Below are 109,885 nucleotides of genomic sequence, written 5' to 3' on the forward strand. Positions count from 1 at the left end.
CAGTTCGCCCTTCGGATTTCCTTCTAGGATCGGCTTCGACGGCTTATCGATTGCAGATGGCCGTATGGACCATTCGGCTGGCGGCTCCCTGTCCGACATAGACATCAATGCCGCTGCGAGCGCGCGCTGCATCGCGGCCTTCTTTTGCATGCCAAACGCAGTGCCCGCGTACTTCTGATCGCCGACGGCCACGACGATCTTCGCCTCGAACACGTATTTTCCGTCAGCGAGCAGGTCAGTTGCCGGCTCGTCGGCCGAGACAATCCATCCAGCGACCGATTGGGCGTAATTGACGACCGAATATGCGGTCTCGGGGCGACGCTCGATGTGGTCAAACGCGATAGCTCTGGCGCTCTCGGCCAGAGCTCCTTCCATGAACATCAAGCGATAAAGATCCTTGCTGGTGAGCTCTCCGCGCTGTAGGCGCCGCTCTGCCTCCCTTATGAAATCCTCGCCGAGTTCAGCCCCGGATACCAGCGCCTTGACGGCAGCGGTGAAAGTGGTCGCCTTGAGTGATTCAGTCCGCCCCTGATTGACCATGTTGACAGCCGAAGTCATCGATCGCGTGTCGTATCCGTTGGATGTCCGCTCGGCTTCCTCAACGTAGCGAGCGTTGAGGCTTGATGCGATCTCCTGGATCTGATCGAGCCGGTAAGGTTGCGAGGTTCCCTCAATCTCGGCCAGCAGAATCCTCTGGTTGATGAGATCGGCGTACCGGCGGATAGGCGAAGTAAACCACGCGTAGACGGGTAAATTGAGCCCGTAGTGACCTTCCACGGTCGCACCGAGCGTTGCGCGCTCCATGACCAGGCCGCGACGTGCTTCAAACGTCGTCGGGTTCAAGGCACCCTGTGCCATCAGGATGATGTCCTGCTTCAGGCTCTCGCGGTTCGCCGTTACGCGCGCGCGGTGGTTCCTGTAGAGGATCGGAATTCCACGCTCCGCGAGGCGCTTAGCCAGCAGCGCATTGGTGAGGATCATGAGCTCCTGGACCAGGACGTAGGCGCGCGCCGCTCGACCCAGATGCAGAACGCTACCTTCCTCGGTCATCACAAGGCCGCGTTCCAGATTAGCGAACGTCATCGCACCGCCGGCCTGCCTCTTTAGGAGCAGCTTTTCGGCCAGCGAAATTGCATCGCGAAGGCTCGCGCCAAGCGGGTCATCGACCCTGGCCGCATCGAGCACGCTCTCGTGGCTGTACCGCTTGGCGATCAGAATCTCCCGGCGCGCGACCTCTGTGGTAACAGGATCGAGGTTCTGGTCGAGATCGATTTTGACGACCAGCGTGTTGCGCGGCCGACCGGCGATTAGCGAGCACACGTCTTCGGCAAGCCTCGGCGGCAGCATTTGCCGGACGGTTTGAGTGGCGCGATAAGTTGAAAAACCCTGGGCCAATGCAGCCTGGTCTGTCTCGCCGGCAATCATTACGGCTGCGGCAACGTCGGAGATCGCGACTTCCACGGAGAAGCCGCCGCCCTTGCGCTCAACCCGGATAGCATCATCGAGGTCCCTCGAGTGCTCCCCGTCAATCGTGATGAATTTCATCGACACCGTCACGCTTCTCCATCAACAGCATTCCCGCGCCTCGACCTGGAACCCAAAGGGGATGATCGCGATCTGCGAGTGAGCATGTTTTCAGATAATTTTTCGAATCCCGCCAGGCCACGCCGATCGCTTGTCGTCACTGTCCTGCGACTCCAAGGCCGACTTGGCCGGACCGGAATTCTACGATTTCATCCCGCATTCTGGCGACGGTCAGCGAACTGATGTCACCCCGCCCCTCATACGCGCCTGCGATTGCCTGGTAGGCCGCGCCGGTTTGGTCGGTCAGGTTGCGTCGAAACGCAGCTTTGGCGCGCGCAAAATCCATCGCTTCGGTCCTCAAGTTTGCTGGCGGCACCCTAGTGGCTGCCCGACAAGCTTGAAAGCCGAAGCGATGATCTATCGTTAACGATTGCCCGCGATCCAAGGATTCAGATGCGCTTCAGTTACATCCGAAACGCATGTCCGCTGTCCGCCGCCGGCTCCGGGATCCGATCGCGGAAACGACCGCCTGAATGCAGGCCCGCGTAATCGGAAGCTGTCCGCCTGGCGCTCGAGATCGTCCCCGGCCCGACCGCTCCCCGGTCAAACAGCAGGAACGCGCTTCCAGTGACCTCGTCCATCAGGGTCACAGATGTCCTGTCGTCGGCCTGAGCTACCTCGATATTGCCGCGGATCAGCCGAACCTCATCGATCTCGGTCTGCCTTCCGATCAGGTAGACCGGCGTCTCGAAGCCGCCATTGTAATCGGCAGCTGGCACGATCGTTCTGGCGGTTGCCGCCTCACACTCGTTGAGTTCCGCATCGGTCAATCGCTTGCGTCCTTCGGATTCCGCCTTCTTGATTGCCGCCTCAGCGGCATGTCGAAATGCGGCGTTGTCGACGACCCAGACGTCGTTCAGATGCTTGAGTTTGACCGCGACGGGCGATGCCTCATCGTTCGGATGATGAATAACGTGACCGATCCGCGCGGTCGGATCGCTTGACGCGTACGAGTACTGTCTTCTTGCGACCTCCGGCACATTGCTGCGGAAGCACAGTCGTTGGATCGGCGAAACACCAAATCGTTCGTCGGGTTCGGACTCGGCCAGATCCCGCAGCCGATAGGCGTCATTGCGCGCCACCCAGGTGAAGAGAACCGGAAAATCTTCGGGGGCTGGAATTGACTGCACCGCAGCCAGCCTTCTCAGATTTGCATCGCCCTGAGGAGTGATGTCGTCGGATCCCGCGGCGGTTGGCATTGCCGCAAGCGTCGACAGCAAATTCAGCTCGATGAATTCGAGAACCTTCGCCGTGAGGAGTTCGCTGTCGAGCGCGCGCGGCTGAGCTTCCGAAGTATCGCTGTAACGCAGACCGGCCGGTTGGTAGCGCATCAAGCCCGGGCGCCCATTTCCTGAATACTTTCGGTACTGCTTGTCTTCGTTCGTGTCCGTCTTCCATTCGTTGATGAACGAGGCACCATCCGTTTTCCAGTCGTTGCCGGTGTAGAGGTAAGCCACGGGACTGTGCCGGTCATCGCGGGAGTATTCGAGCTGAATGCCAGGCGGAATGGTAGCTTTCGAGAGGCCCGGACAAATACCCCACCGACCGCGACGTTCCTGAGCGGACTGGAAAGCCAGCTCAAAGGGGCCGGACTCCGTTCTTCCCTTGATGCTCCGAACGGCGCGGACGATGTTTTCGCCGCATCCGCCGACGCCGATCTGGATCTCGAGCCCTGGCACTTCCCACCCGACTCGCGCCAGTTCGCGCACAAGAAGGCCGCCCGTCCGCTCGATCGGATTTGAGTAAAATTCCTGCTCGCCTGTCTTCGGCCAGTAGAATTCCGGCTGAGCGAGCGTGAACCTGTCGTTATCGAAAACCACTGGCATTGCAACTCTCCTGAAACATTCCGGCATTTTGCCAAGCCAGGTTGCAATAAGCAAGTTGGCCCGGAGCGGTCTATCCAATCCTTGATTGTTGCAGACCCATTCCCGATCTCGTGATGATTGGAATCGTCACTTGGTTGATCAGGACCGCGGCGTCGGTGCTCGGCCTTGCAACTTTCCGAGGAACGTTTGAGGTTGTGTCCGATGTCAGCCAATACTCATCCGCCAGCACCGAGGGCCGTCGCCTTCGTCGCGCTGCCTCCCGACATGCAGGTTCTGGTCTCGGATTTCGTGTCGGGGCAAACTTCGCTGCGCGGGGTCCCCGAGTTCCTCCCGCTTGTCGAGATCGCGGTCCGCCGCATTCCGATCGTGGAGCTCAATGAGGACGACCGAGGCACCGACCACGCGATGGCCATGGATCTCGACGTCACTCCGCCCATCATCGTGGCCGAGGGCCACTTCATGGATGGCCGCCATCGCTCCTACAAGGCCCGTCTTGACAACCGGTCTTCGCTGGATGCGATCGATCTTACCGGCATCATCGATCAGCGCATGCTGGCGTATAACAGCATGGGAATGCTGCTCGATGTTTCCGATGATCTCGATGAAGCCCCTGTCCCTGGCCTTTGAGGACGATCAGGCTTCGCTGGACCGCCTTCGTGCGGGGTCGATCATCTGGGGATACGGAATCTGCTTGGTGCCGGCCGTTGGCTTACCGGATGCCTTCTGGTCATAGGAATTGGCTAGATCGAGCAGTCGCCTGCGGATGAAGGGATCGGCCCTTTCGGCCAGGTCACGGACCTGTTCGGCCCGCTCACGATAAAACGACGCGTCCATACCGCACACCCCGCATCAGATACAGATACCGAAGCCAACTCTAACAGCAACAAGGGTCTCCGGACCATCGGTTTTCGAGGGAGAACAAAATGCTACATGCGTTGACCCCCTGATTCGAATCGGTCCATGATTCGCAGCCGGAACACCGACCCCTCCTCCGGAATTAAACAATCCACATAAGCGGCCGGACAGGGCTAAATTGGGAGCAACCTCTATGCGCAAGCTCGACAGGAGCTGGTGGACCTCTTTTTCATTTTTCATTGCGGCGGTCGCGATCTCTACCGGGACCGTGCTCTATCGAGCCAAAATCGATGAGCAAAGGTATTCTGATTTGTTCAAGCTCTACGTGACCAGGAGCGTCCCCACTCCGCCCGCGGGCAAGGCTGCTCCGAAGACGCCCAGCAAGACCGACCTCGCGATCTGACGTCGCTCATCCGGCGAGGAAAACCTATCGGACTGCCGTTCGACCGATCGGCTTTCCTTACGCCTGCGGACCCGGCGCGGCGCTGCGTTCGGCAATATAGTCGCGCGCCTGCCGGATCATCGCATAGAGCGCCAGAGCGTCTGACAGCATGCGCTCCTCGCCTGCGTTGTCCGGATCATCGGGGATGTCCATGCGCGCTAGCGTTTCGATAAGGGCTGGAATTTCGTCCATGGTTTTCGGTCCTCTGTTTCGATAGCGATGGTAGATGCCGGATCTCTGCAATTGCAAAGGGCGCGGTTCTGCCTGACACCGGTCGAGCCGAAGCCGCACTCGCCTCTGACCGAGCACCGCAGTTCGTCGACAAGCGCGAGATCGGCCGCCACGACGGAGGCAATCACCATCTGGGCAATGCGGTCGCCGCGTCGAATTTTCGAACGGCGCCCGTCCATAGTTGATCAGGATACCTTGACCTCCCCGCGGTAGTCGGCAGCTCCTTGAAGTCGACCTTTCCCTTCGCCTCTAGCTTCTCGGCGCAACTTGGCGGCCTTCATCACATCTTGCTGCGATGACGGCAGCCCCACCGGGGCCATGCCGAGCTCTCGACCGTCCTGACATGTGCGCACGATTGCCGGATAGTCAGGGAAAATGCCCGGTAGGGATGGCAGGTTACCGGTGCGGGCGCGCTCGGGATCGACATTGAACAGCCGACGTATCGCGTCGGCGCTACAGCATTAGCGGGACCGCTCCTCTTCGCTATACCAGGGCTCGAAGTCCAGCGTTGGCTGGCTCCGCAGTCTGACAAGGTTGGCGGCCGGCTTCCACCGGCCGTTGGGGCTTCCAGTCGTGCAATGTCGGCACCGAAGCGATGCCTCGAGCTTCCAGATCGGCGTACCCGGGCTCCGACGCACATCGTTGACCACCGAGAGGTCGATCAGACCGAGGGTGGCGCACCGGCGGCATTTAACCTCCAGGTACGGGAATCCACCCGAGACCGCTTCAGCGATCGTAGGGGATGGTTGGGCTGGTCCTCCGTAACCGAGCATGCGGTAGTTCCACGCGCGGCAGGTTTCAGCGTGAGATTCCTTAAGTTTCTCAGCAGATTCCCGCTTTGCGGACTCGGCCCTCATCTTGGCGCCGATGATCCTGCCGCCCCAGAGCGTGTCGGGCGATTTGCTTCCCATCGACGCTGCCTTCACCGCTACGCATCTACCACCGGCCGCGTGGCTCACAGGACAGCCAAAACTCTCGACGCTGTCCGGCCAGCACCAAACTCTCGAATAGAACATTTAGAGAACGTTCTCAAGCGAGGCGAGATTAAAATGTTACGTCGTTCTGGCTGCATGCCGGCAAAAACGATGTCCGGACTAATCGAACGCTCCGCGGGAGAAGGATTGGATTAATGGATTCTAACCATCAGCGACGGGTTCGGATGACCGGGCTCCAGGTCCGGGCTAAAGGTCTCTCCCGGAGCTATTGCGATGCGCATTTGGACATTGTCGGACCTTCATCTTGAATTGACGCGCGGCTGGGATTTGCCGGCCGGCGCTGCGCGACCTCAATTTGACCTGATGGTGGTCGCCGGTGACCTGGTGCCGAGGATGGAGCGCGGGGTGAAGTGGCTGCTCGAGCGCGTGCCCGACAAGCCTGTGATCTACATCCCTGGCAACCACGAGCCCTACGGGACCGACATCGACCGGACACTCGAGAAAGCAAAGCTGGCGGCCGAGGACACGAACGTGCACGTGCTGCAGGACGAGACCGTGGTGATCGACGACGTGACGGTGGTCGCCACCACCCTATGGACCGATTTCAATTTGTTCGGCGATCAGCGGCGTGCCATGGCGATCGCCGGCGAACGGATGAACGACTATAAGAAGATCCGGCTGAACAGGTACGTGGATCGTTTCCGACCGCCCCACTCGCTCGCCCGGCACACAGCTGCGCGCGCGTTCCTGGAGGCTGAATTGCGCAAGCCGCGCAATGGTCCGCTCGTGATCGTGACGCACCATGCGCCGTATCCGGGACCAGAGCTCTCGCCTGCTGGACCAGACGGCCGCCTCTCGAGCGAGCAGCTGCTGTCCGCCGCCTATCGCAGCGACCTGACTTCGCTGATGCATCCAGCACCAGCTACCGGCGATCGTGGGCCGCTGCGTCCAGCTAATCTTTGGATCTACGGACACACGCACGAGTCCGACGATGTCATGATCGGCGAGACACGCATCGTGTCGAACGCGAAGGGATACGGCCCCTGGCCACCACAAGAACGCACCTGGGACAATCAGGGCTTCGACCCGAATTTCGTGGTCGAGGTCTGATATCGCGGCACGACGGTTCCGCTCTCGGAACAGAATGGATCGAATCCTTGGCAGAATTTGAGGGGTCGGCTCCGTACCATTCCGGTGGTTGGCCGCTCCATTGTCCTTTCAGCAACACTTCCCACTGAGGTTTCGATATCACTTCGAAGATCGCCGCGCGTAGGGAATTTCCTTGTCTCGTTTGGAATTCGATCGATTGGAAAAAGCCAAGCTGCGGCTCGGCGACGTGGCACTGGATCCCACCCTTTGGCCGGATGTGATGGAGGATATCTGCGCAGCGACAGGATCAACGGGCGCCGCTCTCCTGCAGACCGATAACCGGGGTCCGGGCGTCCCGATGACGCCCGCCGTAACCGACCTCTTCAAGACCTATTTCGACACGAACCTTCACCTGACCGATATCCGGGCAGCCCGGGGCGTGCCTTTGATCCTGGGCGGCAAGCCAGCGTTGTGCGATCAGGACCTGTTTCGATCGGAGTCGGAGATGCTCAGCGATCCGCTCTATTCGACGTTGACCGACCGGCGCCCGAGATCATCGCGAAAGCATTCTCGCTCACCGAAGCTGAAGCGAAAGTTGCGGCAATGATCGCGTCGGGCGAATCGCCAGAACAGATCTCCGAGGAATTCCAGGTCTCGCGGGAGACCGTGCGCAACCAGTTGAAGGCGGTCTTTGCAAAAACAGGGACGCATCGTCAGAACGAACTGACGGCGCTTCTGCGACAGATCCAGGATTGAAGCCGCATTGGGAATCAGCGGAGCGCACGAAGCGTGAACAGCCTCAAGCGAGCTGATGGCGCCATACCCGCCAGCAGAGACGTTATGGATCTCGAGCCGTAAAGACGCGCGCATAAGGTGAAAGAGCTTTAATTGCCATCCCAATGTCATCCTGAGAGCGCGCGCCACACGTAACAAACTCCAGATAATTGCTATGACCATGGTTGGAGCCGCTTCCATCCACGGTCAACTGATCGACGCAATCGTCGGACCCCTCTGCTTCACGGTCCGTGCTCAGCAACGGTCGTCTCTTGGATTTACACATGACCGTGACTTTTTTTGTTTGATGATCAATGTTCACACGGCCGATGTCGGCAAACGCGAGCTTCGATGTGACAGTGACAATGTATGGGGGCCCCCCGTCATTTTCCGAAATGCTCCTGTTGGTTTTAATTGCAAAGCTCTCTTGGTCGCCTAAAAACTGGCTCCGCTCTGAAACCCGCACTTCCCTTCTGTGCATATAATCAGGGTAAGTCTCCGTAGGACATCCAACGCTAGCTCTCAGCAACCTCAGATCCGCCTCGGATGCAAGGCACGGGGAGAGAGAATATCCAAGAACAAAACCAACTAGCAGCTTGCGAACAGTCATGAAAACCACTCCCAAAATCGCTTCAGTCGAAGACTGATCAATGCACGACCAACTCGGCATTTGCCGGTAGAAATTGAAATTCATTCGGCATGTTGTCCCACGTCTGGGACACCTGCAGTTTCCCTGATCGGACGTACGCCTCATTGCGGACACGCGTGAGTAGATCTCTTAGTTCTAGTCCCTTCTCAAAGATGTTGCGAAGCAGCGATCGAGTGAACGGTGAGTTACGACTTCCGCCGTCTCCGTCATAGGAAAAATGGTCGGGCGCACTCGCATAGGCGATAAACATTCCCTCAGTGGCACTCGTTTTCTTTAGATCAGGCCCAAACTCCTTCTCGATCCTCTCAAAGCCTCCGTCCGTCCGGCACGCGTCGACGATGAGAATGCGCGTGCGAGCAAGGTTTTTGATGGCATCCACCTGATCCTGCAGATTGATATATTTTTCGAAGCCTTCCGGGGCATCTCCGGGCCACTGCATATTGTCTTCTAGAGGAACCAGGTAATTGGCTTCCTTGTACTGAGCGCCGTGCCCCGAGTAGAAAACCAGAGCGACATCCGCAGTTTTGGCCCGCCTAGCGAACCGCTCGAAAATGTTCGTCATAGCGAATACGTTCAGATTGGTTCCCAGCGTGACCGCGAACCCGAGTTTCGTAAGTGCGGCAGCCACGTCCTTCGCGTCATTGATGGTATTCACAAGGGGAGAGTTCTTGTAGTCGCTGTTGCCGATCACCAATGCGACGCGCTTTTGCCTCAACATTTGATTCTGCGTGAGATCGGCCAAGGCAATTCGTGCGGGTTCAGAAAAGGGATTAACAGCTAACAGTGCGCTGTAGTTTTCGATTGCAGCTGCAGTATTGCCCTCTGCTTTGTATGTCTCGCCAAGACAAAGCAGGCCGCCCGAGGAATTAACCTGAATTTGAAGGGCCATTTTGCAGCTGCTGATTGCATCGGAATAACGACCCATTCGAGCATACGTGCGACCGCGCCCCGCCCAGGCATTGACGAGATCAGGTTTCAATCGAAGGGATTCGTCATAGTACTCGAGAGCCTTGGTTAGGTTTCCAAGATCTCTGTAAGCGGCGCCGCAATTGTTGTGCGCGGCCGCGTGTGTGGGGTCCAAACTGATGACGTGTTGACAGTCGCTGATCGCGAGGTCGTACTTTGCTATTCCAGAGTACGCAATCCCACGCTGATTGTACAAACTGATGTCCCATTTTTTGGCCGCGCTCAGTGCTTCGTCGACCCCTCGATTGAGTCTTCGCGCCTCTTCGACCTGCTTTTGATTGTTTTTGAGCGCAATGTTGTATTCATCGATCGCTCCTTGGTAGTTCTCATCCGCCAACCTTGCATTGCCGAGCGACGCATGGGGACCCACCAGCCATGAGCCTTGAGAAACGCCTGCTATGAAATCGACCGTCGCATGGTCGATGTCTCCGTCTCGCAGGAACGCTGCTCCTCGTTGCAGGTAGAAGTCTACGTCGCGAAAGTCCGGCTGCTCGGCGAAAGCCGCGGTGAAGGGAATGATTAACAGGGCAATTGCAATTGATGGGACACAATGGTGGATGGTAAGCGACATCGCACACCCGCTTTGGATGGTAGAACGCCGCATGATACTTCGGCCATGACGGGCCTCGTCAAGGCCAAGTCCGGTCAACCCGATCTCCAGTTGCGCCAAGTTCGGCGCCTGGCGCGCGCGGGCTGAGCCCTCGAATGGAGACGGGTCCGCGCCAGCGGTCACCGAAATCGAGAAGTCGGCCTGGACACGGCTTGGGCTAGGGCTGCTGGCGGCCGTCCTTATACCTGATCAGGTGTCAGCTGCAGATAGAGCGCGCTTCCGGTCCTGTCTCGGTACAAGCGGCGCGAGGCATCGTCAGCCGACAAGCAGTTGAGCTCGGCTTCACTTCTGTAGCGTCGCGTCCAGGCCATCATGCCTTCCATGTAACCGCGGCCCAGACACTCCGGCGCGGGGCTTCCGAGGATGATCCGGCCTTCTGGCGCAAGCAAGCCCTTGAGCTCGACGATCACCTCGCGGACTTCGTTGTTAGATTCGATTTGTTCGAGCAAAGCGGCACTGTAGATCAGATCAAACTCCTCGCCGGCAAGCGCGTTCGGCAAGTCTGCAACGGTGGCAGCCAAGGGACGGATGTTGAAATCAGAATGGTAATTCACCGACTCCTTGAGCGCATCACGATCTCGATCGGTGACGACTATCTCGAACGCTCGCTGCGCGGTCAAAACCCTCACGAGCTCAAGCTCCCAACAATGCCCGCATTCTATGGCAAGTATGCGGGCATTGTTTGCCGGTTTGACGGTCCGCGCCACTTGCTTGGCAAAATGCTCTTGCCGCCAAATCAAGCTCTTTGCCATGCCGGCGGTCGCCGTCATGAAATGAAAGACCTCACCCAGTTCTGACAATCTCGGAGCGACCGGTCGGTAGATGTAGTCCAAGAGAACGGCATCCGGCGTACGACCCCGAGGCTTACAAAATGCTCGCTCGGTCAACGGATCCTGCATCACCATGCTGTGCAGGGAATGATTTCTGCATGTTTCTCGGAAAATCTCGAGCGCGCCTGCCTCATTGGCGAGATCGTAGAGCCGGTCTAGGTCGCGGATCAGTTCGGCAACGATCGAGACACAGGCAACCCTCTCGAAGCGCCGCCGGTAGGTGTCTAATACCGTTCTGAGCGCGTCACCGACCCTGCCCTTTTCCAGGCATTGCATCTGAAAATATCCCTCTCCGCCTCCCATCAAACAGGATGATACTCGCCATATCATGACCCATCTGGGTCATGGCGTTCTCCAATGGATGGTTCCGGTTCAAGGAACTGGCGGGGCTACCGTCGGTGCGATCTCCGTTAACCGACGCGCAGCTTCATTGAGTAAGTCACGTTTCTCCTGCCATCTCTGTAAGTCGCGCGAACGCCAACGCTCTGGGTGTGCAGGCAGGATCCGCGGATCGTCGACGTTGAATCTCGACGCGAAAATGCTCTTCACGAGTTCTGGTCGCCAGATGAGAAGCGAGTCGTCAAGGCGCCCCTCCGATTCCGTTTCATTGGCATAGATGACGCTGTCAAATCCCGCGGCCTCTATCGCCGCAAAAACTGCGAACTCATCGCAGCCGTCTGCGATGTAGTCCTCGATCTCAGTGTTGACCAAACCCAAATCGGCAAGCTCGGCGGCGACGCGATCGATGCGCCAGCAATGGTGATCTTTCAGGCGGAGCGGACGCTGTGCACGGCAGTATACCGGTATGATCCGGCAGGCCTCGATATCGTCGGGATCCCCTGGAAGGCGCGTCGCACCCAATCTTGCCGACGCTGTGGGGGCTGACCCGAAATGAAAGCCGATCGAGCCTTCACCCCATGTCGTGAAGATGTTGAAATCCTCTGGCGCATCCGTGCCGTGATACCAAACGGTTGGCGCGCCATTCCGCCTGAAGGCCGAGCCCTCTAGCCAGCTTGCGAGATTTTGTGTCTCCCCAACCGCGTGCATGGCCTGCTCACATCGACGGCCCGACGAGCCCGAGCTCGTCAACCGGGGCAGTTTCCAGACGATGAGCATTCGGTACGCACCACGCCGGCCCGGCCCGCACTGCGCCGAAACAGGTCGCATGATCGCGCAATGCCAGAAGCGCACCGCGCGGCGTGAGGCGATAGCGGCGGGCATCGAGAGCAATTTCGACCAGTCGGGCAAGCCTGGCGTCGTCCAGCCCCGTGACCATGAGCCCAATGAGCCGGCTCTCGCCAGGTGCCTCATCTACGACGTACCTGACCGCCAGCATGAATGTCGGCTCGTCTTCGCCCCACTCGTATCCCGTGGTTCTGGCGACCGCGATCTCAAAATCGTCGCAACAGGTCTTCCAGCCCGGCCGCTCCTGCGTCGCCTCGACGGTGCCGTCATCTAGTGTCTGCAAGGTGGATGAAAAATCGTTGCCCCAGATCGCCGCGTCGGCGCCGCCGAGCCGCACCAGGGTGCCAACCGGGATGCCGTTGGCCCCGCTCATGAACCCTGGCCATAAGCTGATGCGCCGACCGGTTGAAGAGGATTGAGGGATCCACCGCTCAAGTCCCGGATCGCGCATGAACCGGGAGACAACGGCTATTGTCTCCGGAATGAGGGGCCGAATCTTTGCAGTCGGGTCGTTGTCGAGCTCGCGCGTCATGTCCTGCCCCAACGGGTTCCAGGCACGAATAGCACGGCGTCCAGCAAGTCCGGCCTTGGGCCCCTGCGCGGCGAAGTGGTTCCGGCGAGCCGGGTCTCGTTGGGGCTCGCCTGCGGTTCCAGTCTTCCGAATCCTAGTCCCTTCGGCGTTTGTTCGATCTCCGTTCACGTATTTTTTGCGTCATGACAAAATGAACCCGAGAGACTCGGCGGACGCGGGGCGATGACCTAAATACAATCCTAGTCCTCGCGTCGGGATGGAGTTCTGCGTATGGCCCCCAGAGCCAATTGGAAAGGCTTCCTGCGACTGTCGCTCGTCACCTGTCCGGTGGCGCTCTATCCTGCAACCTCGGACGCCGAGAAGGTGAGCTTCAACCAGCTCAACCGGAAAACGGGACATCGCATCAAGTACCAGCGGGTCGACGCCGAGACCGGAGAAGAAGTCCCCTCCGAGGACATCGTGAAGGGCTACGCCGTCGAAAAAGACACCTATATCGAAGTCACCCCCGATGAGCTCGACAACATCGCCCTCGAGTCGAACCGCACGATCGACATCAACGAGTTTGTCAAACGCGACGAGATCGATCCACGCTATATCATTCGGCCCTATTACTTGCGCCCTGACGGTAAGGTTGGCCACGACGCCTTCGCTGTGATCAGGGAGACGATGCGCAATACCAACATGGTTGCGATCGGCCGACTGGTGCTGACAAACCGCGAGCACATCATCGCGCTCGAGCCCATGGACAAAGGATTGGTAGGCACCCTTCTACGCTATCCATACGAAGTACGGCCGGAGTCCGAGTACTTTGACGACATTGAGGATGTCAAACTGACAAAGGACATGCTCGATCTCGCCCGGCACATCGTGAACCAAAAGACTGCCCGTTTCGATCCTGCACAGTTTGAAGACCACTACGAGTCCGCGCTCGTCGAACTGATCAATCAGAAGCGTTCCGGGACGCCTATTGTGCCGAAGGCGCGGCCGCCGGCGGGCGGCGCCATCGATCTCATGGACGCCCTGCGGAAGAGCCTCTCGAACGAGACGTCAAGTACTGCGGCCGGCAAAAAGCCGCGGAAGGCGACCGGCCAAAAGGAAATGCTACTGCCGATCGATGGCAAAAAGCCCGCCAAGGAAACCAGCGCCAAGAAGGCGCCGGCAAAGTCGCATCGAAAGTCGGCTTGAGCTATCCGGCTTCGCACTCCGGACAGGTATCTCCGATACCGTCGAGCACATCCTTCACGGCGGCGACAGCTTCGGTCGCAGTCAATCCCTCAGGCGGCGCTTGCCGCGCCAGGAACATGGCGCGCTCCCGTGCATGAGGATCGCCGCGATCGACAATCCAGCCGTGTTCTTCGCATTGCCGGATGGCGCCCGCTTCCTGCAGCACCAAGACCGCCCACCCGCGCGTGGTGCGGGTCGAGGGTCGTCTTTCCAATCGCATCAGCATGGCCGTATCCAATCGAGCGATGTGCCCATGCTCCCGCGTAAGACAAGGCGGGCGATTCGGGAATCCTGGAACCTTTTTTGTCCCCCTGTTCCACAGCCGCCAGAACAGGCGCCTGGAACCCTGAACTACAAGCTCGGCGCGCTCGCCAGAGGTCCCAGGTCCCGAGCTCGGGGCCCACGGATAGATTCTCTGCCGCCGAGTTTAGATATTCTGAACCCTGGCGATCAAAGCCGCGAGTTCGCTTTGCCGGTGCGTACCGGTCTTGCTGAAGGCTGTTTTTATCTGATTGCGCACGGTTTCTCGCGAGACATTGAGCTTCGTCGCGATTTCATCTGGAGACATCCCGGCGGCGACCATGGCAGACACTTTCGCTTCAGCTGGCGTCAGTGAAAAAGCTTCCGAAATGAGCTCCAGTGACGACCGCCCTGCCGCCTCCAGGTCGGTCAGCGTAAGGATGAACCTCGCCCCGAAAAAAGGAGAGCGCGCGGCTCCGTGGACCGGCAACAACTTCATCAAGATTGGTTTCTTGGCTTCTCGCCTGGCGACGATCACGTTCTTCAATGGGCCGCTATCCCCGGCGGCCCCAATCCCCGACGTCAAGTGATCTAGGCGCTGGCGCGCCTTTCCGTCACGGATAAACAGTCGGGCTTTCGAGACACGCAAATCGGCGTCGAATATCGACTCCGTATCTCGATTCATCCCCAGCACGATCCCATCGCGACCGAGAGCGATTGCGGGCTTTTGAACCAGGTGCAATCCGTCGAGGACGCCGGCAAGGTGCGTTCGGCCGACCGCGTCCGACAGGTCGGCAACTTCGGTGAGTGCTTGTGCCAGCGGCGCAAGCCGGTTCATGTCTTCGCGTTGGAACGGACCCTGTGCATCAGTTCGCTGAAAGGCGATCAGCCAGGGTTCTCCGGCCACGGGAAATCGAATCCATCCGCCCCATTTCAGGTTTCCAAGCCGAAGGAAATCGTTGAAATATGCATCCTTGCGAATCAAGTTCTGCAGCTCGTCGTAACCGAACATGTCTTCGTCGCAAAAGGCGGGGGCCAAAGGACGCCATGAGGAAGCAAGGAGGCTCTGAACGCGCGGGACGCGGATATCCCGCAGATGCCAACCATCCTTGAAGTAGACCTTGGTCAACGACTCCATGGATCCGGTGTAGGGCACATCCGTCGTTCGAACTCCGGCTTGCCTCAGGCTGGCACCCTCCGCTCCCACGACGTCACACATGTCTTCCAGCAGATCTCTCCATCTGCCGGGGTCGAGCGCCACTTCGCCCAGTCGGGCATGGACCCTCGAAAGGCTCGAAATCTCGATCGCCTGGTTAACCATTACGGGGCCATAAAAAACCGAAAATCCAATGACCTATCGGCAGATTTTCCCAAATTTATCGAACATGGCATCCCCCATTTGAGGTACGGCGCTCACTAACTTTGTGCATTCACCTTAAGACAAGCCCATCGCCGCCCGGGACTTTTTCGAGGCGGGCGATACCTCTACAATCCACGTGAATATCGGTCACTGTTGCCTGGAGTCGGTTTGTGAATGCGGTTTCGCCTGACGGCCTGGTTCTGAGGGCTGTCGAAGCTATCTATGATGCCGCGCCTGACCCGACGCGTTGGCCACACGCGTTAGGCGTGATTGCAGAATGTTTCAGCGATGCGGGAGCAATCCTGCTCTGGCACCGGGACGACGGATCCTACGGGTCGATGGTCTCAGAGAGCCTGGTTGAAGCGCAAAGAGATTACGAGGAAAGTGGTTGGACCCGCCGCGACCTAGCGGCCGCGCGCGCCATGGAGCGCGGCTATTTCTTCAACGGTGAGCCATTCACCAATCGTCATATCGTGTCGCGGGAAGAAACGCAGAGCGATCCGTTCTTCGTCGAATTCAGGGCACAGCATAGTCTAGGCCCTTTGGGATGCGTAGCCGTCTCGCCCGACCCTCACGTCGGCGTTATCCTGAGCATGCAACGCCATGCCGGCCGCGAAGAGTATTCCGACGACGAACTCGAGGTGCTGAATCGCCTCGGTCGACACATCGAGAAATCCTTGCGTCTTTCGATTCGCCTCCTGGATGCTGAACTCGTGAAGCTGCGGCTCGGCGAAGCGCTGTCTCGCATCGGGATTGGAGTCTTCGCCCTGGATTCAATCGGCCGAGTGGTGTTCTCCAATCCGGCCGGCGAGAAATTGCTCGGTGATCAGCTGCAGATCGTCCACGAAAGACTGCACATCGGCACAGGTCCAACCCGCGAAACGATCGACGAGGCGGTCTCACGAGCACTCCGCGGCCAACCGACGGCCCTCAGCGACGATCCGAAGCCGATCCTCGTCAGTTCGATCGGGACGAACCGCCGATTGGTGATCTATCTGTTGCCGGTCGCCCTTTCGGCCAATCTGGCCGAACAATTTCTTACTCACACGCGCGCCATTATCCTGGCGCTCGAGCAAAGGCTCGATGAGCCCGCAGATCCCGCTGTTGTCCGCGACGTGCTTGGCCTGACGCTTGGAGAAGCTCGAATTGCAGCCCTTGTGGGCTCCGGACTTCCGCCCAAGGAAGCCGCCGAACGACTTGGGATCACCGATGCGACCGCCCGCACCGTGCTCAAGCGCGTCTTCTCCAAGGTTGGGGTGTCTCGACAGAGCGAGCTGGTGGCCGTATTGGCCAGGCTCGTTCTTCGGTGATTGCATAACCCAACTGGGTTATGTCGATGCTCTTTGCATGATGTTTGCTGGCAACGGCGTTCGCCTCGGTTGCACAGCTAGCTGGCTGGCTGCCATCGCGGGCTCCTTCCGGAGAACCCCTGTGAACCAGGGTCTTCCGGCAGCCATTTCCAGAAACGGAGAAACTTTGATGATACGGGCTTCGCTAACGGCTCTCATGCTGATCGGCTCGCTGGCTGCCGCCGGCGCGCAAGATATCCGACCTTTCTGGTCGACGAAGGATGCGATCCAGGCGCGGAATTACTCGCCGAAAGTCAAGATCGCGGCGGTTTGCGGTCCGGCGGGCTGCTGCAGCGATCAACGATGCGCGTCACGGTATGGGTGTGAGAACAACTCGACCGGCCAATCCACCTGCACGGCGCGCTGATCTCTCGGGAGCAGACTGCCCTGTCGACTTGTTGACAGCCGAAAGGCGGTCTGCTCCTGCCCTGTCGCACGGCAATGGCTAGTGAGCGGGACATGGACGAAGATGATCGACATCTCCTGCACGAGTTCATGACCGGCCAGAAGCCGAAACCGCGCCCAAACCGGATGCTGAACACGGCGCTATGGATGGCGATGCTCGGTCTGTTTGGTACGTTGCTCTATCTCCTGTTCGGGAAATAGCGGATGACCGAGCCAGGCGACAATGGCACGGCTTCACGGATAACAAAGCGCGTCGTTGTGAGACCAACCTCTATTCGAAGCCAAAGCTCAACAGGACACTCCGCCGCCAGCGCCCTGACTGAATTCGGTCAAAATGGCAGTGCATGCCTTAACAGGCGACCGGACGGGTTCGGCGGGCCCCGCGTGATTTTTGCGTGATCATCGGATTTCGAAATGATCAAACTTTCGATGGGTTTTGGTCTTGCGCTTCTGTCAATCTCGCCACTCTTCGCGCAAACTGACAATGACCAATCGCGACAATCATGCTTCGGTCCACCGAACTACTGCATCAAGAAATTCGCTGAAAACCACGACCGGGATTACCACGAGCTGTGCCTGCTGGCTGAAAAGGTCTGCAGAAGCTACCAATACAATTGGCGGTTCATGAGGTCTCTCGTTAAGTCGAATCAAGTCCTCAATGACTGCTTTCCCGAAAGCATCTTTCCGCGCAAATAGGCGTCGCGGCGACGGCGCGAGACCTTCATCCGACAGAGCGAGCTGGTGGCCGTATTGGCCAGGCTCGTTCTTCGGTAGCCGCGGACGGGCCGTGATCGTCTCATCAACCCCGTCCGCTACCGGCGGTCTCGATCCCCAGTACATACGGATCACTTTGAATTGCCGCCTTCTTCGAGGAAAAGAGGAACGACCGATACGCCTCCACATGATCGACGGACGTTTGCGGGAGCCCCACCGGGAGCGGGGTAGCCGCCTCCGACGAACTCCTCTTGATTAGTTGAGTACGCGTATGAACGCCCGATCAGTGGAGGAAATAGATCACCGCGATCACCATCGCGACGAGCGCCGAACCGACGGCAATGGCAAGACAAATGCGAGCTGGGATTGAATAGGAATCGAAATGCGGCCGTTCGATCACGATGGTTCTCCCATGCCATACTGTGCAGAAGGGAGCACTACCGGCCTCTCAGACACCGGCGCCCACGGAGCAGGCCTGACCGGCGATGGAACTAAACTAACTGAGACGGAATTCGCCAAAAAGGGAGCCGGGCTGGCCATTCCCTTTGCTGATCGATAAGGCGGCGTTTCTTTAAGCAATCTACACTCCGTTCAACGCAACGCCGCCCGCTTGAAATACATGCGAGGCGGCGTTGGTCCTAGCCCCAGGAAGGCTGTTGCAAAATCCTGGCTCTCATGAGTTTGAGCCTGCTCGACAGAATCTTCCACGTCTTTGCGAACCGTATGACTACGGGTTAAGGCAGGAACGGTGAACGCTAGGGCCGGTTCGGCTTCTGGCTCGTTCCAGCGAGTAAGGCGAGCAAAAGTGCTGATCAGATCGAGTTCCACTTGAGGGCAACCTTGCGCGGGACTGCTGCCGACATCGAGGCAGCACTAGCCGTGGCACTTCCCACCGGTGCCATAGTGCCTCCCGAAGGAGTGTTGAGAGCACCGCGCGCAGCGGCGCTTGAAGATGACCTCGTCAGTCGTCTCCTGACGCAGTCTGGGAGGCGCCTGGAGCCCAGGCTGGGCGCGATGTCGCCAGCCGCTTTGTCGGAGATGCTCGCTGACCTGGCTGGCCCCGAAAGAGCCCTGCAGATCGACCAGAACGCCGAGCCATTGTCCCATCCGCTTGCCTGCCTGGTTGGACGGGCTGGCACCGGTAAGACCCACACCTGCAAAATGATCTGCGACCTGTGGGTTCGATTAGGCGGCGACGTGCAGCTGTGTGTGCTCGCCGGCAAGGCGGCACTGCGCCTGTCCCTTTCGACTGCGCGCCTGGCGAAGACCTTATCGCGGACGCTGGCGGAGCTGACCGAGCGCTATGAGCTCGAGGCTCTCCTGGCGGATGCCAGCACCTCGGTCTGGGCGCAGTCTATTTCTGCAGGAGGAGGCTTATGAGCTCTCGCTGTGAGTGAGTGCCGGTTTTCTTAAGAACGGCTTTGAGCTGATATCGTGCGGTTTCATAAGCGACGCCCAATTGATCTGCAATCTGAACAAGCGATCCCTCCTCTTGAGATAGAGCCTGCACAACGCGCAGCTCTGCGCTCGTGAGTCGGAAGCGCGACTTGAATTCAGCTACATTTGTTATGGAAAGGTCGCGGCGCAGCACCAGCAATACGCCCGGAGCCGGAGTGAACAAGGAGGCAATGCCCGTCGTTACGGACTCGCCACCTCGTGAAATCGGAAGCAGCGAAACTTGGAGCCGCGAACCTCGGTACGCAAAGCTAAACTCCAGATATCCCGAAGAACCTGGGGCGCGCTCACAGCAAGCAGACACAAGTCTCGCGAATTGGACCTCCTTTTGCTGTTCTCCGAACGACAGAATGTCGCGCGCACCGATGCGCAAGACTTCGGATGAGGCGATAAACTCTTGTGCCGCCCGGTTTGCCGCTATGACTCGGCGATCTCGATCGACAATCAACGCCGGATCTACAAGATTATCTATGAAGGTTGCGCCGTGAGCAGCACCCTTCTGGCGAACGGTTTGACGGTTGGCGAGAAAAGCCCCTCTCAGCTTGGGCCCGAGAAGTTGTAACAAGGGGGAAAGCCGCTGGTGCATTTCATCCTTTTGCCGTAGCCCGTATTGGATCGCCAACGTCGCCTGTCGTCGACCTTCACTCAAGATTCTTACCCCGGTGGCGCAATCGGCGTCGCCCTCCGGTTTTAGGCCTTCGTTATAAAATTCAGACTTGAGAAACGTGCTAATCGGAACAACATATTCAGGCAGAAGAACCGGCGTGAGCAATGGTGCGGTCTTCGACCAGATCTTCGCAACCTCGTTCACGTATGCAAATCGGCCATTATACTTTTCAACGTAGCCGTCGCTCCAACCAGTTGCGAGGGCAACGAGCGGTCGCCCGAAAGAAGGGTCGTGTGCCTGGATTACCACCCGAACGCCCGGATTTACACGCCGTAATTCTTCGGTCACCTGAAGCCAGGCTTCTGGATTGAGTGCTGCCGCATCAATCAGCTCGCCAAAATACGACGTCAGATAATCCAGATCCCACGCCTGCTGCGGCCGTCTTCCAGTAGCTCCGGTCTTCCTGTCAGCGCGTTCTGTAAAGTTGGGCATGCCTGAATCCCGTGGTCCAAACCCAAGACATTGAAACTGTCGTCAACTTGCCGCTGGACGGTAAGTGATAAACCTCTTGGTAGCGTATCTCGCGAGCCAGACTGTCGATCAGCATATTAAAGAGTCAGGCTTCGGTCGTGCAACCCAATTGGGTGATGACGTGCCCGTCGGCGGCTTGTAACCTAGATCCCAGCCATGGATTCCATCGGGCGACAACGAAATATTGGAGTTCGGCTCCCTTTGCAGAAGCACTGATGTCGCTTCTGCAAAGGATGCAACGGCCTACCAGCTTTCAACTGTGTCGTAACCTGGAGGGTAAACATGAAAGTGATGGCGTTTTTCTTCTTCCTGGCGATCTGCAGCTCAGCGCAAGCCGTCGAGCCAGTATTCCCCGCGAAAAACGCGCCTCGTCCCAACTTCTCGCCGATCCCAAGTCCTGTCATCCGCGTCGACAATCAATGTGGCCCGGTCAACTGCTGTTTAAACGATACGTGCCGCCGACGGTATAACAGCGAATGGAAGTCAGACCTCGGCCGGTGCGGAGCCTGTGCGGTGCAATAGAACTTGTTCAGCAAAGGAGCGAAAGGACGCGTCATGTGGCAATTATGGGCGTCGGTCGGCGTTGCGTCGATGCTTGCTATACACGCGCCGGCTGCACGGGCTGGTTCTTGTGGTGAATGCACAAGGATGGAGTCCGAGGGGCGGCGATCCTGCTCGGGGATCAGAGAGGCGGATCAATACAATTACTGCATTCGCCAGGTCGTCGATGCAGCGGGTCGTTGCTGGAGGGGTTGCACCAACTACAACGGCTTAGGTCCTGCCAGGCGCGACTGATGATGCAAGGCACATGAGCTCGCGTCAGCACATCAGAGACGGTGGAGTCCGCCCGGCCGCGGCGAGACATCGTCATCGTCGAACTCCTCGTCCTCGCGCACATTAACGCTAATGCCATCGGCCGTTTGGGCAATCAGACAATAGCCGAGTCAGTTTTGACAATCTGCCGTCAGCGAAACTGGGCGCGTGCACGCCCGTTTCCACGCCTGCGTACGGCGATTTCGTTTGACCTGAGAGACGGTCGAACCCCTATTCGAACTTGAGAGGGCCCTATCCAACCGTTAGGGTCAGGGGGGCGTCTTCAATTCCAGTGAGGCGAGACCTCCAGGTAGACGACGTTTCCCGTGTCGTCACGATAGACCCTTCGCTCCCGCTGGGTTTCCAGCAATGCCTCCATGTCGGCTTCGTTCCGATAAATCAGGCTCCATCCCATCATTCCTTCCATGTAGCCCCGACCGTAGTTCTCCGGCGTATAATTGCCGACGATCAGGCGGCCGGCAGGAGTCAGCATGCTGATGAGGCGAGTCAGCAGACCTGCAGCCGTCTGGTTCGGCAGATAATCGAACAGTCCCGCCGAATAAATCAGGTCGTACTCAGTCTGATCGTGTCCTTTGAAAAGGTGTGCGATCGACTTGTTCACTGGTGTGATGTTGAAGTCAGGATTGGAATTCACCGCTTCCTCAAGGGATTCTGCATCCTGATCAAGCGCAACAATCCCGAAGTCGGGTCGGTCGAGCAGCTTCCTGACGACATCCAGTTCCCTGAGGTGTCCGCTGGCGACCGACAGGACACGGGCGTTTTCCACCCGTGCGGCCGTTTTCGCAATCTCTTCGCCCAAGTGATCGCGGCGCCAGGTGATGCTCTTGGCGGCACTTACGCCGGTCGTCATCTGGTAAATTGCAGCACCAACTTCGGTGAGTTCGAGGCTCGACGGCCGATAGATATAGTCGAGCATCACCGCGTCGCCCGCATATCCCCGCGGCTTGCTGAAGGCTCTCTGGGTGAATGGATCCTGCAGGGCCAGTTCGTGCAGCGGGTGCGTTTGGCAGGTCGCCCTGAAATCAGATAAAGCACCAGCCTTCGCCGCCGCGTCGTAATGCAACCCGAGTTCTCGGATCATCTCATCGATTGCTTTGGTGCACGCGGACTCCGCCAAGCGCTCATGGTAGAGATCGAGTGTGTCTCGCAATTCTCCCGCAACTACCCGTGTTGTGATGCTTTCCATTTCGATTTCCTTTTGCCAGTTGCGGCAAAGGAATCGCATCTGGAAAAGTCGTTCATGACCCAGTTGGGTTATGCCGCATGGTGCGAGGCTTGGAACCGTGAGTGTGGCGCAGACGAGCTTCACCTCGGCCGGTGCCAGGATGACCACCTGCACTAAGCGGCGATACTGACGCCGAAACCGTCAGTCATCGTGCCGTTACACGCCCTCGGAGGCGAAGCCCGCTAGCGAAAATTGCCCTGTAGACGGCATCGAGCGGGAAGTTCGAGTGGACGTCAGGCCGCCGCCGCGTTCGGATCGCCCGCGGCGGTTTCCCATGCGAAGTCAGGCACGCCGATCACGCGGTTGCCCTTCATGTCCTTGCGCACGGTGACATAGGACTGCTCCGCAAGCTTCTCGAGGCGGGCGCGCCCGCGTCCCGGCGACATGCTTCCGCAGGTCCTGGCCAGCACCATGTCCGACGGGCACGGCTGGCCGTCCTTCGCTGCGCGGGCGACAAGCAGATAGATGGCCTTGAGGTCGTCCGGCAGATCGGATGCGATCTTCAGTGCACCAGTCCAATCGACGTCGGCATGTGCCTCCGGCGGCAGCCCGGCCCTCGCATAAGGGAGTAGCGAACGGAAGATCTCAAGTGTCGGTTTTGTCGCCTTCCTAATGCGACAGGTTACTTGGAACTCCTGGAACAGGGCAGGCTCCTGGGCGAAGGCAGCGTCCGGAGTCCCCATGACCTCCGCGGCGATCTGGTGAAGCAACGCCTCGCGCGCCACTTTCTCCTCCGGGGTCTCGCACGGCGCCGCCTCGGCCTGGTTCACTTCGCTGCTCACCGCACGCGCTGACACGTCCGTCAGGATGGATTGGGTGTCGGTGGCCACCGGCGACGGACGGCGCTCGACTGGCGCGCGTGCGGCGACCGGGAGCGGAGCCAGCAAGGCCGAGCGCGCCTCGTCATCGAGCTTGTCCGGAAGCGGCGTGATCGACGGCGTCGAGCCGCGCGCCTGTGTCTTGACCGGGCCGATCGCCACCGTGAGCGGCCTGCGAGAAAGCGCGGGACCGAGGGCGATGAACTGGCCGCGCTCGAGGTCGCGAAACATTTCGGCCTTGCTCCTCTCGATGCCCAGCAAATCGGCGGCACGGGCCATATCAATATCAAGAAAGGTTCTGCCCATCAGGAAATTGGAGGCTTCGGCCGCGACGTTCTTGGCGAGCTTGGCGAGGCGTTGCGTGGCCAGTATCCCAGAGAGCCCGCGCTTGCGCCCGCGGCACATCAGGTTGGTCATCGCCCCCAGCGACACTCGACGAGCTGCGTCGTCCACGTCGCCGGCGGCCGCCGGCGCGAAAAGCTGCGCCTCGTCGACCACCACAAGGGACGGGAACCAAAACTGGCGAGGGGCTTCGAAAAGCGCGTTGAGGAACGTTGCCGCCGCGCGCATCTGCTGGTCGATGTCGAGGCTTTCGAGGTTGAGGTCGCAAGAGACGCGCTGTTGGCGGACCCGCTCGGCGATAGCCACGAGCTCGGCCTCGCTGCGGTTGGCGTCGATCACGACATGTCCGTACTCGTCGAGGCTGGCAAAGTCGCCCTCCGGGTCGATGATGATTTGCTGAACGTTGGCTGCGCTCTGTTCGAGCAAACGCCGAAGCAGGTAGGACTTACCGGAGCCGGAATTGCCCTGGACAAGAAGCCGGGTCGCAATCAATTCGTTCACGTCGAGCAGCGCCGGGCCGGACTGCCCGAACCGCTCCAGCGTCATCCCAAGTTCGACTTCTGTCTTCATCCCCGACCTGTTGCCCACGCGGCTCGAAACAATGGCTCCGTTCCGTCTTAGCCGCGTGCGCGCGGCGACTCCACCCGAGCACGCTTCTCTCCGAGGGCTCTCCCCACAATTCAAGGCTTAGCGCGGCATTGGCTACTCACGGATTACTTTTTGCTTCAAGCGGCGCCAAGGATTCGTATGCGCTCGCCGGTAGGTGAGCGTTTCCCCTGAGGGGTTCTCCTCTGTTGCATCGCATGCTCTTGGCGGCCATCAGATCGCCAATAAGCGGGCTTTTTGCTTGATAAACCCAGGAATCTAGACCGAGAGTGGCCTTAACTGTCCAGTGGGTGGCCAAGCCTCCACGGTCCGATTAGACCAGGATCGAGTGATGAGACAGCGTGACGCTTACCTGCTGGTGGGCGACCGCACCATGGGCGTCGGCAACCGCGACGTCGTAGACCTCGTGGAAATCCCCTTGGGGTATCTGGTCAGGCCTGTTGATAGCATATGTCCAGCCGACCGTTCCCGGATTGGAGGTGCTGTCCGTCTGCAGTGACGCCGCAAACGACCCGATCGAGTGCGCCCCATCCCCATAGTCCGAGGAAACGAAGCTCGCGGAGACGACGTGAGTGTCGCTCAGATTGGCGTCCGTGAAATGGAAGCTGTCGGAATAGTAGATAGGGGATTGGGCGGCGCCGCCTTGATCGCCAGATATGCTCGCGCTTTGGGGGGCTTCGGAGATTGCCGGCGCGACGTTGTCGTCATGGATGACCGCATAAACAGGGGCTTGGCTAGTCCTGCCGTTGTCGTTGATAGTCAATGTCCCCAAGTAATTCTGGCCGCCCGGACTGCGGAACAGGTCGCCGTCGTCGCCCGTGTAGCTGAGCACGACATGTGCTCCTTCTGACCCGCTCGCCGGCACGAAGTTGGCCTGGAACGTGCCAGGCAACGCCGTATTGCTCGTGTCGAGAGCAATCGTTGGCGCTTCGCCGTCGGTGAGATCTGCATAGCCTTGCAGTGGCACGTCCAAGGTTGCCTGATCTACGACACCCGGAACTCCGTGTGTGTCGACATTGAACGTTTCGGCGGTGCCCGGAGCTAGGCGATAACCGAACAGACTCGGATCCGCAGCGGCCGTGTTGATCGTCACTTGCGATATTGTCTCAGTGCCGTCCGATCCGTGAACCTGAACGTCGACAGTATATGGCCGGCTGTCGAGTACCGCGAGCGGGACGATCTCAGCGTCCATAACCCCGACAGTCCCGGGGACCTGTTGAAGACTTCCGATCGCAAAGAGGTCGCTGTCGTCTGCGCCAGGTACCAATGAGACCGTGTACGAAGTATCGTAGAAGTCGCCGTTCAGGAATGAAAAGTGCGCGCCAATCCAGAGTCCCGGGTCGTGCTGCTCGGCCGGCAGGACACCGGCGAGGTACTGCCCTGAGCCGCCGCCTCCCTCCAAGCCTTCGTGAACGTTGTCGACATGAAGGTCGATAGCGAAATCCGTTCTCGTACTCACTCCGCCGTCAGCGACGATGGCTTGGGCGTCCAGATGCAGAATGCCCTCCATCCCTAGCGCCTCCCTATCCAGGTAGGCGCCTCCTTTCAACCAGAGGGATTCGGTGCCGTCCGCATTGGAGCGAAATTCGAATGATGTCGTCGAATAACGCCCGTTGTCATCCTTCGGGGTATCGAGGAGGAAGGTGGTCGTGCTGGTCGGCGGGATCGAAAAGTTAGCGATCAGGACGTCCGCCGTCGGGTTCTCTGCGGTGTGGTCCGTCACCTGGGCGAAGGCCAATCCGTCGATATTGCCGCTCTGCAGGTTCGCCGACACAACGTCGATCGGAACCGTAACAGTTTGCCCATTCGCGATCGCAAGTGCGAGATCGTAGTGGGTTTGGCCATCGTCATCCAACGGACGCTGCAGCACGAGCTTCTGGTCCTGGATGGCGAAATGTCCCGTGGGGTCCATGTCGGTTCCGTCCACGCCTACAATGCCCCAAGGGTATTGCCACGGCATACCGGCAAGTGAAGCCACAACTGTCCCGATCGAGGCGGTCTCCGAGAGCGAGGAGACCGCCGAGACGGTTACTCCTGACAGATCACTCCGGAGGTCATGGTTAAGATCGAGGTAGATGTTCTGCGTGGTCGAGACGCCATTAGCGTCGGTCACCACGACCGTGGCCATATACGGCGTATTGGCGAGATGAGAGGCCAAGCTGCCGTCCGTATCATGGTCCTGGATCACGCCTCCCGAAAGCAAGGCGTCGATTTGTGCGGGTGTTTTATCCCAGAAACTCGTTGAAACCCTGCTCCACCAGTCTCGGTTGAGCCAAGACATGTCCCCGGGGAACGGGGCGTTGTAGTCATAGTTCTCCCACTGGGCATAGTTCGGCGCGAGATACGTCCCGTGAGCATCCGTCTGCAGCGTGAAATAAACTGCCGACATGCCTGAGAGCGCGAAGGTCACCGGCACCGAAGGATTGTCGTCCGATCCTGCCAGGTAGCCGAGGTTCGGCATATATACCCCGGGATAGGCAATGACCGGCGTAGGGTTGCCTTGGACGTCCACGACGTGAATATCCTCCGGCGCGTCGTGTCGCGTCAGGTCGATGGTGACGTCCTGCTCGGTGAAACCGCCATTACCGTTGTCCAGATACAGCGCCCACGTTTCGTGGCCCGTTGCCCCGACGGCCAACGCCTTCTGATTGGTCATGTCATAGTGCCAAGAAGCGGAACCGATCGAACTATCTGTCGAGTCCTGAAGGCCGTCGATCACGATGTTGCCCGCTGGGACACTACCGTAGTCGGAGGAAATGAACTTGGCCGACATGACGTGACGGTCGGACGCATTCGGGTCGGCGAATGATACCGTCCCTGCGGCGGCATCGTAATTGTAGTTTGCCGTCCTCTCGATGCTCTGGGACGAACCCGAGATAGTCGTTTGATCGATGTTGCGTGTTGTCGTCAGCGTCACATCCTTTAGTATCTTCGAACCGTCCACGCCGCGTACCTCTATAGCGAAGGTCTCCCGGTTCGTTTGGCCAACTTGGAGCACGTGAAGCAGGTCGGGCGAACGCGAATAATTCCAATAGACCGTCCCATCCCAGGACCAAGCACCGAAGCTACCCGAGCCTGGTGGAAGCGGCGAAGCGACGGGCGTCGGCAACGCCCACGCATCGACAATGTCGCCGCCAGCGATCGCGAACGAGCCGTCCGCATTACCATTCCCCTTGGTCGCCGCGGTCTGTATGACCTCAGGTGGCGGGAGAATGGTATAGGCCACATGCGAGAATTGGTAAGGCGCATTCAGACCAGCAAATTGGCTGTCATAGAGTGGAAGCGTGAACGTCGCCTCGATCTGGGGCAACGTCGCATCTGGCAAGCCGTACTGGTTCAACGGCGTTCCAATCACGGTGATCGGCTGACTGAGGTAGAAAGTCGAATAGAACGGAATGTCGATTTCTTGATTATTCCAGATGTAAAAACTGCCGCCACCCTCGACCTTGAAGGAATAGCTGACCACCCTACCAGAACCGGCCGAATAGCCGTCCGTCAAGATCGACCCAACATCGTTCGAGTGGGTCACCGCGAAGGGTCCGGGAGCTGTGTACCACTGTCCACGATTGGATTCGATGACCAGGTCGGTCGGGAAGCGCAGGCTCGAAGCTGCATCCGAACCGATCGTAACGGCGACGTCCTGGACCGCCGTGCCGCCGTGACCGTCGTCGAGGGTGAGCTCGTAATGCTCAACCTTCGGCGTGGACGGCACAGCGTGGGTCAGGTCGTACTGCCAGGTGATTTCGCCGCCGGCGCCGGTCCCCTTGGTGTCGTGCGACACTGACGCGGTCAGCACGCCGAGCTGCGGCGAGTCATCAAGGTACTTCACCTTGATGACATGCGCGTCGGCCAGGTCCGGGTCGCTGAAGGTCACCTTCCCGCTGGCTGTCGTGTGCGAGAAGTCCACAGTGGCGGCCGCATCGGCTGTAGTTTCCGTCGGAGCATCGTTGGCGCCCGCGACCTGCAAGACTACGCTCTCCGCCGCGGCGCCCTGCCCATCGGATAACAGATACGAAATTGTGACAGCGTTCGACTCGCCGCTCGCCAAATAGGAAAACTGGCTCGGGTCAATCGAGACAACTCCACCGTTCACCATTCCCTGGACTATGTGACCATCTGCGCTTGTGAAAATGGTTGAGCCGTCGACGATGGTCAAATGATAGGGGTTACCAGCATCGTCAATGTTCTGGAGCAGATTTATGTTCGATGCCGCGGCATTTTCATCTGTCGAGTACATCGCGTCGCTATTTGAGACGGCATCTCCAACGTGAATCAACAACGACTTGTCGGCGGCCGGTGTCCAATACGCCGCTGTATTACCCTCTACGTCCACGCCGATTCCGCTGGGCTTCGTCAACCCTGCAGCAAGCAACGCCGCGGTGACAAAAGTATTACTGTTCTGCAGGAGTGGCATGTAGACGTAGTTCGAGGATTTCAACGAGACCAAGCTCGCCTCGATCGAACTCCATGCCGCGGACAGGTCGCCCCCCTGGAGCAGCACCTCTTGAGGCAGGAGATCATCTTGCTGGTAGAGATAGCCGTTGCCGCTAAACTGGGAATTCCAAGCGCGTTCGATGCCTGTGATGGTTCCGAAGGGCGAACTGCCTGTTGCATGACCGGCCTCTTCATTAACTATCTCGGATGCACTCGTCGCAGGGCCTGGAACTGTGGCATATGCCTCAATGATCGTACTCGCTCCGGCTGCATTGGTGTAGAAAATCGCCATATGGTAGCCGCCGAGGGCAACCGGCTTGTAGGTGACGCCGATAGTCTCGCTCATTTCACATCACTTCTGGTTGGGATTTGCGAATGGAAGCCGTGAGTTTCCGCTGCGATCGAGGGCGAATCCGACGTAGAAGCCCGAGCGGGGATTCGACGGATTAGCACTACTGAATCCAAAGTTTCGAAATTGATTTTCAGCTCTCACACCAACGAAAAACTTGGATCGGCTAGCGATTTTCTCTGCTTCAGCCGGATCACACCTCTGCAAGGGAAAGAACTCGTTGAGCAGGGTGAAAAGCGGATCGATTGAATGGGGATGACTTGAGAACAGATCATCGAGCTTGGCGACGAAAACCTCGAGCCTAAGAGCGCAGCTCGGCCGCTCCGGGACGTTAGATCCGGGAACAATCCTGAAGTGACTCGTCACCGCTGTCACAACAGCTTGGACGTCAAACAGACACAAGCCAGGATCGAAGGAGACGGATAGTGGCGGACCAACTCCCTCGCTCCCCCACGCAGCAATGCATCCACCAGAGATCCGTGCCTGAGCAGCGTTTTGCCCTCCTGCTCCCAATGTGCAGATGGCGCCACCGCTCGGTGGTGTCCCCTCGATCGCGAACCGTTCATATGGAGCGACCTTCTTCGCAGAAGCTGGATTTTTCGCGCGCCAACTATCAAGAGCTCCCAAAAATGCCGCCGGCGTCTTTGGCTCGCCTATGGCGTCCCGAACACTGCCTATCTCCGCGCTCGTAAGTTTCGGAAGCCCTCTAATCACTCCTTGTAGCTGTTCGACGGATTCTATGCCACGGGACTGCAAAGCGCTCAGATCGTTCGCCTGAACGGTCACAGAAGCAGAACAGGCCTGCGTCAGAGGTCGAACAGTGGTGCGAAAGTAAAACCTAGGCGTCTCATCATTCGCCTTCGCGAGGGGCCCCGGATCGCGTATCCCAACTGGCTCTGCCGCTTCGACGACGGCTCCCCGGACGTCCACTCTCGTTTGGGCGTCCGCATCGTAGACATCTCCAAACGCAGCGAAGCCAAACAAGGCCGCTAAGACGAAAACTCTCCCGACGTCCGACGAACGTATGTTCAACTCATCAGCTCCGATCTCGTGCGACGGAATGATCGCACTCGTCCGAGTAAACGTCATCTTCGACAAGCCACTACTCACCGGAACAGAGATAGCTCGCCGTTGCACCTTCCAAGAATGAAAATGACCTCCGGACACTCCGAAGCTGTGGAGACCTGGGGATACCTTTGAGGGGATCTCTCGCAGTCCGAATTGAGCGCGCGCAGCGGTCGGCACCAACACCAGCGCAGTAATGGTCATCACCATCCCGGCAAGCCCGAATACACCGAAGGACAACAACGATCTGATCACGAAGACATGAGCTGAGCGCTTCAGCACTTCGCCGCCCCTAACCTACAAGAGCGACAAAGCGTGTCGCCGGCAATCGCGACCTGCACCGTCGTACTGTGCCGCGCAAAGAGCTGTGTAGGCTGCCATATGCGTAGAAGCCTTAGGTCGGGCGTGTGACGGAAGGCTGCGGGAGGCATGGGCAATGATGCTGGCTAACAGCGATGACTGCGATCACGTTTTAGAATGACGTTACATTCTCGCAATACTTCCGACTTTCTGTCAAGGACTCGTCTCTCAGACTCCGCGATACCGCCTGCCCGCGAACCGCGCGGATAACTAATCCTTGGATTGGCCAGAGCGAGCTTGCTCGCATGGCGTACCCAAGTGCTTATCGGGGAGAGTGCGTGCCGTTTTCGATTTGCCGTACAGCAGTCCTGCCTTCGGATTTGTCCCATCGATAGTAGGACAACGCCATAACTTGTTTCGGACGGTCACGTGGGCTGAGCGATCTGCTTCATCATAAAATGGATCCTGAGACTCTCCTAACGGCCATCGGCCACAACAGACTAAACGGGTCGCGCCGTCCCGCAGCAGCGGGACAACCCTCGATGACCGCAGCATGCCCATCGTTACGGTTTTTGGGGACACATAAGAGCGTGACGGATTTCAGCCGGCCAGGCGGACGGCTCGCCAAGGTTGTGGCGTTAACTCGCGCCGATATGCATACTCGGACGGTCGCCGCGCCCTCCCCTGCGCATCCATTCGCGACAGGCCGCTCCTCCTTGCCTCTGGCGAAGACGGTTCGAATCTTTGATGACGTTGTGGCCTACGGCTGCAAAGCCCCGATCGGGCTCGTCAGCTCGGCGTCGACCTCATCTGTCTCCCCTACCAAGACTGTCTCATCTTATCGTTGTCGCGGCGGAAAACTAGCGTAAATCGCGAGAGGCCTCGCGACACGACCAAGCCCCGTCTATAGGGCTGTACTCGGGGATGGCTCACCTCGAAGGGCCTGAACCACGCTGGTGGCAGTCGCCTGGCAATTCACTCCTCATCCGGCGACAATACACCGGCATCTATGAGCACCCGCTTATCCAGCCCCCCGACCAGGAAGCGGTATCCGCCCTCAGTCAGGTACAGGATCTCGCGGGTCGGCGAAGCACCGGTAACCGTCACCATGCCGCTGGAAAGCATGTCGTTTCCAACGCCGTTCTCGATAATAAATTCGAGGCCTTCCACATGAAGCCGCCTCGGAATTAGGGCTCCGGGCTCCAGCATGATGCGGTTCTGGATGGCACTGGCGGCCAGGGTCGCTGCTTGGCGCGATGTCATCTTGAGGACGGCGCGGTTCCTGCGTAGCGCGGTGGCGCTGCGCCAGGTCGATGTTGGTTTCAGGGTGACCGATTCGACGGTGGCGAGTTTTCTAAAATAGGTGTTCGCGATCTGCCGCTCGGGATCGGCAGCATCGCCCCAGAGCGATTCTCGACGTCGTTGGCGGGATTCTTCCGACGGATTGGAGGTGCCTTCCCCGCCGTCGGTCTGGTTCGTGAGAGGTCCCGTTCCGAGGTCATGGCGGCCGATGATCTGGATCAACTGCCGTTCTCGGGCAAGCGCCTCCGCCTCGTCCTCAAAAAAGCTGTCCAAGTGATAGTGGATCGACACTTTCAATCGAAAGAGGCTTCTGATCACGTTCAGCTTGTGGGTCAGGCGGGTCGTATTGCGTGCTTCCGCCTCATGATCGAGCACACGCAAGTTCACGCCCTTGCCAACGTAGAACGGCCGACCATCGGGCCTGTGGAGAACGTACACGTAGTATGGTTTGCCTGCCCTGATTGACGCCCTGACGGAAGCGACGTCGGTCAAAAACTCAGGTTGATCCTCGCTCGCCCGAGCAACGTACAGGCCCGGCTCATTATCGATTGATGAAGGGTCCATGTTGAAAGTCGATCACACATCGTTGTTTATACCGCTCCCTCGATAGAGGAAGATCAGACCGGCACCGGCTGGGTCAGGCATCTGATGCCGCCGCCGCCATTGAGAATCGTCCTTAGGTCGAGCATGCGGACCGCCCGCCCCGGGAAATGGCGCTCCAGCTCCAGCTTGGCTCGCAGGTCGTTTTGAGTCTCGCCAAATCGTGACGCAAGGACAGCGCCGCCGGTGACGAACAGGTTCATGTAGGTCGCGGCCATCGTTGCGCTGCCGACCGAGCCATCCGGGACCACCTCGAACGCTTCGATGCCATTCAACTTTCCCTCCGTACTCAATTGCCGCAACATTCCGACGTCGCGCTTGCGCCGCCAGCTTCCCGGTCCCGATGCGACGTTTTCGACCAGGAGCTTGCCGTCGGGCAAAAAGGCCATGAACCCATCCGGATGACCGGTGGTGATCGGTTCGGTCCGGTCACCGTACAGCCAAATCACATCGCGAATGCCGACGCTGTCGAAGGCCCCGGTGATTGCCGCTTCATCGAGGTGTGGGTTGCGCGACAGGAGGCAACTCCGCGTCGTGACCGCGATTCCTTGACCGTCCGTGATGAACGCTCCGCCCTCCGCAACGAACGGCATGCCGATCACCGGAACGCCAAAATCGTGCGTGCGCGCCAGGCGGTCGCCGGCCCGACTGCCCCGGGAATTGTCCCAGGCGTTGAAGTTGAAGTCGATCGCGATCGTTTCGGCCCCGCGCTTTGCGAACACCGGCGCGATATCACGCATCCAGATATCGTCGACCGGTGCCGGTACGATCTCGACTTCGGGCCCGAATTTCCTTCCCCGAGCCGCCGGCACCAGGTCCGGAGTGGTCAATAGTTTTATAGGCTCATACTCCGCGATGGCCCGGATCACACCATCGAGCTCGCGCTCGACCTGTTCCTTCTCGGCTCCCCATTCCCGGTGCACCGCCCACGCCATAATCGTGCAGGCGTGAGGCTCGTGATCGGCGGGAATGCGGATCTCGTGATTTCCTCTCACGCGTCCACCACCGACGGAAATGGTGCGCTCAGCCATTCGCGATAGCCCGGATGGCCCCAGCGCCACAGGCGATCGGCGTCCTTGGAGATGTTGATGCGACGTCCATTGAGCAGGCTGGTCACCGGTTCAACCGGGCGCAAAACGCGAAAGGGAGACTTAAAGAGCGAGGCGCCATCGAGCAGTGGGTAAAGCCCAAGTGCCTCGCCCAGCTTTGCAGGTCCGTTGCAGAGCTTGCGCTCAAACCCGGAACCACGATTACGGATCGTGCGATCCGCTGACGGATGGACAGAGCGGCGCTCTGCCATCGCATCGAGTCCGATCATTGGCACTCCGGCCCTGATCAGAATTGCACTGCCAAATCCCTCTTGCCCGCAGACCAGGTTGAGGCAGGGCATCCCCCGGTCGTGGTGGATGTAAACGTGCCCGTGCGGGAGCAGCATCGAGGAGCTGCGGTTACGGCGCTGCGCTGCTGCCCCAGGATGACAGTGCGAGGCCATGTCGGTCTCATCGTAGGCCTCAGCTTCCGCGATGATGACCCCTCCATCCGTCGCGCGGCGGAGATCGGTGACGATCACGAGGCATCCGACCGCCTTCTGGGCCACCTCGACTGCAGAGCCAGCAAAGAAATCTGGCTCGATCGAAACGTAATTTTTCAGATCGAAAGTCATAGACTACTCCTTCGTGTCTTCAATCGCGGCGCCGCGCAGGCCGCAAAACACACACTAGAGGAGCTCAATTATGTGTCAAATAACTCTATGAAATTACTATATTATCCGGTTCTCCTCGACGACTCCGTCGATGTCGCGAATTGCGCGGGTTTACTCGGCCAATTTCGCGACATCGTCGACCGCATCCTGCACATTGTCTCCGAGAGCTTCGACCCGGCTCTTATAGCCAAACTCCGCAACCACCGTATCAAGGTCTTGCGGACCGCGGAGTTTGTCATGGCAGATGCGTAGATATCGAGCGATCAAGCCGCTGTTATACCCGAACACCCCATCCGACGAGATCGACAGCCGCGTCCGTTGCCAGCGATTGCCATCCTTGTACGCGATACTTGGAGCCTTGGTGCTGCAGAAGGCCGCGTACTGCGCCTTCGAAGTCTCGGCATCCCGGCACGTGTAGTGCTCTGGATAATCGTCCTCATATCTCACGTCGCATTCTCGCAAAAGCGCTTCCACAAGTCTTCCGTTCGGCAGCTCTTTGACGACCTTCTTGTCCGACAGAACCGACCAGATGCACTCGCCCATCTGACATTCCACGCGCATGAACTGGTCCGCAGTGGCGCCCGAGCTGGTGGACTGCTTCAAGAACTCATCCAGTTGCGGCGTAAATTGCGAATAGAAATTGATGACGAAAAAGTTGGGATTCCCGATCGCGATCGGTTTTGCTCCGTCGGACGCGCCGGTCAGCACGAGCGCATTAACGCCTCCCTGAATCGGCGAGTCGATGGCCACGTCGACCTTGCGATCTAGAAGGAAGCGGCGGCGCGCGAACGTCAGCGTGACGGAGTCGACCTTAACTTCGACGAGATCTCGCTGCCCAAGTCGGACGGATACGTTCCTTGTCGTCAGCGCCGGGCCACAAAGAAAGTAGGTTAGTGAGACGCCTGCGAGACCATCGACCACGAGGGCATCACGCAACTCCTGGGGTACCGCTATTTTGGACACGACGCCTGCACAGGCCGCGTCGGTCAACTGGCTGCCGATCTCGCCCAGCCTACTTTCGATCGCATTGATGTAGCTGTTCTGATCCTGGAATGTGAGGGAGGAAAGACGGTAGTGATTATCGGAGCGCAGATACTGCAATTGCCGGACGGTCTCCTGCGTTGCCGGCATCTCCCGAACCTTCCGGATCAGCTCCGACAGCTGCGTGGCGGACGTCTTAGCCTTACGGGCCTCCGCATTCTCCTGCTCCGCGATCGCGAGCTGAGACAGCTTGGATTTGCACGCGACGACCACGTCCACCCTGGTGGTCTCCGGAAGCTGCGACTTCCACGTCTCTGAGCAAAACGATTTCAGCTCGCTTGCCGAAGTGAAGCCCTCCACCTTGGCCACAAGGCCCCGTTCGACCTCCATCTCAGCATCTCGAGCCGCCCGCTGCTCCCTCTGAGCCTGCTCCATGCTCTCGTTGAGAGCCTGACTGCGCCGATGAGCCTCATCGACGCTCGCCTGGCGCTGTACGCGGTCGCCCGCCGAGTTTTGAAGACGGGTCATGCCTTCAAGACGTTGCAGGTAGGCGATGAGCCCGCGGGAATCCGCGCCAAATTGCCTGGCGCACTCGGTGACCCGGCTGCGGAGCTGGGCAAATTCATCCTGGCGCCATTCCGCCAGCGGCACGCCATACGGCGCCCCATTGGCCGACCAGGATTGTCTCGCGACCGCCGATTGCGACACATCGGAGCAGGCTAGCCTCGAAATCGTCTCCAAACTGGAGGCGTTGGCGGAGATGTTTTGAAGAACCAGGAGAGCGAAGCTAGCTAGCGTCAAACGTTTCATGGAGTGAGGTTCTTTGAAAAATCGCTGGAGGGAATGATTCGCTGCGCATGATACTGCAGCACGTCCGAGAAGCCGCCACACAGTCATAACCAATGTCGGATTATTCTCCCTCTACAAGACCGGGGCATTGGCGGCGCTCGTGAAGTTGACAGGCCAACAGCCAACCACAACGGCGCAACGGGCGTTCTGATCTGTCGTTGCAATTGGCGCTCCACTCGTTCGCGTCCGAAAAGAGCGCCAACCTATCCATCTGGCCTCTCGGCAGGATTACAGGAATCGATAAAATGCCGTGAGTTACTGGCCAAGAGTCGCTCTCAGCCGCTGGCGGACCGTGGCTACGACGCTGATGGCCAAGGACCTATTCCAGTACCAGCCGAAGCCGCGGAGTTTCAAGAGAAGAAGGTGTCGTCGCGAACATCGGGCTTGATTGACCCAAAGGCGCCACCGTCGGGATGACCCGATTGCGGAGCTGACCCTGGTCACGCAGGAAAATGAGCGACCGTCAACGCGAGTTGCCGAGCCAGTGCGCCCGGCAGGACCACGTCGAAAATCCCACTGAGCTCCCGGTAATACCAAACGGTCCCGTCGCGCCCGCCTGTGAAGCGGCGCCACAATTCGTCGCCGATGTTGCGGTAGTCGTTCAGAATCGCCTCTGCATTGTCGACCTTGTCAGCAAGAGATACGAGCAACGACGAGGGCGCTTTTTTCGGCAGTAGCGAAAGGTAGGCTTCCTTCCGCGGACGCCAGGCCGGCTTCGGTTCGCCCCAGGAATCGGTGCAGTCGGCCACGATCTGCGCGACGTCACCACCGAACCTTTTCCTGACCTCGTCGAGCGTTGCTTGGCCTCCTTGATCCTCCGCGGCGTCATGGAGAAGGCCGGCGATGGCCTGAACCTCCGTCCCGCCGGCGGACAACACGCGGCTGGAGACGCTCAACAGGTGCGCGATGTACGGCGTGCCGCTCCCTTTTCTGATCTGTGTCCGATGAAGGTCGGACGCGTAGACAAGGGCTTCGTCGTATAATCTGGTAAGTGCCATCGATTCCTCCTTTCACAGTACCTGCCGGTACGGGCTTCGTGGTCCGTCCTACCTTCTAGAACACACGGCATCGTCGATCTTGTAGCGACCACCCGAGAATTTCGTCCAGTCGCATGCTGTCCGGGACCTCGCCATCGCCTCGGCAATGTCGAGGTCGCCGAGAAGGCACTGCGCGATCATCGCTCTGATCCTTACGTATGGGCCAATTCACGGTCCGCCTCTGAACTCCGGCTCATGTCGGCCAGTACGGCGTCGACCTGCCGGCGGCATTCTGGGATGTTCTTTTCGCTGTGGCTCTCCGTCGTCGGCGGCCGCACCCCTGCAAAGACGTCCACGGAGCCACTATTGCCGCCGGAAGGATGCGGAACGTGAACGGCCCGCGTTGTGCCGACGCGATAGGCGTACGAGCAGTCCCGGCCTGGAAAAGTCGGAACCCCGCCCAGCATTTTCATCACATCCGCGACGTAGTCCGCCGTTGCGCCCAGGACAATGACCAGCTTTACGCTGTCGGGGAGAACCGACAGATGACGCTTGATGCAGGTCCTTACGAACTCCGGACGTTGCCTAAGGGTGTTCTTCGTGATCTGGGCGCCCTGCATCACGAACTCCGTGCTGCCTGGTTTGGCATAGGCGACCGAGCATCGGACCAGCGAGGCGAAGCCGAAGACCTTTTCGCTCGGCTTGAACAGGGCATCGATGGAGGCCGTCTCGCCGAGCAGGCCCATCGCGACCAACAGCTTCTTCAGGTTGGAGCGCATCCTGCGCTTGTCGTCGTTGAACGGAATATCCTCGAACCGTATTCCCGCGCGCGCTGTGAGATGTCGGTCGATGAGCCGGTTCTGCTCAGGTCCTTTGGAAAACCCGAGCACCAGGATTTCCGGTGCGCTGGAGCCCCAGTAAGCGGGATTGGCGCGCAACAGCCATCGATGATTTTTGACCTCATAGGACTTGCGATCAACCGAGTGCCATGCGGGCTGCGGCCCGTCGAAACAAGCGCGGCAATCATTGCACCCATGCATGAACGCCGACGACGTGTGAACCATGCTATCCATTATATTCCCTCGAGAATTGCGATGTGAAATGATCACTGACGCCGAAAATGACCGCTCTTGTGAGCTGCGGTAACGAGCAACCCGTTATCGCCGAGGACCGCATAAACATTGAGCCAGCGCTCCACGACCTTGAGCCCGCGGTCGCCGCCCAGGTGATGACGCAGCCGTTTGATGGCCGACTTGTCGAACATGAGCCGCTCCGCGCCATTGGCACGGGAAGCCGACCCAAACTGGATCAGCAGGTCGACGACGAGTGGAGGGATCGCGCGCTGCTGCAGGCGCGTCCTCGAGTGTGTCGTCAGAGGCAGATCAGCCGTCGCTAGCGCGCTCACGAGCGGCCTCCCTCGGAAGAGCGCAGCGTGACCTCGAGCGCCTTGCCGACGAACATCGGGACGTCAAGCTCCAGAACTTTGGCGATCCGCCCAGCGCGGTCGGCGTCGAAGGCGAACGTGCCGTCGAACCAAGGCTGTACGTCCGCGGCGCTCCAACCCAGCTTGTCGGCCAGCTTCTCGGCCGGTTCGAATCCAGCCGCCTGGTGAATGAGCCGGGCGTACACCTTCGGCGTCTCGGCATCCCGGATTGCGCGCGTCAGGAAGCGATCGTCGGCGGCGCGCTCCGGCCAGGGAATGAAGCCGCGACGTCCGGAGAGCCAGCGCTTGGCTTCGGCGAATTCTACCGCGACCGGTTTCGAACCGGGAATGGTCTTCAGCCGGCCTTCGCTTTTATCCGACGTCGCCATGCGGACGGCGCCCTCGCTCATGTTGGCAAGCAGCGCCAGTTCGCGGGTGGTGAAGGTGGCCGACTCGTCGCCCGCCCATTCGAGCTTCCACCTGGCGAGCGCCGCGTCGGCGACCATCCGGCAATAGCCATCGGGAGTCATGAAGCGGTGCTGTTCCCCGGCGGAGGAAATGCCGCCGATGCGCGGGGTCCCTTCCATGAAGACCTGCAGATCCTGGACTTCATGCTCGCCGAATGTGTTCAGCCGGCTGCGATTGAATGCGAACTCGTAGGCCCGCTCGAAGGACGCCGTGATGCTTGCAAACAGCGAAAGGTCGACCTTCGAGGGAGCTTCATGGACGTACTCGTCCTTGTCGCCCGGGGGAAAGCCAATGAACGCTTCGGCCTTCGCCGGGCCGGAGCTGATGAGGACGTGATCAGCCTCGAAAAGGAAGATCGTCCTCAGTTCATCGAGCATCTGTTCTTTTGCGAAACCAGCCATCCTGCGCTCCATGCAAAAATGCAGACCAATTTGCATTATCGCTTGATAGCAGCAGCTACTAGGGCAAGCAAGTCATTTATGCAAACTCATCTGCATGTTTGCATTTATGGTGTCCATTGCTGGTGTTGGTCATTTTATCGGGTCGCTTGGTTCTCTTGACGGCTTATAATCTATTTGTTACAAGCCATAACAATGAGTTTGCGAGCCTGATGACATGAAGCCCGAGGACGTCGCCAAAGAACTTCAGAAAGCCTGGAAGCTGGCGTGGCCGGATACGATCAAGCTGCTCAACTACATGGAACAGCAACCAACAACGCCACCCCATTCGACCGCCGAACAGCTCCAGGAGGCGCTGAGCACATCCCGCCGCAACATGAGTGTCCTCCTGAAAGGCATTGACGATGCTGGTGTCGGAAAGCGCGTGGTCGGCCGGCGCGGCGCGCCAACCAGGATCATGTGGCGATACACCTGGAAAAGCATTGCCAAAGTCGCTCGTGGAGAAGGCGGCCCCGAAGCTCTGCGGCCGCTCGACAGCAAGGAAGCAATGTCGAGACAGCCCCGCATCGAGCACAGCTATGTCCTGCGACACGATGAGGATCCGATCACGCTGATGTTGCCGCGGGACCTCACTCAACGAGAGGCCGACCGCCTCGCGCTGTTCATCCAATCACTACCGAAAGAGTGAGCCCAAGGAGGAGCCCAGTGAACACCTATTTCGCCGTTGACGCGCAAAGCCTGCCGAATCCGGACGACCCTGAAATCCGTCGCGCCCTCATCTTCGTCGTTTGCGACAGACAGCGCAAACCGAAGCGGGACATTCTGATCACCGGGGTTGGCGGAAGCTTGAATGACCTCGACCGAGCACCGTTCATCGTTCTGCCAAACGGCAGAGGCGACAACGGAAGTGAATGCAAGAGCAATGAGGAGCGCTACTTCGACACCAATATCCGCAGCAAGGCGATGAAGCCTCGCGAGGTGTTCACCGTGTGGTGGTCATCCAAGGATCAGCCTGCGCGACGCTTCGAGACGACCTGGCGGATCAACAGGACCACTGCGGTCGCGGGGCCACCCATTCCATGATCGCTCGACGACCTCTCTTGCTGGCTTTGCCGAGCTCGCTCGGAGCATACCTGGGTGTCTTTTCTCTGGCCGCTCCGGCAGTCCACCGACGCGGCCGACACATCGGCCAGAGCGCGCTGAACGGCGCGCTCGCCGATCACGCGAGATGGCAAGAAGATCCGACGCGCGGCCGGCGCGCCCACTTCGCTGGCCGAGACCTGTCCGGCCTCGATTTCGGCATCGAAAGCCTCGAACAGCTCCAGCTGCGCGGCGCCGACTTCACCGAGGCAGATCTCAGCGGAATTCGAGCTAACGACGTCAATTTCTATCACGCGTCGTTGCAGCATGCGAACCTGTCGCACTCCCATCTGAAGGCGCCGGTGTTTCGTGGGGCCATCCTTCATCAGGCGGATTGCAGGAACGCGGTCTGGGGCTGGCCAGCGCCAGATGCGCAGCTGTGCCCAGCTAAAGTCGCCGCATCGGATCAGGCGGTGTTCATGAGCACCTGCCTTCACGGCACCAAATTCGATGGCGCTCGCGTGCGGGGGTATTTCAATGACTGCTCGCTAAGCGGCGCATCCCTTTGTTTCGCTGACTTCTCTCAGTCCGAGTTTTCCGGCAACGAAGCAGACAACCGCTTTGCCGGTGCCCGGCTCGTTGAGACAAAGTTCCGGTATGCAACCATAACGTCCGCCAGGTTCGACAAAGCCATCGTCGAGGGTGCAGACTTCCTCGGAGCCCGACTGCATCCGCGAATCGCGGCCTATCTGCGAGATCGAGATGCCAGGAATGTCGAGGCGTGAGTTTCTGGTCGTGAGCTTTCTGTTCGTAAACTCGCGAGAGCAGCGTCCCCGAAGTTGATCGAATTCGTGCCGAAGTCGCCAATTGGAGCAAAGACATGTCGCGCAAGCACCCGCAAGATGGACCGTCGCTGAGCAAGGCCCCTCATAAGAAGCGCAAACCGTTGACCGACAAGGAACTCGCCGCAAAGCACGAGAAGGAAAGGCAAGCTGACGAAGCGCGGAACGCCCGAGTACAGGCCGCAAAGAAAAAAGTTGCTGCAGGACGCCGCTTTAGTGAGGCGATCACCGCGAACGGCGGCACGATCCCGCTCCGCGGCGGCAATGCGCCGGAATTCTGGTCGAAACTGAAGTAGACGTCCCGGGCCTGGGCATTTTCTTCATCCTTTCAAGCGGCGGCCTTCTTGCGAGTAGGCACGTATCCCGCGGGAGGCCAAGGGCTCACTGGGTCGGACGCCGCCTATCAGCGCAACGCCTTGGCGATTTGCACCACGGCGCTGTGGCTGATCATCCTCGTCTGAAGCAACGATACTTCGCGCAACACATCCGCTGGCGCTCCGCTCTTAGCGTGCCCCTTTTTACTAAACAAAACCGGCTTACCGTCAGCGGCAAGCCAGGATCTGGCGTAAGCGTGCTTCACCGAAGACCGCGACTCTCCCATGCCCCACACAAGCTCGAACCCGACCGTTTCGCTCGGCTGCGATCCATCGGCAAGCGCAGCAATGTCCGACGCCATCACCTCTTCAAAGGTTTCGGGACGCGATGCGGTCGCCAGCTTCGCAAAACGACCGAGAACTTGGACGCCATCTTTCGCGAACGTGCTGCCCGCCACCGCTATCAGAAGGCGCGCAGCATCAATTGGTTCCATCGCAGCAGCACTACGCCCAAAGCCCTTGAAGGTGATTAGACCCACCGCTCGAATGGTCCTTAATTGAAGCTGTGCAGTCGGCCTTTTGATTCCTATTGCATCCGCGACGATGTCGGCCAGCGCTAGTGAACTGAGCAAAGTACGATCCTCCTGGAACTGATCGTGAACTTTAACACGACAACCTCTCCAGTGGACCGTTTCGTCGTTTGGGAGTTAATTTCTCGTTGATGAGGATGTAAGGGGTCCAGCCCCCGGGCTCGCCAAGGCTGTGTCGCTACCCGTCGAGTTGAAGTGCTCTATTGCGGAGGGCTTTGCGCAAGCCGGCACTGTTGCGCTTTACTCACCCCTCTCAACTCCAACAAGCCCTCGACGCTCAGCGCTTGGCGCTGGTCGACGCTTCGATCAATCACGAACAGCGGGCTTCTCGCGCTCGAAAGCTTTACCGCATCTCGCCTGAGCATCTCTGCCAGAGCACTTTGCATCGGCCGTGACGCGAGCCTCCGCTCAACTGGCACTTATCGCGAGCATATTCCCTACTCTGACCTCGCCTCGTTTTCAGAACTGCCAAGAAAGGAATGGGAAGAAGGACTGGCCGAGCTGGAGGAAAAAAAGCTTGCTTACCTCGGACACGGCGGAATGAAGCTGACCTGGCGATTTTTCTGTCTCTTCGACCCGGTCTTCAGAGGCGCCGATCCAGTTGGTGATGCGGCGATGATCGCCGGTCGCCTAGCTGACTCCGCAGATATTTTTGCAGCCTCGGATGACCTCGCTCGATCCGACCTAGAAGAAAGGCGATTCAATCCCGCCATGATGTTTCTCGTGGAAGCGACCGACGGTCGCATCAGGCGAACCATCAATGGTGAATGGACCTACTTAGGTTCTGGTTCCTCCAGCACCTGGAGTCCGAATGACCGGTATCGACTCCGAAACGTCCATGAGAACGCAACGCAGATTGCGCTCGATCTGATCAAAGATCCCGGCTGACACTCTTTGACGTAGCTTTGCTCCCCGGAGCATAGCAGCACCATGGGCCCCGCCGTTCAGACCTAGGGACGTGGACACTCATCGCATCTTGAGGTCTCGGAATGAACCGGGCACCACGAAAACCGTGACACTTAATTGGGTCCTTGACGCTCAATTGAGTTTCAGCACACTACAAGTTGTAAATTGTCCTGCGACACATAAGAGTGTCATCTTAACCAAGAAATCCCAACGATTCCAGACCGAGTGCGACCGATAAGATTGTCGTGCGCGACTCAAAAGCGTGTATCGGTCGGGTCTTTGCGACACATAAGACGGTAACGGATTTCCAATGGAGCCCTGGCATCGACCACCGTTGCAACGAGCGGCGGAGCGGTCGAGCCGTCGGCGGGACTACATTCTCGGCCGAGAGTGATCCGCGCGGTACTCCTCCGCTCGCTCGAGATAGTCGCTGTAGCAGTCGCGTAACGTGTCCGACTCTGGGAGATTGTCAATCTTCTCGCCCAACCCACGGATCGCAACCGCCATACCAAGAAGCCGGGACACACAGTCACCGTCGCGAAGAGGGATCTGGATATCCCCGCGGCTCACATCATTCCTCAAGAGCCAGCGCCCTCTCTCGTCGCGAGTGCCTCGCAAGAAGACGGTCACGTGAAGACAATCGTCATCCACTGCCGTTACTTCCACTTCGTATGCCCAGTAGACAGCGGCACATCCCTTCTGCACATGGACGCTGAAGGGAATGGGCTTGGCGATCTTCTTGTTAAAATAGGCGACCAGCTGCTCGGCCGTCATGATGCGCTCCGTTGATGCCTCACGAAGCTACGGCCAGCACTTGCAAATCGGGATTCTGTGAATGTAGCTTGGGATCATTAGGATAGATGAGCAAATTTCTGTGCATTTCTCCGCGGCCCACGAGCTTCGAGTCTTCTTTTGTGTGTTTTGACACTCTTATGTGTCGCAGCACATAAATATTAACGATTACAACTGCCGCCATGCCCTTGCTCCACATGAAAGTGCACGTACGCGCCACCATAATACCCAGGGCCTAGAACGCGATCGAACTTTCCGCAAGCAGCTTGCCAAGCCCGTTGTTGAATGGCGGGAGCACGACTCCATACAGCGAACTTCTGCCCATCCATGCTTGCGAGGTCGTAGGCGTCGCCGTACGAATGCATTGAGAGATGAACTCCTCCGCCCTTGTTGCCGTTCATCGGCCGGCATCCGTACGAACCATAGTCGGTCACCTGGCCAACGCCGAGGCCTTTGATCCAGTCGTTGACCTTCTCCGCCAACGGACAATTCATGTTCGGCACCGCTTTCCCCATCGAGGCCGACGCCCACTTGCGCACGGATACGGATGTCGCGACGAAACAGCGGCGACCAGTTCTGGGTTCAATCTTCGAGGCTGCGTTGAATCCCTCGAATGTGGCCTGAACACCGGCGGACTGCAGGCGCTGGAAGCATTGCGGATCCTGTCTTGGCTCGGTGTAATTGCTGTTCTTCGTCGAATTTTGCGGTCGCGTGCCGTTGTATTCGCCACCGGACGATCCACCGCCACCACCCGACGAGCCGCCTGGATCGCTCGCAGAAACGGGATTGCTCACTGTACCGCCGCCCGACATCGGGCTCGAGTTGCCCGAAACGCCAAGATTGCCCGGTCCGCTATAGCCAAGGTTGCCCGCAATCCCAGGCGCATTGGATGACTGCCGGCGCGGAGGGTCCGCTTTCAACTGGCTGCACCAGAGTACATACGACCAGGCCGAGCTGCCGTCGTACTTCGTCTGCTTCTTGCATGCTTCCGCCCATTGACCCGGCTTGATCTTGCCAACCGGCACAGGGCCGCCGGAAGCCGGCTGACCGCTGACATCGTTATTGGGTGTGCCGCCCGGGCCACCGCCAACTGCGAGCGACGGCTGGGGCGTGATCGGTGTGGACTGCGACGATCCGGGCTCGCTGTCGTCCCCGAGGTTGACGACGTTGGGCTCGATCAAAGGACCGCCGCCGCCGCCAGATTCCTTGCCTTCTTGCGGATCTGATGGCTGCTGAACCTGCTGAACGCCTTGGCTTGACCCTTGACCGCCGTTCTTGACCTGCTCCTCAGCCCACTTCTCGGCTTCCTCGCATTTGTCGCGGGTCATCAAATACGGCTTGTACTGATTGCAAAAGGACTGCAGCTCCGATGGGAAACGGCCGCAGTTGATACCCTCGATGATGGGCATCGTGGCGTTGCAGGTCTGCGAGGTCATATCGGTCGGCTGCTCGGAAGAGCAGTTGCCTCCGTTCCCGCTTGAGTTGCCCGTTCCGTTCGACGATGTGCCCCCGCCACTTCCACCGCCGCTGGACGAGCCGCCGCCCGTCGACCCGGTATCAGACTGGCCCGTGATATTCGAAACGTCGTACCCATTGCCCTTGGAGATCATCGTACCGACGCAGACGCCGTTGCCGTCGACGGCGCTGCCGGTGCAACCGTTCGTCAGGTACTGCTTCACCGCGCCGGCGCCGAACTGAGATCCCATAAGCAAGCCGGAAGCGGTAATGGGCTGTCCATCCGGACCGGTCTGCCCGATATATGCCGTCGATCCGTTAGCCTGCAGAAGTTTCCAGTTGCCCTGTTCGTACTTGGTCCAAGCGTTGTACTGGGCCTGCGGGTTCGAAAGAAATTGCTGGGTCGAATAGATGCCGTCCGTGCCGTTCCACTGCAGGTTGGAATTGCTGTTCGTCGGGCTCACATAGCCGGCCTGGGTCAGAGCCATGCCGCCCATTTGATACAGGCCGAGATAGCCCCTGGGATTGACGGACGCCGCATTGTTAGTGGACTCAAACGAAGACACCGCGTTGGCGTAGCTGCCCTGCCCCTGAAAGACACCGGTCTGACCGCCACCGCTGGTCGACGACGTCGAATTCGAGTTGTTGTTGCCCGAAGAACAGTCTCCGCCGGACGACTGTGCAAAGGCCCCAGTCGCGATCGCGAGCCCCGCGAGCACGGTCGTCGTCAGCATCAACGCGCGAAACGGCAACATACGTCCCTCTCAGTCCCCACACGCGGAATACGCTTCCACAGCACGTCCCCGCACCCTTTCAGTTCGGCGGAATCGCCACCTGCGCGTCGCAGGCGACGAGGTACTTGCCGTCCGCAGTCACGCGGTGGTTCGTCACGGAGTTGCAGCCCGAGAATTCCTTGATGAGCTTGCCGTCCCGGAAAATCCGTATCGGGCAGAGCTGCGGCCCGCATTCTTCCGCCGCGGCCAGCATCGTGACTGTCAGGAGTGCGCCCGATGCCTCCCGGACATGCCCGACAAAGGCCTGCGGCTTCAGCCCGCTCGACGGATTCGGATTGATCTCTCGCGCCTGCGTTGGCCAAAGCTGCTTGAACTCCGAAGACGACGGCCCGACCTCCTGATACTGCATCTGCACGGTCCGCAACGGCTGAGTGGTAACAATGGCTGAGCGTCCCTGCGGATACGCCGGCAAGGCGGAAGCCACGGCGATCAGCAAAGCCAGGGCGTACGATGTGACCGTTTTGTTCATGGCAGCACCTCTAACAGGACATTCCGCAAGTACATCGCGCGGAATGTCGATCAACACGTTGAGCACCGTAACGAATCCTTGAGAACTTATAAGGTGACGTTCGCGCCTATCGCGGTCAAGCAAGGCCACTGAAAGTCCCCGGAAATTGCTTCTGGCGAGTTATCCAAAGCTGTTCGCGGCCGGGAGATTCTGCTTGCCCGCGGGAGACCGGACGGGCAATTTCGGCTCAAAGATGGCCATTTCTCCTTCTTCTGTCGAATCCTTGAGGGGTAAAACGTTGAGCCGAACGATCCGAGGACTTGTCTCGGTTACCGTCCTCACGGCGGGTTGCCTGTCGCTAGGAGGCTGCCTTGGCCTGCCTGAAGCGACGGGACCGCTCAACGTAACGGCCGCGCCGCCGGCAAAGCCCGCGGCGACCAACAAGAATGTCGACGACGTCACTCGGCGCATTCTTCAAGCGGCTGGCCTCGATCCTTCCGATCCCTCGCAACCAAAGGAAATCGGCCGCAATGTCGCCGGCGTCGTCCAGGTGCGCTATCAGGGCCGGAACTACGGCACCGCGCTGGCCAGGCCGCAGCCGGGTCAAATCCAGTTCACCGAACCCAACCTGGTGGCCGCGATGCTCGGCGGACCAAGCGGGAAGACCCGGCTTGCCGCGGCCCTAAAGGGCCCACTCGTCGACATCGACAGCCGCGACTGCCGTGTCAACCACAAGCACGATCGCCGGGCTCGCAAAGCCCTTCGTCGCCCCCGCATATGCCCGTCGCCGACGGGCGCGATTTGGGCCGACCTTAACCGGCGGGAAATGGTCGTCGAACTGAAAATGGCCTCCGAGTATGCCGCGCTCGTCAGAGCGCCGAGCGCGGACGACGCCTTGGGCGATGCCGGGTCAATTTCCAGCCCGATCCCGACGCCCGCGGCGGCTGGCTCCGTTAATCTGTTCGCCGATGCCGGCTCGGATCAGCCGGCAGTAGAGAGCTCGCAGCCGGCGGCAGCGCCAATTTCGCTCCGCCCGCCAGTGCAGGCCGTCGCTGCCGCAGACCTTGCCGTCGCGACGTCTGCGCCGAGCTCTCCCTGGGATGCCCTGCTTGCGCCGACCCGGACTGCCTCTCAGAAGCCGGAGGTCGTCGTTGCCCCTACCCAGCCAGCGGCACAAGCACCCCCTTCCCAGCTGGAACGGAAGGTCGTGTTGATTCCGCCGGCAGCCGCAAGCGCACCTCAGCCTCAGCCAATGGGGGCCCAGATCCTCGATGCGTCTGTATCCGCGCCAATCCAGGCATCCGAGCCGTCGGCGCAGGTTGTCACGATCTCATCTTCACCGGACCATGTCGGACTCCCATCCCCAGTGCTCGCGGTATCATCCTATTCCGCGCCCAGCTATGCCATTGTTGGCTCCGCAGACGACACGCACCCGAGGCTGTTTACGTCGAGCAATCCAGTCCGCGTAGTCGACGATTCCTATACGGGTGATCGCAGCGTCTCGTTCAACAATGTCTCTGTGATTTCAGGCGCTTATCAGCCGCGCTCGAGTGGCAGTTTCAGGCAGTAGGACCGACGCCGCTCCCATGGTTCAATGCTGGCTTGCAGCTTGCCCTTGGAGCGAGCAAGCTTGGTTGCGCGATCCCTGATTCTCGGACGGCGCTGCCCCAGTTCGCTGTGGTGGCGCTACGGCGGCCCCGGTCACCCAGCCCCCAGCTTCCAGGACCGGGGTCGCCGACTTCCCGCCAGGCACTTCACCTGCCTCGCCAGCGACGGCGCTATCCCCGCTCCTCAACAAGATTCGTTAACCTCACGATGAGCGAAGCCATCCGCGCTCGCAGTCGGTGTGATACTTCTATCTCACTCAAGGATTCGAATACCGAGCGTAATCCTTGAGTCGCAACTCAGGATGCCGATGACCGACCGCCTCCAAATGCTCCGTGATCACGTTCAGCGCTGCGGTGTTTCGACCGAGCACATGATGAAGATGCTGAGCGACGACGCGAAAGCAGTGGCTGGCGGCTGTTTTGGCGGAATGTGGCCCGGCCATGGCGAGCTGCGGTTCGAAATGAGGAAGAACAGGCCCACCGCCCGAAGCCAGGCGGCGCTCGACGAGCTTGAAGCAATGGGGGCGATTGAGGTGACGAAAGAGCTCGGTGGCGCCGTCCGCTACAGGGCGTTGGTGAACTTCCGGCAATTCTATCTTTGGCTTGGACGACGGACAAATCGAGCCGATCTCCGCTTCAAAATTGTTGAGCCGATCGAACCGGCTGGCGCGAACGGAGCTCATCAATTGTGAGCGAAGTCGTGAAGATCACGCCGAGACTCCCCTCGAATTCGTCGGGCACAACGGACCGGCGCGCACCACCGAGGTTAGCTTTCGGTTTGGGATGGACGGACGGGGACGCCCTGCGCACCCTGAAAGCACAACAACGCGCCGGCAACGTCACATCGCGGCGCGTTGCCTATACCCAGGACGCCGGGCTCGAATGGAAGTGCGCCGCGGGCAAACCGTAGAACGTATCGGAGAACGAGATGTCATCGAACAGGCCGGATTGGGCACCCAAGCGACTTCGCGACCTCCACGGGATGGAGGTGGTCACCCGCTATGAGATGAAGAATGCCTACATGGTGATCCCCGCCGGGACGCGCGTCACGGTGCACAGCGGGACCGCCTGGCACAAGCTTAATATCGTCGGGACGAAATGCGAGTGTTGCGGGGTCAGCCCGAGTATGAGCCGCGTCCATGTTAACGAGTTGGCGCCGGCTCGTCCGATCGAAACAAAGACGCCGGCTCAGCTGTCACCCGCCGCGGCGCAGAACTGACGCTCAGGTCGATCCACGGACACAGCGATCATGGACCAGCTCGGACAGCGAATTGTTGACGACAGGGCGACCATCAGGGCGAAGCGGCTGGAGGCCGATGAGCTCGAGGAGCGAGCGCGCCGGTTACGCCAGGAAGCCGACGAAATGGAGCGCCTGCTCCAGCTTGCCCGCACGAACTGACACCGGAGATAAACCAATGCGCTGGTTTAAGTATGAGCCGTTTGTCCCCTGCCGTCCCGACGTGTACGGAGAAGGCATCTTCGTGCAGCACTGGCAACGCCTCATGCGCGAGCCAATCGAGCACGGTGACGACGAGGAGAATGAAAGATTCGCCAGTATCGTCAGCCCCTGGGAGCCGATCTCGGCCGATGCGGCGGCCGCAACGTCCCTTATCAGCTGGCTCGGCACGAACTGTGGCCGCTCATTTCTGGACGGCGCCACGCGACGCGCGAAGCAGCATCCGGAGCTTGAGAAGTGTGATGCCTACGTCTTGGCATGGGCGAACGAAAATCGACGAGTGCCTGGCTGGAATCACCACCGGAGAACGCTTGATGCGATCCTGCCGGCGGACCACATCAATTTGCGCTCAGTCGAGATCATCGAAATCACGGTGCGCTGGCTCGGATCTTCTGACGGGCAGCGCCTCATTCTGGAGGCTGAAGCGGAAATCGAAGAAACCGCGAGGCAGGTGAGCGAGCAGAGCGCGATGAAGGCGCGCGCCAAGGTGCGGGCATCCGAACTCGTCCGTCGGCAGGCCTGTTGATGACGAAGTCCGGCTCAGTAAAGTCGTTACCTATCGCAGATCCGAGCGGTTACTCCAGCGGGTATCTGCTTAGTCTCTATTGCGATCATGATGGTGGCGGCTTGCACCGGTTCTCCGAATTCCCGCACTCGTATACGGGGGAGACGTTTGGCGAATGTGCGCGCCAGGCGCGTCAGGACGGTTGGATCATCCGCACCGAAACGGAAACGGCAACCTGCCCGAAATGTTCTCACAAGAGGAGCAAATCCTCGCCATGAACACCAAGAACGCGAGATTTTTCGTGGTCCGGTGCCCATACTGTTCCGCAGAGATCGGACAGGGCTGCCGTTACACCGGTCGCGATGGGAGCCCGAAAAGTATCACGCCCCACGCAGCGCGGATCAAAGCGTGTCGTGCGATCGATCCAACGATCACGGATCCCAAGGAACAGTATGGCTTCGCGGTGTTCGAGCGTGCGACCGAGATCATGACGCAATGGCTCGCCTGTTTCCGGGATGAGGCCGCGGCGCCGACGGAGAATGACCGGCTCACGGCTGGCCATCTGGCCGGAGCACTTTCGGCGAACAATCTGCTGGTGGGCAAGCTGCCGTCCACCTCTCGGTCAAAGCGCTTTAACCCGAGGCAGCCATGACGTTCCGATGGGAAGTCCGACGGGAGGTGCGATACGGTTCTCGGCATGAGGGTTGGTTCAGCTCAGAGCGTGCTGCTCTCGAGCACGTAGAGAAATCCGGCGTGCCGCATCGACGCGTCGGCGACGTGTTCTACCTCAGTCCCCACGCAGACGAAGCCTAGACCGCACCAGGAAGGCAATCAGGATGGCGTTCACCGTGAAAATCACCGGAACCACAAGCAGCTGCGGGGAATGTCCGCATCGCGAATACTATTCGGCAGGCGTCTACGAATGCACCAAGACCGGCGCCAACCTGCCACACGGCCAATCGCACGCGATCCCGGACTGGTGCCCGCTTCCGGATCACCCGGCACAAACGATCGAAGCATTGCGCCACAGGATCGCGCAAGAAGGAGCTGCGACCCAATGAAGGACATCGTTTTCAGGTGGCATGATTTGTCGTCGACGGTGCGACAGGAGATCTCCGCTGAATGCGGCATCCCTCAAAGCACGCTATCCAAGTACGCATGGGCGATGTGCGCCGTCCCTGCGGCCGAGGCCAATAGCAAGTCCGAGCAGCCGAAGCTGGTTATTTTCGCAGTCGGCGCCGAGACGACCGGCAGCGCCCCGACCCTGCTCGGGGAGATGCGCCCATGATCCAGGCTGAAGACGAGTTGATCGAACGAGAGGCGAAGCGGCGCTGTCAAGCGGCGGGAGTTCCTCTATCGCAATTCGCCAGTGATGATCGCCGCTATCGACACGACGACATGCGTCCGTGGTGGCAGGCCGAATACGTGCCAAAGCTGAAACGGCAGATTGAGCAACTGCGCGACGCCGGATTTGAGGTCTCGCCGCGGACTGCTGGCCCCGGAGACAACACATGAGAGTCGGTTCTCCTTTTGACGCGCTCCACGGCGCGCTTGGCGCCGCAGTCCATCGCGATCTCCCAGATCAGAAGACCTGGGTTCGTGATTGGTCCGCTTGGCAAAAACTCTCGAAAGAGGAGCAAAGCAAACTCCGGTTGGCCGGTGAACAAGGGCCTGGGCAGTGGAGGACCCGCCGCCCGTACGACAACGAAGTCTCCGTCGTTCTCTTCCCACAGACCTGGTCATCCACGGCGCTGGGATATGGAGGAATTGGCGGTCAAGCAATGACGGAGGCATACACAGTGATTGTCACTGACGACCGGGTTTCGTGCGTCTATTTCGGGGGAGGTCGGTTGGCATACAACATCGATCTCTCAGCGCAGTCAGCCGCCGGGAGGGCCCGCTTTGCAAAAGACGTGGCGATATCGATGTTGGCCGCCTGCGGCGAAGAGGGACGCTACGCCTGATGTCGGAACAAGAACCCAGAAAAATGAATCCGCTCTTTGTCTCTTACGCCGGCAGGAAGAACGATGCGGAGTGTGAAGGCTGTATCGTGCTGGAACATTACCCGCCGGTAGCGAGCTCGGCAGATGTGTCTGCGCTCATCGAGCTTATCGAGACCAACCGCCAGTACGATCCGCAGACGGTCGTTCTGGTGAACTTTCGGCGCCTTGAGGATCCCGCGAGCGGGGAAAGCACGGGTTGGGTCCCCCGGGACCAAAACAAACTGTAAATGGATGGAACAGGACGAACATGATGCACTGGCCCCTTTATGCCCGAATCCTTCGCCTGGATGCGGACCACGATCAACACTGTCGCCTGCGCGCAATTCAAAGCAACCAAGACCCCGAAGGGTTACGGAAGGTTGTTCGAGACTTCATCGCGGCTGACCTCACGAAGCTCGGACTGGTGTGGTGCTGAGCTAAGTAAACGGCCTTCGGCGCTGGCCGATGAGTGACAGGGGGAAGCTCACACAGGCGCAGGTCCGGCTACTGATATCCGCTGCAGCCAGCCGCGGTGTCGCCAGGTCTTACGCATGACTTGAACCGAGGAAAAGCATAGCACAGTGGAGACAAGGCAGATGCTGAACAAGGACGAACGTCTACTGCTCGATTGGCTGTCCAATGGAGACGGTCAGTACGGTGAGTGTCACGGGAAAACGCTCGATGGGCTGGTGGCGAAGGGATTTGCTGCGATCGGTGGGGAAGAGAGCGGGCTGGACAACGGCTTCATCGCCAAGGGCTCTGACCTGATGTATCGCACCGTCTCGATCACCAAAGCCGGCCGCGATGCACTGGCGTTCTCGCCGGAACAGACGATCACTGAGGAGAATAAACCGAGATAACCGTTTTAGACGATGGGACGCGCAAGCTATTCGACGCCGCCGCTGAGCGGTTCCGGCAATCGGAGGCCATAAGGCGCGCCGCCGAGCGCGATGCAAAACTCGTAGCGCAAAATGTCGTCGGAAAGCATGTCGTCGTGCAGGGCGTACGATACGAGATCGAGCGCGTCGACTATAGCTTTGATGGCTCGCTCCACGCCCGGGGCTGGCGCATTCTCGCCAGCGGCAAGCGCGGAACCAAGACCTGGGATATCGGCTTCATTTGTGCGCAGCACTTCGACGACGCAGCCAAGCGAAGCGTCCCGTGCGGCTGACCATTTGCGGGCGCTCAAGATGCTTCTTCTTACTCCAGCGGGGCTGGCGGGTGCGGATATCGCTAGAGACACGGGCATTCGATCGGGGACGCTCTATCCCATGCTCGCGCGCCTTGAGGACGCTGGATGGCTTAAGAGCGAGTGGGAAAAAATCAACCCGCAGATTGAAGGGCGCCCGAAAAGGCGGATCTATACGATGACCACTGTTGGCCGAAAGCACGCTCGGGCGGCGCTGTCCGAGCTTCAACCATAGCGAATGTCCGAGCGAGAACCGTGAGCAACACCCAACAGCTGATCACAACGGATGAGATCGAGGCCGGCAAGATCGAGCAAATGTGGCTCGATGCGATCGTCAAGAAGCTAGATCTTCGCGGGAAACCTGGTTGGGAGATCTCGCAGGACCGCCTGAAGGAGACTAACGTCACCACTTTGTGGCACAAGGGCCAACCGGTCGCGATCGCGGTCCGCCAGCGAAACGGCTGCAATTGGACCGCGCTGACACTGGTTGAAGTCGAGCCAATGAAGGCTAACTTGTCCTCGGCCCCAATCGTTAACCGGGAGCACCCCTATGGTTGATATCGCAAAGACGGATCGCGATCTGGCCGCTGGCGCCCTTAGCCCAGAGGTGGGGCGAGAAGCCTACGAAGGTGTGCTTAATCGCATTGACAATTCGCTGGGCCTCGAAGAGCCGCCTCACCGCTGTTATGCGTGCGGCGGCAACGGCAAGTATGTGCAGCAGTTCATTGAGGGACGGCTGACCGGCGGCTGCGACGCTTGTCAGGGAAATGGGTTCGTTTATGAGGCGAGCGGCAAGCCCGCACCCGCCTCTGTGACCAACCAAATCGCGGTCGCGAGTGGCCTCAATCACCGAATGTTTGGCCTGGGCTGGGGGATCGACTGGTCTCGCCCCGCGGTCTGAACAACGAACGACATCCGATGCTGACGGCACCTGACCTCAAGATATCGCGACACGCAGTCCAGCAGTATCGCGCGCGGGCAATATTGTGTTGCGAGCGGTCGCGATCGGACACGGTGTTGCGCCGAGTGATCTCCGATCAGGTTCAATTCAGATCATGGCGGTGCGCAGGCGGAGAGACGTTTGTTGTGGAATGCGGCCCAATCGTTCCGAAGGACAAGAAGCCCTGGGAGTACAAACTTGCCAGCATCACCCATACGTTTGTGATCGAATGCCAGACAGTCGTGACCGTGCTCGGCTATCTGATGCGACCAAATAATCGGGCGATACAACGGCGGCGCCGGCGACAGAGGCTTGCCCGCCTGAACAGTGAAGGCTTCATGGCTGATGCTGGCTAGACCTAAGACGCAAACCGAGATAACGCCCAGTGAAGGCGAATTGCGTGAATCGGCACCGCGGCGCACCGGACGCTCGGCGGAGGAGTTGGATATGCGCGACTTGATCGTGCCCGCTCTTCGCAAGCGGTGGCCTGGCGCCCGGATCATCCACGAACTGCCGCTCCGCTACTCGACCAATCGCATCGACCTTGCTGCGGTCACGGAAACCGAGATCATCTCGGTTGAGATCAAATCGAGCCGGGACGTGATAGACCGCCTGGAGACCCAATTGAGGGCTTTCCAGCCGATCAGCGCAAGAACCATCGCCGCGCTTGCTCCCCGCTGGAACGAGCAGCTGCCGATGATCGAGAAAAAAGCCAAATACGGCACCTCCTATCTTCCGCAGTACACCGAGACCCAGGAAATTATCCGAAAGGTCGGCGGCATCGAGACGTGGACCGTGGACGTCGGTGTCGGCCGGATCGATGTCACCGAGGCTGGTCCGTACCGAGCCAACAAACCGTGGCTCGCCCAAATGCTGGAGATTCTTCACGTTTCGGAGCTGGTCGAGATCGCCGACCGGCATCGTGTGGCGAAGGGCCAGCGTCCGGTCCATTTCAACCTCGTCACGGATCTCGTCGATCTTCTGCAGGGCCGCGAGGTCGTCAAGGCAGTTTGCGCTGCCCTGCGCGCTCGCAGCGCCTTTGACAAGATGTCCGACCCGCCAATTCCGTATCCGCAGTGAAAGCAGCCATGACACTCGAGCGACTTAGAGCGGTAGCCATCTTGCGCGGCGATGAAGTGATCGAACGCGGGTTTACATCCCACTACCAGCTACGGCAGGCAATCGACCCCGACGATCCTGACCCACGAACGTCGAAAGCTGGTGATATTGACGGGTTCATCACCAGCCAAGGTCGCTTCGTGGATAGAGACGAAGCAAGGGAAGTCGCAATCGCGGCTGGCCAAATTCACTCGTCGTGGAAAACCGCTACGAGAAAGCTGCTTTCGTCGGACATCAACTGGTAGGTCCTGCGACCTGAGAGCGCGACAATGACGACCGATCTGACCGAGCGAGATCTGCAGGTTCTGAAGGCGATGGCCCGCAGCCACGGCGGAATCTCGTTGGATACGATCGCAGCTCGGATGGGATACCAGCCCGCCAGGAGCGGCCGGGTCGCGGTTGCTGGCACTTTGCGGAGCATGCTGAAGCGACACGGATCGCAGGACGGGCTTTACGGGACCGATAGCAAGTACATCATACGGCTGCCTCCGCGGGATCAATGGGATTGCTCGAAATGGGCACTTACCAACGAAGGCCGCGCGGTCATTGCGGCCGCCGAACAGACCGTCGAACCAGACCCTCCGGCTGGCCCAGGACCTCGATAAGTTCGGTAGACAAGAAAGCCGGCTCGCCCGGACGGAATTGGAGCAAGGAAAGAAATGTCGATCGCAGACGATAGGCGATATTTGGCCACCAAACTTTGGCGCACCGGGCTCACCGGCTGGAGCTATCCGCACTGGACGCTCACCAAGAAGGAAGAAGCGATCATCGCCTATTGGGATAAGCAGGGTCACATCGAACGGGACGACCTTATGATCCGTCTCACCGATGAGGGTCGAGCTGCCCTCAATCCGCCATCCGACACGCCGCACATGGGCATTCGACGGTGAACCGAACAGGACGGCAACGGCTTGATGCCATTCCGGCCGCTATGGAACGCCGGGAGCAGTTCTATGCCCGCGTCAAGGAAGCCGAAGGTGACGCGGTGCGGTGCGCCGATCTGATGGCGGAGGCCATCGCGATGAAGTTCGAAGCAAACGGCCTGGAAACCGTCGGCCGCGACGGGCGGCAGACAGCCTCCATCGAGGAACTCGTCTCGGTGCACTGCATGCTTGAAGCCAGGGACGCTTATCTTCGGGCTCGAGGCAGCAACACTCCGCCCCTATAAGAGCGCGTGCGCGGTCCGACCCGGCTTTCCAGTCCGATGCAAGCGGAGCTCGTCTTCACACCGATACCCTTTGCTTCCTGGGTTTTCGCCTGATGTCTGACAACACCGGTGCCTGAAAATTGTCGTATGCTTCGATTGACGCCCAGGCTCCCCAGCCGAGAGCCACCTTGTCTTCCGTTGGATGTTTGTCGATGCGTCGCCGGGATTTCGTGTCCCAACTTCGGCCTCTCACCTCCCAAAGGAAGCGATAGCCTGCACCGATGAGACTTGAGCCGCCGATGCGGTGGTTGCCGTCAAACCGGTCCCACTCGCTTCGAAGGATGTAAGTCAATCCTCGGCGGTACCCCTTCGCATTGGCAGTGCGCCTGGCGGCGCCGTAGAGCATAGAGCAAGCGTTCGGTTCGCCGAGCGTACAAAGCCGCGTAACTTCGACGGTTAGCCCGTCATCGAGCGCTCGGGCCACCGGACGGCCCACAATTGCAACCCCTACGATCACCCCGTCATCATCGTGCACCGCGTGCCGCCATAAGTCTCCGACCGGCGGTTTGTGATGCCTGTGGTGGTCACTGATCCAGGCGTTGGCTTCGTCCCGCGTGATGGGGCGCAACTCGATTATGCCGCCCTCCGAAAACCGTCGACCGCCGGCATAAGCCGCACTTTGAGACATGAATGCATCCTTCGCCTGGCTATCGCCCCTCTTGGAAGGGTGCCGCCAGCATGCGTCCCTCAAATGTCTATGGGCAAGATCAGCTCGAAATGTGCACGGCACAGGGAAATAAATCTGATCGCGGTGTCGGTCGGTCGTCGTGTCGTCGCAGCGGGCGGCGGCTGTAGGGGGGCCTGGTGGCCGGTTGGGGCCGCAGTTGTGGTCTTGGTTTTGGGATATTCATGACGCTGCGCCTTTGTAAGATAATTCAGAGATTCATCTTACAAAGGATTCGAGTTCCGCTCGTCCGAGAAAGAAGAAACCCCTCCCGCCCCTCACTGGAATCGCTTAGCAAGAGGAAATGCCAGGCGGGCAAACGAGCGTTGGGTTCCGAATTTTTGGCCGCATGAAACGCGGCCGCCGGTCGCACGTCTGGACACCGCGCGATTTTGTCGATCTCGGAACGAGGACTGCCGTTGACGTTGCCCTGCACCGGATGACCGGAAATGACATGGTGCGACGCATCAGCCGCGGGCTCTACGATATTCCGCGCTACGAAAGGGATGTGCTCATCGCCCCCGACCTGGCATCCATTCTTGAGGCCGTCGCCCGCCGCGATGGTGTTCAGGTCCTGATTGACGAACAATCGGCCGCTCAGCGCCTGGGGCTCGCGCGCGGCAGGCCCGCAACTCTGAAGGTCTTGTCTTCCGGGGAATTGGAGGACATCGTCCTCGACACCCTTAGAATCGAATTCCGCACGGTCGCTCCGAGCCGATTGGTCTGGTCCGGCCGGCCAGCCTCCTACCTGGTCCAGGCCCTACGGCACATACGGAAGCGGATCGAGGCCTCGGACGGCGAGCTCGACGTGCGGCTGCGGGAAATCCTCGCCGACAAGGGAGGCGCGGCAATCCGGAAGGATCTCGAGCGCGGGCTCGGCGAGTTGCCGGTCTGGCTCCTTCCTCACGTAAAGCGAATTCTGCGGCCGCCGCGGAAGTCCTAGTGCAGCAACGTCGAGTTGCGAGTGCGCGCCGGTTTCAACTCCGGCGCCTCGAGGCAGTCCGCGACCTCCGCGATCATGCCATGAATACTCGCGACGTCCTCCGGCGGGATGCCAACGAGCATTGTCGTCCTTCGGATAGTCGACGCGGCTAGCATGCCGGCGACCCATGCGTTATCGAAGCGGTTACTATCGATCGCCGCCTCGAAGGCCCGGGAGAACCGCTCGGCCATGTCCATATGAACCGCGAACGCTTCACCACCTGCATCAACCTGGTCGGACGCGATCTTCTCCAGCGCAGCGTCAAACACGCGGATATGGCTGTCCGCGTACTGCTCCATGCTATCCATCAGAATGGCGTTGGTGTGCGAAGAGACCGCCGCCATGACGTAGGGATGCAGACTTACGGCACGGTCCGGGGCCGGCCCTGTCACCTCTACGTTCTCCAACTCGACCGCGATCACCGACAGATCCGGACCTTCGTCCATCGGCTCCTCGTCGGCAACAAAGGCAACGCGCGCGTCGCCCTCATCCGCCACGCGGAACACGATGCCATCGATCCGATTCCCCTCGGGATCGGTGTAAACAGCCTTGGCGGCGAAGCCGAAGGGAGGCTCAATTCCGAGTTCGGCGACCTTGCGGCGCTCGAGATCCGCCGTCGCCAGATCAAGGGCTTCATTCCACTTGGACAGGATGGCCACGAGTTCCGCATCAGGTTCGATGCCGAAATTCTTCTGCAGCTTACAGGCGAGACGGAAGCCATCTTCGTCTGTGTCAGCTGTCTCGACCAGCATCCGAGTCGCCAGTTCACGCGATTTCGCGGTATCACTCGCCTCACCGCGACCGTCTCGATCCCCGAGCCAATCAGCGATAGTGGGAGCGATCAGCGAGGCCGCGAGGGTCTTGCAGGCCGGGTCATCGTGTCTCGGCCGCCAGCCCTGCGCCACGCCAGTTCCAGTAATCTTGCCTGCATGAAGCGCCATCCCGGGCCCTCCTCTCCTTATACCGGCACCGATCGTGACCCGATTCCCGGCAAAGGGCGAGAGCAGCTTGCAGTCTTGTCCACGGGGCTCTTTAATGCACCGGAAGCATCAGCACCGCATGGTAAATTCCGCCTGGTTTAGAGAAGCCTTAGGTTCGAATGATCAGTTCTTCCCTCCAAGACGTCCCGTACATGATGTCCGTTTTATCCCATTCGGGATACACCGCGTCAGCTGTGGACGTCGCCGAAGCCTGGCGCGCCTACTCAGAAGCCAGTGATTCCTCCTGGCGGACCCCGGAATCGGAAGAAGAGATCCTCGCCGCTCTTCTCTCACATTGCGACAGCCACGAGGGTCTTGGCGTCGTGCACCTGTTCTTTCGGCCGCAAAAGACCAGGCACGAGCTTCGTCACGCTGACGACGTCGATCGGATCGTCGCAATCTTCCGCGCGCAGGGTACGCTTGTCTCATCGCGTGAGGCCTACGCGGCCTGGAGCGATCACAGCGAACTATCCGCGGCAGGCTGGCTCGAATTGCCTGCCGAAGATGACGCTATTGTCGACGTTATTTCGGGCCGGCTGCGGCCGCCGGCGGAAGCGAGAACGCCATAGTCGCAACCGGATCACCCACGAACAGGTGCCAGCTCCTGGCGATGCCGTCGCATCGCGCAAAATCGAAGCTGCAGGCAATATCCAGACCTTCATCCTCGAGTTTCTCGAGCACTTGCTCGGCTGACGCTCCCTTGGGCACCAGGATGTCCTGCTTGCCATTGAACGTCATACGGACTGCCGACGGACACCGTTCTATCTCTCGTTCCGAATCTTTCCGATTGCAAGACCCCTTCACGTAAGGCGCCAATGACACATCCTTCAGCTCAAAATTCGAGTATCCGTAGCCATCGTATAGAAACTGGTTGCCATATCCACTAATGGCGTACGGAGCGATGAAGTTCACGAGATCGTCGCCCGGATTTCGCGCCGACGCCGGGAAGGCGATCACCGCTCCCGAGACCCAGTTCACCGTCAGGACCGCATGCTCGATGGGTCCCGAGATCACGTCCAGGACATGTCGCTCAAGCACCTTGTAGGGATGAATGAGCGTCTTCCCGCTGCGATGGCGGTTGTCGACAGTGCCCTGAATGTGCGTGTGAGAGATTGCTTCGCGAACCCGGAAACGCAGGCTTGAGAACGCATCGACCGAATATCTCTCGGCGTCATCCTTCGCTTCTTCGATCGCCGCCTCAACACTGGTGAACGTCGAGAACTCCTTCAGCAGACAATTGCCATGCCACGCTTCGATGGTCCCACCGACGTCTTCGATCACGGTCACGGTCTGCGCCGGCGGCACCGGCTCGCGACGTTCATAGCTTCTGACAACCTTCTCACGCATGACTGTCGATCCCGTTCTTACTTTGCCGAAGCTTGTTGGCCTTGCGCCAAATAGACGCACATCGAACTGTAGACACGCTTGACGTAGGCCCGCGTCTCCGCGAAGGGGATGGACTCGATCCAATCCACCACGTCGATTTGGCCTCCGCGCGGATCACCAATTTTCTGAATCCATTCGTCGACACGCCCGGGCCCGGCGTTATAGGCGGCAATCGCAAGCACCGAATAGAAATTGTACTTCTTGAGGAGGTCCCCGAGATAATACGATCCGACCGCCACGTTGTAGTCGGCGCTGGCGCGCATCATACCTAGATTAATTGGAACGCCAGCGCTCTTCCCGACAGCCACCGCCGTTCCATCGAGCACCTGCATCGCGCCGCGCGCATTCGCACTCGACGTGCTTCCTTGATTGAAAGTCGATTCCTCTCGGGAGACCGCCAGCACCAGCTCGCGTGGCGCGCGGGCGTCATGCCAGGCGAACTTGACCTGCGGCCATCCGCACTCGACGAGCGCGATGCCGCGTTTCGCCGCGTTGCGCGCGATCTCGACTGCAATATCGACCGCGCCGGTCCGCACCGCCATGGTGCAGGCAATCCCCATTTCCTTGGTGCTGCCACCGGCGAGCCTCTTGAGCGCGTCATTGCGCGTCCGGAGATCTCCCGCCGCCTGCGCCGCAGCGATGCGCTTCCCATCGGGGGTCGCCAGCACCTCGGCCACATCCATCGCACCGAAGATCGCTTTCGCGTCCGTCGCAATGGTCGGCTTTGTTCCGAGACGTGCGCTGGCCACCTGGCCGTAGAAGGTATGTGGCCACTGTGCAGCGGCCTTCCAAGCCTTGTGCCCGTCTTCCGTCCGCCCCAGGGCGGTGAGCGCCCGGCCAAGCCAGAATCCGGCGGTCGCCTTTCCGTAGGCGTCCTTCGAGAGCATCGCAGTCTCGGCAAACCGTTGCGCGGCAACGTCCGCCTGACCGAGCCACCTCAGGGCAATGAAGCCCGCCAGAAAGCGTCCTTCCCAGACGTCCTCGCCCCCGGCCTGCATCGCATATCCGTAGGCTGCGCTTGCCTCGCCGGACCTCGCCATCTCGACCAATTGCGGCCGCAGCCGGTCGAACTGCTTGCTTGCGTGCGCTGCCGGCGCCGCGATCAGCAGCGTCGTCATGATGAGCAAGACCCGCTTCACGATACAGCTCCCACGACGTCGCGCTCGAGCTGGCGACCCACCGCCCGGCAAAGCGTATCCAGGACCGCGCTGCGGGTGGCATCCAGAACGGCTTCAGCGGGATGACTGGCGACCTCGTCCATATCGGTCATGTTGTCCGCGATCCGCGAGACTGCGATCGCGTCGACCTGAAACACGACCAGCACATCACCGCGGATCCAGACCTCTGGTGCCGCCGGATCCCGGTAATCCTCTCGCACTTCAAGGTCGGGCCCGCCGATCGCCAGCAGGCTGCCGCGCGCGGCGCGCGCGAGCGTCCTGGCGCGCCGGCGAAGCTCGACGGCTAGAGCACCATCGCTCGGCGACATGCGAACACCCTGTTTTTGGCGCGGTCCTGATGGACGTTTTCGATGACGCCGCGCTGAAGCAGGCGATCGATCACAAAATTGGCTCCCCGGCGCGACAAACCGAGAGCCTTCTCGATGTCCCTGGATGACGCCATGGGCTGGGTCACGAAGAAATCGACTGCGTCTTCGGCCTTGGACTTCGCGTTGCGGTCTCCGTACTCCTTCAAAAGACCGTCCCGGAGCAGGCGAACGTTGGTCAAGCCATCGGAAGCCCTGCGAGCCGCCTTCTCGAGCGCCCGGGCCAGCGCGGCCGGTTCATCGACTTTCGCAGCGTCGACTTCCTGATTGACGGTCAAGGCCACTGGGATTGTCGCCCGGCGCAAACCCAAGAGCCGCGCGCCAAGCCAGGGCGCAATCAGCATTCGAATGCGCTTGCCGAAGCGCAAAAAGCTCTCATCCGCGATCTGCGTAAAGACGATCCTGGCGCATTCGCGCAGGTTGCGCGCCTCGGCTGCGTCCTCGAGCGCATAGGCAAGCGCCCTGGCGTCATCCTCAAGAGCATTCTCCTGCTGGGCATTGAGGATAGTTACATGGGTCTTGAGCGCGGTATGGAACAGTTCCCGCACCAGGTCTGACGTCGGCGGCGACACCCATGTCCCGATCATGCGACGACCACGGAAAGCATCCATCGCACTCTTGGTATCCCGGGAGATGTTGGTTGCCACCTCCTCTCCAAGCGCGCGAACGAACTCGGATATGTCGATCTTGTAACCGACGGCATCTGCCATCGCGATGCTCTCGGCGCGACCGATCCAGGCGGTATAAGCCCGTTCGACCGAAGAATTTGCCATCAGATTGTCCAGCGCGCCGGCCTGGTAACAGGCGACCGCGAGATGACCAACGGCTTCGGATGAGTAGCTTTCCACGCAGAGATACCTCGGAGTGATCCAAGGATTACTTTATCCGGCCACGGCGGCACAAGTCGAGGTTGGAGGCTCGAACCTCCTCGATTTCCACGGTGTTAATGAGTCCTTGGGTTAGCGTCCGATGATGGGCGCGGGCGAGCAGATTTCCTCGATTTCCCAGGCATTCCCGAAAGCGTGGGCTATAACCGAGCGAACTGGGTGGTTGCCCGCTACCCACTCCACCGCGCACCGCGCGACAAACTTGGCGGGATCCGTCGGCCAGCCAGCCTGCTCCAGCACATCCCGGTTGGCCTCTATGACCGCAGCCAGCGGATCCGGAGCCCAGGAATAGAGGGCTCCTCCTGCGATCTGGCTCTCAGCTTGCGAGAACCTGCGGGTGGCAATTCCTCGCCTTGCAGCCTCCGCCTCGACTTCCTCGACGGCGGTAGAGGCAAAATCCGCAAAATACGGCAGCGGGAGGTACCCCATCGGCTTCTGCTCACCGACACCTAGCACGTGCTCACAATCGTATTTGTGTCCCGTCACCGTCTCGGCTCCCTTCCAACGCCCTGCTAGGGCGCCGAGACGATTGCCGACTGCGCACGATCGACCAGGCGCTCACACAACTCATTGAGCGTTTCGCGGCCATCGGCGGTCATTCCCTTGTGGATGACCGACCAGCCGAGCCTCGATTGGGCCGGTAGAGCCTGCGCTAAGAACATGGCGAACTCGCCCGTGGCGATCCGTTCAGGCTTCGTCTTGAGAAGCAACCCCTCGACGGCATCGATATCCCGCCGGAGCTCGTCCGGATTAACGGTGGGGAACAAGTCCCGGACGTGGTCGGCTATCCCTCCGGTCCGGACGCCCAGAAAGCCCAGCCGCGGCGAGTGAAGCGCGACGCCGACATTGACGAAATCTCCGCCCGAAGGATCGGCGAAATACCGAAGAATCGAAAAGCTAAACGGAACGTCTCCGACCTTCGTCAAGAGTGTCTCGGTCTCCATGATGGGCTCCGGTTTCCGGTGACGGCAGCAGCATGATCGGTCTCTTCATGATGAGCTTCAAGCCTTCCTGTGCCAGTTCCTGCAAACTTAAGCCAAGCTCGCACGCCGCGCTATTAGCGTAGTCAAGGCATTTGGTTTCGAACCAACCGCTGACGGACGCCAGCCCTCGCCGCGCGAGCGTGGTCGTGTCGGTCTTCCGCGGAACGGCCACTTTCCGCTTTCTCTTCAGGTATCGCTGGTGCCCAGCCGGAAAGACCTCGCGGCATCCGTTCTCGGCAAGGATCGCGTTCATGGCAGACGCCAGCATCTCCTGCATCGTCTTCTCTTCCTTCTCCGCCCTTGCGCGGACAGGACGTGCAAATTTCGGGTCAAGGAACACCACCAATTGCCGCTTGCCGCGGCGGCTCGGTGCCGGTCCTGCCTTTTTCGGGCGCATTGGAACTCTCAAGGATTGGAAGGTTGTGATTGAGCTCACAATCCTATCGGCCGATTCCTGCGTCAAGCTGACGTTACCTTGAGTTCACAGGCACTCCCGTTAACCGCGGCGCAAGGATTCGATTGCCAATAAATCATTGAGAATCCAATACTCCCGGTTGCCTCCCTCCGTTTCCCCGGACAGCATCCGGTGGAATCTTGAATCGACCTTGGATCACTTATGACACTCTCGCTCCGACGCTGTGTTTGTGCACTCCTTGCGCTGGCCATTTGTGCCGTTTGCACACCGCGGCCGGCCTCCGCCTGGGGCGATGAAGGCCATCAGATCATCGGGCTTATTGCCTACAAGCTTCTCGATCCGGCCGTCCGAACCAAGGTCGATGCCATGCTTGCGACGGACCGCGATTTTTCGACTGCCCCCGATTTCGTCTCGCGCACGACCTGGGCGGACAAATACAGGGACGCCGCGCGGAACCAGGGCGGCTCGACCGGGACCGAGAAGTGGCACTTCACCAATATCGAGCTTGCCGACGGCAACGTCGATGCGGCCTGCCGGAATCATCCCGCACTTCCGGCCGGAACACCGGCTTCCGCCGGCCCTGCCGCCTGCAGCGTTGACAAGGTCGAACAATTCACCGCGGAGCTCGCCGATCCAACGGTCACTCCATTCGAGAAGCTGCTTGCGCTGAAGTTCCTGCTGCACTTGGTCGGCGACCTTCATCAACCGCTGCATTCGGCTGACAATCGCGATGGCGGAGGCAACGGCATCTACGTGGTCAGCGAGAGCGGCTTTATGCCGATCAAGCTCCACGCGTATTGGGATACCGAAGTGATCCGGGCCATGAACCCGCTGCATGCGAGCCGGATCGGGCCGCGCGCGGGTCGCGCTCTACTGGACCGCGTCATGCTGTCAACGATCGCCGACGGCATCGCCAACGAGTATGCATCACGCCGAAAGGAGTGGCTGGGCGGGCGGCCGCGCGATTGGGCCCTTGATGCCTTCACCAAGGCCAGGGACGTGGCCTACCGCGTCGGTCCACAGGCGGGCTCCTCTGCCGATGGCAAGCTGGTCTATCGGATCGACAGTGCGTATGAACGGGCTGCAGTCGCAGTCGCGCGCGAGCAGATCGCAAAGGCCGGCCTTCGGCTCGCAGGGCTTCTCAATGGCGCCCTGCGCTGAGGACCACCGATGCCTTGTATCTGCTCCTAGGGCCCAAAAAAGTGAGTAAGTCAGCGATCGACGATATTCGAAATCCCTTCCGGGATCCGATGATGCGATCTCAGTTCGCCGCACTGATCAAAGCGTATGAGACCAAGCACAGGGATCTTATCCGCCCGGATGGGCGCCGTCATAAGGGTAATTCGTGGGCGCAACATTTCTGGTGGGGTTTTGACAACGCGCTTCCCCAGAGATACGCCGATCGCGCGTCGAGAAACACGCTTGGGTATGCCGCGTTCCGCGCCGGTCGCGCGGCTGCCGAATGGGAAAGCACTCAAAGGACACTATGACTGAAGTGAGACGCGGCTACTGCGACGGGTGCCCCTTCAACTGGGGGCATCCGACAACTGAGACGGCTTACAATCTCGGCTGCCTGCCGAGCACAGGCGAGATCGACACCCTTTGTGAGGCTAACCAGACCGCCTGGGCGTGCCATTCCGAGCCGAACAAGGTCTGCTGCGGTCATGCGGCGCGCCGGAAGCTCCCTCTGCAGCATGTGGACGGCGTCCACGGCGCATCGGCATTGTCGATTAGCGCGGAGCCGGCGACCGCACCGCCTCGAGTTCGTCTCCATGCGTAACGATGAGTTCGCGGACCAGGTCGCAGGCCTGCTCCGTCGTCCTAGCCTCCAACCATCCGATCCCGGGAACACTTCGCTCCAACGGAATGTCGTAATAACGACAGTAAGCCCGAGCGGCCTCAGCCCGGGAAGGATAAGCGCGATCCCACATCGGCGTCCCGGGCTGGTCTAGCACGATCCAGGACTCGGGACCCGGATTATCCTCACGGAATGACAGCTTGGCACCGCGGCGTTCCGCAGCGACAATGGCTCCATCGCTGCCGATCATCCCTTGCGCGAGCGAAAGGACGACCCGCAGCGCTCCGACCGGCTCTTCAATGTCGTCCTGATCGGTCGCTTCGGTGACCTTCGTCGGCCACCCAGCCGGCGGCGAGGCGAGCGCCGGCTGAAAGGACTGGTCAATATCCTGCCCGCGGAACATCAAGAAGTCCTTCGCGGTCTGAATCGCGGTGCGCGTCCGATAGTCCGTTTCGGCGGTAACGGCTCTTTCGGCAGCCCTCAGGATGACCGACATCGCGACCCCGAAAGACATCGGACCCAGTAATGAGCCGTCCGGCCCGACACGAGCCTCTTGCGCAGTGTAAACTCGCTCCCTCGTCTCATTGAACGAGTATGGCTGCGCCGGGAATCGAACGCTGACTTGAGATCCGGCGCGTCCATCGAAAGCTTCAGCGGTCCGACCAATCAAGCAGCGACCGCCGAACGCCAGGGCAACTTCTGTGTCGGCGGGGATCGTTCGGCCACTCATCGCAATATCCTTGATCGAGGTGCCTCGAGCATAGGCGGCGTCTCCGAAAATACCAATCCACCGATCCCAAAGCAAAACCGGGATAACGGGTCGAAGACCGTGGAGAAGATTGGTCCGGGTGTTGCTCCTCTCCGGAGCCAAAGGCGATATTCAGCGATCGGGAGCTCTCTCCCGAGTTCAAGGATTCGTTTAAAGGAACTGTAAATGTCGAATGCCGAAGCCCCGACCCTGCTCGCCCAGCCTGCCGCCGGCGATCCGGCCGAATACGGCGCTGGCAGCATCAAGGTGCTCAAAGGCCTGGACGCCGTGCGCAAGCGCCCTGGCATGTATATCGGCGACACCGATGACGGCTCCGGCCTTCACCATATGATCTGGGAGGTCGTCGACAACGGCATCGACGAGATCCTCGCCGGCCACGCCACCTCCGTTGAGGTCTACCTGGAGGCGGACGGCTCGGTCACCGTGATCGACAACGGCCGCGGCATTCCGGTCGAGATGCACGCCGAGGAGAAGATGCCAACGGTGGAGTTGGTCATGACCAATCTCCATGCAGGCGGCAAGTTCGACCAGAACTCCTACAAGGTCTCCGGCGGTCTGCACGGCGTCGGCGTGTCGGTAGTCAACGCGCTGTCCTCTCGCCTCGAGGTCACCGTCTACCGTGACGACAAGGAGTATTTCATTGCGTTCGAGCACGGCGAGACCGTCGAGGCGCTGCGCGAAGTCGGCTCCAGCGCCAAGCGGGGAACCAAGGTCGTTTTCACGCCGTCAGTCCTCACCTTCTCCAAGGTGGAGTTCGACGCGACGATCGTGGAACGTCGCCTGCGTGAGCTCGCGTTCCTGAATTCCGGAGCGCGCATCCTCTTCCAGGATCGTCGCAAGAAGGACATCGCCGCTCTCGAGCTGCAGTACGAAGGCGGCACCGCGAGGTTCGTCGAGTGGCTCGATCGCAACCGCCAGGCAATGCTGGACAAGCCGATCGTGGCCGCCGGCGAAACGTCGGTCGCAGACGGCCGGATCATCGGCGTCGACGTCGCCCTGCAGTGGAACGACAGCTACACGCAGACCATTCTCGCATTCACCAACAACATCCCGCAGCGCGATTTCGGCACCCACGTCACGGGCTTCAAGCTCGCACTCACCAGGGCCATCCAGAACTATCAGAAGAAGGCTCCTGCCAAGAAGGGCGCCGAGCTCACCGGCGATGACATTCTCGAGGGCATCACGGCCATCGTGTCCGTGAAGGTACCGGACCCGAAGTTCTCGTCGCAGACCAAGGAGAAGCTGGTCTCCTCCGAGGTCAGCGGCCCCGTCCAGCAGATCTTCGGCCAGGCACTGGACACCTGGCTCGAGGAAAATCCGACGCCGGCGAAGAAGATCATCGAGAAGGCCGTTCAGGCCGCCGCTGCCCGAGACGCCGCCCGCAAGGCGCGTGAGATGACCCGGCGGAAGTCGGTCCTCGACATGGCGTCACTGCCCGGCAAACTCGCTGATTGTCAGGAGCGCGATCCCGAGAAGGCCGAGCTGTTCATCGTCGAGGGTGACTCGGCAGGCGGCTCCGCCAAGCAGGGGCGCAAGCGCGAATTCCAGGCAATCCTTCCGCTGCGCGGCAAGGTGCTGAATGTCGAGCGGACGCGGATGGACAAGATCCTGAAGTCAGAGCAGATCGGCACCCTGATCCAGGCACTCGGCACAGGCATCGGCGACCAGCATTTCGACGCCGACAAGCTGCGTTACCACAAGATCGTCATCATGACGGACGCCGACGTCGACGGCGCCCACATCCGAACCCTGCTGCTGACCCTGTTCTTCCGGCACATGAAGCCGATTATCGAGCGAGGACACGTTTATATTGCCCAGCCTCCGCTGTTCCGGGTCAAGAAGGGCAAGGCCGAAACCTATGTTCTCGACCAGGCGGCGCTGGACCGCGAGCTCGCGCGTCTCGGCGCCGAGGATTTAAAGCTGGTGTGCCCCTCCGGAGAAGTTATCGAAGGCGACGCGCTGGTGAAGTCCGTGTCCGAGAGCGGTCGCACCGAGGACCTGATCGCCAAGCTCGATGAGGACGTTGGCTTCCTCCCGTTGACGACCGCCATGGGTGTTTCGGGAGCATTCCACTCCGATGTCTTCGCGACAGATGAATCCCGCCGCAAGTGCGTCGACTTCATCTGCTCCTTGATGCCGAAACGCCTGCCGGGAACGCGCTGGAGCGGCACCGCCCACCAAGATCGCCTCGAGTTCGAAATGACCCGTCGCGGCGTCAAGCGCCGCTACTCGGTCCCCGCGGCGCTATCGGATACCCAGCTCGCGCACACGGTGGTCCGCTATGGACAGAAGCTGTCGGGAATGTTCGCCGAAGGCGCCCGGCTTATGCGCGGCGAGGACAAGATCGCCGACATCTTCGGTCCGGCCGACCTGCGCAAGGTGATCTGCGACATCGGCGCCAAGGGCCGCGAGATCGCCCGCTACAAAGGTCTGGGTGAAATGAACCCGGAGCAGCTGTGGGAGACCACCTTGGATCCGATCCGTCGCACGCTGGTTCAGGTTCATTTGTCCGACGCTGAGGACGCCGACCAGACTGTCGCGACCCTCATGGCGGAAGAGAGCGCCTCCGAGCGCAAGGATCTGATCACCAATCGCTTCACCGAAGCGACCGTCGACATCTAGTAGTCGTGCTTTCCCGCAATAAGCGAGTTTCCACCACATATGCGCGAATCATGATTAGGTGGTCCTGCGCCAAGTGCGTAGTGGCCGGCTAGCAGCGGCCGGCGCGCGCCGCCGCCGCGCGGCGACGGCAGTAGAGCGTAGCGTCGTCGTAATAGTAGTCAGTAGTCGTGGCAGCGCGGCGGCGGCGCCGCCGCCGCGCTGCCAATAAGAGGTGGTTGCGAAGGGGGAGAGATTCCGCGAAATGGAAAGTGTAACCTCTCCCCCTCTCCATCCATTCACGCAAACCAGACCGAAGCTGCGCCTTTCAGGACGTCACAACGACGGGTCAACCACAGCTTTCGCCTCCAGTAGGTCGAAACTCGCTGCAAACATGGACTTTTCCCCGTAGCTCACCGGAGTTGACGCGGATTGGGAGGCGATTGTGTTGCAAACGAATCCTTGTAGGTCTAATCAGACCGCCTCATGTGCACCATCGGCCTGATCGACACCGATCGCGAGTTCCTCAACGAGGCCGCAGCGGCGCTGCGTTCCTCCGGACACGAAACCGTCTCCTTTTCGGACGCCGCCGGCGCCATCGACGCCCTGGGGGATGATCAGCCCGACTTGGTGGTGTGCAACTTCCGCATGCCGACTATGGACGGCATAGGATTCATCCGTCGCTTCCGCAACCGGTCTTCCGCGCCGGTCATGTTCCTGTCCGCCGAGCAGGACGCGATCGACGAAATCTCGGGATTCAAGGTCGGAGCCGCCGACTTCCAGCACAAACCGATCAGGCCGGACGTCCTGTCCGCCAGAGTTCAAGCGATTTTGCGGCGAACCGCAACTGCCATTCCGGAAGCCGATGCGCCCGCGCTGGCACCCGACCTTCCCCCTATGGAGCCCACCTACCGCTATGGCCAGCTCGCAATCTGCGATGAGACCCGCGGCTGCCGTTATCATGGTCAACGGGTTCGCCTGACAAACCTGGAATATGAAGTTCTCTCGGACCTGATGCGCCGGCCCGGCAAGGTCCGTTCCCGCCCCGAACTGCTGGATGTCATCAAACGCGACGATGACACGATCGAGGGTCGCGCCATCGATACGCACATCAAGCGGCTCCGCAAGAAGTTCCGCGCAATCCAGCCATCCTTCGACCCGATCGAGTCGCTCTACGGCATCGGGTACCGGCTGCGCCCGCTCGCGGCCTGAAGCTTAACGCGCCCCGTCTCAAATCCGTGGATGCAGGCGCACTATCCCCACTTCGTCCCAAGGATTCGTTTCCCGCCTGTTTGACTTTCCCCAGCCACATCTTCAATCCTTAACCGACGTATCGAGTGTGAAACAGGGGGATTTTCATGACTGAACGAACGGCTGCAAAAGCGCAGCGCCAGCCGCCCGCAGTGGCCGGGATGGCCGCAACCCATATCGTGGGAAAGAACATCAAATTCGCAGGCACGATCGTTCATGCCGGTCGGGTGGAGATTAACGGCTCCGTGCGCGGTCGCATTCGCGCACTTGAAATTTCCATCAAGGAAGGCGGCCGCCTCGAGGGCCAAGCCGAAGCCAACAGAATCCTGAACGACGGTCAGCTGAAGGGGCATGTTCGCGCCCACACGCTTTTCCTGTCGAAGCGATCGGAAACCGGCGGCGACATCAAGGTCGTCAAGCTGGGCATTGAACCCGGCGGAGAGCTTCCTGACTTCACCAGCATCATGACGGTTCAGGCGCAAATGATGCCCGAACAGACGGCAGAGGCCATTTCGCTCGAGATCGCAACCGGCGCTCGGTCCCAGGCCCCGGCCAAGGAGCCTGCCGTCGAACCCGACAGCAATCCGGTCGAGCCAGAGGCTCCCCGCCAGATGCCCTACCTCGTTTCAGCGTCGAACGGCTGATCTCTCGAACTGTTTCTTACGTCCTTTTTAAGCTCATGAAAGTCTGCCTGTAATGCTTGATACCGTCGATACCCCCCTCGAAGAAGAAGCCCCGCGCCGGCCCTCGATCACCCTCGGAACGGAGATGCAGAATTCGTTCCTCAACTACGCGGTCAGCGTGGTTCGGTCGCGCGCGGTCCCCGATGTCCGCGATGGCCTGAAACCGGTCCATCGCCGCATCATCTACACGATGGAGACTGGCGACTATCACGCAGGAAAGCAGCACAAGAAGAGCGCCCGCGTCGTCGGTGACGTCATGGGTAAGTTGCACCCCCACGGCGACCAGGCGATCTATGATGCTATGGTGCGCCTTGGGCAGCCCTGGAACATGCGCAGCCCCCTGATTGACGGTCAGGGTAACTTCGGCTCGATGGACGGCGATCCCCCCGCCGCGATGCGATACACCGAGGCCCGCATGTCGCGCCTCGCGCACGAACTGACGCGCGACATCGAAAAGGACACTGTCGACTTCCGGCCCAACTACGACGGCCGTGAGATGGAACCCGTCGTATTGCCCGCGCGCTTCCCGAACGTGCTGATCAACGGCCAGGTCGGCATCGCCGTCGGCATGGCGACCAACATTCCGCCGCACAATCTCGGCGAGGTCAGCGACGCCTTGCTGACAATGCTGGACAAGCCCGATCTCACGCTCGATGAGGTCCTCAAGATCATGCCTGGGCCCGACTTCCCGACCCACGGCGTCATTCTTGGCAAGTCCGGTATTCGCGAGTCATTCGCCACCGGCCGCGGCTCGATCACCATGTCCGGCGTCTGGTCGATCGAAAAGCTCAAAGGCAACCGCGAAGCCATCGTGGTGACGCAACTGCCGTTCCTCGTGAACAAGGAACAGTTCATCGTCAAAATCAAGGATCTTGTCGAGCACGACAAGGAAGACCAGCGTCTCAATGGCGTATCGAACCTGCGCGACGAGTCGGACTCCAAGGACGCCGTCCGGGTCGTCATCGAGCTCAAGCGCGACGCCGATCCGAACGTGATCATCAATCGGCTCAAGCGCGACACCGAGTTGATCAAGAAGTGGCACTACAACGCCACCTGTCTCGATTCCACCGGTAAGCCGCGAGAGATGCCGCTTCTCGACATCCTGAGCGAGTTCATCGCTTTCCGCCGCGACGTCGTCAGACGGCGGACCGAGTTCGACCTCAACAAGGCCCGCGACGAACTGCACAAACAGGTCGCCCTTTATGCTGCTACTTCGCGCATCGACGATGTGATCCGCACCATTCGGAACTCGGAGGACGCTGACGACGCGCGCGGCAAACTGATGGCGATGCGCTTCCCGACGGCGGGCGATTTCGCCCAGCTGCTTCGCGAGGCGGATCCCGACACCGAGCCTGGCGCCGACTTCCAGCTCGACACCGACCAGGCCAATGCGATCCTCGCACTCGCGCTCCGCACTCTGACCGGTCTTGAGCGCGAGAAGATCGCCAACCGGGCCCGCGAGTTGTCACGTGAGATCAACGGCTACCTGGAGATACTCAACGATCCCCTGGTCCTGGACGCGGTGGTCCGCCGCGAGTTCGAGGAAATCAAGGCGAAGTACGCCGAGCCGCGCCTCACGGTGATCGAGGAGACCGAGCACGACCAGGTCATGGATGAGTCGCTGATCGAGCGGAAGGATATCGTCGTCAATCTCACCGCGCGCGGGTACGTCAAGCGCACCGAGGTTGCCGCCTTCCGCGAACAGAGGCGCGGTGGCGCCGGCAAGTCCGGGATGGACACCAAGGAGGACGATTACGTCGTCTCCTCCTTCGTCTGCACCACCAAGACGCCCCTCGTGTTCTTCACCAATCGCGGCATCGCTTTTGCCCTCAAGGCGTGGCATTTGCCCGACATGGGGGCGAACAACCGTGGTCGCGCGCTTGCCAACTTCATCAATCTGCGCCCGGACGAGCGCGTGACCGCCGTTGTCACCTTGCCGGAGGACAAGACCGAGCTCGAGAACCTGAACCTTGTGTTCGTCACAAACTACGGGACGGTCCGGCGCAACGCAGCGACCGACTTTGCCACGGTCAACAAGTCCGGCAAAATCGCCATGCAGATCGATGCCGCGGGTGATGGCAAGCTGATTGCGGTTCTGCCCCTGAGCCCCGAGGACAACGTCCTGATTGCAACTGCCAAGGGCCAGATTGTCCGCTTCCCGGCCGACAAGGTTCGGCTCGTCGCGAGCCGCAATGGCGACGGCGTGAGGGCCATAGATCTCGCCAAGGGCGACGTCGTGATCTCTGCTTCGACGCTGAAGAACTTCGAGGTTACGCCGGCCGAACGCGAGATGTATGCGGGGGGCGGCTCGGCGAAGTTCGTTGAGCGCAACACTGAGACCGGAGAGGTTACCGAAACGGTGGATCGCCTGTCTGACGAGCGCCTTGCTGCCATGCAGAATGCCGATCAGCTGATCCTGACGGTTTGCGCCAACGGCTACGGCAAGACGGTCTCGTCGCACGAATACCGGATCACCGACCGTGGCGGCAAGGGCGTGGCGGCCGGCACCATGTTCGAAGTCACTGGTCCGGTCGTTGCCTGCTTCCCCGTGGAGGCGACAGACGGCCTGATCCTGGTGACTGACGCAGGCCAGACGATCCGCACCCGCGTCTCCGACATCCGGCAGGTACAGAATCGGCTGACCAAGGGCGTTCGGCTCTTCAACGTGCCCGATGGCCAGAAGATCGTTGCCGCCTCGCGCCTGCCGACATCCTCCGACAAGGAATAGTAGCTGCAGAGGCTCCCATGACGACAATCAACTCCAATGTTCGGTCGGCGGACATGGACTGGCTCCGAAGCCTAGCGATCGACGCGCGCTCACCAGAATTGGTAAGCGCGATTGATTCTCTGAAGCGAAAGTACACATCCGCTACGCCATCCGACCCAGTAGGTGGTGGCGGCCCTGATCTAGCCGCCCGACTTGCGGTCGACCTCGCAAAAGCATTCAGAGTCAAGGCGACGCAGCTCGGCGCAGACGTCTCAATCGAGAACCTCGCTGACTTTCAAGGGTATGTTCAAGGCACGATCAGCGACGCGCTTGGTCGAACTGAGGCCTTAGGACCGCGGACCACTGTCGACGTCTACAGCTATTGCAAGGGCCTCGAGGTTGCCGCTGACATCTGTGACAAGCCAGCGAGGGCCTGGGGGAGTGACTTCATCGAGCAGCCTGCGGCACTGGTTCACGCACGGATATTGCGCGCCTGGATCCAGGCTTATGCGCGGCCGGAAGAGCCCAGCGCCGAACTACCGGTGGCTTGGCGCGAGCTAGCTGACTACCTCGACCGCCTCGAAGGTCAAATGAAGGCCATCGATGCAGACATGATGGTCGACGAAAAAACGCCGCCGTCCGTGTGGGCAGATCGCGTTCGCAAGTTCGCGTCGACCCAGCCCGACGAGCAGTCTTCCGACGAAGGCTGGCAAGCTGGTTGCGACCATGTCCTGGAACAGCTTTGCAAGTTCCTCGGCGTCAAACGACCGGATGGAGACGCCGGCACCGAGATCAAGGCAACCATCCGCGACATCTTGCAAGCCAAGCTTGGCGAGTGCTGGTGGCCAGATTCCGAGTGGATACACGTCCGGCCCCAGGATAAGAACGATCTAGAGCTCATTCGTGAGGCCGGATACACGTTTCGAGGCATCGAACTCATCGAGAACACGAGGCGTTCACTTCTTGACGTCATCGGCGACCTCTATCAGAAAAACCAGCTTCTGGAAGCAAGCGCTCGCATCTCCGAGATCGCGCCGATCCTTGAGGCGCTGAGAGCGATCCGCGATATAACAACCGTCGAATTCGGGTCATCGGATGCCTTCAGGGCGCGGATGAAGGAGATCCGCGAGCGCGCGGATGCAGCAATTCAGCTGAAGGTGGCGCCGGGATCAATGGCTTCCGAAGCGCTCGAGCTGGCCCTGGAATTCGAAGGCGAAGCCCGAGCCCACCGCGCGATGAAGGACAACGACGAATCCACCAAATGCTTGCGAGCCGCCAATGCGCTTCGGAAGCTGGCTGAGGGATCACTTCAAGCAGAGCAGACGGCAAGCGTCATGCCTTCGGAGGAGCCTGCTGGGCAGCAATACCGGTACAAGCTGGACGGCGGTTGGTCCGACTGGATTTCCATGCCGAATACCATGGAGCCGCTGCAGCAGGACAATCTCCAATACCGCTTCGTTTACGCTGGACCTACGGCGCCAGCAGACACGTTCAAGCTGATGTTGGAACAGGTCGAGAAGGCCCGCGCCGATGGAACGTTCTCTTCTGTCCGCGTCGAGCCCATTGAGGTGCCTCAAGCGCCGAATGGTGACACGCGGCCAGATTGGACGCAGCGGTCTGAGGCGGCAAGCGCCGCGAATGGTAATCACGACTCGCTCGTACAGGATCTGGGCCGACTGCTGAAAATCCTCAAGCTTGCCTATTCAAAGGGCGGCGGCCGGCTCATGTCCGTTTGGCAGGTCGACATCGACGCGCTCGAACGAGCTTTGCAGGCCTTGGCCGCCGGCACGGCGCCGAAGCTTTCGGACAATGCAAGGGCGCTGATTGGCGCCTGGCATTCAAGCGCCGCACAGTCGAGCGGTCCGCACGAATTCGTCGGTATGAAAATCGATCGGTCCAAACTGACCTTCTTGGACACCCTCCCCGCCTTCGAGGAGATCGTGCTGGTTGCCGCTGGCCGTGGTGGGGTCTCGTCTTTCGACCCCCCCCAACCTGATCTTCAGCAAAATGCGGGCGCTGAATTCTTGGATCAGAGAGCCTGACGAAACGGAAAACATGTCGCTCGACAAGGTCGTCGACTGGATCAATCGCCGGCCGATCGCCGTGGTTGACCAGCTCCTCTCGTCCGCAACGGCGAAGAGCCAAGACGACGTCGTTTGGCTCCGCCAGGCGGACGCCGGCACCGACAATGAATGCTGGGTTATCTGCAACCGCGCCGACCCCGGCGCGACCCCATTCTCCCCCAGCGAGGCAACAGCGGCATGAACGAGCAAGCGCAAGCAGCAACCAACTCGGCGTCCACCGACGGGCGCGAACAGGCCGGCAAGCTTCTGGCAGAATGGTTCGGCTATTCCTGGGATGGGCTCTACGACCGGCGGATCGCGGACAGCGGGTTCAAGCCGTGGACATTCAATGGCCTTGGCAACAAGGAATTTCAGGGCGGAAAGCGCGACGTCCTGGACATCGTTGACCGGATCGCCGCCCTTGCCTCATACGCGAACAACGTTAGACGCGCCGACGGCGAAGTCTCGGAACTACTCGAGCGCGCCGATCGCTACCTTTCCACGATCCCGAACCGAAGCGACGCCGGCCCACATCACCTCGTCAGCGACCTGTCGGCCGCGCTGCGTTCCGCCCTGGCCGACACTTTCGTTGCGGCTAACTCTCCTTCCGATCCGGGCATTCACCTGTCTCCGGCGGAAAGCCTGATCAGTCTGGCAGACCAAATTGATGAGGCTCGCGACGAATACGCCAACAAATTCGGCACGACCGATGAGCCTGCGGCCAAGGAGGCGTTGATATCCCTCCTCTGGGACGACAAGGGCACCTTCGCGCCCGCGCTACGCCTTGCAGCCCTGTCCATCGCGTCCCGATCCAACGAGGCACCGCAGGAATTGGCGCTTGCTCAGGCGACCGTGCCGAACCGCGACCTGCTTGTGCGGGCCATTGCCACGGCATTAGCGAGAGACGACCTCGAGCCTTCAAGCGAGGCAACGCTCGAGCTCTACCGGAAGGACGCCGAATTCATCGTAGACGGCCTCGTGCGATGCAGCTTCCCCTTGCAACTTGCCAGCCGACGATGGCGCCATATGAAGCGCGGTTCATCCTACGCCGAGATCGGCAGAGCGACCTCGCAATCGGCCATTCCCATCGTGGAAGGCGAGACCGTGGTTGTTTACGTCGCCGATATCGACGGCTCGATGCACGTCCGGAAGGACGCCGAATTCGAGGACGGCCGCTTCGAGGAATTGAACAATATTGCGAGCTTCAAATGAGCGACATCGTCGAACTCACAGTTCGTCCCACCCCCTTAATCCCGCCGCGACGATCGGCTGACGACGCTCCGGCCGTCAGCCTGATTGCAGCGATGTCGCTCGACCGAACCATCGGACGCGATGGAAAACTGCCCTGGCGGCTGTCGACCGACCTCGCCCGCTTCAAGGCGGCTACGATGGGCAAACCGGTTATCGTCGGCAGGAAGACCTACGACGACATCGGCCGGCCGCTGCCGGGGCGCATGCTCATCGTTCTCACCCGCACCCCACCGACATCATCTCCAAATGGCGTTCGCTATGTTCGCTCGATGGACGATGCGATGTCGCAGGCTCGCCTCGTCGCCGAGGAACTCGGCGCGGAAGAGATTTTCATTGCGGGCGGCGCCGAAATCTACCGTCAGGCGCTACCGCTCGCCCGACGCATCCTCCTGACAGTCGTGGATGCGCACATCCACGGCGACGCGAGGTTCCCCGACTTCTCCATGGACACCTGGAGCGAAGTCGGGCGCCAAATTGTCCCGGCCGGCCAGAAGGACGAATACAAGACGACCGTGCTCGACTTGCGCCGCTAGTGTCGAGTTCAGCGTCGTGACGAAGCTGACGGGAAGGTGGCTGTGCACGGATTGCGAGGAGATATTCACGCCGCGCAATCACTATCGATGCACAAAGTGCTGGGGCGCCAGGACGATACCTGCAAACGACGATCTCGATGCCAAGCCGCGCGCTCGCGACGGTCGCGATAGAGGTAATTAAATACCTTAATTTTTCTTGAACCCCGAATTGAAGACTCCTACAACTTTTCCGAGAGTGGTAGGATTAGGCATTAGCTTCTTCGGCTCCATGTTTTTTAGTTTTTCTGGGAGGACGCCATGCGCATTCTGTCCCGGTTTTTCGTCGGGGTCATTGCAATCCCCACCGTGACGTGCGGCCTTGCCTCAGTCGTCTGCGCTGTTGAAATTCCGAAACCGGTCATCAACATTCCCAAGCCGAACATTCCCCGGCCGACGATCAACGTTCCAAGGCCGCACGTCACGGTCAACGTGCCCAAGCCCGCAGTCAATGTACCCAAGCCCGCAGTCAATGTGCCGAGATCTGCGGTACCCGTCCCGAAAGTGACGGTCGCCAAGCCGATGGCGAATGTTCCAAAGGTGGCTTTGAGCAAGCCGGTGTCTGGCGCTCCAAAGACGGACTTCAAACCGGCTACGGCTGCCAATGCCAAGCAGCCAACCATTTCAGAGAAAACTGCGGCCACCGGAAAGCAAACGACCACTCTCGCCAAATCTGACAGTGCGACCCGTGAGGTACCTACAAAGCAAAATCTTGGCCGAGCCAAAGGCAAAGATGTTGCAAGACCGAGTTCTACCGAAGGCGCGACCGCAGTAAATGAAGGCTCCTCCGGTGGCGCCACAATAATCTGCGAGACAGATCTTTGCGCAGGAAAGCCGAAGGGAGGCACTGCAATCGCTCCGGGCGGCGGGACTATTGCCGCGCCGGCAAAGTCCGATTGCACGGCTTCGGCTCCGTGCACGCTGCCACCGGATTTCAAGATTTCAGGATCTTGCCCGACCGGTGGATGCCCCTACTACTATGACAACCAGAAGATCGTGTATTTGCCTCCCACGACGTCATCACCGAGCGCTACTCCAGGCACCGTCAATACGTGGCAACCGAGCCAAACGGTCACCGTGAACGGCCAGACGATGTCTCGGGATCAATTCATCTCGGGGCGCGTCGATAATTCTGTCGTCGGAAATATGATACTTGGCGGAGCTATCGGGTGGTCGGTTGGCGCCGTTACGGGTGTTGCGAATTGGGCTGCCGCCGGCGCATCGGTCGGAAATGCTGCTGCCGACAACGAACAAAACTCGGTCGCCCCCACTGCGGCCGGACAGGCTGCAAGTATAGGCCTTGAAGGCACGAAGGAAGCATTCAAGACAAACGTGGGAATAGACGCGGGATTGGCTGCTGATGCGATCCCGTACGTCGGACCGTACATTTCTGGTCCGGTGGCGAAGGGAGCGTCCTATTTGGCAGGTGCTGGCTTTGACGCTGCTGTTGAAAAGGGCACCGAGACGGGGGTGAAGGCGATAATGTCGCCGCCGCCGGAGCAACAGCCGGGTTCGGAACAGCAGCCGCAGAGCTCTGCAGTGTCCGCAGGGTCGTCGACGGCAGCCAGTTCTCCTAGCGTGGACAGCCCAAGCAACCCGTCAAATCCGCCTACGGTCAATGTGCCCTACAGCCTGGCGGCGAACCCCAATCCAGTCTCTCCAATGCCGTCTGCGAACGCCCCGAGCCCGGACCCTGGGTCGGCACTCACCGCCATAACAACGCCGAACGCGCCGGCGTCCGCGGTGAATGCATTGATGATGCCACCCAAGCCAACTGCTCCACCAGCGAACAGTTCGCCGCCGGAAAATGTGTCTGCCCCGACCCTCTCCCGGCCGTGACGGTCGAATTCAGAGACAGAACAGGATGAGTGGAGATGCCGCCCAATGCGATGCCCCCAAGGAAGCGGGTGCAAGCTTCTATCTCTCCTTTTTGGATAAACGCATGCTACGACTAACAATGGCTTTTGGGCTTCGCACGATGCTTTGTCATTTCCGTTATTCTGGCTCCTTTGCCCTCAGCCTGATAATTTTCAGCAGCATACTCTGCTGCCGCGCCACCCTCGCTGATAGCGCTTGCAAAGCAACCTGCATCGACTTCGCTCACAAGTATATTGGTTGCAACGACAATAGTGATTCATGCAATTATTTCGTCGGGCTGTTTTGTATCAAAGAACTCGGGCCTGACATTCAGACCAACCCGACTGCCATCGCGCTCATGAATTCCGAGTGCAAAACCCTCGAATCGGAAATTGCTCGAAATTTTTCGATTACCGAAAAACGATATAACGCTCGGAAAGCCCTTTCGAAGATTCTGAATTCACTCTTGGCTTGGTCCGATCGCTTCAGGAATTGCGGCCAATCGCCCGACATTGAGCGGATGTGTTTGGCCAACCTGTTTAAGATCGAAAGCGAGCTTCTTGTACTCAGGTCATCGCTGCAAGACCATCTGCTGTCTGGCGACAAAGCAATTTCAGCGCCGGCTGCCAAGATCGACAATTCATTGCACAACTTGATCAGAGCCATCGATGCGAGGTTCTATGGGATGCAAACGATCAAATAAACCACCCGGCGCGCTAAGGATCGTCGCTGTCGTGGTGTTTTCTGTTGGCATAGTCCCGGGAGCTCGCTCGCAGAATCCTCATCCCGAAATCCGAGAATTGCCGGTACCGCCTTCAGAACCTAGTGGAGATGGAGGTGGAGGTGGAGGTGGAGGTGGCAGCAGCAGATTTAATCCCATTGCATTGCCACCAGCTCCACAACCTCAATATCACTTCGACTTCACTCCCTCGAGACCGATACTTTCGCCATCGACGACCGCACAGCCACAGCTCCAGCTCCAACAGCCGCAGTTCCGGCCGCTACCATCCATTTCTCCACCTCAAATGGCTTCGGCCCCTCCCCCCGACTTCAGTGCAAATCCATCCGCTCAGGCTGCACAGGCGGGACTCCTTGCAGCGGGCATGTGGGCAATGAACAGCATCATCTGGGTGCAGCAGCGAAAGCGAGAGTACAAGGACCAACTAGACAAGGCGAATCAGGAGAGAGTTATGCAGCTGCAGGAGCAGCGAAGGAGTGAGGTGAAAGACCTATCTAACATTGCTAGCGACGTCGATCACGCGGTCTTAATCGTTGGCGACGGCGTGCATGCTATGAGTGAAAATGTGCCGGCGCTCGACTATTCCGACTCAGATATAAAGGAGACAGCGACGGTCGACTTTGTTCCTTCCTCGATACTTTATGAGCCTTGGACCGTCGAGAATCCTACCGATCTTCAGAGGTACGATTTCGGAGTTAGAGTGAGCCGTTGGGCGCAACAAACGCTACCTCCCGTTCGATTTGATCCGAAAACCAAAACCACGATCAGCAACGTCGAGCTAAAACTCATCGACGCGATCAGATCGCTCAAGACAATCGCCCCCGCAGAAGATCGTTTTGCAGAGGAAGAGAATTTTGAACAGAACAATCCGTTCCGTGAATTGATGAAGGGACAACTAGAGAAGAACGGTGAAGAGATCGCGGAGCATATCGTCAAGAATGAGCGCCTAGACGATCTCTTCAGCGAAGCGGGGCAATTGGAAATTTTTGAGGGAGTGATCTTTGAGCAAGCTTTCAAGTCAACCGTAACTAGCGAAGGTTTAAAGCGCTCAAGCGAGCTCTTGATTAAAGGTCTGGAACAACAGCTGGATGCTTATGACGCCCAGCGGCGCAAGAAATTTCCCAATAAGCCGTTTGACGTCACCAACTTGAGAGCTGTGCCAGGTCACAGGGGACCGGAACTGCGCGAAGCTCCCTGAGGGTTGAGAGCCGGGGATGTCGGGCCGTCGGACCCGAGCACAAGTCTGACCGCCGTCCAATGACCAGATTTCCGCCTTGCAGGCTGTAGCCGTACAATCGGAAGGATAAATTTTCAGAGGATCCCATGGCGGCCACCCGTCTCGTGCTCGAGATCGAGCGTATCCACCCCGAAAGCGCGCTGCAGCCTTCCGACGGCAAGCCGATCAATTTCATCGTGGTATTTGGCCGCGATGCGAGCGGCCGCTCGGGAAAGGCGTTCTTCAACAATGCCCGCGCCCAGAAGCTCCACGCCGACATCCTGAGCCACATGGACGGCTCGGAGGACCTGAAGGCGCGCCGTCTCACGATCGACGTGAACGGCGAATGGAAGGCCGATCGCGAACCGCGCAAGCGTGGCGGCGAGGTCGTCAAAGACCCTTCCGGCAAGCCCATTTACGATCGCCACTTCGAAACCAACCAGCCGGCGACCTTCGTGGAAGGCCCGCTGCTCGAGCTGTTCCGGATCCGCCGGGAAGCGAAGCGCCGCGCCTATGATGCCGACAAGCTGGTCCAGGCCGGCAAGACGGACGAGGCGCTCGCCTTGATGCGGGACTTCGTCGACCTTCTCGGGCGCATCCAGCGCGCGCCCAAGAAAGGCGACGAGATGACGTCCGTTGTCGCCGCGGCGACCGAAGGCACGACCAACGAGCCCATCGGCTCTTCCGAGGCCGCGTCCGTCGTCGACGAGCCGACGGCTGCTGCCGGCGGTGAATCCGAGCTGGAAGTCGTCGGCGACGAAACCTCGGCTGCCATCCAGCCGGCCGACGCGACCCTGGCGGCCAGTCGTCCCGACGGGGAAGCCGATGCTGTGGATCAGACTTCCGCTACCCTCCCAACCGAGGAAGCCCCGTCCATTGACCCCGAAGCTGAAGCCGAAGCACGGCTCGCCAAGGCCGGCCGCGATTTCGTCGACAGCGCTGCTGGTAGCAGCCCGGCCCATGTGGCAACGACCGACGCGGCCGCGCAGCCTGCAGCGACACCGGCTGCCCGCAGGTTTGCTCGCGCCGCAATGCGAACGGTTCCAGACAACAAGAAGCACTCGGTGACTGAGGGGGGTCTCGCGACCACCGCCGACGTTTACATCGCGTCGAATCCAGTACTTGCCGACGCGATCGAAGCGAAGATCCCTGATGTTCCGGCAGAGAAAATTGCCAGCGAACCCTCTCCGGAAGCCACGACCAAGCCCGCGGAACAGACCCCGGCAACCACCGCCGCGAGGCCCGCTCCGCGGCTGCCGCCGCGCCCGATCCGGCCGCCGATGCCGATCCGACGGCCTGGGCCGTAAGTCACCGACGCGGCTGCGCTGCGTTATCCGATTTGATCGACGCGAGGCTGGACGAAATACCAGTCATTTCGTCCAGCCCAACCGGCTTCGGCGGGACCAGCGGAGACGAATTCACTTTCCCCGTTCTAACGAAGGGGACAGTCTCTCCCCTCGCTGCCATTCGCTCTTTCTTCTTCACCTCAACCGGCGGCACACGATCGGCCGTCAGCGCCTTCAGCGCGCCATGCAGCGAGTCGGCCGGCACCGGCCCGACAACCTGAGTTCTGGAGGCCATCGCAGCCACCGGCAATGGCCTCGGGGCTCCGGATCGCGACGTCACCGTCACCGGCGGGTCTGTCACGATAGCATACCCTTTCGTCGCAAGCTCAGCCAGGCGACCGAGTGCGGCCTCTATCGCGGTCGCGTCGTCCACATTGACCGATCGACCCGCCAATGCCCGCAGCCTGGTCCGCTCCGCAGCAATAGCCGCCTCAGCACCGTCCTGAGCGCTCCCCGCGAGCTTCAGCTTGGCGTCGAATTCTCGCTCCCAGGCCTGCCGATCGAAGTCCGCGGGTCCCTGCACAACCACTCCGGGCGACAGCAGCGCGCGCCGGGCGTCCGCTACCGCTACCTCGGCCACCGCATGGGTGAACCCCGGCTGCTTGGCCAGCGCCCGATGAGCTGCGATCAGGTCGCCAATCGATACGCCGTCCATCTCGATCAGCCGATGAGCCAGGTCCACCAGCTGGCGATCATCCAGGGAGCCAACCCGATCAGAGATCGACACCGCCGCGTTCATTGCATCAATGTTGAAATACGGAACGTGCTCGTAGCCGGCGACAGTCTCATCCGGCGGGTATCCGCCGTCCTTCCGCTCCTCCTGCTCCGCTGTTGCCGAGGACGACAGATAGAGTGCCCGGATCCAGACGATCTCTTGAAGCGCTCGCTTTGACGTTCCGCCTCGAGCGAGCTGCAGGATCGCAAACACGTCACCGAACCCCTCGGCCCGGTGCCGGAGCATGGCGTTACGGAGCGGATTGCGATCCCGATCGAAGGCATGCTTGTCAGCGCAATGACCGATCTCGTGCGCCAGGATGAATTGCTGGAAGACTGCCGGCGTGAGCGTCAAGCGTTTGGGATCGAACTGGGTGCGGTCCTGGCCGGCATAGGCCGACAGGAGGTTGATCCAGGCCTGATCCGGAGATGTCGGACCAACCCGGCATTCGACCTTGCCGCCGACCCGAACCAGGATCGAAAATGCCCGCCGCTCGCCGGTGGCCGCGGAAATCCGCTCGAAGGATCCGCGCGCGTTCTTCGGCAGAGCATCCCAGGTTCGTCCGAGCACGGCATCGCCGAACGGGCGCACGAGGCTGTCGGCATCAAAAATGACGAGCTTGCGCCCCTGGGCGGCCACGATCGGCGCAAAGCGCTCCTGGATCTTCGTAAGCCCCGAGCTGCGCACGGTTGTGACGGGCTGCGGGCCGGCCCACGCAGCCGTGCACATCAACACCAAAACTGCTCCACAAAAGCCGGAACGCATGGAAATCTCCCATTCCGACCGTCGCCCGGGCGCGACGCCCCGTCAACGCACCCTGCAACCTGTCCCCGACTATCCGAAAACCAGCAAAGCCTTGCCAAGGATTCACTTGACGGCGCCGCCGCCGGTGCATGCTTCCGCCATCGGAACTACAGCCTGTCGAGCTCGATCAGGTTGCGCGCAAGGCTGTCGCGGCCAATGTTGCCAGGTGGTCGATTCGCCGCGCTAGCGAAGCCAGAACCGGCTACCTAGGATTTTCAGCCGTCGACCAACCGCGTTTCCACATGAACGCGCAGTACGCCGCAACATCGAGCGGATCGCCTTTTTCAATATGCCGGATCAACTCGGCGCGACATTCGTTCTCCCAGTCATCCTTCGCCCAGTTGTCGCTTAGGCCGTACTTCTGCTGTGCCTTGAGAAGCTTGCCTGCGACAGCAGACGTAAATTCATCAACAAGCTTCTGTGTCTCAGGATGAAGTTCGCTCATGAAGCCGACACCTTCACTCGAAGGGATTTCCTCGCGGTACCTGATGAGGTGCTGGCGTCGCATCAGCTTGGACGGCCGCGCCCGCCGGCGGCCGGTTGCAGGCCTGATCGATCACGGCGCGTGCAGCCTGAATTCCGGTCAAATCGTAGTCATCCACAATGACGGTCTTCCCGTCGGACGATCTCCAGGTCACCCGCATCGTCGGATTTTCAAGCATGGCTGTGACGATCTCCTGCTCTGGCTTACCGGCCCGGGCAAAAGCCGCGCTTCTGTAGGGCAGTAAATCGAAGGATTTATCGTGCTTCTCGCCGAACGAGACCGTGGGCAGCGACTTGGTCACGCTCGGATATCCCGACACGAAGGACAGGTTGTCGTAGGTGCCCTCTTTGCTGTTGTTGGTCAGGGCGACATATACTTTGCCGCGGTCGGGAGGCGCATTCCGCGAGCCGCTTGGCGTCAGCATGGCGAAACAGGCGTCGCCCTTCCGCTTGGCCTCCCAGCCGGCCGCCGCAGGATCCGTGATCGCGACCACCAAAACGGCACCGAGCAGCGCCAGACGCATTAGACCCTCCGAAACCACCGAACACACCCCTGCTTTCGAACTCACACCCAAACCTGTGTCAGGACGTCGGAGACAAATCTACCAAGCCGGGATGGTCCCCGCAGTTCTACGGTCTCAATTTCCCCAACAAAGACCAAGATTTCCACGGTATCGGGAGGCTAGACGAGTCCTTGGTTAACCACGTGGTGGCCGGGCGGCTGGGAGCCAAGGATTGACTGTAGTAAGGCACTCACGACTTCATCAGCGACAGAAAGCGACGCTATGGCCTTTCCGGACTGGAACAAAGCAGCAAGTGGTCAATTTCGGCGGCTGCAACCGGAACCAGATCGCTGAAGGCAACGCCAACAATGAAGCATTGGTTCGCCCCTACATGGCGAAAGAACCGCTGAGCAGGGACGCCACGCGCACGACCCGGCACCTGCTTCAAACCCGCAATGGCTTGCCTTTCCGGCAGAAGTGCCCCAATGACGCCACCGTCAAGGTTGCGCAAGATGGAACCAAGGATTAGGCCTCCTCCGCACGATCCGAACCAGAGAGTACGATGAAGCTTTTGCTCCTCCACGGCGCACCCGGCGCCGGCAAATACACCGTCGGAAAGGCCGTTCTTGAACTGGTCGACGGGCGGTTGTTCGACAACCATGTCGCCATCCAGTTCGCCCGATCGATCTACGATTTCGGCCACCCCAGCTTCTGGCCGCTGGTGTGGGAAACGCGGTACGCCGCCCTCCGGTCGGCGACAAGATCCGGCGAGCCGCTGCTCCTGACTACCATGTGCTTCGCGTTTCCGGACGATCTCGACTATGTCGAGCAATACGAACAGGCCATCGGCGCCGGAGCTGAGATCCTTCCGGTTTTCCTGACCTGTGCAATGGCCGAACTCGAGACACGAATTTCCTCTCCCGATCGCACCGCGACGGGGAAAATCGACAGCATCGCGATGCTCCGTCAATATCTGCGGGAGGCTCCGATGACCGCGATCCCGCGTCCGAACTGCCTTACGATTGACACTACGGACACCCCGCCGGCGCACGCCGCGCGCGCCATTGTCGAGCACTTCCACCTCGCCGACCTTCCGCCTTCCCCGTCCCGGATGGCCGAGGCGCAATACCGATACGCCATTGAGGAAATCGAAAGGTCGCAGCTTGCGAGTGTGGCAGGCAGGTCTGATATTCCGTTGGACGGCGGCAAGAGCAGGAGTGTCACATGAAGGATTTTCTTCCCGATAAGCCCGACCTCGGTCAGGCCACCACCACCATCGTCGCGATCGTGTCCGCCGCCGGCGTGACCATCCCTACGCGTGTGTAGGCTATGAGCCGTCTCGACAGGTGCCAGCCAATCCTCCGGACGATGCGATGAGCGACGAAGAAGTCGAAATCGTCGCGCGCGCCATCGAGGCTGAGATCTGCAAACCCTACGAATGGTCAGCCGAGGAGTTTGAGATCTGGTGGACGAAGGACCGCCGGAATCGCAACCACGATGACCGTCGAGCTCAAGCTCGAGCCGCCCTAACCGCACTCCGCTCTGTGGGCTTCACCGTTTCACGAGAGCCAAGCACCCAGCCGACACCGTCCCAAGGAGAGAGCCATCCATGATGACGTCCAAACAGCGCGTGACCTACACTGACGAGGAGATCGCGGCGATCACGACTTACGCGAACAGCTCGGTGGAGAAAGATGGCAAGGACTATACAAACGCAGCTCGAGACGCCGCCGTCGAGGCCCATCGGGCGCTGTTGACCCGCGTTCGACTTTCGCGCGGGGAGCTCCCCTACAAAGACTTGCATTTCGAATTCATGCGTGAAGTCGACACGCCTGTCCCGGACTACGGCCTCAAGGCTACGTATCGAAAGCAGATCACCACGGCTTTTGTCGCAGGAACGCAACCCCGCTCGCGCTGAACGCTCGTCGGCTAGAGGTATCGGATCACGGACCCAGCGGCTTCGTGCTCCATGTTAGCTCGTTACGGATATACGACGCCGTCGACTTTGAAATGCCAAACCGGGCAGCGGCTTCATCCAGGCTCTCAAAGCTCCCGCGTATGTACGCGACATCCTCAAGGCTGAGTTTTGTATTCGCGAAGTGCCTGTGGAACTCCGGGTCTTCTCGCTGAGCTTCCGTCAGTTCGGCAAGACAGCTAGCGATCGAGGCTCGCTCGTTTCGCATGACCCTCAACGCTTCCTTGTTCTCATCGACCGTCATCAGGCGATCGAGCGTTCCGGCCACTTCTCTAAAATCCGACGCTGGAATCAGGGCCGACACGAGTCCTGCCTCCGCGGCGACTCCAAAGTATAGTTCGGTTGACTTGGGCGGACTGAGGGCGCGGTACCGAGAAATCGCCCCTGAGACCAGCGACTGATGGGTGTCGCACAACGACGCAAGGCGTCCTTGCGAGATGCCAGCATGTTCAACCCTGCCCATCAAAACCCGGGCCGCGGCATCGGGCTTTGCCGGCAACGGCTCAAGCCCTGCCTTTCGAACCACTTCTTGCGGCGCAAATACCGGCGCGATGCCGGTTGCAAGGCACAGCTTAAACATGAGCCGAATGCTCTTCGGCGGGTCACCGGCCTCATAGCGCGCGATCATTTCGCTGATGTGCGGCTTGGACAAGCCGAGCGCGGCACCCATATCGCGCTGCGACGGAGCACCGTTTTCGGCTCGGCGACGCAGCGCGGCAGCGTAAGCCTGAGCCAGACGTTCAACCGTCAACGTACCTTTTGTCACGATCCGAGACCGATTCTTTGGATGCTGAATTGTGCCGGGTTTCTTAGATCCACGCTAGGCGCCGACAGCCTGCCGGGTCTCCGCCTCCTGAACTCCAGCGCCATCAATTGTAGCCTCCTGATCGCCCCCGCCGGAAGCCTCCTTTTGCATGGCGAGAGCCGTCAAGAAGGTGTCCATGATCGCGATGGCCGGGTACCGAGAGGTACCATAAGGCCACTCCGTCGGCAGCGGCACGATCTCCCCCGCCAGAGTCGGATGCTTCTCGTCAAACTTCGCCCTCTTGACCTGACCGTGCCTTGCGCCACCAACGCGGACGTCCATTCGCAACTGCGGCAGGTACCTGGCCACGAGCCCGATCGCAACATCGACATTGGTGGTCCAGGGACGCGTTGCGTCCGTCGTGTACATCCCGAGCCCCGTCCGCCAGGGTAATCCCCCGGACCAGTCATCGCTCCCGCGCCGGCCTTCAACCCTGAATTCATATCCGAGGACATGGATTGCGATCAGATGATCGATGTTCGCCAGGCGCTGCGGCAGGACGTGGCTCACGAGGTGCTCAATTCGGCCATGGCGGACACCGGCTGTCGTCCGCAACAGCGCGCGGAGTTCAATCAGATCCTCCGAAGCCGCAGGCGCGTCCTCAAGGTCTCGCGGCTCCGAGGACAACAAACGTAGTGTTCCCCCACGCCAGGGCCGCGGCGATTTCTCGTAGGACAGCATCGATCTTCTCCTGTCCTCAATCATGCGGTATCCGGTCACTACGGTGAAGGACCCGAGGTCATATTTCGGGGGACGACCGGATCAATCTGTTCGGCCTCTGCCGGCGTCGTAAACGCGCTTGGTCGGACGTCGTGGGTTCGAAATCGGGCCCTCAAGCGGCGATCCAGAGAGCGTCTTAGCAAAATTTCTTTACACCTGCTGCTACGCGGACAAATCACTATCTTCCCAGCTACTTAGCTTAGGACTCGACAGTCTCGCTGGGCGCTACTTTGGGGCTTCCGGCATCAAGCTGTGTTGACTCTTTTCACAACCGAGCGGCATAAGCTGCCCGATCGCTTCGCTCGCAAACGTGCGGAACGATTCCACTGACTGGATCTTAATCCTTGCCAGTTTATGGAAAGGCGCTTGCGGATGGTCCGCAGGTCCAAACAATCGAGAACGAGATGCGCTTATCGCTTGCCCATACCGCGTACGCGGAAATCGCCGGACGGTCGTTTGACCGCTCGAGCGAACCGTCATGCGCACGCATGTCGCAGCAGAGCTATCTCAATAGCAAACAGCCCATCTTGGGCTCCGAGCTAACCGACTAAGACGGCGAAGGGCCACCCCTCCGCCGAAAGGCAGGAGAGGGGCGCAAGGCCCGCCGGAAAAGCACCCGAAGCGACGAGACCGAACGGTCGAAGTCCTGGTGCAGGTCGGACAGACCACCCCTCCTCCCTGAAGCGAATACGACGGCCAGGCGCGCGATCATGCGCATCCTTCCGTCGACGGAATTCGGCCTCTGCGCATCTGCGGGAAACTGCAGATCCGGGCCGGCGAGCGAAACCTCTTCGGAAGGTCCGTTCGTGTTGTTTGACATCGTAAGAACGTTGATTGGCCGACGGAAGCGCTGCCTGCATCAGGCGCTCCCCGGTTACGGGAAGTCTTTGCTCATCCCCCAAAGGATGATCAATCGGCGCACCGTCGGCCGTTTGTTCATTTTCGCTGACAATGGGTCTGCGGTTGATCGTCAGAGCTGGTTCCGGACGGACAGCTGCCCGATCCGCGCGGGTAATGGCTTTCGCTCACTGCTCGTCCCGGCGAACCGCGGCCCTCTTGGCCTACATTCGATCGGCGTCGCCTTCGGCGCGATCATGCGAGACTGGCGGAATTGGTAGACGCGCTACTCTCAGAAAGTAGTGAGCTCGGCTCGTGGGGGTTCGATGCCCTCGTCTCGCACCATCGCTTTTCAAAGGGTTTGCTCGATCAGCATCGCGCCGCGGCGACGACGAATTTGTAAATTGCCCCTGTGGCGGAACTGGTAGACGCGAGGGTCTCAAAAACTCTTGTTCGAAAGAACGTGGGGGCTCGCATCCCTCCAGGGGCACCAATAATCACCTTCGTGCGCGGGCGTGGCGGAATTGGTAGACGCAGCGTCCTTAAAACTCGCCGTCGCAAGACACCTGCCCGTTCGAGTCGGGCCGTCCGCACGAAGCTTTTTGATCGAGGTCTCTGGTGCCCGCCGCCGCCGTCCGAGCCACTCCCGTCGCCGGGATAGCCATTGAAATCTGAACCGGGTCGAAGTCCCAGAGGGAGCATCGCTCTGCGCGCTTCGCCTGGCATCACGAAGAATAGTCTTGGCGGCCGGCTCCTTGCGCGTTTGACGTTGGCTCGAAAGCAACTCGATCTGACTCGCCCCACTTCTCGCTTTCCAAGCTCGATGGTAATGCGATCCTTGGTCAAGGCCCATGGCTCAAATGAACGCGAACCAAGAATTCACCGCAACCATCAATGCGCTCCTGGACTTCATTTTGAAGAACAGGACGCATCGACCGAAGGCACAAGACGGGGTTACGCCCACCATGGCAATAGAGGCCATGCGGCGGTCGTACTCCTCTGGAGATTGGATCGCCGACGGCTCAGCGGATGTTCTCCGGCTCTTCCTCTACAACGCGCCACTACTCGCAGACGTGCTCGAGCCGATCACTTTCCGCGAAGCCAATAGCTCGACCGACGCCAGCTACGATCCGCTAACCTTGGACGGGCTGGGCGACGTCACGCATTTCATCCACAACGGCTTGGTCGATGACTGGTGGATCGCCCTCTACGAGAAAGATGGCGTTCGGAGAATCGTACATGAGGTCGTTGACGATTGCGTGCAGTCCGGAGGTAAAGGTTGGCCGCAAGACGGCTTCAAGCGGCTCGATCGCGACCTCGAATGGATGCACAACGCGCATCGGACCGTACTGAACATGAAGCGGTTCGGCGAACTGTTCGCGAAAGACATGAAATCGATTCCGACCCATGTCCCCGACGCAGGCGAGCTCATGGAGCTCTGGACATCCCGTCCATATGACGACTTTTGCTCGGCACCGTCGCCCTAGCATCTTTGATTGGGCCCCCGTGGCGGAATTGGTAGACGCGCTGCCATGAGGAGGCAGTGAGCAATCGTGGAGGTTCGAGGCCTCTCGGGGGTACCACAATTCATCGTTTGATGATTGATCGTGGACGACGCACGAGAGCGGCTTGACCCGATCTCCATCGCGATGATGTTGTGCAATGGACGCTCGAGCGGATGCGTGGCCGAGTGGTTTAAGGCACCGTCTTGGAAAGGCGGCGTAGGCGCAAGTCTACCATGTGTTCGAATCACATCGCATCCGCTCGAGCGTCTCACCTTTTATTTATCTGTCATGCGCGGAAATGTGGCTGAGCGGCTGAAGGCATCCGTTTCGAAAACGGACGTACCGGAGACGGTACCGTGGGTTCGAACCCCACCGTTTCCGCGCATGACAGATATCCACGGAAGGGTGGCCGAGTGGTCTAAGGCAGTCGTTTTGAAAACGACCGTACTCGCAAGGGTACCGCGAGTTCGAATCTTCGCCTCTTCCGCCAGTCTCGATTCTTCGGAGATGGGACCCGAAGGATGCAGTCACCGCAGCGATCTCGGATGTAAAGACGCTGCGCAGCGCTACCCTCTCCAGAGGGCGGCGCGAACCCATCGCGGGGTGGAGCAGTCCGGTTAGCTCGCATGGCTCATAACCATGAGGTCGCGTGTCCAAATCACGTCCCCGCAACCAACCTCGCCCCGACGTTGCAGCGCTTGGGCTCCGCCGGGGCGGATGGAAAACATCATCAAAGTTTCGCGCAAGTGTCCCGAGCGGCAAAGGGGTCTGATTGTAACTCAGATGGCTTCGGTCTTCGCTGGTTCGAGTCCAGCCTTGCGCACCATCAATACATCCTTTGGTTGTGTAGCTCAGTTCGGTAGAGCAAGCGCTTGATAAGCGTTAGGCCGGATGTTCGAACCATCCCACAACCACCATCATAGATTGTTCTAATTGTATTCTGCAAGTTTATCGCGAGCTTAGAGAGAAGCGCGCGATGTTTTAATGAGGACGGCGAGATCGTCGTTCTCTCGCAAACAAAGGAGAACGAGAGATGCTTATCACCCGTTACGCTCGGATCCTGAAATCGGCGCGGCTTGCCGCCGCGTCCGAAATTCTTGGATCCGGAGCCTTAATCGCCAGGCCGGGCCGGCACGGGCCTTTTAACCCCGCGGCAAGACGTTCGACTCGTCCCGGATTCGCGGGCCACTAGCTCAATCGGTTAGAGCATTCGCCTCTTAAGCGAAGGGTTCGCAGTTCAAATCTGCGGTGGCCCACCAACCCTTCATTTTCGTTTCCCGCGCGCAGCGCGTCGATGATCGCGACCCGAACCATCAGGGCGTGCCCTGTTGCAAGGAGAACATATCCGGCGCAACATGAATGCCTGCCCGGAGTTCAGCATGCCCAACATTCCGCCTCCCGCAAATTGGCCCGTCGAGTGCACGAACGACGGGTTTTGGCGGCACGTCAATCATACCCTGCGACTTGCAAGTCCAGGCTGGGGGTCGAAGGACGCGGCCGAAAAGAATGCGCTCATCTATCGAGTGAATGAGGCTACGATCCAGCTCATGAGCGCACGATATGAAGAGCTCTATCCGACAATAACACCTAACCTCATGTAGAGGTCCGCGCCGTTACCGCTCACGGCCGTCTCTCTGCCGAGAGCGGCGCAATTGGATAATCGAGATCCCGAAAGGGTTTGGGGGCATGGCCCCATGGGATAGGCGCGGGTGACCGCGTCAAAGCTGTAAAGCCTACGTAGCAGCGCCCGCAAGGGTCCACCCATGCAAGTCCGGTCCTCCCCGCGAGGGGCCGTCACGTGAAGACGTGGCGGATAGCAGGACGGCCGGGACGGGTCCCCGACGAGGGGACACGGTTTGCCTACCCGACGAGGGAGGCAGCCGAAGCGGGCGCAACCCGCACCTGTCACGCAACCCGGCTTAGTGCGAATGGATAACGGATAGCCGCCAGGTCCGACCCCGCAAGGAAGGGCGAGGCGGCAGCGACAAGGTTGATGGCGCCCGATGGTTCTCCAGGGTGACAGAGGCCCGAAACGCGCTCGAGTAGGTCGCAAGCCGAAAGGGATTGGACGTGTTGTATTTTGCTTCCAACAGGAAGCGAAGCAACAGGAGCAGCACGCCCAGGTAGGTTGCCCATCGAATAGCTCAGCTGGTAGAGCAACTGTTTGGAACACAGTAGGTCGCCGGATCGTGTCCGGCTTCGAACAAAAGCAAAGTCTGCTCCTGCGTCGATCGTAAGTGGTCAAAGTCTTCACGCCGCGAGGCGAATGGAGATTCTCCGGAGCCGCAAGCCGAGGAGGATTGCCAGCAGAAGCGTCATAGGGTCCGCAAGCCCGAACTGCCCGCAAGGCAGGTGGTGACAAAGCTGACGAGTAGGTCGACGCGAAGAGGAACCGCCACCTCAAAAAAGGCGACCATGGTCGGATACGGACGCACGCCTTTGCCGGCGGCGCCCGTGGATGAAGAGGAAACCGCCCTTGCAAGGGACGGCATAATCTCAGAAGTCCGATCGCCGAGAGCTGTAGTCTCAGGCTTTCGCTACCCCAACTTGGCGTTGATTGGGCTCCCTTCGTCTATCGGTTAGGACGACATCTTTTCACGGTGTAGAGAGCAGTTCGACTCTGCTAGGGAGTGCCACGCAACTGGACAGCGGATATATTGCCGACATGAATTTGCAAACGTCAGTCGTATTGGACGGCGCCGCCAAGAAGGCGGCCTTGCTCGAGCTTGCCCGCAAGCGTCAGAGCGACGACCTTTCCGAGTACAAGGGGACTTACCTCCACCTCAGGGATTTCGGCTGCGAGTGTGATCACGTGGTGCCCTGGACAATCTCGGCTCACAACGTCGAGGCAGAGCTGATGCTCGTTGCCCAGGATTGGTCATCTGAGGAATTCCTGCTGAATTTAAGCGAGGAAGATCGTCGGATCCAAAACCAACTCGGCCAGGTACCTCGTCTGGACACCAACAAGAATCTTGCAAAGAAGATCCTGCCTCGGTTCGGGCTGTCCTTCCCGGAGACCTACGCAACCGACGTCTTTGCCTTCATCAAGCGCGGTTCGATGACAGCGCGGATCGCCTTCCCCGACCTGGTTCGGAGTGCAAGCGCCTACACGCTGCCGCAGATCGCCATCGTACAGCCGAAGATGGTTCTCTGCCTGGGCTCAGCGTCATTCAACGCCGTTAAGCGCGCGATCCTCGCTCATACCGGCAGCGCTCACGCCGGGGTTGATCGAAGATGGGTCCGGCTGTCAGATTCCTGGCAGATCGCCACGCCCTATCACACCGAGTACCTTGGCATCCCGATCTTCGCGATAGCCCATCCTGGTGGTACCGGGACACGAGCAAGCGGCGGCGAAAAAGTGACTGGACCCAGGCTCGAGGCGTTAAGTGCCTTTTTCGCCAAGATCAGACAGCCTGCAACTATCCCCGGCGCTTGATCGCGCAGAATTTCAGGCTATTCGGATTTCGGTGTTGAAGCACGTCGATCCTGGTCCGGAATGTCTTAAGCTGCTTTCGCAGCTTCAACATCCGTGTTTCCGGGACGACGCACGGGCTGAGGCCCCACGTTGGCGTCCCCGGGCGGCTTGCCCCGCCCGTCGTGCCGCAGGGCACGATCCAGTATGTTCAGCGCCGCATTGTGATCGCGGTGCAGGTCGGCACCGCAGCCGCAGCGATGGCGGCGCTCCGCCAGCGTCTTCTCCACCGCGGCGCCGCAGGACGAGCAGTCCCGCGAGGTGTTGCGTGGATCGATCTTCACCACCGTCCCACCGGCTCTTGCAGCCTTGTAGGTCAACAGTTCGATCAGACGCGCGGGCGATGCGTCCAGCATCGCCCGGTTCAACCCGGCCTTCTGCCTGACGTTCTTCCCCGGCTCGGCGGCCGTGCCCCTTGCCGAGCTGGTCAGGTTCTTCAAGCGAAGCTCTTCGACGCCGATCAGCGCGTAACGCCTGGCCAGATCGGCCGACACCTGGTGCAGGTGGTTGGAGCGGACGTTGGCGACCGCACGCTGAAGCCGGGCCAGACGCTCTCGGATCTTGGCGCGGCGCCTCGAGCCGCGCTTGCAGCGCGCCAGCGCGCGCTGCGCGATCCGCAGGTTGCGCTCGCGGCGAGACCGCGGACGCACGTTCTCGATATGCCGGCCCTCGCTCGTCGTCACGAGATGCTCGATGCCGACGTCAAGCCCGACGGCCGTCTCCGGCCGGGCATGAGTGGCGGCGACGGGGACATCAACCACCAGGCAAACGTACCAGTGCCGGCCCTTCCGCGAGAACGCCGCGGTCTTGATCGACGCGTCCGGCGGGAGCTCCCGATGCGGCCGCAGGCGCAGCGCGCCCGCCAGCGGCTTGAACCGCAGCTTGTTTCCCTGGAGCCGGATCCCGGCCCATTCGGCAAAGCCAAAACAGTCCCAGCGGCTCCTGCTCCGGAAGCGAGGGAAGCCGGCCTTCTGGCCGCGCTTCACGCGTCCGAAGAACCCCTTCATCGCGTCGTCGACGCGCCCCAGCGTCCACCGCGACAGGTTCGCGGGGACGTCGCCGTAGTCCGGGTCGAACGACCGGATCTGCGTCAAGGACTTGCACTGGTCGAACCTCGAGATCGAGACCTTCCGCTTCGCCCAGGCGTCGCGGCGCTCCTGCAGCGCGGCGTTGTACAGCTGGCGCTGCGACTCGCAGAGCCCCGCGAGAACAGCATATTGGCCGCGGGTCGGCGCCAGCTTGATGCGGTAGGTCAGAAACATTCAGTCAGTGCGTTCTTGTTGTGTTCCTGGTCGACCATGCCCGGCCGGCGACCGCTCATCAAGGACTCGTTCCAACACCGAAATCCGAATAGCCGAATTTCACAAGTTAAGCGATGACCGCGGATGTACCGGCATTGCTTCGCGGCAGCCATCCCCCATGGCGCCGCACTCCTCTTTTGGCGGGATAGAGCAGCCCGGATAGCTCGTCGGACTCATATTCCGAAGGTCGTCCGTTCAAATCGGACTCCCGCTACCACCCCTTATTTCATCGAAGAGGTTTAGCGCGACTTTGGGCACCCAGGTCCGAACCATTTACCGCAGGATAGAGGAGTCCGGGCGTCCTCGCTGCCCTCATGAGGCAGAGATCGTCGGTTCAAATCCGACTCCTGCAACCGTTGATGCCCCGGCGTTGAGCTCATTGCTCCGCCGGGGCGATGGCCGGACGTTCCCCCCCCCCCCCACGCAGCTTGCCTTACTGTGCGACTCGCAATTTCGAGATCGACGTTCCTATCTGGGCGAATGCTGTTGCGATCTGGCTCGGTTGGGTCAGCATGTAGAAGTTGCCCGGATTGCTCGCGCAGTAAGGAAGCACCGGAGATTGGCCCGCCCCGTCCGTGTCGATCTGAACGGTATAGATCGTCACATTGGTCTGCTTGATCGCGTCGCACATCTTCTTCATGCGGGTGTCGACGCCGGCGCCAGATCCGTTCGAGCCGTTTCCGGTCCAGCGGTTCTGGGTGTTCAGGCCATCCGTAAACAGCACGATCACATGCTGATACTGGTTATTGGGATCCTCCGAAGGGGCGTTCATCGGCGACTGCTGAAGCAACGACAGCCAACCCCACTGCAGCCCGATCGTCTGATTCGTGGCGCCTTGGGCAGTCATCGCGGTGATCGTGTTGTTCACCGCCGTCCAGTTGTAAGTCAGCGGCAGGATCGGCGCGACCGGGCACGACTGGTCCTGGTCAGCGATGAAGTTCGTCGCGTTAGACGTCGGCGCCGCGGAACTGATGTCATAGTTCTGATCGCGATCAGTCACACAACCATTCCACTGCGACGTGGACGGCGATCCCGGGTTATGGCCCCAAAGGTAGCCGTGACCGACGCACTGGGCGTAGGTGTACCAGTAGCCCTGGCTGCAATACGACTGTCCACGGCTATTGGTGTTGCTCGGATCCCAAAGGTCCCAGCGCAACCAGTTCGCGCCTGAATTCGCCTTGCCGACGTTCACGTCGACTTCGAACGGCACCACCGAGATGTAGACGTCGCCGTCCTTCTTCGCGAGCCCTGACAACTGGGTCACGAGGTTTTTGGCCGCCGTCTTCAGATTGCCGATCTTATTGTAGTCATTCATCGAACCCGTATTGTCGAGCACCAGCGACACGCGAAGCAGGCTGGTGCCCCATGTCGAAGTCGAACTGGCTGCAAAATTGACCGACGGAAAGCCGATCAGCTGCATGAAATCGCTTTTCACGGCTCCTGAGCCGTTAACCAGGATCGTCGACCCCTTGCCACTTGAACCCACGGTATAGGTCGCGGCGAGCTTGATGTTCTGCACACCCTGATACGTATAGAGGCCCGAGAAATAGCTCTGGGCCTTCGTCGGGACGTCGGTGACGGAGATTACATTTGACGAGAGGTCCTTCGCCACCATCAGCGCCGTCGAGTCTAAAGCCCCCTGCATGGCCGACCGAGCCGCGCTCGCGCGGCTATAGTCAACCGCGACGCCCACAAAGCCGAGCACCGGAAGGAGCGACAGCGCAAAAATGGCTGCGATGTTGCCGTCCCGGCTGTTGCCGAAGCGCTTGGCGAGGGAGGAGAGGCGGGAAAGGGATGGAATGGAAGAAAGAAATGCATTCACTGGGATTTTCATGCCCAGGTTGTATCGCTCCATCTCCAAATAGGACGTTAACTCGATAGATCGAATCCTTTCTAACCCAAGGATTCGATTATGCGCAGGTGTCCCGGGCCAAGGCGCTGTAAACGCGCTGGCTTCGGCCTTCTGGTTCAAGTCCCGCTCTGCGCACCACTAGCTGCATTATATTACCACTCCGCCTAGGTAGCTCAGGTTGGTGAGAGCGCCGGATTGAAATACAGGCTATTGGGATTTTGGTGTGTGATGCACGATCGTCTGCTTCGGAGTTGACGCAAGGAATAAACCGTGAACATCTTGGCGGAATGCAAACGATCCGGGTACCGTACAGGACCGACACGCGCGGCCGAGAGCTGATCGCCTCGCTTCGGCGCGTTCAGTCGGCGGCGGTTCGTTCAGCCTTTGCCAATGCGTCGCGCGGCGATGGCGGGCTCGTTGACGAGAAGGACCTACGGTTTCTGGTCAAGCAGAGGTTCGGCACTGGCGTTCTGGATTCCTGGGCGCTGCATTGCGCGGCCCGCGCCGGCCGGGCCAAGCGCAAGGCTTTTCCCGAGGGCAAGGTCGTGTTCGGTGGCAAGGGTCATCTCGAGCGCCGTCGCAAGGGTCTTATCAGGCCGGACGAATGGCGCGCCCGGCGCCTTCTGCCCTTCATCTCCTACGGCGACCGACAGAAGGCGTTCGGCAACCAGAATGTCCAGCTGATCGGCGAACGAACAATTCGCCTCAAAATCGGCCGCAGACTGTCTGGCGGTCGGAATGGGGGCGTAGTCACGGATACAGCCGAGCTTCACCTCACCCAGATGACCGGCAACGCCGGCGAGGTGCTGCGCCAGGTCGCAGACCTGTGCGCGAAGTCGCAGGAGAAGGACCGGATCAACGTCTCTTTTGCGATCGACGAGCGCTTTGTTTCGATCACGATCGATCCGGAGGATCTGCCGGACCATCCGGATCGGTGCAGGCCGGTGCAGGCGATCGCCGGCCGAGCCGTCGGCATCGACCTCAATCCGTCCTGGATCGGCCTGGCCGCGATCGCGAATGCGACCGATCCCGCGGCGCTTTCCCAGACGACACTGCTCGATTGGAAGCTGATCAAGCTCGAGCACGAGCCGCGCGCGCCAGCCGAGGCGGTGCGCGAGGTGCTCGCGGTCGCCGCCGATCGCGCCGTTCGCCTGGCGCGGCAATACGGCGCCGGCCTGATCGTGGTCGAGAAGGGGCTCGGCAAGCTGCGCAGCCGCGGCAAGAACCGCAAGCTGAACCAGTTGCTGAACCACTGGGGCAGGACGATCTTTTTGCAGATGCTTCGCCGCAAGGCGAACCTCGCCGGCATCAAGGTCGTCGAGGTGTGGGGTGGATACTCCACCACGATCGGCAACGCAGCGTTCGAGGCGCCCGATGCGTGCGCCTCCGCTTCAGAGATTGCGCGCAGGGGCTTGGCCCTGCGTGCGGGGATCAAGGACCTTTTTCCATCATTCTCGCGCGACGTGACACCTGGCCTATGGAAGGATCAGGTGATGCGGCCCGAGCTCCGCAAGGAGCTCGAACTCGCGAATGCGTGGCAAGAGGTCCACCGGGCAATCAAAGCGGCGAAGACGTTTGGCTACCGCCGCCCGCATCCGCGTCTCGACGCGGATCCCGGAGGCCGCCATCCGGACGGCATCGCGGTGCGACGGCTCGGCAGGCGCCGGCGGCCCGGGCTCATCGCTCGGCCCGTCGGACCCGGCCGGTCGAAGCAAACCAGTTCGGATAAACGTGAATTAGTCAGCTAATCCACACCAAAGTCCGAATAGCCGAAAAAGGCGCTGATGCTTTCGTCGCCCCGGCGACGGATTGCGCCCATAAATTCTCGTCAGATGGAAACATATTTGGTTCGCGCTCTTCTGGTTAGGCCGCCTTAATCAACGTCAGGAAAGCTCCAGCGAATAACTGCCGTCATCATCCTGTTTGAGTGATACCGAACTGATCAGCTCTACCTTTGCGCCTGCAATAAAGTAGATCGGGCAGGCTACAATCTTTCCGTTCTCGCCGACATGCTTGTTGAGGAAATCCAGCAGATCGAGAGTTTCCATTTCCAGGTCCGCCGAAGCGATTACTTTCTCACTCATCATTCCTCTCCCAGCAGTTCTTTGGCGGCGTCGCAGGCGGCCATGAATTTCATCACCTTCCGAAAGTCCCTTACCGTCGCCCCATTAAAAGCTCCGAGATTTACGTGCCCACACGCATCGACTAGCGTTTTGAGCGCTCTCTCCAACTCCACTTCGCGTGTCTGTTTAGCCTTCGCCATGGCCGCCTCCGTTGCTGACCTTGCCTTTATGATCGGTACCGGGGCCGATCTGGCTGCAGAGTCGTTCTGGTAAGATTCCAACCTTATTTGACGAAGAGCCGTTAGAGCCTCGCTGCCTGCCAAATGCCGGAGCAAACGTAGCTCGCCGACCAGGTGCCCGAGCCGTCCCGGGCGCCAAGCCGACCCGAGCCCCAGGCTGATCCCTTGGCATTGACCATCTTGACGCGGACGTCGCCGGCGCCGCCAACCGAACCGGAGACGCTGGCACCGGCGCTGTCGGAGACGATCTGGCCGTTTGCGATCTGAAACACGATCACCCCGTCTGAGCCGCAGTCTCCGCTCGTGGTGGAGATGCTCACCGACCAGCGGCCATCAAAGGGAGCTCCACCGCCCTGAGCTGCCCCCGGAATCTGGATGTATTCGGCGCCGGCCGGACCGGCCAGGAGCGCGATCGCGGTGGCGGCAAGGATGCAAGCACGGATCATGGATTTTCTTCCCTAGCGCCTGAATTCGTTCAGAACCTTAGAAAAAACATCCAAAGATCGCAACGTCGCCGCCAAGGATTAGGTTAACAACTCAGGGCCCCGCCGGCGTAGCGATCGTAGAATGCCTCCTTAGCTCAGCTGGATAGAGCGCTCGCTTGCGGAGCGAGAGGCCGGACGTTCGAATCGTCCAGGAGGCGCCCTCCTTTGTTTTTCACCAGATGATGCTTCAGACATCAAGCCGGTCGTTTCGGGTTGCGGCGCTGGCCGCTATGTTTGGGCGCATCGGAAACGAAAGGAAGCTCGAATGACCACCGCGCAATCGAAGGTGATCAAGGGTGTATTGTTGGGCGGCCCCAAGGGCTTGCGGCTCGTGCCGCTCGACGGCAACCAGCGTCTGCTTGAGTTCGGCCTTCAGGGTCAAGCGGCCGACGCCATCGACCACCTGCATCCTGAAGGAGTTGAGGCGTTCGCACGGATGATCCGCGAGCGGCCAAAGACAACCGTTTGCGGCGACTTCACTGTGCATCGGAACGGCCTGACCATCTCGCTGGTCCATGCCGACGTCCGCGCTGTCACCGACATCGAGCTCGCCGAAGCACACAGGATCGACCTCGATCAAGCACTCACGGAACTGCGTAACGCTGGCATACGCCCGACCATGTCGGCCGAAGAGCTCTTGGAGCTCACGCGCGGCGGGGATGATGAGCCAGTGGCTCCGTCCCCGTAGTCTCGCGGAAGGCTTTTATCATCCAGCTTTGGGGAATGGTGTAGCGGTAGCACGACGCGCTCTGACCGCGTTCGCCCTGGTTCAAATCCGGGTTCCCCAGCCACCTTTGCGCCTGCTCGGCGTGTCCGCAGAAGAACCTCCCCCGAGTATCCAGCTCAGACCTTAAACTCTCGACGATTTCACTCGATTGGCCACGTGGCAGAGAATGGTTATGCGGCAGCCTGCAAAGCTGCGTCGACACCGGCTCGAAACCGGTCGTGGCCTCCACCCCTTACCGACAAGGACAACCGCCATGTTCACCACCAGGATCGCACCGTCGCCGACCGGCTATATGCATGTCGGGACGGCCAGGACCGCCCTCTTCTGCTGGCTTGCGGCGCGCGCATCCGGCGGCCGGTTCATTCTCCGGATCGACGACACCGACGCTGACCGCAACCTTTCCGCCGCCGTCCAGCCGATCTTCGATGGTCTCGACTGGCTCGGGCTGGATCGCGATCTCACCGTCCGGCAATCCGACCGTACTGCCATCTACCGCCGGCACGCCCAAATGCTGCTCGACGCCGGCCTTGCAAACGTTGCAGACAACGGCGCCATCCTTCTCCGGATGCCATCCGACATGCCCGCGACCTGGACCGATGACATCGGTGGCCGCATGCCGGTGACGGCCGACGCGATGCGGACGATCGACGGCCTTCCCCTCATCCGCGGCGGCGACAAGTCCGGTCAGGCCACATATCAGTTTGCATCCGTGGTCGATGACTATGCGATGGGGATCGACTTCATCATCCGGGGAACCGACCATATCGCCAACACTGGCAAGCAGATCGCAATCTGGCTCGCACTGTCGAAAGTTGCCGGCGACCGTCCTTTGCCGCGGTTCGCCCATGTCGGACTGATCTTCAAGGACGGCAAGAAGATGAGCAAGCGCGACGGGGCAGCCAGCCTGCTGGATTATCGCGACGCGGCCACGGATCCGGACGCGATGTTCAACTTCTTGCTCCGCATGGGCTGGGGACCGAAGGTCGACGACAAATCGACCACGACGATCAATCGGGCGCGGGCATTGTCGCTATTCCTCGATGGCGGCAAGATGCGAGCGGCCAACTCAAATTTTGACGCCGCGAAGCTCGCGTTCTACGATCGGACCTATAAGCGGATAAAGGCGGCTGCGGCCCCAACTCCTGCGTTCTGATCATTGAAGACGCGGGTGTGCGCCGCCGGTAAAAATAATCGTTACGTGCTCGCTCGGTAACCATTCCGGGCTTGGCGGCCTTGCCATCATTCCCGAAGATTCCTATCTTGCCCGAGAAGCGCCTTGGTTCGCGCTTCCCTCTCCAGGCAAGCCTTATGGGCAGAACCGTCCAATGTGCTGTACCCGCGCCGCGGGTACGATCGCTTTGTACGGAGATCACCATGACTGCCAATCAGATTGTTTTGCCCACCTCGCGCGCGAAGAAAATCGCCAAGGGCATTCGCGAATTCGTCGACACCCTCTTCGGCCAGAGGCTTCCCCTCGGGTTCGGCCAGGATATGCTGGCAAAGGCCTTTGGGCACTCCGCTTGGCCGTCCCTCAAACAAGCATGCGATCGATCCTTAAGCCTTACATGGAGCCGTGAACGGTTGATCGCCGCATTAAACGCGGGTGCCGATCCAAAGCTTCCTCTCGCCGGATGCAAAGCCGTGGCGCGGATGGTCGAGCAGATGCTCGATGTCAGGCCCTACCCGCCGCGAGAGCTCAATGCGGCCATCCTGAAATTTCCATTCGACGATGTCGACTTCACGGCATGGGTCGACGACGTTCCTACGATGTGCAGACGCGGCGGCTTCGCCTCGCTGGTCGCCTCCACGATCGAGAGCGCCGGCACGGAACCCCAGCGTTTCCTGGCGCGGAACGCCGAGTCAGTCCTGCGTGCGATCTCCTATCTGGACAACGAAGCCGACCGGGATGTGGCGCGGTCGCACGTCGAACCGGTCATGACCACCCTGACCGCACTCGCCGGACGGCCGTGTCATCCCGCCTGGCCAGGACTCGTTCTCCCGACCCTCTCGTTGGTCTCTAAACCTGTCGTGCTCAACACCCTCCACGAAGTCCGTACGAGGCAATGGACCGAAAAAGACGTCTCACGCATCTTGGTCGGGGGCGCTTTCGGCTTCTTGCCTGACGCAGGCAAACAAACACACGAGGACAGTGTGAGCGTTGTTTGCAAGGCGCTCTCCGATCAGGGCGCAGCGGATCGTCTCAGCATGGAAGAGGCGGTAGCTTCCACCATTGGCGTAGCCATCCTCGAAATGCGTCTTGGCTACCTCCGGGCAAACCTCGAGCCGCCGAACCTGCAGGACGTGCAGGATCTGCCGGCGTCCCCCGTCAATTTGTCCGCCCGCATCCAGCTTTCTGAGGATGGTGCCCCGACCACGACCGACCTCGGCACCATGGGGAGCGGATGGCGCGAACTTCAAGACGGAGACCGGAAAATCGACGCAGTGTGGCACCGCGTTATCACACACGCGGACGCGGCCAAGAACATCCTGGCCGAGATCGAGCCGATCCGTGCGCTGATGGGACCACCGCTGGACAACCTCTCAACCGGTTCGGTCCAATCCCGAACCATGCATGTCGTCGGATATGGCGTCAACTGCGATGCGGTGATCCCGGCCGGGGCCGTCGTCGTCGACCGATGGCTGAAGGTTGAGGAGCAGAGCATTGATTGCTCAGTGGTGATTGAGGACATGACCGCTGGTCCGGACGAAAATCCTCCGGCTATCATCGAAGCCCTCATGTGTTCGGTGCACGACGTTTCCGAAGCCGACGTTTCCCGGCTACAGGCGCGAATGGACGCGTCGGACGAAGCACACATTGAAATCACCGTGAAATACAAGGCGGCACCGTTCACCCCGCGATACGAACGGCTTGTCGAGATTATCGGGGGCGGCCGCCTGGATCTCCACTCCGAGACCATTCCCCGGACCAGCACTCCATAAATCGCACGCTGAGCCTGCCGAGCTGACAGCGATCGATCGAGGAATGCCGCGGGAAACCCCTGCGACTTCCCGCGTATCGAATGCCACAGCGCTATTCTGGCACAGGGGGGATCGACGATCAGAGAGAATTGGAGAGGTGGCCGAGAGGCTTAAGGCGGTGGTTTTGCGAAATCGTTATGGGGTGAACACCCTATCGAAGGTTCAAATCCGTCTCCGCAATTTATTCGAAGGATTCGATTAACGCTTCGGTTCACCTTAATCCACGCTCCCTGGTTAATGTTGCTTAAGTCCCATGTTATGATGCTGGCCAAGGGGACAATCATGAAACTGACGGATCGCGACTATGATGTTCTGGGCGAGCTCGAGTTCGCAACGCGCAATCACACGGAGATTGGCTTCAGCGACGGCTGGGCGAAACCCATGGACTGTGGCGGCACCAACGGCTCGCATCACGGCGCCACCCTGGTGAAGCTCGCCAAGGCCGGACTGGCCGACAAGCAGGGCTACACGCCCGGCCGTCGGGCGGTCTGGATGTACAAGATCAACGACGCCGGCAAGGCCGCGTGGGCCCAGTATCGCGCGTCCAAGCGTGCATCCGGCGGTAAACGGAACTAACTCGATGAAACACCTTCTGTCGATCGACCTCCGCGGTCCAACCCTGGACCTTTGCGAGCCCGGTCTTCGCGTCATCGACGACGCCACCGGCGAGCACGTGGCCTCAATACTGCCGGACCAGAACGGACGCTACGATGCGCACGCCGGCCGCGAATTGTCCTTCATGATCAATCAGCGCTTTCCCTCGATCGCACGCCCATGACGCCGGGCGCACGAAGGGTTCTGGAGGAACTTGCGGCCAACGACCGTATCGACCTCGCTCAGGAAGGCATGTTTGCATATTGCGGGAATCGGCCAACGACGGCGCGCGTCGTCAGCGAGCTCCTGGGCCTGATGGCGATCTCCATCCTCTATCGAGACGGCTTCAAAACGAGCTTCACGACCTACGGAATCAACGATATCGGACGATCAATGCTGCGCCGGCCAGAGCTTGAAGCCGAGCTCCAAAAGGCGATCTGCACCAGGCGTTCGAAGCCGTTCCAGGTCGTCAACGACCAGATTGTTTTTCTCGAGCAAGGAAGCTCCGAACGATGCAAGCCAAAGCGCGTCTCCGCAAGGAAGACTGGGACGTCGGCGGGGTCTCGCGGGAAGTTGCCGAGGATCTGATCGCCTCCTATCACTACGCGCGAGGCGTCTCGTCCGTCGCGACAGCAGTACACGGGCTGTATCCGCTCGGCTGGCGATGGTATTTCGACTGTGTCGGCGTCGCCTGGTGGCTCCCTCCAACCCAATGGGCCGCTCGAGCGCTCGCTGGTGAAGACGACTGGCAGGGCGTGCTGTCGCTCTCGCGCCTTGCGATCGCGCCAGATGCTCCCGCAAACGCCGCGTCATTTATGCTCTCCCGGTCGATGCAAATGCTCGACCGCGACAGATGGCCACTTCTGGTGACGTATGCTGACACCTGGCAAGGCCATACGGGAAGGATCTACCTGGCTACGGGCTGGGACTACGCCGGCATGACCGAGCCCGAGGGGGTCTACACCCTGAACGGTCAGATGATCGCGCGGAAGGCCGGCAAGCGCTCCAGAACTCACACCGAAATGCTCGAGCTCGGCGCCGTGCATCACGGCAACTTCGCAAAGCACCGGTTCATCCATCGCCGTCCGAAGAACTGGAAGCTTTACAAGCCAACGTTTGTGGTTCGCGGACGGGCGGCTTGAACGACGCCGGTGGTCAACGGCCTACTGAACAGTCGGCCGAGACGTCCTGCGTCGCAACGGCACGTAACCCGCCCCGAATTCGAACTCGATCGCGGCGAGATGCCAATCAGCTGACTCGGCTGGGGTCGGGCTTCTTCCAATCTCGCAATCCTGTCGCGGTGCGCATACCCGCCCCTTACGGATGCGACGTCGGTTGTGGAAGCTTTATCGCGACATCGGGCGGTACGACCAGGCTTAGTGCGCGGCCGCTATCCCATTCCACTGTCACTTGCCATGCATTCTGGAACCATCCCGGTTTCATCGCGACCGTTCCCGTCGAGCCTGCCGGGATCGGGTCCGGATCGTTGGTCATCGAGACCAGTTCTATCCGGTCGCCTTCGTTGAACGGAGGCTCCTCTCCCCTCGGATGCAGCATTTGGTCAACCTCCCGTTCACTGCGGCGTGAGGAACCTACAGGAAAGGCGTCTTCCTGTCGCCGGTCCATGCAACGAGCCCTTCAACGTTCTCACGATCACGGCCGGCGCCGGCCAGCTTGACTCAGCCGCCGCCCGCCTGCAAACCGATACCGGTCGGCGCGATGTCTTTGGCGAATCAGTCGACAGCATGGTCCACAGGAGTTGCTTGTGCCGTCCGACCACGACATCGCCAACGAGCTGATCCGCGAGAGTTATCGCACCAAGAGCAAGATCGAGCGCATCTCTAGGCGCCCGGCGCCGGCGCTTCGCCGTGCCATCGCCAACGCCAAGCGGTTCATGCTTGACGAAGCCATGTCCGCCTTCGTCGCTGAATTGGCAACGGTGCCCTTCAAGGTCGCCCCCGAGCGCCGACCTGACATCCTGAGCAGCCTGAGGCATTCGGCCCGCCTGCCATTCCCGTCCGTCTTCATTCAGTACGACGGCCTGGCGTTTCAGCGCGCCCTGTACCAGGCCTATGTAGACGCGCCCACCCAATGGGGTGAGCCGCAAACCCCTCCCGATCCAGCGCGCACGATCTGTGACCGAGCTTGGCTTTGCGAAGCTGATCCGTCCGATCCCGACCTGATCTGGATCTCAACCTTTATGGTGGTCGACAACAAGGTCGCGACCGTGCCGTTCCGGTATGCCTACCGTACAGACGATCGAGGCTTCCATCCGAAGCTGCAGGTCGACATCTCTGCCGGAATGCTCGGGCACGGGATGGTGGGCCTCATTGAGGCAAATATCGGCGTTCGTTACGCGAGCCCGTTGAAGTCGTTTCGCGATGCTGACCTCGTCGAGGTAGTCGACACAGAATGCGGCGTGCTTCCGACCTTCCAGGTCCACTCGCTGGTCCAGGATTTCGGTTGCGTGCGTGAAGTGATTGCCCTGCTCAGCACGCTGAACCACATTCCCAAAACCGAAACTGAAGTCCGGCCTGCGAAGACTTACATGGCCGACGCGCGGGTCCGGAACTATCTCGAGCACACCACATTGCGGATCGAGCTGCCCGCTCGCCATTCGCTGCGTACGCTTGCCAAGCGGCTGATAGCAAAGGCCAGGCGAGGCTGGCACCAGGTGCGGCCACACTGGCGCATCTATCATCGAGGCGAACACTTCTGTGCCTCGCATGCTGCGCATGTTTGGCTGGAGGCCGACATCACCGGTCACGCGAACTGCAAACTATGCGATGCCCGCCGGGTCTGGATCGTTCTTCCCGACGGCCGCGGCGATCCAGCGATCAGTATTCGCACCCACAAGTATTTGCTGACCCACCCTCAAGACTGATGGCCGGCCGGCGCATCCGCGGTACCGGACGCCTCACCTGTATGCTCAGTTTCAGCACGCAGGTCCTGCTCCTCGAGCTCGGCGCACGAGAGGCAATAGAACATCGGCAACGGCGCGCTGCTGTGCGTCTTCCCAAGCAGCCCACCGCAGTTCCAGCAGGTTATCTCATACACGAGCTGTCACTCTCAAATCAGCACTCGGATCGAGTAGATATCATTAATCGGCATTGTTGACTTTCCGGCGCGCATGGATCGCGTGCCACACTTCCTTCGGTTCGGCGATCAGATCGCGCCGGCGCGCAATCTCTTCCTCACCGAGGTTCTCATTTCGAGCCGCCCAAAAATACTCGTTGGCCTCAGAAAACCGCTTGTAGGTCGCTCCGTGATGCCCGAAGGACTTGCGCGATATCCGCAGCGCTGATCCATGATGCCAGGCGTCAAACTGACCCTTGCCATATTGCGCATCCAGGGCAGCCAGCGCGCCCGCCTGATCGAGATCGCCGCGAGGATACAGGAGCAACGCCTCCGTATCATCCAGCTTTGCTGCGTCAACGAGCCAGTTCTCGCGCGTCGTGTTGATCGTCATGAGGTGTTCCTCGAAACCTCGCTAACCCATGCCGGTCGCGGCAAGCACGTCGGAAACTTCAGCGGCGCTCTGCAGCTCCGGCTCGAGCGAGGCGCGGCCCGCGGCGGTAATCTCGACCGGGCAGTGCATGAGGTCGGCACCTTTCGCGATGAAACCGGACTGATCCCCGTCCCGGTTCACAACAACCCAGCCGCGCTCGATCAGGTCATCCAGCGTCTTGCCATGGCACTCGCCATATTGACCCGGCCCCGACAAAAGCCACTCCAGCAGAAGTTTCATTTCCTTCGTCATCTGATCACCAGTCAAAATTCCTACAGCCAACTTTTCAACCTGACCCTCGTTTGGTCATCGAGCTTGCGAGAAGTTCCCTCAATCCGTTCGCCTCGGGGGCGAGCAGCGTCGGCAATCCACCACTGCGTCTTCGGATAGAAGGACAACCAGACGGTGACGAAAACCCCATCCAAAAGGTAGTGACCTTCGCGGATGCCGCTCTTCTCTTCCTTGGCTGCCACGCGCCTATTCCGCTCTCGATTAAGGTCCGCTCGGCTCATCTCATCGACACTCCTCGGTCGACCGATCCTATGGCAAGACTGAATAGAAACGTCCATCCACCGCGTTGCTCAACCGTTAACGAATCCTTGGTTGACCGCTGCTGCTTACGCGGGAATGATCCCCGATCATGAGCCAAGCTCCCGTCAACGACGTCCAACAGGCCCTGGTCTACGGTTTCGAGAAGGATTTCGTGGAACCCCACGCGCCAGCCGTCATGAGCCGCGAGGAAATCGTGGAGCTGGTGCTGCGCGCCTCCCGATTGGCCCGCATTCAGGCTCCCGAGGTCATTTTCGGGGGAGATAATTCCTGGCCCTGTCTCGCAGACGTCCGCGCCCGCAAACTCACGGTTCAGGTCTGGGGACGGAATCCCACCACGGTCCTCCACGAGGTCGCCCACCAGGTCACGGCAGATGATCCAGAAGGGCTCGCCGAGATGCTTAGCGGCCAGGCGCACGGTCCTCAATTCCTTCGAAATGCGATCGAGCTCTATTCAGATTTCATCCGGATCCCGCGTACCGGCCTGGAGCGGTCGGCGTGCCGTTTTGGCCTGAAGGTCGCTCCGCGGCGCGTGTATGACGCTCCGTCAACGGCGCCCTTCTACGACGGCGATTCGTTCTAAGCCACGGTGACGTGTTGATCGAGGAAGTTGAGCCTCGTTGCCCGGCCAGCGCCGACCTTGAAGCCCGCCAGCACGAGCAGCACTTCAGGCCGGTCATTGCCGCCGGCACCGCGGAGATCGGCGAGCTCGTGAGAGCAGAGCTCGCAAGTTCACCTGCGCGCAATCCCTCCGCCAGATCCTCCTGGCTGTCTGAAGATTTCCGAAATC

At 60.1% G+C, this 109,885-nt stretch carries 119 protein-coding genes and 19 tRNA genes (1 of these 138 only partly in view); 82 read left to right on the forward strand and 56 right to left on the reverse strand.

Features of this window, described 5'->3' with window-relative positions; genetic code table 11:
- The 3 genes from ACVIGB_RS02380 to ACVIGB_RS02390 form a co-directional block, all read right to left on the reverse strand.
- Positions 1–1,545, reverse strand: partial view of an RNB domain-containing ribonuclease gene (locus tag ACVIGB_RS02380; RefSeq protein ID WP_456718235.1) — the 5' portion only. 222 nt of this gene lie to the left of the window's left edge; the window shows 1,545 of its 1,767 coding nt (coding positions 1–1,545); the start codon lies at positions 1,543–1,545; the stop codon falls past the left edge of the window.
- Positions 1,546–1,681: 136 nt separating this feature from the next.
- Entirely contained in the window at positions 1,682–1,870 is a 189-nt protein-coding gene (locus tag ACVIGB_RS02385; RefSeq protein ID WP_456717262.1) for a hypothetical protein, read from the reverse strand.
- A gap of 118 nt (positions 1,871–1,988) precedes the next feature.
- Positions 1,989–3,410 carry a hypothetical protein gene (locus ACVIGB_RS02390; protein ID WP_456717261.1) on the reverse strand — a complete coding sequence of 474 codons (1,422 nt, stop codon included), beginning with the start codon at positions 3,408–3,410 and terminating at the stop codon, positions 1,989–1,991.
- Positions 3,411–3,611: 201 nt separating this feature from the next.
- Between ACVIGB_RS02390 and ACVIGB_RS02395 the strand changes: the two genes are divergently transcribed.
- Positions 3,612–4,037, forward strand: a complete 426-nt coding sequence (locus tag ACVIGB_RS02395; RefSeq protein WP_456717260.1) for a hypothetical protein — start codon at positions 3,612–3,614, stop codon at positions 4,035–4,037.
- A gap of 6 nt (positions 4,038–4,043) precedes the next feature.
- Here the strand turns inward: ACVIGB_RS02395 and ACVIGB_RS02400 are convergent, their stop codons facing one another.
- A complete protein-coding gene (locus tag ACVIGB_RS02400) occupies positions 4,044–4,244 on the reverse strand; it encodes a hypothetical protein (protein WP_456717259.1) in 201 nt (66 codons plus the stop codon).
- Positions 4,245–4,458: 214 nt separating this feature from the next.
- Here ACVIGB_RS02400 and ACVIGB_RS02405 point away from each other — a divergent pair, with 214 nt between their 5' ends.
- Positions 4,459–4,668, forward strand: coding sequence for a hypothetical protein (locus tag ACVIGB_RS02405; RefSeq protein ID WP_456717258.1), 210 nt, complete (start codon positions 4,459–4,461; stop codon positions 4,666–4,668).
- A 57-nt stretch (positions 4,669–4,725) separates the two neighbouring features.
- Here the strand turns inward: ACVIGB_RS02405 and ACVIGB_RS02410 are convergent, their stop codons facing one another.
- Positions 4,726–4,899, reverse strand: a complete 174-nt coding sequence (locus ACVIGB_RS02410) for a hypothetical protein (RefSeq protein WP_456718256.1) — start codon at positions 4,897–4,899, stop codon at positions 4,726–4,728.
- The gene (locus ACVIGB_RS02415; RefSeq protein WP_456717257.1) at positions 4,866–5,117 is read right to left on the reverse strand and encodes a hypothetical protein; all 252 of its coding nucleotides are present in this window, start codon (positions 5,115–5,117) and stop codon (positions 4,866–4,868) included. The genes ACVIGB_RS02410 and ACVIGB_RS02415 overlap by 34 nt, the downstream gene beginning before the upstream one ends.
- 1,029 nt (positions 5,118–6,146) lie before the next feature.
- On the opposite strand from ACVIGB_RS02415, the gene ACVIGB_RS02420 reads away from it, so the two are divergent.
- From ACVIGB_RS02420 to ACVIGB_RS02430, 3 genes are all read left to right on the forward strand, one after another.
- Complete coding sequence (locus tag ACVIGB_RS02420; protein ID WP_456717256.1) at positions 6,147–6,983, forward strand: metallophosphoesterase; 837 nt, start codon at positions 6,147–6,149, stop codon at positions 6,981–6,983.
- Between the two features lie 196 nt (positions 6,984–7,179).
- Entirely contained in the window at positions 7,180–7,569 is a 390-nt protein-coding gene (locus ACVIGB_RS02425; RefSeq protein WP_456717255.1) for a hypothetical protein, read from the forward strand.
- The gene (locus ACVIGB_RS02430) at positions 7,566–7,718 is read left to right on the forward strand and encodes a helix-turn-helix transcriptional regulator (RefSeq protein WP_456717254.1); all 153 of its coding nucleotides are present in this window, start codon (positions 7,566–7,568) and stop codon (positions 7,716–7,718) included. The genes ACVIGB_RS02425 and ACVIGB_RS02430 overlap by 4 nt, the downstream gene beginning before the upstream one ends.
- A gap of 82 nt (positions 7,719–7,800) precedes the next feature.
- On the opposite strand, the gene ACVIGB_RS02435 is transcribed toward ACVIGB_RS02430, so the two are convergent.
- The 5 genes from ACVIGB_RS02435 to ACVIGB_RS02455 all read right to left on the reverse strand — a co-directional run bounded on the left by ACVIGB_RS02435 (position 7,801) and on the right by ACVIGB_RS02455 (position 12,508).
- The gene (locus ACVIGB_RS02435) at positions 7,801–8,346 is read right to left on the reverse strand and encodes a hypothetical protein (protein ID WP_456717253.1); all 546 of its coding nucleotides are present in this window, start codon (positions 8,344–8,346) and stop codon (positions 7,801–7,803) included.
- A 37-nt stretch (positions 8,347–8,383) separates the two neighbouring features.
- Positions 8,384–10,000, reverse strand: a complete 1,617-nt coding sequence (locus ACVIGB_RS02440; RefSeq protein ID WP_456717252.1) for a caspase family protein — start codon at positions 9,998–10,000, stop codon at positions 8,384–8,386.
- 140 nt (positions 10,001–10,140) lie between these two features.
- The gene (locus tag ACVIGB_RS02445; protein ID WP_456717251.1) at positions 10,141–11,067 is read right to left on the reverse strand and encodes a class I SAM-dependent methyltransferase; all 927 of its coding nucleotides are present in this window, start codon (positions 11,065–11,067) and stop codon (positions 10,141–10,143) included.
- Between the two features lie 96 nt (positions 11,068–11,163).
- Positions 11,164–11,907, reverse strand: coding sequence for an ADP-ribosyltransferase-containing protein (locus tag ACVIGB_RS02450; RefSeq protein WP_456717250.1), 744 nt, complete (start codon positions 11,905–11,907; stop codon positions 11,164–11,166).
- Positions 11,846–12,508 carry a hypothetical protein gene (locus ACVIGB_RS02455; protein WP_456717249.1) on the reverse strand — a complete coding sequence of 221 codons (663 nt, stop codon included), beginning with the start codon at positions 12,506–12,508 and terminating at the stop codon, positions 11,846–11,848. The genes ACVIGB_RS02450 and ACVIGB_RS02455 overlap by 62 nt, the downstream gene beginning before the upstream one ends.
- 270 nt (positions 12,509–12,778) lie before the next feature.
- On the opposite strand from ACVIGB_RS02455, the gene ku reads away from it, so the two are divergent.
- A complete protein-coding gene (gene ku / locus ACVIGB_RS02460) occupies positions 12,779–13,693 on the forward strand; it encodes a non-homologous end joining protein Ku (protein WP_456717248.1) in 915 nt (304 codons plus the stop codon).
- 1 nt (position 13,694) lies between these two features.
- On the opposite strand, the gene ACVIGB_RS02465 is transcribed toward ku, so the two are convergent.
- Positions 13,695–13,958, reverse strand: a complete 264-nt coding sequence (locus tag ACVIGB_RS02465; RefSeq protein WP_456717247.1) for a hypothetical protein — start codon at positions 13,956–13,958, stop codon at positions 13,695–13,697.
- Between the two features lie 201 nt (positions 13,959–14,159).
- Positions 14,160–15,101 carry a helix-turn-helix transcriptional regulator gene (locus tag ACVIGB_RS02470; protein WP_456717246.1) on the reverse strand — a complete coding sequence of 314 codons (942 nt, stop codon included), beginning with the start codon at positions 15,099–15,101 and terminating at the stop codon, positions 14,160–14,162.
- A 401-nt stretch (positions 15,102–15,502) separates the two neighbouring features.
- Here ACVIGB_RS02470 and ACVIGB_RS02475 point away from each other — a divergent pair, with 401 nt between their 5' ends.
- Complete coding sequence (locus ACVIGB_RS02475) at positions 15,503–16,642, forward strand: helix-turn-helix transcriptional regulator (protein WP_456717245.1); 1,140 nt, start codon at positions 15,503–15,505, stop codon at positions 16,640–16,642.
- Positions 16,643–17,140: 498 nt separating this feature from the next.
- On the forward strand, positions 17,141–17,287 hold the full coding sequence (locus ACVIGB_RS02480) for a hypothetical protein (protein ID WP_456717244.1): 147 nt from the start codon (positions 17,141–17,143) through the stop codon (positions 17,285–17,287).
- Between the two features lie 1,104 nt (positions 17,288–18,391).
- On the opposite strand, the gene ACVIGB_RS02485 is transcribed toward ACVIGB_RS02480, so the two are convergent.
- Positions 18,392–18,628 carry a hypothetical protein gene (locus tag ACVIGB_RS02485; protein ID WP_456717243.1) on the reverse strand — a complete coding sequence of 79 codons (237 nt, stop codon included), beginning with the start codon at positions 18,626–18,628 and terminating at the stop codon, positions 18,392–18,394.
- A 186-nt stretch (positions 18,629–18,814) separates the two neighbouring features.
- On the opposite strand from ACVIGB_RS02485, the gene ACVIGB_RS02490 reads away from it, so the two are divergent.
- Positions 18,815–19,180, forward strand: a complete 366-nt coding sequence (locus ACVIGB_RS02490; protein WP_456717242.1) for an AAA family ATPase — start codon at positions 18,815–18,817, stop codon at positions 19,178–19,180.
- Here ACVIGB_RS02490 and ACVIGB_RS02495 read toward each other — a convergent pair.
- From ACVIGB_RS02495 to ACVIGB_RS02555, 13 genes are all read right to left on the reverse strand, one after another.
- Entirely contained in the window at positions 19,155–20,354 is a 1,200-nt protein-coding gene (locus tag ACVIGB_RS02495; RefSeq protein ID WP_456717241.1) for a helix-turn-helix transcriptional regulator, read from the reverse strand. The two genes, ACVIGB_RS02490 and ACVIGB_RS02495, sit on opposite strands and share 26 nt — an antisense overlap.
- 1,135 nt (positions 20,355–21,489) lie before the next feature.
- On the reverse strand, positions 21,490–22,413 hold the full coding sequence (locus ACVIGB_RS02500) for a class I SAM-dependent methyltransferase (protein ID WP_456717240.1): 924 nt from the start codon (positions 22,411–22,413) through the stop codon (positions 21,490–21,492).
- 272 nt (positions 22,414–22,685) lie between these two features.
- Positions 22,686–24,182 (reverse strand): helicase HerA domain-containing protein, encoded by a 1,497-nt coding sequence (locus tag ACVIGB_RS02505; RefSeq protein ID WP_456717239.1) that lies wholly within the window; start codon positions 24,180–24,182, stop codon positions 22,686–22,688.
- A 349-nt stretch (positions 24,183–24,531) separates the two neighbouring features.
- Positions 24,532–28,998 (reverse strand): hypothetical protein, encoded by a 4,467-nt coding sequence (locus ACVIGB_RS02510; RefSeq protein ID WP_456717238.1) that lies wholly within the window; start codon positions 28,996–28,998, stop codon positions 24,532–24,534.
- A 6-nt stretch (positions 28,999–29,004) separates the two neighbouring features.
- On the reverse strand, positions 29,005–30,348 hold the full coding sequence (locus ACVIGB_RS02515) for a hypothetical protein (RefSeq protein ID WP_456717237.1): 1,344 nt from the start codon (positions 30,346–30,348) through the stop codon (positions 29,005–29,007).
- A 993-nt stretch (positions 30,349–31,341) separates the two neighbouring features.
- The gene (locus tag ACVIGB_RS02520) at positions 31,342–32,232 is read right to left on the reverse strand and encodes a GIY-YIG nuclease family protein (protein WP_456717236.1); all 891 of its coding nucleotides are present in this window, start codon (positions 32,230–32,232) and stop codon (positions 31,342–31,344) included.
- A 53-nt stretch (positions 32,233–32,285) separates the two neighbouring features.
- Positions 32,286–33,299: an agmatine deiminase family protein gene (locus ACVIGB_RS02525; protein WP_456717235.1), complete on the reverse strand. Its 1,014-nt coding sequence runs from the start codon at positions 33,297–33,299 to the stop codon at positions 32,286–32,288.
- Complete coding sequence (locus tag ACVIGB_RS02530; protein ID WP_456717234.1) at positions 33,260–33,931, reverse strand: DNA-3-methyladenine glycosylase; 672 nt, start codon at positions 33,929–33,931, stop codon at positions 33,260–33,262. The genes ACVIGB_RS02525 and ACVIGB_RS02530 overlap by 40 nt, the downstream gene beginning before the upstream one ends.
- A 150-nt stretch (positions 33,932–34,081) precedes the next feature.
- Positions 34,082–35,761, reverse strand: a complete 1,680-nt coding sequence (locus ACVIGB_RS02535) for a hypothetical protein (RefSeq protein ID WP_456717233.1) — start codon at positions 35,759–35,761, stop codon at positions 34,082–34,084.
- A 479-nt stretch (positions 35,762–36,240) separates the two neighbouring features.
- Positions 36,241–36,798, reverse strand: coding sequence for an HD domain-containing protein (locus tag ACVIGB_RS02540; protein WP_456717232.1), 558 nt, complete (start codon positions 36,796–36,798; stop codon positions 36,241–36,243).
- A 191-nt stretch (positions 36,799–36,989) separates the two neighbouring features.
- Positions 36,990–37,841 (reverse strand): hypothetical protein, encoded by an 852-nt coding sequence (locus ACVIGB_RS02545; protein ID WP_456717231.1) that lies wholly within the window; start codon positions 37,839–37,841, stop codon positions 36,990–36,992.
- A 41-nt stretch (positions 37,842–37,882) separates the two neighbouring features.
- Positions 37,883–38,182, reverse strand: coding sequence for a hypothetical protein (locus ACVIGB_RS02550; protein WP_456717230.1), 300 nt, complete (start codon positions 38,180–38,182; stop codon positions 37,883–37,885).
- Positions 38,179–39,081, reverse strand: a complete 903-nt coding sequence (locus ACVIGB_RS02555) for a hypothetical protein (RefSeq protein ID WP_456717229.1) — start codon at positions 39,079–39,081, stop codon at positions 38,179–38,181. The genes ACVIGB_RS02550 and ACVIGB_RS02555 overlap by 4 nt, the downstream gene beginning before the upstream one ends.
- A gap of 202 nt (positions 39,082–39,283) precedes the next feature.
- Between ACVIGB_RS02555 and ACVIGB_RS02560 the strand changes: the two genes are divergently transcribed.
- The 4 genes from ACVIGB_RS02560 to ACVIGB_RS02575 all read left to right on the forward strand — a co-directional run bounded on the left by ACVIGB_RS02560 (position 39,284) and on the right by ACVIGB_RS02575 (position 41,284).
- Positions 39,284–39,754 (forward strand): hypothetical protein, encoded by a 471-nt coding sequence (locus tag ACVIGB_RS02560; RefSeq protein WP_456717228.1) that lies wholly within the window; start codon positions 39,284–39,286, stop codon positions 39,752–39,754.
- A gap of 17 nt (positions 39,755–39,771) precedes the next feature.
- Positions 39,772–40,149 carry a hypothetical protein gene (locus ACVIGB_RS02565; protein ID WP_456717227.1) on the forward strand — a complete coding sequence of 126 codons (378 nt, stop codon included), beginning with the start codon at positions 39,772–39,774 and terminating at the stop codon, positions 40,147–40,149.
- 17 nt (positions 40,150–40,166) lie between these two features.
- Positions 40,167–40,931 (forward strand): pentapeptide repeat-containing protein, encoded by a 765-nt coding sequence (locus ACVIGB_RS02570; protein WP_456717226.1) that lies wholly within the window; start codon positions 40,167–40,169, stop codon positions 40,929–40,931.
- A gap of 95 nt (positions 40,932–41,026) precedes the next feature.
- Entirely contained in the window at positions 41,027–41,284 is a 258-nt protein-coding gene (locus tag ACVIGB_RS02575) for a hypothetical protein (protein ID WP_456717225.1), read from the forward strand.
- A 107-nt stretch (positions 41,285–41,391) separates the two neighbouring features.
- On the opposite strand, the gene ACVIGB_RS02580 is transcribed toward ACVIGB_RS02575, so the two are convergent.
- On the reverse strand, positions 41,392–41,934 hold the full coding sequence (locus ACVIGB_RS02580; protein ID WP_456717224.1) for a hypothetical protein: 543 nt from the start codon (positions 41,932–41,934) through the stop codon (positions 41,392–41,394).
- Between the two features lie 153 nt (positions 41,935–42,087).
- On the opposite strand from ACVIGB_RS02580, the gene ACVIGB_RS02585 reads away from it, so the two are divergent.
- A complete protein-coding gene (locus tag ACVIGB_RS02585) occupies positions 42,088–42,780 on the forward strand; it encodes a hypothetical protein (RefSeq protein WP_456717223.1) in 693 nt (230 codons plus the stop codon).
- A 390-nt stretch (positions 42,781–43,170) separates the two neighbouring features.
- Here the strand turns inward: ACVIGB_RS02585 and ACVIGB_RS02590 are convergent, their stop codons facing one another.
- The 3 genes from ACVIGB_RS02590 to ACVIGB_RS02600 form a co-directional block, all read right to left on the reverse strand.
- Entirely contained in the window at positions 43,171–43,572 is a 402-nt protein-coding gene (locus ACVIGB_RS02590) for a hypothetical protein (protein WP_456717222.1), read from the reverse strand.
- Positions 43,573–43,751: 179 nt separating this feature from the next.
- Positions 43,752–45,800, reverse strand: coding sequence for an extensin family protein (locus tag ACVIGB_RS02595; protein WP_456717221.1), 2,049 nt, complete (start codon positions 45,798–45,800; stop codon positions 43,752–43,754).
- Between the two features lie 58 nt (positions 45,801–45,858).
- A complete protein-coding gene (locus tag ACVIGB_RS02600; protein WP_456717220.1) occupies positions 45,859–46,308 on the reverse strand; it encodes a hypothetical protein in 450 nt (149 codons plus the stop codon).
- Between the two features lie 193 nt (positions 46,309–46,501).
- Between ACVIGB_RS02600 and ACVIGB_RS02605 the strand changes: the two genes are divergently transcribed.
- The 12 genes from ACVIGB_RS02605 to ACVIGB_RS02660 all read left to right on the forward strand — a co-directional run bounded on the left by ACVIGB_RS02605 (position 46,502) and on the right by ACVIGB_RS02660 (position 52,697).
- Entirely contained in the window at positions 46,502–47,857 is a 1,356-nt protein-coding gene (locus tag ACVIGB_RS02605) for a hypothetical protein (RefSeq protein WP_456717219.1), read from the forward strand.
- Between the two features lie 345 nt (positions 47,858–48,202).
- Positions 48,203–48,586: a hypothetical protein gene (locus ACVIGB_RS02610; RefSeq protein WP_456717218.1), complete on the forward strand. Its 384-nt coding sequence runs from the start codon at positions 48,203–48,205 to the stop codon at positions 48,584–48,586.
- A gap of 236 nt (positions 48,587–48,822) precedes the next feature.
- Positions 48,823–49,113: a hypothetical protein gene (locus ACVIGB_RS02615; RefSeq protein ID WP_456717217.1), complete on the forward strand. Its 291-nt coding sequence runs from the start codon at positions 48,823–48,825 to the stop codon at positions 49,111–49,113.
- Positions 49,114–49,143: 30 nt separating this feature from the next.
- Positions 49,144–49,293, forward strand: a complete 150-nt coding sequence (locus tag ACVIGB_RS02620; RefSeq protein ID WP_456717216.1) for a hypothetical protein — start codon at positions 49,144–49,146, stop codon at positions 49,291–49,293.
- A gap of 16 nt (positions 49,294–49,309) precedes the next feature.
- Complete coding sequence (locus tag ACVIGB_RS02625; protein ID WP_456717215.1) at positions 49,310–49,876, forward strand: hypothetical protein; 567 nt, start codon at positions 49,310–49,312, stop codon at positions 49,874–49,876.
- 253 nt (positions 49,877–50,129) lie between these two features.
- Positions 50,130–50,507, forward strand: coding sequence for a zinc finger domain-containing protein (locus ACVIGB_RS02630; protein ID WP_456749081.1), 378 nt, complete (start codon positions 50,130–50,132; stop codon positions 50,505–50,507).
- Between the two features lie 184 nt (positions 50,508–50,691).
- The gene (locus ACVIGB_RS02635) at positions 50,692–50,916 is read left to right on the forward strand and encodes a hypothetical protein (protein ID WP_456717213.1); all 225 of its coding nucleotides are present in this window, start codon (positions 50,692–50,694) and stop codon (positions 50,914–50,916) included.
- Positions 50,913–51,143: a hypothetical protein gene (locus ACVIGB_RS02640; protein WP_456717212.1), complete on the forward strand. Its 231-nt coding sequence runs from the start codon at positions 50,913–50,915 to the stop codon at positions 51,141–51,143. The genes ACVIGB_RS02635 and ACVIGB_RS02640 overlap by 4 nt, the downstream gene beginning before the upstream one ends.
- Positions 51,140–51,370 carry a hypothetical protein gene (locus tag ACVIGB_RS02645; RefSeq protein WP_456717211.1) on the forward strand — a complete coding sequence of 77 codons (231 nt, stop codon included), beginning with the start codon at positions 51,140–51,142 and terminating at the stop codon, positions 51,368–51,370. Before ACVIGB_RS02640 ends, ACVIGB_RS02645 begins: the two co-directional genes overlap by 4 nt.
- Positions 51,367–51,819 carry a hypothetical protein gene (locus tag ACVIGB_RS02650; RefSeq protein WP_456717210.1) on the forward strand — a complete coding sequence of 151 codons (453 nt, stop codon included), beginning with the start codon at positions 51,367–51,369 and terminating at the stop codon, positions 51,817–51,819. Before ACVIGB_RS02645 ends, ACVIGB_RS02650 begins: the two co-directional genes overlap by 4 nt.
- The gene (locus ACVIGB_RS02655; RefSeq protein ID WP_456717209.1) at positions 51,819–52,085 is read left to right on the forward strand and encodes a hypothetical protein; all 267 of its coding nucleotides are present in this window, start codon (positions 51,819–51,821) and stop codon (positions 52,083–52,085) included. The genes ACVIGB_RS02650 and ACVIGB_RS02655 overlap by 1 nt, the downstream gene beginning before the upstream one ends.
- Positions 52,086–52,433: 348 nt before the next feature.
- Complete coding sequence (locus tag ACVIGB_RS02660) at positions 52,434–52,697, forward strand: hypothetical protein (RefSeq protein WP_456717208.1); 264 nt, start codon at positions 52,434–52,436, stop codon at positions 52,695–52,697.
- A gap of 26 nt (positions 52,698–52,723) precedes the next feature.
- Here the strand turns inward: ACVIGB_RS02660 and ACVIGB_RS02665 are convergent, their stop codons facing one another.
- Entirely contained in the window at positions 52,724–53,026 is a 303-nt protein-coding gene (locus tag ACVIGB_RS02665) for a hypothetical protein (protein ID WP_456717207.1), read from the reverse strand.
- A 1-nt stretch (position 53,027) separates the two neighbouring features.
- On the opposite strand from ACVIGB_RS02665, the gene ACVIGB_RS02670 reads away from it, so the two are divergent.
- The 7 genes from ACVIGB_RS02670 to ACVIGB_RS02700 all read left to right on the forward strand — a co-directional run bounded on the left by ACVIGB_RS02670 (position 53,028) and on the right by ACVIGB_RS02700 (position 56,253).
- A complete protein-coding gene (locus tag ACVIGB_RS02670) occupies positions 53,028–53,261 on the forward strand; it encodes a PadR family transcriptional regulator (protein ID WP_456717206.1) in 234 nt (77 codons plus the stop codon).
- 20 nt (positions 53,262–53,281) lie between these two features.
- On the forward strand, positions 53,282–53,584 hold the full coding sequence (locus tag ACVIGB_RS02675) for a hypothetical protein (RefSeq protein ID WP_456717205.1): 303 nt from the start codon (positions 53,282–53,284) through the stop codon (positions 53,582–53,584).
- The gene (locus ACVIGB_RS02680; RefSeq protein WP_456717204.1) at positions 53,577–53,927 is read left to right on the forward strand and encodes a hypothetical protein; all 351 of its coding nucleotides are present in this window, start codon (positions 53,577–53,579) and stop codon (positions 53,925–53,927) included. The genes ACVIGB_RS02675 and ACVIGB_RS02680 overlap by 8 nt, the downstream gene beginning before the upstream one ends.
- Positions 53,928–54,293: 366 nt before the next feature.
- Positions 54,294–55,046, forward strand: a complete 753-nt coding sequence (locus ACVIGB_RS02685; RefSeq protein WP_456717203.1) for a hypothetical protein — start codon at positions 54,294–54,296, stop codon at positions 55,044–55,046.
- Between the two features lie 8 nt (positions 55,047–55,054).
- Positions 55,055–55,330: a hypothetical protein gene (locus ACVIGB_RS02690; RefSeq protein ID WP_456717202.1), complete on the forward strand. Its 276-nt coding sequence runs from the start codon at positions 55,055–55,057 to the stop codon at positions 55,328–55,330.
- Positions 55,331–55,744: 414 nt separating this feature from the next.
- Positions 55,745–55,975 carry a hypothetical protein gene (locus tag ACVIGB_RS02695; RefSeq protein ID WP_456717201.1) on the forward strand — a complete coding sequence of 77 codons (231 nt, stop codon included), beginning with the start codon at positions 55,745–55,747 and terminating at the stop codon, positions 55,973–55,975.
- A complete protein-coding gene (locus ACVIGB_RS02700) occupies positions 55,972–56,253 on the forward strand; it encodes a hypothetical protein (protein ID WP_456717200.1) in 282 nt (93 codons plus the stop codon). Before ACVIGB_RS02695 ends, ACVIGB_RS02700 begins: the two co-directional genes overlap by 4 nt.
- Before the next feature lie 55 nt (positions 56,254–56,308).
- On the opposite strand, the gene ACVIGB_RS02705 is transcribed toward ACVIGB_RS02700, so the two are convergent.
- Entirely contained in the window at positions 56,309–56,920 is a 612-nt protein-coding gene (locus ACVIGB_RS02705) for an XF1762 family protein (protein WP_456717199.1), read from the reverse strand.
- A gap of 385 nt (positions 56,921–57,305) precedes the next feature.
- Here ACVIGB_RS02705 and ACVIGB_RS02710 point away from each other — a divergent pair, with 385 nt between their 5' ends.
- The gene (locus ACVIGB_RS02710) at positions 57,306–57,899 is read left to right on the forward strand and encodes a DUF6088 family protein (RefSeq protein ID WP_456717198.1); all 594 of its coding nucleotides are present in this window, start codon (positions 57,306–57,308) and stop codon (positions 57,897–57,899) included.
- On the opposite strand, the gene ACVIGB_RS02715 is transcribed toward ACVIGB_RS02710, so the two are convergent.
- A complete protein-coding gene (locus tag ACVIGB_RS02715; protein ID WP_456717197.1) occupies positions 57,896–58,879 on the reverse strand; it encodes a hypothetical protein in 984 nt (327 codons plus the stop codon). The two genes, ACVIGB_RS02710 and ACVIGB_RS02715, sit on opposite strands and share 4 nt — an antisense overlap.
- Positions 58,880–59,037: 158 nt before the next feature.
- On the opposite strand from ACVIGB_RS02715, the gene ACVIGB_RS02720 reads away from it, so the two are divergent.
- Positions 59,038–59,487, forward strand: a complete 450-nt coding sequence (locus tag ACVIGB_RS02720) for a hypothetical protein (protein WP_456717196.1) — start codon at positions 59,038–59,040, stop codon at positions 59,485–59,487.
- Here the strand turns inward: ACVIGB_RS02720 and ACVIGB_RS02725 are convergent.
- The 7 genes from ACVIGB_RS02725 to ACVIGB_RS02755 all read right to left on the reverse strand — a co-directional run bounded on the left by ACVIGB_RS02725 (position 59,441) and on the right by ACVIGB_RS02755 (position 64,114).
- On the reverse strand, positions 59,441–60,205 hold the full coding sequence (locus ACVIGB_RS02725; protein ID WP_456717195.1) for a hypothetical protein: 765 nt from the start codon (positions 60,203–60,205) through the stop codon (positions 59,441–59,443). The genes ACVIGB_RS02720 and ACVIGB_RS02725 overlap by 47 nt on opposite strands.
- A gap of 77 nt (positions 60,206–60,282) precedes the next feature.
- Positions 60,283–61,302 carry a lytic transglycosylase domain-containing protein gene (locus tag ACVIGB_RS02730; protein WP_456717194.1) on the reverse strand — a complete coding sequence of 340 codons (1,020 nt, stop codon included), beginning with the start codon at positions 61,300–61,302 and terminating at the stop codon, positions 60,283–60,285.
- 137 nt (positions 61,303–61,439) lie between these two features.
- Positions 61,440–61,790 (reverse strand): hypothetical protein, encoded by a 351-nt coding sequence (locus tag ACVIGB_RS02735; RefSeq protein ID WP_456717193.1) that lies wholly within the window; start codon positions 61,788–61,790, stop codon positions 61,440–61,442.
- Positions 61,766–62,557, reverse strand: coding sequence for a hypothetical protein (locus tag ACVIGB_RS02740; RefSeq protein WP_456717192.1), 792 nt, complete (start codon positions 62,555–62,557; stop codon positions 61,766–61,768). Before ACVIGB_RS02740 ends, ACVIGB_RS02735 begins: the two co-directional genes overlap by 25 nt.
- Before the next feature lie 249 nt (positions 62,558–62,806).
- A complete protein-coding gene (locus tag ACVIGB_RS02745; RefSeq protein ID WP_456717191.1) occupies positions 62,807–63,220 on the reverse strand; it encodes a hypothetical protein in 414 nt (137 codons plus the stop codon).
- Between the two features lie 26 nt (positions 63,221–63,246).
- Entirely contained in the window at positions 63,247–63,678 is a 432-nt protein-coding gene (locus ACVIGB_RS02750; RefSeq protein ID WP_456717190.1) for a DUF3037 domain-containing protein, read from the reverse strand.
- Positions 63,632–64,114 (reverse strand): ribbon-helix-helix domain-containing protein, encoded by a 483-nt coding sequence (locus ACVIGB_RS02755; RefSeq protein ID WP_456717189.1) that lies wholly within the window; start codon positions 64,112–64,114, stop codon positions 63,632–63,634. The genes ACVIGB_RS02750 and ACVIGB_RS02755 overlap by 47 nt, the downstream gene beginning before the upstream one ends.
- Before the next feature lie 219 nt (positions 64,115–64,333).
- Between ACVIGB_RS02755 and ACVIGB_RS02760 the strand changes: the two genes are divergently transcribed.
- Entirely contained in the window at positions 64,334–65,293 is a 960-nt protein-coding gene (locus tag ACVIGB_RS02760; RefSeq protein ID WP_456717188.1) for a S1/P1 nuclease, read from the forward strand.
- Between the two features lie 569 nt (positions 65,294–65,862).
- Here the strand turns inward: ACVIGB_RS02760 and ACVIGB_RS02765 are convergent.
- Positions 65,863–66,426 carry a hypothetical protein gene (locus tag ACVIGB_RS02765; RefSeq protein WP_456717187.1) on the reverse strand — a complete coding sequence of 188 codons (564 nt, stop codon included), beginning with the start codon at positions 66,424–66,426 and terminating at the stop codon, positions 65,863–65,865.
- Positions 66,427–66,864: 438 nt separating this feature from the next.
- Between ACVIGB_RS02765 and gyrB the strand changes: the two genes are divergently transcribed.
- The 12 genes from gyrB (at position 66,865) to ACVIGB_RS02825 (ending at position 82,940) form a co-directional block, all read left to right on the forward strand.
- Positions 66,865–69,321 carry a DNA topoisomerase (ATP-hydrolyzing) subunit B gene (gyrB, locus tag ACVIGB_RS02770; protein ID WP_456717186.1) on the forward strand — a complete coding sequence of 819 codons (2,457 nt, stop codon included), beginning with the start codon at positions 66,865–66,867 and terminating at the stop codon, positions 69,319–69,321.
- A 462-nt stretch (positions 69,322–69,783) separates the two neighbouring features.
- Complete coding sequence (locus tag ACVIGB_RS02775) at positions 69,784–70,509, forward strand: response regulator transcription factor (protein WP_456717185.1); 726 nt, start codon at positions 69,784–69,786, stop codon at positions 70,507–70,509.
- Between the two features lie 146 nt (positions 70,510–70,655).
- Complete coding sequence (locus ACVIGB_RS02780) at positions 70,656–71,192, forward strand: bactofilin family protein (protein ID WP_456717184.1); 537 nt, start codon at positions 70,656–70,658, stop codon at positions 71,190–71,192.
- A 52-nt stretch (positions 71,193–71,244) separates the two neighbouring features.
- Positions 71,245–73,959 carry a DNA gyrase subunit A gene (gyrA, locus tag ACVIGB_RS02785; protein ID WP_456717183.1) on the forward strand — a complete coding sequence of 905 codons (2,715 nt, stop codon included), beginning with the start codon at positions 71,245–71,247 and terminating at the stop codon, positions 73,957–73,959.
- A gap of 17 nt (positions 73,960–73,976) precedes the next feature.
- Positions 73,977–75,980, forward strand: coding sequence for a hypothetical protein (locus ACVIGB_RS02790; RefSeq protein WP_456717182.1), 2,004 nt, complete (start codon positions 73,977–73,979; stop codon positions 75,978–75,980).
- 13 nt (positions 75,981–75,993) lie between these two features.
- Entirely contained in the window at positions 75,994–76,203 is a 210-nt protein-coding gene (locus ACVIGB_RS02795; RefSeq protein WP_456717181.1) for a hypothetical protein, read from the forward strand.
- Complete coding sequence (locus ACVIGB_RS02800) at positions 76,200–77,213, forward strand: hypothetical protein (RefSeq protein ID WP_456717180.1); 1,014 nt, start codon at positions 76,200–76,202, stop codon at positions 77,211–77,213. The genes ACVIGB_RS02795 and ACVIGB_RS02800 overlap by 4 nt, the downstream gene beginning before the upstream one ends.
- The gene (locus ACVIGB_RS02805) at positions 77,210–77,785 is read left to right on the forward strand and encodes a dihydrofolate reductase (RefSeq protein WP_456717179.1); all 576 of its coding nucleotides are present in this window, start codon (positions 77,210–77,212) and stop codon (positions 77,783–77,785) included. The genes ACVIGB_RS02800 and ACVIGB_RS02805 overlap by 4 nt, the downstream gene beginning before the upstream one ends.
- Before the next feature lie 297 nt (positions 77,786–78,082).
- Positions 78,083–79,660 (forward strand): hypothetical protein, encoded by a 1,578-nt coding sequence (locus ACVIGB_RS02810; RefSeq protein WP_456717178.1) that lies wholly within the window; start codon positions 78,083–78,085, stop codon positions 79,658–79,660.
- Between the two features lie 25 nt (positions 79,661–79,685).
- A complete protein-coding gene (locus tag ACVIGB_RS02815) occupies positions 79,686–80,381 on the forward strand; it encodes a hypothetical protein (protein WP_456717177.1) in 696 nt (231 codons plus the stop codon).
- A gap of 409 nt (positions 80,382–80,790) precedes the next feature.
- Positions 80,791–81,615 carry a hypothetical protein gene (locus ACVIGB_RS02820; protein WP_456717176.1) on the forward strand — a complete coding sequence of 275 codons (825 nt, stop codon included), beginning with the start codon at positions 80,791–80,793 and terminating at the stop codon, positions 81,613–81,615.
- 143 nt (positions 81,616–81,758) lie between these two features.
- Complete coding sequence (locus ACVIGB_RS02825) at positions 81,759–82,940, forward strand: hypothetical protein (RefSeq protein WP_456717175.1); 1,182 nt, start codon at positions 81,759–81,761, stop codon at positions 82,938–82,940.
- Between the two features lies 1 nt (position 82,941).
- On the opposite strand, the gene ACVIGB_RS02830 is transcribed toward ACVIGB_RS02825, so the two are convergent.
- From ACVIGB_RS02830 to ACVIGB_RS02840, 3 genes are all read right to left on the reverse strand, one after another.
- Entirely contained in the window at positions 82,942–84,459 is a 1,518-nt protein-coding gene (locus ACVIGB_RS02830) for a hypothetical protein (protein WP_456717174.1), read from the reverse strand.
- Between the two features lie 241 nt (positions 84,460–84,700).
- Positions 84,701–84,943 carry a hypothetical protein gene (locus tag ACVIGB_RS02835; RefSeq protein ID WP_456717173.1) on the reverse strand — a complete coding sequence of 81 codons (243 nt, stop codon included), beginning with the start codon at positions 84,941–84,943 and terminating at the stop codon, positions 84,701–84,703.
- A gap of 13 nt (positions 84,944–84,956) precedes the next feature.
- Positions 84,957–85,505 (reverse strand): hypothetical protein, encoded by a 549-nt coding sequence (locus ACVIGB_RS02840; RefSeq protein WP_456717172.1) that lies wholly within the window; start codon positions 85,503–85,505, stop codon positions 84,957–84,959.
- Between the two features lie 292 nt (positions 85,506–85,797).
- On the opposite strand from ACVIGB_RS02840, the gene ACVIGB_RS02845 reads away from it, so the two are divergent.
- From ACVIGB_RS02845 to ACVIGB_RS02860, 4 genes are all read left to right on the forward strand, one after another.
- Positions 85,798–86,013 carry a hypothetical protein gene (locus ACVIGB_RS02845; protein WP_456717171.1) on the forward strand — a complete coding sequence of 72 codons (216 nt, stop codon included), beginning with the start codon at positions 85,798–85,800 and terminating at the stop codon, positions 86,011–86,013.
- 117 nt (positions 86,014–86,130) lie between these two features.
- Entirely contained in the window at positions 86,131–86,712 is a 582-nt protein-coding gene (locus ACVIGB_RS02850) for a hypothetical protein (protein ID WP_456718234.1), read from the forward strand.
- 145 nt (positions 86,713–86,857) lie between these two features.
- Positions 86,858–87,097 carry a hypothetical protein gene (locus ACVIGB_RS02855; protein WP_456718233.1) on the forward strand — a complete coding sequence of 80 codons (240 nt, stop codon included), beginning with the start codon at positions 86,858–86,860 and terminating at the stop codon, positions 87,095–87,097.
- Complete coding sequence (locus ACVIGB_RS02860; RefSeq protein WP_456718232.1) at positions 87,094–87,402, forward strand: hypothetical protein; 309 nt, start codon at positions 87,094–87,096, stop codon at positions 87,400–87,402. Before ACVIGB_RS02855 ends, ACVIGB_RS02860 begins: the two co-directional genes overlap by 4 nt.
- Before the next feature lie 25 nt (positions 87,403–87,427).
- On the opposite strand, the gene ACVIGB_RS02865 is transcribed toward ACVIGB_RS02860, so the two are convergent.
- Both ACVIGB_RS02865 and ACVIGB_RS02870 read right to left on the reverse strand, forming a co-directional pair.
- The gene (locus ACVIGB_RS02865) at positions 87,428–88,210 is read right to left on the reverse strand and encodes a hypothetical protein (RefSeq protein ID WP_456718231.1); all 783 of its coding nucleotides are present in this window, start codon (positions 88,208–88,210) and stop codon (positions 87,428–87,430) included.
- A gap of 69 nt (positions 88,211–88,279) precedes the next feature.
- Complete coding sequence (locus tag ACVIGB_RS02870; RefSeq protein ID WP_456718230.1) at positions 88,280–88,945, reverse strand: hypothetical protein; 666 nt, start codon at positions 88,943–88,945, stop codon at positions 88,280–88,282.
- 1,135 nt (positions 88,946–90,080) lie between these two features.
- On the opposite strand from ACVIGB_RS02870, the gene ACVIGB_RS02875 reads away from it, so the two are divergent.
- The 15 genes from ACVIGB_RS02875 to ACVIGB_RS02945 all read left to right on the forward strand — a co-directional run bounded on the left by ACVIGB_RS02875 (position 90,081) and on the right by ACVIGB_RS02945 (position 94,762).
- Positions 90,081–90,166, forward strand: a tRNA-Leu gene (locus ACVIGB_RS02875).
- 61 nt (positions 90,167–90,227) lie between these two features.
- Positions 90,228–90,314 (forward strand) — tRNA-Leu (locus tag ACVIGB_RS02880).
- 16 nt (positions 90,315–90,330) lie between these two features.
- Positions 90,331–90,414: transfer RNA gene (locus tag ACVIGB_RS02885), tRNA-Leu, on the forward strand.
- A gap of 258 nt (positions 90,415–90,672) precedes the next feature.
- Positions 90,673–91,308, forward strand: coding sequence for a hypothetical protein (locus ACVIGB_RS02890; RefSeq protein WP_456718229.1), 636 nt, complete (start codon positions 90,673–90,675; stop codon positions 91,306–91,308).
- A gap of 13 nt (positions 91,309–91,321) precedes the next feature.
- Positions 91,322–91,404, forward strand: a tRNA-Leu gene (locus tag ACVIGB_RS02895).
- Positions 91,405–91,497: 93 nt separating this feature from the next.
- Positions 91,498–91,584 (forward strand) — tRNA-Ser (locus ACVIGB_RS02900).
- Positions 91,585–91,620: 36 nt separating this feature from the next.
- Positions 91,621–91,707: transfer RNA gene (locus ACVIGB_RS02905), tRNA-Ser, on the forward strand.
- Positions 91,708–91,725: 18 nt separating this feature from the next.
- Positions 91,726–91,816 (forward strand) — tRNA-Ser (locus tag ACVIGB_RS02910).
- A 107-nt stretch (positions 91,817–91,923) separates the two neighbouring features.
- Positions 91,924–92,001 (forward strand) — tRNA-Met (locus ACVIGB_RS02915).
- Between the two features lie 65 nt (positions 92,002–92,066).
- A tRNA-Tyr gene (locus ACVIGB_RS02920) sits at positions 92,067–92,152 on the forward strand.
- Between the two features lie 14 nt (positions 92,153–92,166).
- Positions 92,167–92,243: transfer RNA gene (locus ACVIGB_RS02925), tRNA-Ile, on the forward strand.
- A gap of 265 nt (positions 92,244–92,508) precedes the next feature.
- A tRNA-Lys gene (locus ACVIGB_RS02930) sits at positions 92,509–92,585 on the forward strand.
- Between the two features lie 876 nt (positions 92,586–93,461).
- Positions 93,462–93,532, forward strand: a tRNA-Ser gene (locus tag ACVIGB_RS02935).
- 355 nt (positions 93,533–93,887) lie between these two features.
- Positions 93,888–93,962: transfer RNA gene (locus ACVIGB_RS02940), tRNA-Glu, on the forward strand.
- A gap of 29 nt (positions 93,963–93,991) precedes the next feature.
- Positions 93,992–94,762, forward strand: a complete 771-nt coding sequence (locus ACVIGB_RS02945; protein ID WP_456718228.1) for a hypothetical protein — start codon at positions 93,992–93,994, stop codon at positions 94,760–94,762.
- Positions 94,763–94,827: 65 nt separating this feature from the next.
- On the opposite strand, the gene ACVIGB_RS02950 is transcribed toward ACVIGB_RS02945, so the two are convergent.
- On the reverse strand, positions 94,828–96,060 hold the full coding sequence (locus ACVIGB_RS02950) for an RNA-guided endonuclease InsQ/TnpB family protein (RefSeq protein ID WP_456718227.1): 1,233 nt from the start codon (positions 96,058–96,060) through the stop codon (positions 94,828–94,830).
- Positions 96,061–96,238: 178 nt separating this feature from the next.
- Here ACVIGB_RS02950 and ACVIGB_RS02955 point away from each other — a divergent pair.
- Both ACVIGB_RS02955 and ACVIGB_RS02960 read left to right on the forward strand, forming a co-directional pair.
- Positions 96,239–96,316 (forward strand) — tRNA-Met (locus ACVIGB_RS02955).
- 60 nt (positions 96,317–96,376) lie between these two features.
- A tRNA-Met gene (locus ACVIGB_RS02960) sits at positions 96,377–96,452 on the forward strand.
- An 80-nt stretch (positions 96,453–96,532) separates the two neighbouring features.
- On the opposite strand, the gene ACVIGB_RS02965 is transcribed toward ACVIGB_RS02960, so the two are convergent.
- Positions 96,533–97,921, reverse strand: a complete 1,389-nt coding sequence (locus ACVIGB_RS02965; RefSeq protein ID WP_456718226.1) for a pilus assembly protein TadG-related protein — start codon at positions 97,919–97,921, stop codon at positions 96,533–96,535.
- 317 nt (positions 97,922–98,238) lie between these two features.
- On the opposite strand from ACVIGB_RS02965, the gene ACVIGB_RS02970 reads away from it, so the two are divergent.
- On the forward strand, positions 98,239–99,699 hold the full coding sequence (locus tag ACVIGB_RS02970; RefSeq protein WP_456718225.1) for a hypothetical protein: 1,461 nt from the start codon (positions 98,239–98,241) through the stop codon (positions 99,697–99,699).
- A gap of 135 nt (positions 99,700–99,834) precedes the next feature.
- Here the strand turns inward: ACVIGB_RS02970 and ACVIGB_RS02975 are convergent, their stop codons facing one another.
- The 3 genes from ACVIGB_RS02975 to ACVIGB_RS02985 all read right to left on the reverse strand — a co-directional run bounded on the left by ACVIGB_RS02975 (position 99,835) and on the right by ACVIGB_RS02985 (position 100,699).
- Positions 99,835–100,035: a hypothetical protein gene (locus tag ACVIGB_RS02975; RefSeq protein WP_456718224.1), complete on the reverse strand. Its 201-nt coding sequence runs from the start codon at positions 100,033–100,035 to the stop codon at positions 99,835–99,837.
- The gene (locus ACVIGB_RS02980) at positions 100,035–100,214 is read right to left on the reverse strand and encodes a hypothetical protein (protein WP_456718223.1); all 180 of its coding nucleotides are present in this window, start codon (positions 100,212–100,214) and stop codon (positions 100,035–100,037) included. The genes ACVIGB_RS02975 and ACVIGB_RS02980 overlap by 1 nt, the downstream gene beginning before the upstream one ends.
- A 101-nt stretch (positions 100,215–100,315) precedes the next feature.
- Positions 100,316–100,699: a hypothetical protein gene (locus ACVIGB_RS02985; RefSeq protein WP_456718222.1), complete on the reverse strand. Its 384-nt coding sequence runs from the start codon at positions 100,697–100,699 to the stop codon at positions 100,316–100,318.
- A gap of 123 nt (positions 100,700–100,822) precedes the next feature.
- On the opposite strand from ACVIGB_RS02985, the gene ACVIGB_RS02990 reads away from it, so the two are divergent.
- The 10 genes from ACVIGB_RS02990 to ACVIGB_RS03035 all read left to right on the forward strand — a co-directional run bounded on the left by ACVIGB_RS02990 (position 100,823) and on the right by ACVIGB_RS03035 (position 106,180).
- A tRNA-Arg gene (locus ACVIGB_RS02990) sits at positions 100,823–100,896 on the forward strand.
- Positions 100,897–101,003: 107 nt separating this feature from the next.
- Positions 101,004–101,426, forward strand: coding sequence for a hypothetical protein (locus ACVIGB_RS02995; RefSeq protein ID WP_456718221.1), 423 nt, complete (start codon positions 101,004–101,006; stop codon positions 101,424–101,426).
- Between the two features lie 29 nt (positions 101,427–101,455).
- Positions 101,456–101,529: transfer RNA gene (locus ACVIGB_RS03000), tRNA-Gln, on the forward strand.
- A gap of 86 nt (positions 101,530–101,615) precedes the next feature.
- A tRNA-Cys gene (locus ACVIGB_RS03005) sits at positions 101,616–101,693 on the forward strand.
- A 25-nt stretch (positions 101,694–101,718) separates the two neighbouring features.
- On the forward strand, positions 101,719–102,618 hold the full coding sequence (locus ACVIGB_RS03010) for a glutamate--tRNA ligase (RefSeq protein WP_456718220.1): 900 nt from the start codon (positions 101,719–101,721) through the stop codon (positions 102,616–102,618).
- A 221-nt stretch (positions 102,619–102,839) separates the two neighbouring features.
- Positions 102,840–104,405, forward strand: a complete 1,566-nt coding sequence (locus ACVIGB_RS03015) for a hypothetical protein (protein ID WP_456718219.1) — start codon at positions 102,840–102,842, stop codon at positions 104,403–104,405.
- Between the two features lie 130 nt (positions 104,406–104,535).
- Positions 104,536–104,621, forward strand: a tRNA-Arg gene (locus tag ACVIGB_RS03020).
- A gap of 105 nt (positions 104,622–104,726) precedes the next feature.
- Positions 104,727–105,020 carry a hypothetical protein gene (locus ACVIGB_RS03025; RefSeq protein WP_456718218.1) on the forward strand — a complete coding sequence of 98 codons (294 nt, stop codon included), beginning with the start codon at positions 104,727–104,729 and terminating at the stop codon, positions 105,018–105,020.
- Positions 105,021–105,024: 4 nt separating this feature from the next.
- Positions 105,025–105,222 carry a hypothetical protein gene (locus ACVIGB_RS03030; RefSeq protein WP_456718217.1) on the forward strand — a complete coding sequence of 66 codons (198 nt, stop codon included), beginning with the start codon at positions 105,025–105,027 and terminating at the stop codon, positions 105,220–105,222.
- Positions 105,223–105,550: 328 nt separating this feature from the next.
- Positions 105,551–106,180, forward strand: coding sequence for a Mom family adenine methylcarbamoylation protein (locus ACVIGB_RS03035; protein WP_456718216.1), 630 nt, complete (start codon positions 105,551–105,553; stop codon positions 106,178–106,180).
- A gap of 175 nt (positions 106,181–106,355) precedes the next feature.
- Here ACVIGB_RS03035 and ACVIGB_RS03040 read toward each other — a convergent pair whose 3' ends face one another.
- Positions 106,356–106,595 (reverse strand): DUF4314 domain-containing protein, encoded by a 240-nt coding sequence (locus tag ACVIGB_RS03040; protein WP_456718215.1) that lies wholly within the window; start codon positions 106,593–106,595, stop codon positions 106,356–106,358.
- Between the two features lie 208 nt (positions 106,596–106,803).
- Between ACVIGB_RS03040 and ACVIGB_RS03045 the strand changes: the two genes are divergently transcribed.
- Complete coding sequence (locus ACVIGB_RS03045) at positions 106,804–107,922, forward strand: hypothetical protein (protein ID WP_456718214.1); 1,119 nt, start codon at positions 106,804–106,806, stop codon at positions 107,920–107,922.
- 216 nt (positions 107,923–108,138) lie between these two features.
- Here ACVIGB_RS03045 and ACVIGB_RS03050 read toward each other — a convergent pair whose 3' ends face one another.
- From ACVIGB_RS03050 to ACVIGB_RS03060, 3 genes are read right to left on the reverse strand one after another with little or no spacing between them, the layout of a single operon-like run.
- Positions 108,139–108,507, reverse strand: coding sequence for a hypothetical protein (locus tag ACVIGB_RS03050; RefSeq protein WP_456718213.1), 369 nt, complete (start codon positions 108,505–108,507; stop codon positions 108,139–108,141).
- 21 nt (positions 108,508–108,528) lie between these two features.
- A complete protein-coding gene (locus ACVIGB_RS03055) occupies positions 108,529–108,798 on the reverse strand; it encodes a hypothetical protein (protein WP_456718212.1) in 270 nt (89 codons plus the stop codon).
- Between the two features lie 20 nt (positions 108,799–108,818).
- A complete protein-coding gene (locus ACVIGB_RS03060; protein WP_456718211.1) occupies positions 108,819–109,019 on the reverse strand; it encodes a hypothetical protein in 201 nt (66 codons plus the stop codon).
- Between the two features lie 167 nt (positions 109,020–109,186).
- Here ACVIGB_RS03060 and ACVIGB_RS03065 point away from each other — a divergent pair, with 167 nt between their 5' ends.
- Entirely contained in the window at positions 109,187–109,678 is a 492-nt protein-coding gene (locus ACVIGB_RS03065) for a hypothetical protein (RefSeq protein ID WP_456718210.1), read from the forward strand.
- The last annotated feature ends 207 nt before the right edge of the window (positions 109,679–109,885 follow it).

Source organism: Bradyrhizobium sp. USDA 4341 (assembly GCF_054063755.1).

Excerpts from the sequence above, each read along its gene's own strand:
- ACVIGB_RS02500 (WP_456717240.1), bottom strand. The coding sequence starts at position 22,413 with ATGGAAAGCATCACAACACGGGTAGTTGCGGGAGAATTGCGAGACACA.
- ACVIGB_RS02985 (WP_456718222.1), bottom strand. The coding sequence starts at position 100,699 with ATGATCCGTGCTTGCATCCTTGCCGCCACCGCGATCGCGCTCCTGGCC.
- ACVIGB_RS02405 (WP_456717258.1), top strand. The coding sequence starts at position 4,459 with ATGCGCAAGCTCGACAGGAGCTGGTGGACCTCTTTTTCATTTTTCATT.
- ACVIGB_RS03050 (WP_456718213.1), bottom strand. The coding sequence starts at position 108,507 with ATGACGATCAACACGACGCGCGAGAACTGGCTCGTTGACGCAGCAAAG.
- ACVIGB_RS02950 (WP_456718227.1), bottom strand. The coding sequence starts at position 96,060 with ATGTTTCTGACCTACCGCATCAAGCTGGCGCCGACCCGCGGCCAATAT.
- ACVIGB_RS02560 (WP_456717228.1), top strand. The coding sequence starts at position 39,284 with ATGAAGCCCGAGGACGTCGCCAAAGAACTTCAGAAAGCCTGGAAGCTG.
- ACVIGB_RS02590 (WP_456717222.1), bottom strand. The coding sequence starts at position 43,572 with ATGACGGCCGAGCAGCTGGTCGCCTATTTTAACAAGAAGATCGCCAAG.
- ACVIGB_RS02855 (WP_456718233.1), top strand. The coding sequence starts at position 86,858 with ATGAGCGACGAAGAAGTCGAAATCGTCGCGCGCGCCATCGAGGCTGAG.
- ACVIGB_RS02415 (WP_456717257.1), bottom strand. The coding sequence starts at position 5,117 with ATGGACGGGCGCCGTTCGAAAATTCGACGCGGCGACCGCATTGCCCAG.
- ACVIGB_RS03015 (WP_456718219.1), top strand. The coding sequence starts at position 102,840 with ATGACTGCCAATCAGATTGTTTTGCCCACCTCGCGCGCGAAGAAAATC.
- ACVIGB_RS02480 (WP_456717244.1), top strand. The coding sequence starts at position 17,141 with ATGGACGAAGATGATCGACATCTCCTGCACGAGTTCATGACCGGCCAG.
- ACVIGB_RS02945 (WP_456718228.1), top strand. The coding sequence starts at position 93,992 with ATGAATTTGCAAACGTCAGTCGTATTGGACGGCGCCGCCAAGAAGGCG.
- ACVIGB_RS02980 (WP_456718223.1), bottom strand. The coding sequence starts at position 100,214 with ATGGCGAAGGCTAAACAGACACGCGAAGTGGAGTTGGAGAGAGCGCTC.
- ACVIGB_RS02690 (WP_456717202.1), top strand. The coding sequence starts at position 55,055 with ATGACACTCGAGCGACTTAGAGCGGTAGCCATCTTGCGCGGCGATGAA.
- ACVIGB_RS02835 (WP_456717173.1), bottom strand. The coding sequence starts at position 84,943 with ATGAGCGAACTTCATCCTGAGACACAGAAGCTTGTTGATGAATTTACG.
- ACVIGB_RS02545 (WP_456717231.1), bottom strand. The coding sequence starts at position 37,841 with ATGGTTCACACGTCGTCGGCGTTCATGCATGGGTGCAATGATTGCCGC.
- ACVIGB_RS02970 (WP_456718225.1), top strand. The coding sequence starts at position 98,239 with ATGCAAACGATCCGGGTACCGTACAGGACCGACACGCGCGGCCGAGAG.
- ACVIGB_RS02575 (WP_456717225.1), top strand. The coding sequence starts at position 41,027 with ATGTCGCGCAAGCACCCGCAAGATGGACCGTCGCTGAGCAAGGCCCCT.
- ACVIGB_RS02830 (WP_456717174.1), bottom strand. The coding sequence starts at position 84,459 with ATGCGTTCCGGCTTTTGTGGAGCAGTTTTGGTGTTGATGTGCACGGCT.
- ACVIGB_RS02730 (WP_456717194.1), bottom strand. The coding sequence starts at position 61,302 with ATGCAGGCCGGGGGCGAGGACGTCTGGGAAGGACGCTTTCTGGCGGGC.
- ACVIGB_RS02765 (WP_456717187.1), bottom strand. The coding sequence starts at position 66,426 with ATGTCGGTCATCCTGAGGGCTGCCGAAAGAGCCGTTACCGCCGAAACG.
- ACVIGB_RS02510 (WP_456717238.1), bottom strand. The coding sequence starts at position 28,998 with ATGAGCGAGACTATCGGCGTCACCTACAAGCCGGTTGCCCTCGGCGGC.
- ACVIGB_RS02735 (WP_456717193.1), bottom strand. The coding sequence starts at position 61,790 with ATGTCGCCGAGCGATGGTGCTCTAGCCGTCGAGCTTCGCCGGCGCGCC.
- ACVIGB_RS02495 (WP_456717241.1), bottom strand. The coding sequence starts at position 20,354 with ATGCCCAACTTTACAGAACGCGCTGACAGGAAGACCGGAGCTACTGGA.
- ACVIGB_RS02860 (WP_456718232.1), top strand. The coding sequence starts at position 87,094 with ATGATGACGTCCAAACAGCGCGTGACCTACACTGACGAGGAGATCGCG.
- ACVIGB_RS02890 (WP_456718229.1), top strand. The coding sequence starts at position 90,673 with ATGGCTCAAATGAACGCGAACCAAGAATTCACCGCAACCATCAATGCG.
- ACVIGB_RS02410 (WP_456718256.1), bottom strand. The coding sequence starts at position 4,899 with ATGGACGAAATTCCAGCCCTTATCGAAACGCTAGCGCGCATGGACATC.
- ACVIGB_RS02385 (WP_456717262.1), bottom strand. The coding sequence starts at position 1,870 with ATGGATTTTGCGCGCGCCAAAGCTGCGTTTCGACGCAACCTGACCGAC.
- ACVIGB_RS02680 (WP_456717204.1), top strand. The coding sequence starts at position 53,577 with ATGGTTGATATCGCAAAGACGGATCGCGATCTGGCCGCTGGCGCCCTT.
- ACVIGB_RS03025 (WP_456718218.1), top strand. The coding sequence starts at position 104,727 with ATGAAACTGACGGATCGCGACTATGATGTTCTGGGCGAGCTCGAGTTC.
- ACVIGB_RS02505 (WP_456717239.1), bottom strand. The coding sequence starts at position 24,182 with ATGAAGACAGAAGTCGAACTTGGGATGACGCTGGAGCGGTTCGGGCAG.
- ACVIGB_RS02715 (WP_456717197.1), bottom strand. The coding sequence starts at position 58,879 with ATGGCGCTTCATGCAGGCAAGATTACTGGAACTGGCGTGGCGCAGGGC.
- ACVIGB_RS02430 (WP_456717254.1), top strand. The coding sequence starts at position 7,566 with ATGATCGCGTCGGGCGAATCGCCAGAACAGATCTCCGAGGAATTCCAG.
- ACVIGB_RS02650 (WP_456717210.1), top strand. The coding sequence starts at position 51,367 with ATGAGAGTCGGTTCTCCTTTTGACGCGCTCCACGGCGCGCTTGGCGCC.
- ACVIGB_RS02975 (WP_456718224.1), bottom strand. The coding sequence starts at position 100,035 with ATGAGTGAGAAAGTAATCGCTTCGGCGGACCTGGAAATGGAAACTCTC.
- ACVIGB_RS02455 (WP_456717249.1), bottom strand. The coding sequence starts at position 12,508 with ATGACGCGCGAGCTCGACAACGACCCGACTGCAAAGATTCGGCCCCTC.
- ACVIGB_RS02710 (WP_456717198.1), top strand. The coding sequence starts at position 57,306 with ATGAAACGCGGCCGCCGGTCGCACGTCTGGACACCGCGCGATTTTGTC.
- ACVIGB_RS02630 (WP_456749081.1), top strand. The coding sequence starts at position 50,130 with ATGAACACCAAGAACGCGAGATTTTTCGTGGTCCGGTGCCCATACTGT.
- ku (WP_456717248.1), top strand. The coding sequence starts at position 12,779 with ATGGCCCCCAGAGCCAATTGGAAAGGCTTCCTGCGACTGTCGCTCGTC.
- ACVIGB_RS02390 (WP_456717261.1), bottom strand. The coding sequence starts at position 3,410 with ATGCCAGTGGTTTTCGATAACGACAGGTTCACGCTCGCTCAGCCGGAA.
- ACVIGB_RS02740 (WP_456717192.1), bottom strand. The coding sequence starts at position 62,557 with ATGGCAGATGCCGTCGGTTACAAGATCGACATATCCGAGTTCGTTCGC.
- ACVIGB_RS02695 (WP_456717201.1), top strand. The coding sequence starts at position 55,745 with ATGTCGATCGCAGACGATAGGCGATATTTGGCCACCAAACTTTGGCGC.
- ACVIGB_RS02610 (WP_456717218.1), top strand. The coding sequence starts at position 48,203 with ATGACCGACCGCCTCCAAATGCTCCGTGATCACGTTCAGCGCTGCGGT.
- ACVIGB_RS02540 (WP_456717232.1), bottom strand. The coding sequence starts at position 36,798 with ATGGCACTTACCAGATTATACGACGAAGCCCTTGTCTACGCGTCCGAC.
- ACVIGB_RS02625 (WP_456717215.1), top strand. The coding sequence starts at position 49,310 with ATGCGCTGGTTTAAGTATGAGCCGTTTGTCCCCTGCCGTCCCGACGTG.
- ACVIGB_RS02420 (WP_456717256.1), top strand. The coding sequence starts at position 6,147 with ATGCGCATTTGGACATTGTCGGACCTTCATCTTGAATTGACGCGCGGC.
- ACVIGB_RS02670 (WP_456717206.1), top strand. The coding sequence starts at position 53,028 with ATGCTTCTTCTTACTCCAGCGGGGCTGGCGGGTGCGGATATCGCTAGA.
- ACVIGB_RS02620 (WP_456717216.1), top strand. The coding sequence starts at position 49,144 with ATGGACCAGCTCGGACAGCGAATTGTTGACGACAGGGCGACCATCAGG.
- ACVIGB_RS02805 (WP_456717179.1), top strand. The coding sequence starts at position 77,210 with ATGAGCGACATCGTCGAACTCACAGTTCGTCCCACCCCCTTAATCCCG.
- ACVIGB_RS02640 (WP_456717212.1), top strand. The coding sequence starts at position 50,913 with ATGAAGGACATCGTTTTCAGGTGGCATGATTTGTCGTCGACGGTGCGA.
- ACVIGB_RS02535 (WP_456717233.1), bottom strand. The coding sequence starts at position 35,761 with ATGAAACGTTTGACGCTAGCTAGCTTCGCTCTCCTGGTTCTTCAAAAC.
- ACVIGB_RS03030 (WP_456718217.1), top strand. The coding sequence starts at position 105,025 with ATGAAACACCTTCTGTCGATCGACCTCCGCGGTCCAACCCTGGACCTT.
- ACVIGB_RS02820 (WP_456717176.1), top strand. The coding sequence starts at position 80,791 with ATGAACAGCATCATCTGGGTGCAGCAGCGAAAGCGAGAGTACAAGGAC.
- ACVIGB_RS02655 (WP_456717209.1), top strand. The coding sequence starts at position 51,819 with ATGTCGGAACAAGAACCCAGAAAAATGAATCCGCTCTTTGTCTCTTAC.
- ACVIGB_RS02660 (WP_456717208.1), top strand. The coding sequence starts at position 52,434 with ATGCTGAACAAGGACGAACGTCTACTGCTCGATTGGCTGTCCAATGGA.
- ACVIGB_RS02520 (WP_456717236.1), bottom strand. The coding sequence starts at position 32,232 with ATGGACCCTTCATCAATCGATAATGAGCCGGGCCTGTACGTTGCTCGG.
- ACVIGB_RS02635 (WP_456717213.1), top strand. The coding sequence starts at position 50,692 with ATGGCGTTCACCGTGAAAATCACCGGAACCACAAGCAGCTGCGGGGAA.
- ACVIGB_RS03035 (WP_456718216.1), top strand. The coding sequence starts at position 105,551 with ATGCAAGCCAAAGCGCGTCTCCGCAAGGAAGACTGGGACGTCGGCGGG.
- ACVIGB_RS02600 (WP_456717220.1), bottom strand. The coding sequence starts at position 46,308 with ATGAACAAAACGGTCACATCGTACGCCCTGGCTTTGCTGATCGCCGTG.
- ACVIGB_RS03055 (WP_456718212.1), bottom strand. The coding sequence starts at position 108,798 with ATGACGAAGGAAATGAAACTTCTGCTGGAGTGGCTTTTGTCGGGGCCG.
- ACVIGB_RS02995 (WP_456718221.1), top strand. The coding sequence starts at position 101,004 with ATGACCACCGCGCAATCGAAGGTGATCAAGGGTGTATTGTTGGGCGGC.
- ACVIGB_RS02870 (WP_456718230.1), bottom strand. The coding sequence starts at position 88,945 with ATGCTGTCCTACGAGAAATCGCCGCGGCCCTGGCGTGGGGGAACACTA.
- ACVIGB_RS02755 (WP_456717189.1), bottom strand. The coding sequence starts at position 64,114 with ATGCGCCCGAAAAAGGCAGGACCGGCACCGAGCCGCCGCGGCAAGCGG.
- ACVIGB_RS03010 (WP_456718220.1), top strand. The coding sequence starts at position 101,719 with ATGTTCACCACCAGGATCGCACCGTCGCCGACCGGCTATATGCATGTC.
- ACVIGB_RS02445 (WP_456717251.1), bottom strand. The coding sequence starts at position 11,067 with ATGCAATGCCTGGAAAAGGGCAGGGTCGGTGACGCGCTCAGAACGGTA.
- ACVIGB_RS02525 (WP_456717235.1), bottom strand. The coding sequence starts at position 33,299 with ATGGCTGAGCGCACCATTTCCGTCGGTGGTGGACGCGTGAGAGGAAAT.
- ACVIGB_RS02815 (WP_456717177.1), top strand. The coding sequence starts at position 79,686 with ATGAGTGGAGATGCCGCCCAATGCGATGCCCCCAAGGAAGCGGGTGCA.
- ACVIGB_RS02840 (WP_456717172.1), bottom strand. The coding sequence starts at position 85,505 with ATGCGTCTGGCGCTGCTCGGTGCCGTTTTGGTGGTCGCGATCACGGAT.
- ACVIGB_RS02705 (WP_456717199.1), bottom strand. The coding sequence starts at position 56,920 with ATGTCTCAAAGTGCGGCTTATGCCGGCGGTCGACGGTTTTCGGAGGGC.
- ACVIGB_RS02645 (WP_456717211.1), top strand. The coding sequence starts at position 51,140 with ATGATCCAGGCTGAAGACGAGTTGATCGAACGAGAGGCGAAGCGGCGC.
- ACVIGB_RS02760 (WP_456717188.1), top strand. The coding sequence starts at position 64,334 with ATGACACTCTCGCTCCGACGCTGTGTTTGTGCACTCCTTGCGCTGGCC.
- ACVIGB_RS02795 (WP_456717181.1), top strand. The coding sequence starts at position 75,994 with ATGTCGCTCGACAAGGTCGTCGACTGGATCAATCGCCGGCCGATCGCC.
- gyrA (WP_456717183.1), top strand. The coding sequence starts at position 71,245 with ATGCTTGATACCGTCGATACCCCCCTCGAAGAAGAAGCCCCGCGCCGG.
- ACVIGB_RS02395 (WP_456717260.1), top strand. The coding sequence starts at position 3,612 with ATGTCAGCCAATACTCATCCGCCAGCACCGAGGGCCGTCGCCTTCGTC.
- ACVIGB_RS03065 (WP_456718210.1), top strand. The coding sequence starts at position 109,187 with ATGAGCCAAGCTCCCGTCAACGACGTCCAACAGGCCCTGGTCTACGGT.
- ACVIGB_RS02615 (WP_456717217.1), top strand. The coding sequence starts at position 48,823 with ATGTCATCGAACAGGCCGGATTGGGCACCCAAGCGACTTCGCGACCTC.
- gyrB (WP_456717186.1), top strand. The coding sequence starts at position 66,865 with ATGTCGAATGCCGAAGCCCCGACCCTGCTCGCCCAGCCTGCCGCCGGC.
- ACVIGB_RS02720 (WP_456717196.1), top strand. The coding sequence starts at position 59,038 with ATGATCAGTTCTTCCCTCCAAGACGTCCCGTACATGATGTCCGTTTTA.
- ACVIGB_RS02450 (WP_456717250.1), bottom strand. The coding sequence starts at position 11,907 with ATGCTCATCGTCTGGAAACTGCCCCGGTTGACGAGCTCGGGCTCGTCG.
- ACVIGB_RS02595 (WP_456717221.1), bottom strand. The coding sequence starts at position 45,800 with ATGTTGCCGTTTCGCGCGTTGATGCTGACGACGACCGTGCTCGCGGGG.
- ACVIGB_RS02490 (WP_456717242.1), top strand. The coding sequence starts at position 18,815 with ATGTCGCCAGCCGCTTTGTCGGAGATGCTCGCTGACCTGGCTGGCCCC.
- ACVIGB_RS02530 (WP_456717234.1), bottom strand. The coding sequence starts at position 33,931 with ATGACTTTCGATCTGAAAAATTACGTTTCGATCGAGCCAGATTTCTTT.
- ACVIGB_RS02780 (WP_456717184.1), top strand. The coding sequence starts at position 70,656 with ATGACTGAACGAACGGCTGCAAAAGCGCAGCGCCAGCCGCCCGCAGTG.
- ACVIGB_RS02400 (WP_456717259.1), bottom strand. The coding sequence starts at position 4,244 with ATGGACGCGTCGTTTTATCGTGAGCGGGCCGAACAGGTCCGTGACCTG.
- ACVIGB_RS02435 (WP_456717253.1), bottom strand. The coding sequence starts at position 8,346 with ATGACTGTTCGCAAGCTGCTAGTTGGTTTTGTTCTTGGATATTCTCTC.
- ACVIGB_RS02775 (WP_456717185.1), top strand. The coding sequence starts at position 69,784 with ATGTGCACCATCGGCCTGATCGACACCGATCGCGAGTTCCTCAACGAG.
- ACVIGB_RS02465 (WP_456717247.1), bottom strand. The coding sequence starts at position 13,958 with ATGCTGATGCGATTGGAAAGACGACCCTCGACCCGCACCACGCGCGGG.
- ACVIGB_RS02810 (WP_456717178.1), top strand. The coding sequence starts at position 78,083 with ATGCGCATTCTGTCCCGGTTTTTCGTCGGGGTCATTGCAATCCCCACC.
- ACVIGB_RS02555 (WP_456717229.1), bottom strand. The coding sequence starts at position 39,081 with ATGGAGCGCAGGATGGCTGGTTTCGCAAAAGAACAGATGCTCGATGAA.
- ACVIGB_RS02790 (WP_456717182.1), top strand. The coding sequence starts at position 73,977 with ATGACGACAATCAACTCCAATGTTCGGTCGGCGGACATGGACTGGCTC.
- ACVIGB_RS02750 (WP_456717190.1), bottom strand. The coding sequence starts at position 63,678 with ATGGAGACCGAGACACTCTTGACGAAGGTCGGAGACGTTCCGTTTAGC.
- ACVIGB_RS03040 (WP_456718215.1), bottom strand. The coding sequence starts at position 106,595 with ATGCTGCATCCGAGGGGAGAGGAGCCTCCGTTCAACGAAGGCGACCGG.
- ACVIGB_RS02800 (WP_456717180.1), top strand. The coding sequence starts at position 76,200 with ATGAACGAGCAAGCGCAAGCAGCAACCAACTCGGCGTCCACCGACGGG.